Source organism: Streptomyces malachitofuscus (assembly GCF_055571035.1).
This window is the reverse complement of record NZ_JBVIGA010000007.1, coordinates 35,085-149,172: the sequence shown is the minus strand read 5'-3', so window position 1 is coordinate 149,172 and position 114,088 is coordinate 35,085. Positions and strand designations below refer to the sequence as shown.

Sequence of the window (114,088 nt, the reverse complement as noted above, 5' to 3'; positions counted from 1 at the left end):
GGGCCGCGACCGCGTCGCCGAACCGCCGGATCGCCGGCAGCCGGCCCTCCTCCCGCACCGCGGTGACATAGAGGCCGCCCACCCGCTCGCACAACGCCTGCAAGAGATACGACTTCCCGTGCCGCCTGCGCCCCGACACGATGCCCAGGCGCATCGCCGGATCCGGATCCGTGACGAACTCGGCCAGCAGGTCCCACTCCCGGTCCCGGTCGACCACATCTTCAGGCTTGAGCGGCAGGTTCTTGTTCATCAGAGAGACCCCACATCGGGACAGGTCCGCCACGTCGCAGATGGTACAAGTCTACTTGTACAGCATCCGTCCAGGCAGACTCGTCAAGGAGGACATCCGGTCATCCGGCCGACCCTGCCTCGCACCGGTAACTCCCCCGAACGGCCCCATGATCCGCCGGGATCCGAGCGTCAATCGAGCGTCAGGATTCCCGAAAAGACGGCACCGTCGCGCACCGCAGCGCCCCCGACCAGAGGAAACATGCAGGTCGGGGCTGTGTGGGCGGATCGACCTGTTGCGGGGAACGAGAACACGTCGAACCCGTGAGGTCAACTACGAAACCGCAGGTCAGGCGCCCTTCTTGCCCGGCTCCAGGATCGCCACGCACTCCACGTGGTGCGTCATCGGAAACAGGTCGAACACCCGCAGCGTCCGCACCCGGTACCCGCCGTCCCGGAAGTACGCCAGGTCCCGTGCCAGCGCCGCCGGGTCGCAGGCGACGTACGCGATCCTGCGCGCGCCCAGGGACGACAGGTGGGCCACCGTCCTGCGGCCGGCTCCGGCGCGCGGCGGGTCGAGGACGACGAGGTCGACCTCCGTGATGCCGGTGCGGGGCAGGACCGACTCGACCTTGCCCTGTTCGATGCGGACGCGGGGAAAGTCCGCGAGGTTGTGGCGGGCGTCCTCGACCGCGCGCTTGCCGGACTCGATGCCGAGGACCGCGCCCGCCTCGCCGACCCGGTCGGCCAGGGCGCCCGCGAACAGGCCGACGCCGCAGTAGAGGTCGAGGGCCATGTCGCCCTTGCGGGGCAGCAGGCCCTGCATGACCGCGGTGACGAGGGTGTCGGCGGCCTTCGGGTGGACCTGCCAGAAGCCGCCGCCGGCGACGCGGTGGGTGCGGCCGTCCGCGCGCTCGCGAACGAAGGGGCGGCCGTGGACGCGGTGGATCTGACCGTTGCGTTCGTCGACGCGCAGGACCGAGACGGGGCGGTCGAGTTCGACCAGGGGGAGACGGGCGCCCGGCTTGGGGGTGAGGACGACCTGGCGGTCCTGGGAGCCCGTCGCGGCGATCGCCTCGACGGAGTCCATGCCCGTCCAGTCCCGCTTCTCGATGCCCAGCTCGCTGACCCCCTCCGCGGCGATCATGCAGTGGTCGATCGGCTCCACCTCGTGCGAGCGGTGCCGGCGCAGTCCCGCGCGGCCGTCGGCGGTGACGGCGTACTGCACGCGCGTGCGCCAGGCCGGGACCTGGCCCGCGGGGACCTTGTCGCCCTCGGCCGGCATCACGGTGCCGTCCCAGCCGGCCTCCTCGGGCGTCAGCCCGGCCAGTCGCTGCAACTGCTCCGCCACGACCTCGCCCTTCAGGCGCCGCTGTGCGCCCGGTTTGGCGTGCTGCCAGTCGCAGCCGCCGCAGCGGCCGGGGCCGGCGAACGGACAGGGGGCGTCGATGCGGTCCTTGGAGGCGTCCAGCACCCGCACCGCGTCCGCGCGGAGGAAGCGTGCCCCCTCCTCGCCCTCCGTGACCTGCGCGATCACGCGTTCGCCGGGCAGGGCGTGCCGGACGAAGAGGACCTGGCCCTCGGACGTACGGGCGATGCAGTGGCCGCCGTGGGCGACGGGGCCGACCTCGACCTCGTACTCCTCCCCCACCAGTGATTTCCTCGGTTCTGCCTGCATGGCGGGGTGACTCCACAACATCGAGAGCGGACCGGCCCCTCGGGGGCCCGGGACAACAGCCCACCAGTCTACGTGTGTGTGGAGGAGTCCTTCGCCCGTTCGGCCGGGCCGCGGCGCACGGAGCCCGGTGCCGCCCAGTCCTGCCGTCTGCGGGCCCGCTGTTTGGCGGCCTCGGAGGATTCCAGCTGGTAGGGCACCGAGGTCACCATCACGCCCGGCGTGAACAGCAGCCGGCCCTTGAGCCGCAGCGCGCTCTGGTTGTGCAGCAGGTGCTCGTACCAGTGGCCGACCACGTACTCGGGGATGATCACGGACACCACGTCGCGCGGTGACTCGTGGCGCAGGCTCTTGACGTACTCGATCACCGGGCGGGTGACCTCGCGGTAGGGGGAGTCGAGCACCTTCAGGGGTACGTCGATGCCGCGCCGCTCCCACTCCTCGCGCAGTGCCCTGGTCTCGGCCGCGTCCACGTTGACGCTGAGCGCCTCGAGGGTGTCGGAGCGCATGAGCCTGGCGTAGGCGAGCGCGCGCAGGGTGGGGCGGTGGATCTTGGAGATCAGGACGACAGAGTGCACCCGGGACGGCCGCACGCTGTCGTCGGTCGGGGTCTCCGGGGCCGCGATCTCCTCGGCGACGCGGTCGTAGTGCCTACGGATCGCCGTCATGGTCGCGTAGAAGATGCACATGCCGAGCAGCGCGACCCAGGCGCCGTGGGTGAACTTGGTGACGAGCACGACGACGAGGACGAGACCGGTGAAGAAGGCGCCGAAGGTGTTGACGGCCCGGGAGCGGATCATCCGGCGGCGTTTGGCCCGGTCCTTCTCGGTGGCCAGCAGCCGGTTCCAGTGCCGCACCATGCCGGTCTGGCTGAGCGTGAAGGACACGAACACGCCGACGATGTAGAGCTGGATCAGCCGCGTGGAGTCGGCGCCGTAGATCCACACCAGCAGTCCGGCGGCGCCCGCGAGCAGCACGATGCCGTTGGAGAAGGCGAGCCGGTCGCCTCGCGTGTGCAGCTGGCGGGGGAGGTAGCGGTCCTGCGCGAGGATCGAGCCGAGCAGCGGGAAGCCGTTGTAGGCGGTGTTCGCGGCGAGGAACAGCACCAGCGCGGTGGCGGCGGCGAGGATCATGAACAGCAGGCTGCCGTGGCCGAACACGGCCTCGGCGACCTGGGAGATCACCGGGTCCTGGACGTAGTCCGGGCCGAGCGGGGCGCCGTCGTGGATCAGGTCGTTGGCCGGGTTCTCGGCCATGCGGACGTCCGTGGCCAAGGCCAGCGCGATGATGCCGCAGAACATGGTGACGGCGAGCAGGCCCATCATGGCGAGCGTGGTCGCCGCGTTGCGCGACTTGGGCTTGCGGAACGCCGGTACGCCGTTGGAGATCGCCTCCACGCCGGTGAGCGCGGCGCAGCCGGAGGAGAAGGCGCGCAGCAGCAGGAAGACCAGGGCGAAGCCGGCGAGGCCGGGGTGCTCGGGTTTGATCTCGAAGTCGGCGGTCGGTGCCCGCATCTCGTCGCCGAGCACGACCGCGCGGAAGGCTCCCCAGCCGATCATGGTGACGACGCCCGCGACGAAGACGTACGTGGGGATCGCGAAGAGTGTGCCCGACTCCCTGACCCCACGCAGGTTCATCAGTGTCAGGAGCACGATCACGCCGATCGCGCAGGCCACCTTGTTCTCGACGACGAACGGGATGGCCGAACCCAGGTTCTCGACGCCGGCGGAGATCGACACGGCGACGGTGAGGACGTAGTCGACGAGCAGGGCGCTGGCGACGGTCAGTCCGGCCTTGGGACCGAGGTTGGTGTTGGCCACCTCGTAGTCGCCGCCGCCGCTCGGGTACTCACGGACGTTCTGGCGGTAGGAGGCGACGACCGTGAACATCAGCACGACGACGGCGACGGCAATCCAGGGGCTGAAGTGGTACGCCGACAGGCCTGCGATGGACAGGACCAGCAGCACCTCTCCGGGGGCGTAGGCCACGGAGGACAGCGGGTCGGAGGCGAACACGGGGAGTGCGACGCGCTTCGGCAGAAGCGTTTCCCCGAGCCGGTCGCTGCGCAGTGCGCGCCCGATGAGGATCCGTTTGGGCACGTCGGTCAGTTTGGACACAACAGTGGATCGTAAGCCGTCGGCCAAGGGGTGACCCACCCGCCACCCACATCCATACGGCATCCATACGCCCTCTGCTCTCCGGGTGAAATCACCGGGGGCCGGGGCGCCGATTCCGCAGGTCGCGGAAGTGTCATGCCTATATGAGCGGAAGTTCCATGCTCATATGACCAGCCACCCGGCCCATCCGACCGGCCGCCCGGCAGCCGTCACCACGCCACGTGGAGGTCTCATGCACACGACCGCAGAACTGATCGGCGCCGCGGCCGCGCTCATCGGCCTCGGCATCCTCACCGTGGCGAGCGTGCGCAGCATCACGCGCCGCTGACCGTGCCGGGCTGTGGCGGGCGCGGCGACTTCGGCGAGCAGTTCCCGTGGGCCGATGGCCGCCGCCCGCCTCGAGGGCACCGTGCACGCGTACGCGCCCGCCACCGCCCAGGACGAGGACGTCGATCTCCACGGTCATGGCCGGTTTCCTCCTTGCCCGGGTCTCGGGCGTTCCCCGGCGGTGCGGATACGTTGGAGTCGGCACGCTGACGCGGCGGCCGGGCCCCGGAGGGCGTCAGGACCGCGATCCCCCGGCATGATGTTGCCCTGCGGCCGGTTCTCCGGGCCGCGATGTCCCGCCTGGCGAGCCGAAAGAGAGACATGAGCACGAAGGTCATGAAGGTCGAAGGGCCTGCAGGAAGCGCGGTGTGAGGCGATGCACATTGTCATCATGGGCTGCGGAAGGGTGGGTTCCGCCCTGGCCCAGAACCTGGAGGAACAGGGCCACACGGTAGCCGTGGTCGACCAGGACCCCACCGCCTTCCGCCGGCTGGGCTCCTCGTTCGGCGGCCGCCGTGTCACCGGGGTCGGCTTCGACCAGGACACCCTGCGTGAGGCCGGCATCGAGGAGGCGGGCGCCTTCGCCGCCGTGTCCAGCGGCGACAACTCCAACATCATCGCCGCGCGGGTGGCGCGGGAGATGTTCGGCATCGAGAACGTCGCCGCCCGCATCTACGACCCCCGCCGCGCGGAGGTCTACCAGCGCCTGGGGATCCCTACGGTGGCGACGGTCCGCTGGACGGCCGACCAGATGCTGCGCCGGCTGCTCCCCTCGGGCGCCGAGCCGCTGTGGCGCGACCCCACCGGCGGGGTCCAGCTGGCGGAGGTGCACACCTCCCCGGCCTGGGTGGGTCACCGGATCAGCCGGCTGCAGGACGCGACGGGCGTGCGTGTGGCCTTCCTGACCCGGCTCGGCGAGGCGATCCTGCCCAGCTCGCAGACGGTGCTGCAGGAGGGTGACCTGGTGCATGTGATGATGCGCACCGATGAGATCGACCGGGTCGAGGCGGCGTTCGCCAAGGGTCCCGAAGAGGAGGGCGGTCACTGATGAGGGTCGCCATTGCCGGAGCCGGCGCGGTCGGCCGCTCGATCGCGGGCGAGCTGCTGGAGAACGGCCACGAGGTCCTGCTGATCGACAAGGCGCCGACCGCCATCTCGGTGGAGCGCGTACCGCAGGCGGAGTGGCTGCTCGCCGACGCCTGCGAGATCACCTCCCTGGACGAGGCGGCGCTCCAGCGCTGCAACGTCGTCATCGCCGCGACCGGCGACGACAAGGTTAACCTGGTCGTCTCGCTGCTCGCCAAGACCGAGTACGGCGTTCCGCGCGTCGTCGCCCGGGTGAACAACCCGAAGAACGAGTGGCTGTTCAACGAGTCCTGGGGCGTGGACGTCGCCGTCTCCACCCCGCGTCTGATGTCGGCCCTGGTGGAGGAGGCGGTCAGCGTCGGCGACCTGGTCCGGCTGCTGCGCTTCAGCCACGGTGACGCCAACCTGGTGGAGCTGACCCTGCCCGAGGAGTCGGCGCTGGCCGGCACCCAGGTGGGGGACGTCGAGTGGCCGCAGGACACCTCGCTGGTCACCATCATCCGCGGCACGCGGGTGCTGACGCCGACGCGTGAGGACTCCCTGGAGGCGGGCGACGAACTCCTCTTCGTGGCCGCCCAGGCCCGCGAGGAACAACTGGAGGACCTGCTGTCGGTCCGCAAGGAGCTGTGAAAAAGGGGCGCCCGCGTACCTCCGGGCGCCCCGTCCCAGCCCGTCCGGCACCCGAGGACAAGACCGAGCCGACCGCAACGGGATCGCGCGGCATCCGCACAACTCCGGGCGCCCGGCCTCAGCCCGTCCGGCGTTTGAGGACGAAGCCCGTTCGGGGCCGAAGCGGGGGCCTGGGGGGCGGCAGCCCCCAGAGAGCAAGGCGCGCCTACTCGGAGGCGGCAGCCTTGCGTTCCTCCTCCGCCTCCATCTCCGCGAACACATCGATCGGCGGCGGCGCCTTCGCCAGGAACACCCAGGTCAGATACACGGCGAGCAGGAACGGCGGAATCTTCAGCGCAACCAGGACCCAGCCCAGCTGTGTCGTGTCCGCCCACCAGTACAGGGGGAAGAGGATCGCGCTCTTGCCGAGCAGGATCAGTCCCCAGGCCCAGCTGGCCTTGGTGTACGCCTTCTTCCGGCCGGGGTTGCGCGTGCGCCAGGAGAGGTTCTCCCTGAAGACGGGGCCGAGCATCAGGCCGATCAGCGGGACCCCCGCCATCGCCGTGACGATGTACGCCAGCGCCAGGCCCAGCGTGTAGAGCATGCCCGGCAGGTAGAAGTCCTTGGCGTTGCCGGTCATCATCGCGAAGACCACACCGAAGGCGACCCCGAAGACGCCGCTGAAGGCGTGCTTGACGGTGTCCTTCCGGGCCAGCCGGACCACGACCATCACCAGCGCCACGGCGAGCGCCGCGATCGCCGACATGTGCAGGTCCTTGTTGACCGTGTAGATGCTGACGAAGAGGAGCCCGGGCAGCACCGTCTCGACCATGCCCCGCACCCCGCCGAACGCCTCGAACAGGGCGGCCTCCGTCACCGCACGGGCGTCGTCCGCGGATGTGTCTTCGGTTGTCGGCTTGTCGAGCGACGTCACCGGCTACTCCCGTCCGAGGGGTCTCAGTTCGTATTTCGGATTGAACAGCACCCGGCGGCCCCGGCTCATGGAGATCCGGCCCGATGCGATCAGTTTGCGCCCCGGCTCTATCCCCAGGATGGAGCGCCGGCCGAGCCACACCACGTCCAGCGCGGCGGAGCCGTCGAACAGCTCGGCCTCGAGGGCCGGGACTCCCGCGCGCGGCCGCAGCGTGACCGTGCGCAAGGTACCAGTAACCGTCACGATCTGCCGGTCCTGACAGTCGCCTATCCGCGTACAGCCGGCGGTCTCGGCGTCCTCACGCAGCTCCTCGGACTCCAGGTCCTCCTGGGACGAGGAGAGCCGGTCGAGCATGCGCCGGAACCGGCCTGCCGGCTTCTCGGAACGAGGAACAGCACTCATATCTGAAGCGTACCGGGGGCCACTGACGGTTCCGTACCCCCTGCGGCCGCGGTCCGAACCGACCGTTCCCGAACGCCGTCGGGGGCGGGCCCGTGACCTTCACTTCTCGAAGCGGTACCCCATGCCCGGCTCGGTGATGAGGTGCCGGGGATGTGACGGATCCGCCTCCAGTTTGCGCCGCAGCTGCGCCATGTACACGCGGAGGTAGTTGGTCTCCGTCCCGTACGACGGCCCCCACACCTCCCGCAGCAGCTGCTTCTGCGCCACCAGACGGCCGCCGCCCCGCACCAGCACCTCCAGCAGATGCCATTCGGTGGGCGTCAGCCGTACGTCCTTGCCGCCCCGGTTGACCTTCTTGGCGGCCAGGTCGACGGTGAACTCGTCGGTCTCGACCAGCGTGTCGCCCTCGTCCCCGGCGGGTTCCGCGCGGCGTACGGCGGCCCGCAGCCGGGCCAGCAGTTCGTCCATGCCGAAGGGCTTGGTGACGTAGTCGTCGGCGCCCGCGTCCAGCGCCTGCACCTTCTCGTCGGAGGCGTGCCGCGCGGACAGCACCAGGATCGGCACCCGGGTCCGGCCGCGCAGCCCCCTGATCACCTCGACGCCGTCCATGTCGGGCAGGCCCAGGTCGAGGACGACCACGTCGGGATGGTGCTCGGCGGCCGTACGGAGGGCGGCCGCGCCGTCGTGGGCGGAGTCGACCTCGTAGGAGCGGGCCTTGAGGTTGATCACGAGGGCGCGCACGATGGCCGGATCGTCGTCGACCACCAGCACACGGGTCATGAGGAGTGCCTTTCGGGTTCTGCAGGTCCCGGATTCAACGATACGTTCCGCGGCCGGGGTCAGTGCTCGACGATCTCGCCGTCGCTCAGCTCCAGCACGCGGTCGGCGAGGTCGAGCAGGGTGGCGTCGTGCGTGGCGACGAGCGCCGTGACGTGCTCGCTGCGGACGACCGCGCGCAGCAGCTCCATCACGGCGTGCCCGGTCTCGGCGTCCAGCTGACCGGTGGGCTCGTCGGCGATGAGGAGGGAGGGGCTGTTGGCGAGGGCGCGGGCGATGGCGACCCGCTGCTGCTGGCCACCGGACAGTTCGCCGGGCCGCTGCGCCGCGTGGTCGGCGAGTCCGACGAGGGAGAGCAGCAGAGCGACGCGCTCCTCGCGCTCGCGCGGGTCGGCCCGGCGCAGCCGCAGCGGCACGCCGACGTTCTCGGCGGCGGTGAGGATCGGGATGAGGCCGAAGGACTGGAAGACGAAGCCGACGTGGTCCCGGCGCAGGGCGAGCAGCCCGTTCTCGTCGAGCCCGGCGAGATCGCTTCCGTCGACGTGGACCCGCCCCCGGTCGGGGGTGTCGAGTCCGCCGACGATGTTCAGCAGTGTGGTCTTGCCCGACCCCGAGCGTCCCTTGAGAGCGACCAGTTCGCCGCGCGGGACCTCGAAGGAGACACCGCGCAGCGCGTGCACCGCGGCCGCCCCTGTGCCGTACGACTTGTGCACGTCCTCGACGCGCACCATGGCATCGGTGATCACCTGACTCATGCGGTTGCCCTCCCCCGTGAACCGGGCGCCAGTATCCCCGTCCGGCACCCGGTCGATCAACGGTCAGGCCATATTGTCTCCGTGGGTGATCCGCGCACGGGAAAGGGCCACGTCCCCTGGGGGGACACGGCCCTGTGAACCCGGGGCGCCGAAGGCTCAGCGCACCTCGGTGATCTCCGGTCCGCGCTGGAGCTGGCCCATGCCGCCGGCGAAGCGGGAGCCGCCCTCCTCCTGCTGCACGTTCTCGGGAACCATCTGGGCGTCGTTCGGCAGCTTCAGGACGATCGGGTCGCGCGGCGCCATCGGGCCCTCCCCGCGCACCACGACCGTGTCCCGGAAGATCTGCTCGAGGAGCCCGGCGGCCTGCGGCTGCACCGCGCCCTGACCCGAGATCACACCGCGCAGGAACCAGCGGGGCCCGTCCACACCGACGAACCGCACGACCTGGAAGCCGCCGGTTCCGTCCGGCAGCTGCACCGGCACCTGGGCACGCAGCTCCCAGCCCAGCGGGCCCTCGACCTCGTCGATGATGCCGCCCTGCTGGGTGATGCCGGTCGCGATCTCCTCGCGCACCTCGCTCCAGATGCCTTCCCGCTTGGGCGCGGCGAAGGCCTGCAACTGGATGGCGCTGTCGCGCAGCACGACGGTGGCCGCGACGATCGCGTCGCCCGCGACCTCCACCCGCAGCTCCATGCCGTCGACTCCGGGCACGAACAGTCCGCCCAGGTCGACCCGGCCCTCGCCGGGCTCCCGGACCTCGCTGCTGTCCCAGGGACCGTCGGGCCGCGGCGCCGGCTCGAGCCTCAGCCGCTCGGCCTCCTCGTCGTCCGCCTCAGCGTCGACACCGTCGACGACCTGCTCGGCCTCGCCGGCCGCACCGTCGGCGGCATCCTTCTTCTTGCGACGTCCGAACACGTCACTGTCCTTCCCGGTCGGATACGACCGAAGCGTATCGATTCCCACCCGCTGTACCGCCTACGGCGGCCTGAACGCTTGTGCCGCTCTTACCTTCTTCCACCGCGGCATGGCCGCCGGTGGACCCGAAGCCCCCCTCGGCCCGGACCGAGGGGGGAAGCTCCGCGACCGACACGAAGCGGACCCTCTCGACCTGCTGGACGACCAGTTGGGCAATCCGGTCGAAGCGCTCGAACCGCACGGTCTCGCGCGGGTCGAGATTCACCACGATCACCTTGATCTCCCCACGGTACCCGGCATCAACCGTCCCCGGGGCATTCACCAGGGCCACGCCGCAGCGGGCGGCCAGGCCGGACCGCGGATGCACGAAGGCCGCGTACCCATCGGGAAGGGCCACAGACACCCCGGTGGGCAGTACGGCCCGTTCGCCGGGAGCCAGTTCGCAAGCCTCGGTGGTCCGCAGATCGGCCCCCGCGTCGCCCGGGTGCTCGTACGCCGGGAGCGGTACGTCGGGGTCGACACGCCTGATCAGCACCTCGAGGGCGCCCGGGCGGGACTCGCTCACGGGTTCACCTCGAAGGCACGCGCGCGCCGGACCTGGTCGGGGTCGCTCATGGCGGCCTGGATCTCCTCCTCGCGGCCGTGGTCGATGAAGTGGTCGACCTTGACCTCGATGAACAGGGCGTCCGCGCGGACCGCGACGGGTCCCTCGGGGCCGCCGATGCGTCCGGTGGCGGTGCAGTAGATCTTCCGGCCCGCCACCGCCGTCACCTCGGCCTCCAGATGCAGCACGGTACCGACCGGCACCGGCCGGACGAAGTCCGTCTCCAGTCTGCCGGTCACGGCGATGGTGCGCAGCAGCCAGTTCAGGGAGCCGAGCGTCTCGTCCAGGGCGGTGGCGAGCACCCCGCCGTGCGCGAGTCCCGGGGCGCCCTGGTGGGCGGCCTGCACGGTGAACTCGGCGGTGATCGACACGCCTTCGCCGGCGCGGGCCTGGAGGTGCAGTCCGTGGGGCTGCTCGTCGCCACAGCCGAAGCACTGGCCGTAGTGGGCGCCGAGGAGCTCACCGGGTGCGGGCGCGTCCGGATGGCGCACCGGTTTCACGGCGTCGGCAGGGGGCTGAAGAGCTGGGGAAGTACCACTCACAGGCGCAGACCTTACCCGCGCGCGAGTCCGCTCCCGACACCGTGCCAAGCTTGGATTCATGCAGCTCTCCGCCACCCCGTACGAAGAACGCCTCACCGCCCCCCGTTCCTGGTGGCTGATCTGCTTCCTGGCGGGGGTCTCGCTGGCCCTGATCCTGCTGCCGTTCGGCACGCTGCCGATGCTCGGCGGCCTGGCCGGCGGCACCGCCGCCGCGGCGGTCGTGGTCAGCTCGTACGGCTCGGTGCGCATCCGGGTCGTGGGCGGCCATCTGATCGCGGGCGAGGCGAGGATCCCGGTGTCGGCGCTGGGCGAGGCGGAGGTCCTGGACGACGAGGAGGCCCGGGCCTGGCGCGGCCACAAGGCCGACCCGCGCTGCTTCATGCTGCTGCGGGCGTACATTCCCGGCGCCCTGCGCGTGGACGTCACCGACCCCGAGGACCCGACTCCCTACGTCTTCCTGTCGACCCGCGAGCCACAGCGCCTGGCCGAGGCGCTGCGCGCGGCAAAGACGTCGGACGACCCTGTTCAGTGACACACCCCGCGTCGAACCAGGCAGGGCGCGTTCACAGCCCGTCCGGCGTTTGAGGACGAGGCCCGTTCGGGGCCGAAAAGGGGGTCCGGGGGCGCAGCCCCCGGGGACGTGACGGGACGGGAAGGGGCGGCGGGGGCGACAGAACGGCGTTCAGGACGCCTGGCGCCCACCCTTCCCCGAGGGGCCACCGAGCTCCTTCAGGGCGTCCTCGGGCAGGACGTTCTCCGGACGCTCCAGCGCCGGCAGCTCCGGCAGCGCGTCCCAGGGCACCTGGATCCTCCGCAGGTCCCCCCGGATACGCCCGGCCAGCTTTCTCGTGTCCCGGCGGTTCATGACCGCCCCCACGGCGGCCCCGACCAGGAACGGCATCAGATTCGGCAGATTGCGCACCGTACGCTTCATGATCCGCTGGCGCAGTTCGCGCTTCATACGGCTGTTCAGAGCCGCGCTCACCGTCGAGGGCTTCGTCGCCTCGACCCCGCGCTCCTCCGACCAGGAATTGAGATACACGGTGCTGCGCTGGGCGAGACCGCCGGGCGGCCGTACACCGTAGACCTCGTGGAGTTCGGCGATCAGCTTGAGCTCGATCGCGGCGACGCCGGTGATCTCGGCGGCCAGTTCGGCCGGCATCGCGGGCGGTACGGGCAGCATCGCCGCTGCGCCGACGCCGGCCCCGACCGTCGCCGTGGCCTTCGCCGCTCCCGCGACGAGCTTGTCCGCGAGCTCCTCGGGTCCGAGCCCGGGGAACTGCCGGCGCAGCGTCTCGAGGTCTCTGACGGGCACACGCGGGGCGATCTCGATGATCCGGTCCGCGAGATGCCCCAGTCCCGCCCGGGCGCGGGCACCGCCCTTGCGGGCGCCTTCCCGGGCCTTCTCCCGGAGGACGGCGGCGCGCCGCTGCGCCACGGGCGCGGTGACCTCCAGGGGCGCCGGGAGGTCACCCCGGCCGGGTGCCGCTTCGAGCGAGGCCGCCCCGGTACCGGTTGAGCCCCGCTCTTGGTCACGCGTGTCGTGCTGCGGGCCCGCATCGGGCCCTTGGTCCGCTCCCCTCGTGAAGAAGCGGCGCTTCCGCGGAGGGGTCGAGCCAGTCACGGCCGACCCCGCCTCAGTCGCAGTCGCGGCAGATCGGCTGGCCGTTCTTCTCGCGGGCCAGCTGGCTGCGGTGGTGCACCAGGAAGCAGCTCATGCAGGTGAACTCGTCCTGCTGCTTCGGCAGAACCCGGACGGCCAGCTCCTCGTTCGAGAGGTCCGCTCCGGGCAGCTCGAGGCCCTCGGCGGCCTCGAACTCGTCGACGTCCACGGCCGAGGCCGACTTGTCGTTCCGCCGGGCCTTCAGCTCTTCCAGGCTGTCCGAGTCGACGTCGTCATCGGTCTTGCGTGGAGTGTCGTAGTCGGTTGCCATGTCGCTCTCCCCCTCTGGGTGTATGCGGTGTCTCCAGCGCACGTAACGCGTGAGAGGCCGGACTTGTGCCCGACCTGAGGCGGAGATTTTGCCTCACATCAAGGTCTGTTACTCAATCGACACCCAACCGGACTCCTCATGAGTGATCGGCTTGGATGGCGATGGGGACCGTACACGGTCCCGATACTGCACATCAAAGGCGCCTCACCGTGTACTTCCCGTGATGAGGGCCCCTGAAAACCGGGACTTTCCCGACCTTCCGACGGCAGCCATGATCACGGAGAGTGGATGGCCGGGGAATCGCCCTTGTGATCGATCACACACGGGGATGCCGGTGGTGTGCCTCGAAAATTCCGCTCAAAGCGAACACCCCGTTGTGTCGGGGGCATGATGTCAGATCGGAAGGGTGACACGCATCACGAGCCCTCCCCCTTCGCGCGGCTGTGCGTAGATGTGCCCGCCGTGCGCCCGGGCGACCGACCGCGCGATGGACAGACCGAGTCCGACGCCCTTGTCGCTGCCCGTGCGCTCGGTGCGCAGCCGCCGGAACGGCTCGAAGAGGTTGTCGATCTCGTACGCCGGCACGACCGGCCCCGTGTTGGACACCACCAGCACCGCCTGGCCGTGCTGGACCTCGGTGGTGACCTCGACCCAGCCGTCCTCCGGCACGTTGTAGCGCACGGCGTTCTGCACCAGGTTGAGGGCGATGCGCTCCAGCAGCACACCGTTGCCCTGGACGACCGCGGGTTCACGGGTGCCGCGAAGCACCACGCCCTTGGCCTCCGCCTCCGCGTGCACCTGATCGATCGCCTGGCCGGCGACCTCGGCCAGGTCGACGGGCTTGCGCTCGACGATCTGGTTGTCGCTGCGGGCGAGCAGCAGCAGGCCCTCGACGAGCTGCTCGCTGCGCTCGTTGGTGGACAGCAGCGTCTTGCCCAGCTGCTGGAGCTCCACCGGCGCGTTCGGGTCGGAGAGATGGACTTCCAGGAGCGTGCGGTTGATCGCCAGTGGCGTGCGCAGCTCGTGCGAGGCGTTGCCCACGAACCGCTGCTGGGCCGTGAACGCCCGCTGGAGCCGCTCCAGCATGTCGTCGAAGGTGTCGGCCAGCTCCTTCAGCTCGTCGTCGGGGCCGTCCAGCTCGATCCGGCGGGACAGGTCCGAGCCGGCCACCGCGCGGGCGGTGCGGGTGATCCGGCCCAGCGGCGACAGGACCCGGCCGGCCATGGCGTAGCCGAAGGCGAAGGCGATGATCGCGAGACCGAGCAGGGCGAGCAGCGAGCGGCTGAGCAGATCGTCCAGGGCGTGCTGCCGCTGCTCGTTGACGCATTCGTTGAGCGCCCGGTTGAGGTCGTCCGCGGGCAGCGGCGAGCTGCGCAGGTTGCACAGGTCGCTGGACACCTCTCCCGAGAGGATCCGGAACGGCAGGTCGCTGCCCACGTTGAGCGCGTTCGCGGCGAGCAGGTAGATGATCGACAGCAGCATTATCCCGGCGATCAGGAACATGCCGCCGTAGAGCAGGGTCAGCCGTATCCGGATGGTCGGGCGCAGCCAGGGGAAGGGCGGTACCGGCCTGCGGGGGTCCCAGGTGGGCTTCGGCGGGGCCTGCGGGGACGCCGGCGTGGGGGTGGCGGCCATGGGGATCAGATCCGGTAACCCGAGCCGGGCACGGTCACGATGACCGGCGGCTCGCCCAGCTTGCGGCGCAGGGTCATCACGGTCACCCGGACCACATTGGTGAACGGGTCCGTGTTCTCGTCCCACGCCTTCTCCAACAGCTGCTCCGCGGAGACGACGGCTCCCTCACTGCGCATGAGCACCTCCAGCACGGCGAACTCCTTCGGCGCCAGCTGGACCTCCTTGCCGTCGCGGAACACCTCGCGGCGGTTGGGGTCGAGCTTGATCCCGGCGCGCTCCAGGACGGGCGGCAGCGGCACGCTGGTACGCCGCCCGAGGGCGCGCACGCGCGCGATGAGCTCGCTGAACGCGAAGGGCTTGGGCAGGTAGTCGTCGGCGCCGATCTCCAGTCCCTCGACCCGGTCGCTGACGTCGCCGGACGCCGTGAGCATCAGCACGCGTGTGGGCATGCCGAGCTCGACGATCCTGCGGCAGACGTCGTCGCCGTGCACGAGCGGGAGGTCGCGGTCGAGGACGACCACGTCGTAGTCGTTGACGCCGATGCGCTCCAGGGCGGCCGCACCGTCGTACACGACGTCGACGGCCATGGCCTCCCGGCGCAGCCCGGTGGCCACCGCATCGGCGAGCAGCTGCTCGTCCTCGACGACGAGTACGCGCACGTCGCTTGTCCTTCCTCATGTCCCGCCCGCGCAGCGCCGAAGGGCGTACGCGGGCAGGGTGCTGGTGGGTGTGTTGCCTCCATCCTGCCCTTTTCGGCCATAAGTCGGCTGTAAGGCGGGTGGAGCAACGGTGGCGGAGAGGTGCGGGGCGCGGAACCTCCGGGCGAACGGGGCGGGAATACGAGATTTTCTCGCGCGGTTAGGTTTCCGCGGAAGGGAGCTTGGGGAGGACGGGTTTTACATCCCGCGATCACGCTCTGCACGTACCGCGCCACCATGCGGTGCGACGCAGTCCGCTTCCGCAGAGCGGGCGTGGATGTCCGGCACCGTCGCCGCCCGGCCGGGTGGCGCTGGGCATCCGCTTCTGGACGTGATCGTCCCTTCCGAACGGCACACCCCCGTGCCACCGATCCACCGACCCAGGACGAGGGGGCGCAGCATGGACGCATTCACCGCAGGACTTCTGCAGCGCATAAGGGCGACCGAGTCCGACCTGTCGCGGGCACGCGACGAGGGCGACGACTTCCTCGTCGACGTGGAACAGGGCGAACTGGACGACCTGCGTCGCCTCGCCGCCGAGCACGGCGTGGAGGTCGGCGCCCACAGCGTCTGATCAGCCGCGTGTGAGCGGGCCCCGGCGAATCCAGCGCCGGGGCCCGCTCCGTGTCAGCGGGCGGCCCCGTGTCAAGGCCTCCCGTCGTGCCAGGCCCCCAGGTCCTCCAGGAGCGCCTGGAGGGGCCCGAAGACGCCGGGGCTGGCGGCGACGGTCAGAGAGCGCGAGGGGACGTCTCCCGGGCGGCCACCGGTCAGCGCGCCCGCCTCCCGGGCGATCAGGTCCCCGGCGGCGAGGTCCCAGGGGTGCAGTCCGCGCTCGTAGTAGCCGTCGAGGCGGCCCGCGGCGACGTCGCACAGGTCGATGGCGGCCGAGCCGCCGCGCCGGATGTCCCGCAGGAGCGGGATCAGCCGCTGCACGACGTCCGCCTGGTGGGCGCGGACCTCGGTGACGTAGTTGAAGCCGGTCGAGACCAGGGCCTGGTCCAGGGGCGGTGAGGGGCGGCAGCTCAGCTCGCGCTCGCCGTCCCAGGCACCGGTGGCCCGGGCCCCGCCGCCGCGCACGGCGTAGTAGGCCTCGCCGCGCATGGGGGCCACCACGGCCCCGACGACGGTTTCGCCGTCCTGTTCCGCCGCGATGGAGACGGCCCAGGTGGGCAGGCCGTACAGGTAGTTCACCGTGCCGTCGAGCGGGTCGATCACCCAGCGGATCCCGCTGCTGCCCTCGGTGGAGGCGCCCTCCTCGCCGAGGAAGCCGTCGTCCGGGCGGCGCTCGGCGATCATCGTGGTGATCAGTTTCTCCGCCGCGATGTCCATCTCGGTGACGACGTCGATCGGGCTGGACTTGGTCGCGGCGACGGCGAGGTCGGCCGGGCGGCCGTCCCGCAGCAGCTCGCCCGCGCGGCGGGCGGCTTCCCGGGCCAGTTCCAGCAGTTCCGCGTGCAGGGGGTCGGTCACGGGGCTCCTCATGCGTAAGGGCTGTCGACGCCCGCCGCGGCGGGACGCGGTGTGCGGGCCGGGCAGCAGCCCACGGGGCAGACGTCGTGGCTCGGGCCGAGGGCGCCCAGGGCGCACGGGGTGACGTCCCGCCCGCGTTCGGCCGCCGCACGCTCCACGATCAGCTCACGGACGGCGGCGGCGAACCGCGGGTCGTCGCCGACGGTCGCCGAGCGGCGCACCGGCAGCCCCAGCTCCCCGGCCTTGGCCGTGGCCTCCGTGTCGAGGTCGTAGAGGACCTCCATGTGGTCGGAGACGAAGCCGATGGGGGCCATCACCACGGCCGGGACCCCGGCGGCGTGCCGTTCCTCGAGGTGGTCGCAGATGTCGGGCTCCAGCCAGGGGATGTGCGGGGCGCCCGAGCGGGACTGGTAGACGAGCTGCCAGGGATGGTCGACGCCGGTGCGCTCCCGTACGGCGTCGGCGATCAGCCGGGCCACGTCCAGGTGCTGCGCGACGTACGCCCCGCCGTCGCCGTGGTCCTCGACGGGGCCGGAGGTGTCCGCGGCGGTGTTCGGGATGGAGTGGGTGCAGAAGGCGATGTGCGCGCCGTCCCGGACGTCCTCGGGGAGGTCCGCGAGCGACCGGACCACACCGTCGATCATGGGCTCGACGAAGCCGGGGTGGTTGAAGTAGTGCCGCAGCTTGTCGATCTTCGGCAGCTCCAGGCCCTCCGCCTCCAGGGCCGCGAGGGCGTCGGCGAGGTTCTCGCGGTACTGGCGGCAGCCGGAGTACGAGGCATAGGCGCTGGTGGCGAGGACCAGGATGCGGCGGCGGCCGTCCTGGACCATCTCGCGCAGCGTGTCGGTGAGGTAGGGCGCCCAGTTGCGGTTGCCCCAGTGGACCGGCAGGTCCAGTCCGTGCTCGGCGAAGTCCTTGCGCAGCGCGTCCAGCAGGGCGCGGTTCTGGTCGTTGATGGGGCTGACCCCGCCGAAGAGGAAGTAGTGCTGCCCGACCTCCTTGAGGCGTTCCTTGGGGATGCCTCGCCCGCGGGTCACGTTCTCCAGGAACGGGACCACGTCGTCCGGGCCTTCCGGGCCGCCGAAGGAGAGCAGCAGCAGAGCGTCATAGGGACTGGCGTCGAGCACGTCTGGCATGTCTCGATCCTCCCACTCGGCACCGACAGCAGGGACACGGCGGGGGGTGTCCCGGCCGTGGCCCGGTAAAACGCGGTGCATCCGAGTGACCTCGGCCGTAAGCTGTATCGACTGCGGTCGCGCCTTACTGAGATCTTTCGGAGACCCCGTGCCCAGCCCCTATCGCGCCCTGTTCGCCGCGCCCGGCAGCAAGGCCTTCTCCGCCGCGGGGTTCCTCGGCCGGATGCCGCTGTCCATGATGGGCATCGGCGTGGTGACGATGATCTCCGAGCTGACCGGACGGTACGGACTGGCCGGGGCCCTGGCGGCCACGATCGCCCTCTCGGCGGCGGTGGCGGGCCCGCAGGTCTCACGGCTGGTGGACCGGTACGGGCAGCGGCGGGTGCTGCGCCCGGCGACGCTGTTCTCGCTCGGCGCGGCGGCGGTGCTGCTGTTCGCCGCGCACTACGGGTGGCCGGAGTGGGTGCTGTTCGCCGCGTGCGTCGGCATCGGCTGCGTGCCGAGCCTCGGCGCGATGATCCGGGCCCGGTGGGCCGCCCTGTACCGGGGCACGCCGCAGCTGCACACCGCGTACTCCTTCGAGTCCGTGGTGGACGAGGTCTGCTTCATCTTCGGGCCGATCGTCTCCATCGGGCTGTCCACGGCCTGGTTCCCGGAGGCCGGCCCGCTGCTCGCGGCGTGCTTCCTGGCGGCCGGGGTCTTCTGGCTGACCTCGCAGCGGGCCACCGAGCCCGCTCCGCATCCGCGCGAGGACACGGGCGGCGGCACGGCCCTGCGTTCCGCGGGCCTTCAGGTGCTGGTCGCGACGTTCGTCGCGACGGGCGCGATCTTCGGCGCCGTGGACGTGGTCACGGTGGCCTTCGCCGAGGAGCAGGGGCACAAGGCGGCGGCCAGCGCGGTGCTCGCCGTGTATGCGCTGGGCTCGTGCGTGGCGGGCGCCGTGTTCGGGCTGCTGCACTTCGCGGGGGCGGCGGAACGTCGTTGGCTGCTGGGCGTTTGCGCCATGGCCGTGAGTATGATCCCACTCCTACTGGTCGGGAACTTGCCGTTTCTGGCCGTGGCGCTGTTCGTTGCGGGTCTGTCCATCGCTCCGACGATGATCACGACGATGTCCCTCATCGAAGAGCACGTACCACGCGCGCAGCTCACCGAGGGCATGACCTGGGTGAGCACCGGGCTCGCCGTCGGGGTCGCGGTCGGCTCCTCCGTGGCCGGCTGGGTGATCGACGCGGCCGGCGCGCGTGCCGGGTACGGGGTTCCGGCGGCGTCCGGGGCCGTCGCGGTCGCGGTCGGTTTCCTCGGGTACCGCCGGCTCAAGCGGCCGGCACCGGGTCGGGGAGGCTCCGTTGGGCAGCACAGCGAGCGCGAGGAACGGCACATGGCGTAACTGGGGAGGGACCGTCTCCGTCCGCCCCGCGCGGGAGGTCGCGCCCGCTTCCGTCGACGAGCTGGCCGCCGCAGTGCGCCGGGCCGCCGAGGACGGTCTGCCGGTCAAGGCGGTCGGCACCGGGCACTCCTTCACCTCGATAGCCGCCACCGACGGCCTGTTGATACGCCCTCAACTGTTGACGGGCATACGTGACATCGACCGTGCGGCGGGCACGGTCACGGTCGAGGCCGGCACGCCGCTCAAGAGACTCAACGTGGCCCTCGCGCGGGAGGGGCTGTCGCTGACCAACATGGGCGACATCATGGACCAGACGGTCTCGGGGGCCATCAGTACCGGCACCCACGGCACGGGCCGCGACTCCGCCTCCGTCGCCGCCCAGATCCGGGGCCTGGAGCTGGTCACCGCCGACGGTTCGGTGCTCACCTGCTCCGAGAAGGAGAACCCGGACGTCTTCGCGGCCGCCCGCATCGGTCTCGGGGCGCTCGGCATCATCACCGCGGTCACCTTCGCCGTGGAGCCGGTCTTCCTCCTCACGGCCCGCGAGGAGCCGATGCCCTTCGACCGGGTCTGTGCCGAATTCGACCAGCTACACGCTGAGAACGAGCACTTCGAGTTCTACTGGTTCCCGCACACCGGCAACACCAACACCAAGCGCAACAACCGCAGCGCGGGCCCGGAGCGGCCCGTGCCTCCTCTCCGGGGCTGGGTCGACGACGAGCTCCTCTCCAACGGGGTGTTCCAGGTGGCCAACTGGGTCGGCCGCGCGGTGCCCGCCGGCATCCCCGCCATCGCCCGGATCTCCAGCAGGGCGCTCTCCGCGCGGACCTACACCGACATCCCGTACAAGGTCTTCACCTCACCGCGCCGGGTGCGGTTCGTGGAGATGGAGTACGCCGTCCCGCGCGAGGCACTCGTGGAGACGCTGCGGGAACTGAAGGCGATGGTCGACCGCTCGCCGCTGCGGATCAGCTTCCCGGTCGAGGTGCGCACCGCGCCGGCCGACGACATCACGCTGTCCACGGCGTCCGGCCGGGACAGCGCGTACGTGGCCGTCCACATGTTCAAGGGCACCCCCTATCAGGGGTATTTCACCGCCGCCGAGCGCATCTTCACCACCCATGAGGGGCGGCCTCACTGGGGGAAGATCCACACACGGGACGCCGAGTACTTCTCCCGGGTGTATCCGCGCTTCGGGGAGTTCACCGCACTCCGGGACCGGCTGGATCCGGAACGCCGGTTCCGTAATGACTACTTGCGGAGGGTCCTGGGGACATAGAGGATGCCTTGAGCGGCGCGCCGATCCACGCAGGTGGTCCGAATGGAGTACTGTTGCGAGCCCTGGGTCCGGTCTCCCATCAGGGCGCTCGGGACCTTCGAGGACCGCCGGGAGGGGGCTAGTTGCACAGGGTGACACAGTTGGTCACTTAGCGTTGCGAATAGGTAACCGTGCCATAACGGCGGTCCAGGGCCCGCGCCCGACACGCCGGGCAACTCGGCAAGGTTGTGGCAGGCTGCACCCGGGCAGGCCACACTCGACTAGCGGAAGCAGCGACGCACGTGACGTCGGCAGGCACCACCCGGGAGGTCCCCATGCCCGAACTGCGTGTCGTGGCCGTCTCGAATGACGGCACACGGCTGGTGCTGAAGGCTGCGGACAGCACGGAGTACACGCTTCCGATCGACGAACGGCTCCGCGCCGCCGTACGCGGCGACCGTCCCCGCCTCGGCCAGATCGAGATCGAGGTGGAGAGCCATCTCCGCCCTCGCGACATCCAGGCGCGTATACGAGCCGGCGCGACCGCGGAAGAGGTCGCCCAGATGGCCGGCATCCCCGTGGACCGCGTGCGCCGTTTCGAGGGCCCGGTCCTCGCCGAGCGCGCGTTCATGGCCGAGCGCGCCCGCAAGACCCCGGTGCGCCGGCCGGGCGAGAACTCTGGCCCTCCGCTCGGCGAGGCCGTTCAGGAGCGGCTGCTGCTGCGCGGTGTGGAGAAGGACACCGTCCAGTGGGACTCCTGGCGCCGCGACGACGGCACCTGGGAAGTACTGCTGGTCTACCGCGTCGCGGGCGAACCGCACTCGGCGAGCTGGACGTACGACCCGCCCCGGCGGCTGGTCCAGGCCGTCGACGACGAGGCGCGCTCGCTGATCGGTGAGTCCGACGATCTGGCCGCGCCCGAGCCCAGCTTCCCGTTCGTCCCGCGCATCGCGCGGCTGCCGCGCGACCGTCCGCTGGACCGTCCCGGTGACCGCGAGCGGCCGAGCCTGCCCGCGCAGGCCTCCGAGCCTCCCGAGGAGTCCACGACGGCCACGGCCTCGGGCGAACGGGACTCGCTGACCAGCCTGCTGGAGGCGGTGCCGAGCTTCCGGGGCGACCTGGTCGTGCCGGAGCGCACGCCCGAACCCGCCGCCGAGGAACCCGAGTCCGAGTCCGAGGCGGAGGAGCCGCCCGCCCCCGCGGCCTCGGCGGGTTCCGCCTACGCGGACGTCCTCATGCCGCGGTCCGTCGGCAGCCACCGTGACCGTCTCGTCGGCTCGACCGACCGTCAGGCCGAGGCGGACGGCGTCCGTCCGGGCCGACGCGCGGCGGTGCCCAGCTGGGACGAGATCGTGTTCGGGACACGGCGGAAGAAGCAGGAGTAGGCCGTCCGGGCAACCTGCCCGGACGAACGCCAACCGAAGGGGCACCCCGCCAGAGGGGCGCCCCTTCGTGCCGCGACCGAAGCTCCCCCCGCACGCCGCCACCCAGGACACCCACACCCGACGGCACCATCCCCGCAGGCCACCGCCCGCGCGCGCCGTGCCGTGCAGACCAGGCCGGAAGAGCACCACGCGGAGCGTGCACACGAGCACCACGGCCTACGCCCGCCCCACAACCGCCCACCCGCGCACGCTCGGCCGGGGCAGAGCAAGCCCCGGGCGGACGAGCACCGCGCGGGGCGTCTGCGCACGGAGCGACGGCGACGCGTGCTGTCAGCAACCCACTTGCAGCGCCGCCGCAATGCCGGCGCCGCCGACGCCCTCGGTGCAACAAGGGGGGCTCACCGCGGACCGCGTACGCACGCAACACCCGGCCCGTCGCGCAGGCGGCTTCCGTGCGCACCCGCACCGCGCGGGGCGGTTGTGGGTGGAGGGCACCGTTCGTGCCGGGCCGCGTCCGCTTCGCGTGAGGCGGGCGTTCCCCGGCTACTGCGGGTCCGGGCCCACCGCGACCGGTCGCTGCGGGTCCGACGACCACTCCGACCAGGAACCGGCGTACAGCGCCGCGGGGATGCCCGCGACCGCCAGCGCCAGCACCTCGTGCGCCCCGGAGACTCCGGAGCCGCAGTACACGCCGACCGGCGAACCCTCCGACACGCCCAGGTCCTTGAACCGGGCGCCCAGTTCCCCGGCCGGCAGGAAACGGCCGTCGGGGCCGACGTTCTCCGTCGTAGGGGCCGAAACCGCGCCCGGGATGTGTCCGCCGACCCGGTCGATCGGCTCCACCTCGCCGCGGTACCGCTCCCCCGCGCGGGCGTCCAGCAGCACGCCCGAACGCGCCAGCGCCGCCGCGCCGTCGGCGTCGAGCAGCCCGGTCTCCGCCGGCACCGGTACGAAGTCCCCCTCGGCCGGCCGCGGAACCGAGGTCTCCAACGGGCCCTCCCAGGACGGGAGCCCGCCGTCGAGAACCCGCACGTCCGGGTGGCCCGTCCAGCGCAGCAGCCACCACGCGCGGGCGGCGCCCCAGCCGAGCCCGCCGTCGTAGACGACGACCGGCGTCGCGGACGACACGCCCGCCCGCCGCATCGCGGCGCCGAACACCGCGAGGTCCGGCAGCGGATGGCGGCCCCGCCCGCCCGGCGCCGACGCCAGCTCCTCGTCGAGGTCGACGAAGACGGCGCCGGGGAGATGCCCGGCTTCGTACGCGGCCCGTCCGTCGAACGGCGGTTCACCGGTCGCCTTGGCCATGCTGAGCTGCCAGCGGACGTCGAGCAGCACCGGCGGATGCGCACCCGCCAGTTCGCTCGCGAGTTCGGATGCGGAGATGATGGCGTTCATGGTCACCATCCTCGCGCACGGGGTGGCCGAGTCGTCCAGGTGCGGCTACTCTGCTCGGCCGGGCAGGACCGGTCACGAGGGGTACGGGATCGGGCACATACGGTGTCGGCATCGGCGCGGGAACGATCCGCCGAGCGGACGGGACACGACCCCCGCAGGGGCGGATGACCACGGCCCGCGAGCACGCGGCCGAGAAGAGAGTGACGATGACCGACGCACGGGGGCACGCCCGCCCGAACGGCGAGGTGCCCGCTCGGCACACACCCGGCTCACCCTGCTGGGTGAGCCTGATGGTGCACGGACTGCAGGCGACCGAGGAGTTCTACGGGGCGCTGTTCGGCTGGGAGTTCCGCCCCGGCCCCCGGCAACTGGGCCCCTACGTGCGTGCCTTGCTCGACGGCCGCCCGGTGGCCGGCATCGGTGTGCTCCCCCCGGACCGCCATCTGCCGGTCGCCTGGACGCCGTACTTCGCCTCCGACGACGTGGACCTGACGGCCCACGCGGTGCGCTCGTGCGGCGGAACGATCGGGGTGGGACCCCTGGACGCCGCCGACGCCGGACGCCTGGCGATCGGCTCCGACCCCTGCGGCGCCGTCTTCGGCATCTGGCAGGCGTCCGCGCGCACCGGCCCCGCGGTCACCGGCGTGCCCGGCGCTCCCGCCTGGAACGAGCTGACCACCTACGAGGCGGCCCATGTGGCCAAGTTCTACGAGACCGTGTTCGGCCACGAGGAGCGCACGGGCTCCCCCGCCGTCGACCACGTCACCCTCCACCTGGCCGGCCGCCCCGTCGCCGGCGTCCACGGCCTGGGCAGCGCGCTGCCGCGCGAGCGGGGCCCGCACTGGACGACGTACTTCGTCGTCACCGACGTCGACGACGCGGTGGACCGGGTGCTCCACCTCGGCGGGCAGGTGCTCGGTGGGCCCCGGGACACCGAGCACGGCCGGGTCGCCACGGTGGCCGACCCGGAGGGGGCACGGTTCGCGCTCGTGCGGCAGGCGGGTTGATGGGGCGCCCCCTCATCCCGCGCGGGATCCTGTGAACCGCGCGTCCAGGCGGTAACGGGACTGCACGGCGAGGGCGGCCGCAATGAGGAGGGCGGGCAGGAGCGTGAAGCCGAGCAGGATCGCCGTGTGCGCGCCGCCCGACTGGGTGACCTCCTCGCCGGCCCGCGCGGCCGCGTAGCCGCCGAGGGCGAGGACCGCCGAGTACAGGTAGGGGCCGGCCGCGGCGCCCGTCGCCTCCGTCGCCGTCCACACCCCGGTGTAGGCCGGTGCGTCCGGTCTCGTCGCCGTCGGCCGCGCGGACGGTGTCGGCGACCATCGAGAACGGGAAGAGCTGAAGTCCCGCGAAGCACACACCGAGGACGAGCGTGCACAGCACCGGGACCACGAGACCGGCCGCCCTCCCCGCCGCCAGACCGAGCGCTCCGGCGGCGAAGAAGCCCTGGCACAGCAGCAGGCAGCGCTGCTTGCCCCAGCTCCGGGAGAGGCGGAACCACAGGGGCGTGGTGAGCAGTCCGGCGAGGATCAGGTGGGTCGTGGTGGAGACCAGGAGCAGTCCGCGGCCGGTCTCCTCGACGGCGCCCTCCGGAACGGCGAGGCGGCGGGGGTGGCGTTCGGTGCGGGTGTCGGTGACCTCGACGCATACGGTGCGGCCGTCGGGGGTGGCGTGGAGGCGGAGGTGGAAGTCCCGGCCGGGAACGTGGCCGTGGCTCACGGCGTTCGCGATGAGTGCGGCGACGATCAGCACGATCGCCTCGTGCGGGTCGGTGCCGTACGGGATCCCCACGCGTCCACGGCCACGAGGCGGGCGAGACGGGCTCCGCGCGGTGTAGAGGTGAAGCGCATCTCGAAGGCGGGGCCCGATGGCGAAGACGCCTTCAAGGGGGCGCAGGGGATGATGGGTTGGGTGGTGTCGGTGGGATTGATGGGGGCCCTCGGCACCTACTGGGTACCAAGCCGGCCTTGTACGCCGGTTCGGCTTCCCTGCCGGCAGCGTCTACGGCCGCGAGGGTCGGCGTCGGTGGCTCCGCGGATCTCGTACGCCGCGCGTTGGAGGATTGCTGGGCAGGAGCGACGCCGGCCGGTGGCGACGTCTGAGCAGCCGTCCCTGACTGAGGTGACTGGCCCGCGCGTTGGACGTCCGGAATAGCCGCGAGGTCGCCGTCCGTTGGCACGGGCATGACGACGAACGCGACGCGGCCCGAGGTGCTGCGCTACACCGCCTTCTCCGGTGACCCCGACGGCGGGAACCCCGCCGGTATCGTGCTGGACGCCTCCGGCCTGGACGACGGCGCCATGCTGGCCGTCGCCGCCGGGCTCGGGTACTCGGAGACCGCGTTCCTGACCGCGCGCCCGGAGGAGCGGGCCTACGACGTGCGGTACTTCAGTCCCAAGGCGGAGGTGCCGTTCTGCGGGCACGCCACCGTCGCCGCCGCCGTCGCGCTCGCCGAGCGGATCGGCCCCGGGGAGCTGGTGTTCTCGACGCCCGCCGGGACCGTACCGGTCGAGGTGGCCGAGGCGGCGGACGGGACGGTGCGGGCCACGCTCACCAGCGTCGAGCCGCACGTCGAGGAGGTCGCCGACGCGGACCTCGCGGAGGCGCTCGCCGCGCTGGGCTGGCCGGCCGCCGATCTCGATCCGGCCTTCCCGCCCCGCATCGCGTTCGCCGGAGCGCGCCACCTCGTGCTCGCGGCGGCGACGCGCGCCCGTCTCGCCGACCTCATCTACGATTTCGCACGCCTCGAGGCGCTGATGCACCGGCTCGACCTGACCACGGTGCAGTTGGTGTGGCGGGAGTCGGCCACCGTCTTCCATGTGCGCGACCCGTTCCCGGTCGGCGGTGTCGTCGAGGACCCGGCGACCGGCGCCGCGGCCGCCGCCTTCGGCGCGTACGCCCGTGAGTTCGCCCTGGTGCCCGAGGACGCCGTCCTGACCCTGCACCAGGGCGAGGACCTGGGCCGGCCCGGCGAGCTCACGGTGACGCTCCGCGCGGGCGACCGGCGGGTCCGGGTCGGCGGCGCGGCCGCCCGCATCGGCTGAGGACGGCGGCCGTCGCCGCTTCCCGCGCGGCAGCGCTACGGCCGGCGCGCGGTGGGGGTCTCGTCGGGCAGGCGGAGGGTGAAGACCGTCTCGACGCCCGGCCGGCTCGTGACCCAGACGTCTCCGCCGTGGGCCCGCACGAGCTGTCTGACGATGGACAGGCCCAGGCCGCTGCCCCCGGTCTTCCTGCTGCGGGACGTGTCCCCCCGCCAGAAGCGGTCGAACACCCGCGGCAGATCCTCCGGACGGATGCCGGCGCCGGTGTCGGTCACCCGGAGTTCGACACCACGCGGCGCACGACGGGCGCCGAGGGTGACCCGTCCGCCGGGAGGGGTGTGGCGTATCGCGTTGGACAGGAGGTTGCCGATCACCTGGCGCAGCCGCACCGGATCGGCGTGGACCGACAGGTCACCGACGGTGTGCACGACCAGCTCCACGTCCTTGGACTTGGCTCCCGCGCGGTGCGCGGCGGCGGACTGCCCGATCAGGTCGTCCAGGCGCACCGCCTGCGGGCTGAGGTGCAGCATCCCGGCGTCTGCGGCGGCCAATACCTGGAGGTCGTCGATGATGTGCTGGAGCAGATGGGCCTCCTCCTGCAGCGAGGAGAGGAGGGCGGCGTCGGGTTCGGCGATGCCGTCCTGCGCCGCGTCCAGCCAGCCGCGGATGTTGGTGAGCGGGGTACGCAGTTCGTGCGCGATGTCGCTGACCATGGCTCTGCGCTGCTCCTCGGTGCGCTCGCGGCGCTCGGAGAGGTCGTTGAGGGCGGCGGCCAGATAGCCGGTCTCGTCCTTGGTGGTGACCGGGATGCGGAGATGCCGGCCGTCGGGGGCGCGGGCGGCGTCGGCCAGCGCCCGCAGCGGACGTACCAGGCGGACGGCGATGACCGTGGTCAGGGCGATGGTCACGGCGAGCACCAGGGCGGTCGTGCCGACGATCCGGAGGGTTCCGGACGGGGTCAGGTCGAAGACGCGGACGGCCGCTCGGGGAGAGTCGGTGACGAACAGCAGTGCCGCCGGGGCGACATGCCCGGTGAGCTGCTCGCGCCGCCCCTCCTCGGCGCACTCGTCCACAATCGTCTGCTCCGCCTCGGAGCCCTGGTACTCCGCCCGCAGCCGCATGTCGATCCGTACGGACTCGGGCGAGGGCACGCCGTGGCGCTCCGCGCAGCGCCGGACGAGCCCTGCGAGTTCCGCGAGAGCTGCGGCTTCCGTCCTGGTGGGTGCCGTCAGGTCCTTGGACAGGCACAGAGGAGCGGCCTCGGTGGACGTCCTGGAGAGCCGGACCTCGGGCCGACCGCTGTATCCCTCGACGATGTACGCCGGCCGTCCCAGCTTGCCCGTCAGGCACTCGACCTCGGCGCGGGCGAGGCGGTGCAGTTCCGCCCGATCGCCGGCGGGGAGGCGGTAGGGGCCGACGGCACGGGGGTCGATGCGGGAGATCTGCTGCGCGGGGTCGATGCCCTGTCCCGGGTGGGCCGTGACGTGCAACGGGTCGATGACCGCCGAGGCGTTGACGGGGAGGTCCCCGGCGCGGTCCCGGTCGGACGCGGTGATCGGCCGACGACTCCGCGTGGTCAGCACGATGCCGCGGCCGGTCCGGTCGGCCAGCTCCCGCACGGTGCGTTCCACGCCCTCCCAGCTGCGGTGCGTCGCCGCGAACGCCGTGAGCGTGTCCTGGACGGCGGTGTCGTCCGCGAGCACCTGGCCGCGCTCCTGCTCGATGGCCAGGCTCGTGCCGCGCACCGTGAGCCACGCGGTGGCCCCGATGGACAGCAGGGAGATCACCAGGGACGTCAGCAGCAGCCGCAGCAGCAGGCTGTTCCGCAGGGGGACCTCAGCCGTCACGGCGGCCGCTCGTCAGCTTGTAGCCGATTCCGTGGACGGTCAGCAGCAGGGCCGGGTCGCGCGGAGAGACCTCGATCTTCTTGCGCAGGTTCATGATGTGCACGTCGACGGCGCGTTCCGTGATGACCCGGTCGTGGCCCGTGGCGCACTCCAGCAGCTGGGCCCTGGAGAAGACCCGGCCGGGCGAGGCCGCCATGGCGCTGAGGATCCGGAACTCGCCCGGGGTGCACCGGACCGGGCGGCCGTGGCAGAAGACCTCGTGGCCGGCCGGATCCAGGGTGAGCGGTCCGACCTGCAGGACCGGCCGGGTCTCCGGAGCCGGCGGGTCAGCGCTCTGGGTGCGCCGTAGCAGGGTGCGGACCCGCGCCACCAGCTCACGCGGCCGGTAGGGCTTGGTCATGTAGTCGTCCGCGCCCAGGTCGAGGCCGAGGAGCACATCGTCCTCGGTGGACCGCGCGGTGAGCATCAGCACGGGCAGATTGCCCTCGGCCCGTATCCGGCGGCACACCTCCAGTCCGTCCAGACGCGGCAGCATCCGGTCGAGCACGATCAGGTCCGGCGGCCGCCGGGCGACCTCGTCCAGGACCGTCCGCCCGTCGTGCACCACGGTGACGGCGTGGCCTTCGTGTACGAGGTAGCGCCGGATCAGTTCGGCCTGCTTCTCGTCGTCCTCGGCCACCAGAACGTTCGCACACATGGCGTCGATGTTAGACCGGAAATGAACGCCGAGGAGCCGGTTCCGTCCCCTTTCCATCCCTCACAACTTCCTGACAATTCCGTGCTATTACCGGGTGCGGCGGCCGGATCGCGCATTGTCGGCGACGTCTCATACCTTCCTGACAATCCTCTGCCACAGTCACCGCATGAAAAACGCATCGACCCGCGTTCGTTCCTGTTTCCGCGCCCGGCGCCTTCGTCGCGGCGCCCTGGTCCTCGCCGTCACGGGGGCCACGCTCGCCCTGGTCTCCGGCTGCTCCGACGGCGGCGTCGTCGAGGACTCCGAAGTGGCCTCCGTGGCAACCGGCACCGGCAAGCAGGACGGGGGCGGGTCCTCGGCGGCCGCCGAGGCCGAGGCGGGGCGCCCCCAACTCCGCCTTGACACCACGCTCGAGGAGGAGGTCCGGATGTACCAGGGCTACCTGCGCTGCCTCAAGGACCAGGGCGTGGACGTTCCGCGCTCGGGTGGCAAGGGCGGCGAGGACATCGATCCGAATTCCCTGTGGTTCCCCGGCGTGAACGTGGCCGAGGAACACCCGGCCGCGGAAAAGAAGTGCCTCTCCAAGAGGCCGCTGCCGCCCTCGGAGCTCGACCCGAAGAAGAACCCGAACTACATGACGGACTACCGCGAATGGATCGAATGCAATAACCGCAGGGGCCTGGAGGTCGACCCGCTCCCCGACGGCAGCGGCTGGAATTACAGGGACGGCGGGAACGTACCGGAAAACGCCGACCAGATCGACAGCGAGTGCCGGATCGAGGCCTTCAGTGAGCAGTGAACGCGACCCCGCGGACACCGTGATGCTGCGGAGGATCGCCGACGGACCCGAACCCGGCCCCGCAACCGGACCAGGACCCGGACCCGATCTCGAGCCGGACCCCGAGGCGTCCGCCGCGCGGCGCTCCGGCAGGTTCACGCGCCGCGGTGTCGTCATCGCGACCGCCGTGCTCCTCACCCTGGGGGTCGGCGCCGGGCTGCTGTGGGCCCGCGACGACACCGGAGCCCCGGCCGCCGAGAGCGGTCCCGAGATCCGGACGGTCGCCGTCACCAGAACCGACCTGTCCGGCACCCGGGAGATCGAGGGCACCCTCGGCTACACCTCCCCGCGCACCCTCCGCGGCCCCGGGCAGGGACGCGTCACGTGGCTGGCGAAACGGGGGACGACGGTCAAGCGCGGCCGGCCGCTGTACCGGGTCGACGAGCGTCCCGCCGTGGTCTTCCACGGCAGCACCCCCCTGTACCGCAGGCTGGACGCGGTCGGTCTCACCGGCCGGGACGTCCGGGTCGTCGCCGACAACCTCAAGGCGCTCGGCTACGACATCGGAAGCCGGCCGCCGCCCGGCACGCGGATCCAGCCGTCACGCCCCGCGGTCCCCGGCCCGTCCGCGGCGGACCGGCCGGAGGAGGAGCGGGAGGAGGGCTCGGCCTCGCAGCCTCCGCCCGCCGAGGAGAGCGGCGCACCGTCCTCGGCGGTGCCGGGCGGGGGCGCCGACGCGGCTCCCCCGCCGGTGACGGTCAAGGAGGGCGACGGCGTGCTCACCTCCTCGCTGATGGCGGCCGTCCGGCGCTGGCAGGCGACCGTGGGCATGCAGCCGACCGGCGTGCTCGACGTGTCCGACGTGGTGGTGACGCAGGCCGCCGTGCGGGTCAGCGAGGTCCTCGTGCAGCCCGGGGACGAGGCGGCGGCGGAGCTGATGACCGTCACCGCCACGACCAAGTCCGTGACCGTGCCGGTGGAAGCCCTCGACATCGGGTCCATCAAGAGGAAGCAGCGGGTCACCGTGGTGCTCCCCGACCGGTCCGAGACCCAGGGCCGGGTCTCCGCGATCAGCAGCGTCATCCGGGGCGGCCAGGACGGCGCGGACGAGCCGGGACGCTCCAAGGTCAACGTCACGGTCGCGCTCGACGCCCCGGAGGCCGTGAAGAACCTCGATTCCGCACCGGTGGAGGCGCGGTTCGAGGCGGAGTCCAGGAAGGACGTGCTCGCGGTGCCCGTCGGCGCCCTGCTCGCCCTGCGCGAGGGCGGTTACGCCCTCCGCGTCGCCGGCGGCGACCTCGTCCCCGTGGAGACGGGCATGTTCGCCGAGGGGCTGGTCGAGATCAGCGGCGAGGACGTCAGGGAGGGCATGAAGGTGGAGGCCACGGCATGACCGAGGTCATCGCGGTGCGCGAGGCGACCATGACCTATCCCGGCGGGGTCCGGGCGCTCGACCGGGTCTCGCTCTCTGTCGGTACCGGCGAACTGCTGGCCATCGTCGGCCCGTCCGGCTCCGGGAAATCCACGCTCCTCAACATCATGGGCACCCTGGACCGGCCCACCGGCGGCGAGGTGATCGTCGAAGGGCAGAACGTGGCGGATCTCCCGGACCGGGAGCTCTCCGCCCTGCGCGGCCGGCGACTCGGCTTCGTCTTCCAGCAGTTCCACCTGACGGACGGTCTCACCGCGGCGGAGAACGTCGCCACCGGCCTGCTCTACGCCGGGGTGCGCAAACGCCATCGGCGCCGGCTCGCCGAGGAGGCCCTGGGCCGGATGGGACTGGCGCACCGCGCCGGCCACCTGCCCCAGCAACTGTCCGGCGGGGAGCGCCAGCGCGTCGCGATCGCCCGCGCGCTGGTCAACGAACCCGCCCTGGTCCTGGCCGACGAACCGACCGGAGCACTCGACACGGCCAACGGCGCCGCCGCGCTGGCGCTGCTGAGAACGCTTCACGAGGAGGGCACCACGATCGCGGTCATCACCCATGACCGCGACATCGCCGCCCAGTTGCCCCGGCGGATCCGGATGCGCGACGGCCGCCTCGTCGAGGACACCGGACCGGCCGGAAGTCCGCCACTGACCGAAAGTTCGCCATGACCGCTCCTGACGCCCCGCCCCGCCGAACGCCGCGACGGGCGCACGACGCCCGCCGGAGGCACCCGGATCCCGGGGGCTCCCGCTCCGGCCGCACGACCAAGCCGGTACGGCTCGCTCCGTCGGACCTCCTCGGGCTCGGGCTGCTCGGGCTGCGCACCCGCAAGCTCCGGGCCGCCCTGTCGGCGCTCGGCATCTCGATCGGTATCGCCACGATGGTCGTCGTGACGGGCATCCCCGCCTCCAGCCATCGGGCGCTGATGGACGAGATCTCCGCACTTGGCCCCAACATGCTGCGGGCGCAGTCCGTGTCCGTGCAGAGCAAGCCCGTACCCCTGCCCGAGGAGTCGGTCGACATGGTGCGCCGGATCGGCCCGGTCACCGGGGTGAGCGCGGTGGCCAACACCCATGCGCAGGTCCGGCGTTCCGACCTGATCGACGACAGCGACTTCTCCGGAGCGGGCCTGTCCGTCCTCGCGGCCCGGCGCGATCTGCTGGACGTGGTGGGCGGATCGGTGTCCTCGGGCCGGTACTTCAGCCGCGCCGACGAACGGTTCCCCACCGCCGTCCTGGGCGTGCAGGCCGCGACTCGGCTCGGCATCGGGGAGATCCATGCCGACGACCCGCCCCCGCAGATCCGGATCGGCAGGTCGTGGTTCACGGTCATCGGCGTGCTGCGCGCCGTCCCCCTGGCCGACGACCTCGACCACGCCGTCCTGACCGGATGGCACGCCGCCCGACAGACCCTGCGGTTCGACGGGAAGCCCACGGTGATCTACATCAAGGCGCGGGAGGAGTCGCTCGAGGACGTGCGGGACGTACTGCCCGCCACCGTGTTCCCCGAGCAGCCCGGCCAGGTCCAGGTCAGCCGGCCTTCGGACGCCCTGGCCGCCAAGCGCGCCACCCAGAACACCTTCTCGTCGCTCTTCCTGGGTCTCGCCGGAGTCGCCCTGCTGGTCGGCGGGATCGGGGTCGCCAACACCATGGTGATCTCGGTGCTGGAGCGCCGCAGGGAGATCGGGCTGCGCCGGGCGCTGGGCGCGACGAGGGGGCAGATACGGGTGCAGTTCCTCACCGAGTCCGTGGCACTGGCGGTGCTGGGCGGCGTCGCGGGGACCGGGTTGGGCCTCCTCGTCACCGTCGGCTACGCCACGTACCAGGGCTGGCCGCCGGTGATCTCGACGCTGTCGGTGGCCGGAGGCTGCCTCGGTGCGGCGGTGGTCGGCGTGGCGGCCGGTGTCTACCCGTCGGTCCGCGCCTCCCGGCTGTCCCCGACGAAGGCACTGGCCTCGACCTGAGCCCGCCGCTCAGCGGCGGACGTCCGTCACTGGGTGACGGGCAGCACGTCCGGAGAGAGTGCCGCCGCGCGGGCCGTCGCGGCCGTCATGCGGCGGCGGTGGTGGCGGCGGCACAGGACCTCGTAGCCGATCTCGTCCGCGGAGCCGGTGACATCGCCGACCACCACCTGGGCGCCCTCGACGACCATGACCCCGCCGACCGTGCGGGCGTTGTGCGTGGCACGGGCGCCGCACCAGCACAGGGCCTCCACCTGGAGCACCTCGACGCGGTCGGCCAGTTCGACGAGGCGCTGGGAGCCCGGGAACAGCTTGGAGCGGAAGTCGGTCGTGATACCGAAGGCGTAGACGTCGAGGTCCAGGTCGTCCACCACGCGGGCGAGCTGGTCGATCTGTTCCGGCGCGAGGAACTGCGCCTCGTCCGCGATCACGTAGTCGGCGCGCCGGCCCTGCGAGAGGTGGTCGACGAGGTACGCGTACAGGTCGGCGCCGTCGCCGACCTCCACCGCGTCCGTGACCAGGCCGAGGCGGGAGGAGAGCTTGCCCTCGCCCGCGCGGTCGTTGCGGGTGAAGATCATGCCGACCAGACCGCGTGCCGAACGGTTGTGCTCGATCTGGAGAGCCAGCGTCGACTTCCCGCAGTCCATCGTTCCGGAGAAGAACACCAGCTCGGGCATGGGGAGACGGAAACCTTTCGGCAGGGGGCGGCGGGATGGCCCTCAGGAGCGTACTTCGAGCAGGGGGACGAGTTGCTCGGCAGGGGTCATGGAGCCGTGATTGCCGACCATCGCCGACTCCCTCGGTTCCCGCTCGGAGGCGATCAGCAGGACGTCGTCCCGCGCGGCGGCGACCACGTCGCCGATGCGGTGCACCACGCGGTCGTCGATCGCGGGCCCGAACCAGCCGGATGCGATCGCCTCGTCGCGCGAGGCCACCCAGAACTGCTCGCCGAGCACCTCGCGCCAGCAGGTCAGCACGTCGTTGACCGCGCCGGGGACCGCGTACACGTGCCGGGCGCGGCCCTCGCCGCCGAGGAGGGCGACACCCGCCTTCAGCTCCCAGTCCTCGTCGAAGTCGATGCGGTGCTGCTCGTCGAAGGGGACGTCGATCATGCCGTGGTCGGCGGTGACGTAGAGGGCGCTGCGCGGGGGCAGCTGCTCCGCCAGGCGCTGCACGAGCCGGTCGACGTGGGCGAGCTGGCCGCGCCAGGTGTCGGAGTCGACGCCGAAGCGGTGGCCCGCGCCGTCCACCTCGGCGTAGTACGTGTAGACGAGGGCGCGGTCGGCGCCCGCCAGCTGCTGCGCGGCGAGGTCCATGCGGTCCTCGCCGGAGAGCCGTCCGTGGAAGGCGCCGCCGCTGAGCGCGACCTTGGTCAGGGGTGTGTTCGCGAAGGTCGGCGAGGACACCTGGGCGGCGTGCACTCCCGCGCGGTGGGCCAGCTCGAAGACGGTGGGGTACGGCTGCCAGGCGGCGGGGGCCGTCCAGGGCTGCCAGCGCAGCTGGTTCATCAGCTCGCCGGTGTCCGGGTTGCGCACGGTGTAGCCGGGCAGGCCGTGGGCGCCGGGCGGCAGGCCGGTCCCGACGGAGGCGAGAGAGGTCGCGGTGGTCGCCGGGAAGCCCGCGGTGACCGGGCGGCCGGTGCCGCCGCGCGAGCTGCCGAGCAGCGAGGTCATGAACGGGGCGTCCTCGGGGTGCGCGCGCAGCTGCTCCCAGCCGAGGCCGTCGATCAGGAACACGCAGTTCCGGTCGGCGGGGGTCAGCTCGGGGATGCCAGCGGTCATGCCGGGGACGCCGAGGCCCGCGGCGAGGGTGGGCAGCAGGTCGGCGAGGGAGCCGGTGCCGTATTCGGGCACGGGGGCGGAGTCGAGGGGGAGGGGTTCCGGGTGGGAGTCCCAGACGGCGGGCTGCACCATCAGCGGGCGGTGTCCGCGGTCGCCTCGGAGAGGGCCTGCGCGAAGGCGAGCGCCTGGCGCACCGTCTCCGGCCCGTCGCCGGCCTCGCTGACGCGCAGGCTCAGGTCGTCGGCCGTGGAGCTGCCCGTGTAGCCGTGGTCCGCCTCGCAGTTGGGGTCGCCGCAGGCGGCCGGCTCCAGGTCGATGCGGGAGACGGCGCCCCAGCCGATGGTGAGCACGATCTCGCGCGGCAGGGTGCCCGGGGTGTACGACTCCGGGTTCGCGACCACCCGGCTGACCACGATCGACGAGATCCGGCCGAGCTTGACCGACTCGGTGGACGTGGTGGCGTACGGCGTCGGGGAGGTGCTGTCCGCGGCCTGCTCGTCGGTGTGGCTGACGATGAAGCGGTTGCCGGTGAGGACGAGCACGGTGACATGCCGCCGCACCTCGTTCTGGTCGAACGTCGTCTCCTGATGGACCAGGTACGACCGGATGGGCTCGCCGCCCACGGCGGCCTCCACCGCCTCGGCCACGAGGGCCGGGTAGTAGCCGCTGCGCTCGATCGCCGCCCGCAGCCCCTGGGTCGTCGTACTGGTCTTGGCCATGACGCCCATCCTACGGGGGACCGCTGACTGCCAGGCACCGCTCGGCGCACTCCGCTCCCCCGGCGCCCTCAGTAGGCCGGGAGGGTTCGCGGGCCGAGGTCGTCGCGGGCGGGCGGCGGGGCCAGGCGCACGGAGGCGCCCAGGACACTCACGCCGTGCGGGGCGACGACGACCGGCTCCAGGGTGACCGCGACGACCTCCGGGTGGTCGTGGACCAGCCGCGACACCCTCAGCATCAGTTCCTCCAGGGCGGCGGTGTCGACGGGTGCCGAGCCGCGCCAGCCGAACAGGAGGGGAGCGGTCCGGATCGATCGCACCAGGGAGGTCGCGTCCCGGTCGGTGACCGGGATCAGACGGTGTGCCATGTCCCCGAGGAGCTGGGAGGGCGGCCCGGCCAGGCCGAAGGAGAGCACCGCTCCGGCGGCGGGGTCGATGACCGCGCGCACGAGGGTGTCCACACCGCGCGGCGCCATCCGCTGCACCACCGGGCGCAGCTCCGCCGGCGCGCCGAACAGCTCCGTCAACTCGGTGTACGCCCGGCGTAGTTGATCCTCGTCCATCAGGTCCAGGCGTACGCCGCCCAGGTCGGCGCGGTGCCTGAGGTGCGGGGCCGTCGCCTTGAGGGCCACGGGGTAGCCGAGGCTGCGGGCGGCCTCGGCGGCGGCGTCGGGGGTGAGGGCGGGCAGCGCGCGGTGCACGGGGATGCCGTACATGCCGAGCAGGTCGCAGGTCTCGTCACCGCCGAGGGTGAGGCCCTGCCCGCGCGAGAGCAGCCCGTCGATGAGCGCGGCGGCTCCCCTCTCGTCGATGTCGTCGTACTCGGGCACCTTGCCGGGCTCGGCGGCCTCCCGCCGCCACTGCGCGTACGCGACGGCCTGTGCCAGGGCCCGGACGGCACGCTCGGAAGCGGGGTAGGCGGGGATGAGGTGAGCGCCTTCGGGGGGCACGACGGCGGCAGCGGAGCCTGCGTCGGCCGGGTCGGGCGCGGGCCGCGCCGGGGCAGTGGCGCGGGGGCCGGTGTGCGGCGTGGAGGGCGCCGATGGCGTGCCACCGGGCGGCCGGGCGGCCGCGCCGGACGTCCGCGGTGCGGCCGTCGCTTCCGCCGGGGGCGCTGCCACCCGGCCTGCCTCGCCGTCTCCCGCGCGGGCGTCCGCGGCCGCTGTCCCGCCGCCGCCCGACGGGGCGGCCGGGTCGGGTCCGGCCTGCGCGCCGGTGGCCGGTCCCGCCCCCGTGGGCGTGCCCTGTCCGCCCCGCGGTGGTGCGCCGGCGCCCGGTTGAGGCGCATCCCGGTCGCCTCCGCGCGCGCCCGCCGTGTCCGCTTCCGCCGGCGGGACCGTGGCCTGTGCGGTGCCGGCCGCCGGCTGGGGTGCCGTGCTGGTGGCGGCCGACAGGGCCTCCGCGAGGCCGCCGAGTTCGACGTGGACCACGAGGACCGGCTTGGTCGGGGCCGCGGCGGCGGCCGAGCGCAGGGCGTCCGCCAGGGCCGCGTCGCCAACCGAGCCCTCCCCCACCGCCGGGATCGCGGTCACGACGACCGCGTCGCTCGTGCCGTCGGCGAGCGCGCGCGAGAGTGCGGCGTGGAAGTCCGCCGCCGACGCCGCCGTGGTGAGGTCCAGCGGCGGGTGCGGACGCAGGCCCTCGGCGAGGCAGGCCTCGTAGGTGAGCAGGCCCAGGGACTCGGAGTTGCCGAGGATCGCCACCCGGGGGCCGGCCGGCAGGGGCTGGCGGGCGAGCAGCAGGCCCGCGTCGACCAGTTCGGTGATGGTGTCCACGCGGATCACCCCGGCCTGCCGCAGCAGGGCGGACACCGTCTCGTGGGGCAGCCGGGTCGCCCGTACGGCGTGCCCCCGGGGCCCGGCGCCGTGGCGGGCGCCCTGGACCACGACCAGGGGCTTCGCGGCCGCGGTCCGGCGGGCGAGGCGGGTGAACTTGCGGGGGTTGCCGATGGATTCCAGGTACATCAGGGCGACGTCGGTGTCGGGGTCCTCGTACCAGTACTGCAGGACGTCGTTGCCCGAGACGTCGGCACGGTTGCCCGACGAGACGAACGTGGACACGCCCGTGACGCCGGTGACGCCGCCACCGCGCCGGTGCAGACGCGACAGCAGGGCGACGCCGATCGCGCCGGACTGGGCGAACAGCCCGATCCGGCCCGCGCGGGGCGGCTCCGGCGCGAGCGAGGCGTTCAGCCGCACGTCCGGGGCCGTGTTGATGACCCCGAACGAGTTCGGGCCGATGATCCGCATGCCGTACGAACGCGCCTGCCGGACGAGGGCGCGCTGGCGTTCGCGGCCGTCGGGTCCGGCCTCGGCGTAACCGGCCGAGACCACGACGAGCCCCTGCACCCCGTGCTCGCCGCACTCTGTGACGACCTCGGGGACGCGTTCGGCGGGCACCGCGACGACCGCGAGGTCGACGGGGCCGTCGACGGCCCGGACGGACCGGTACGCGGCCACGCCGTCGAGTTCCTTCTCGTCCTGCGCGAACGCCTTGTTCACGGCGTAGAGCCGGCCGGTGTACCCGGCGTCCCTGATGTTGTCGAGGATGCTGCGTCCCACGCCGCCGGGTGCGCGTCCGGCGCCGACGACCGCCACCGAGCCGGGGGCGAGCAGCCGCTGCACCGAGCGCGCCTCCGCGCGCTGCTCGCGCGCGTACTGCACGGCCATGGACCGGTCCGTGGGCTCGAGGTCGAACTCCAGACGGACGACGCCGTCCTCGAAGCTGCGCTTCTGGGTGTACCCGGCGTCGGTGAACACCTTGATCATCTTGGTGTTGGCGGGCAGCACCTCGGCCGCGAACCGGCGGATGCCGCGCTCCCGCGCGACGGCCCCGATGTGCTCGAGCAGCGCGGAGGCGACGCCCCGTCCCTGGTGGGCGTCCTGCACCAGGAAGGCGACCTCCGCCTCGTCGGCCGGTGCGGACGCGGGCGTCCCGTCGGCGGCGATCCGGTCGTAGCGTACGGTGGCGATGAACTCGCCGCCGATGGTGGCCGCGAGTCCCACCCGGTCCACGAAGTCGTGGTGCGTGAAGCGGTGGACGTCCTTGGCGGACAGGCGAGGGTAGGGCGCGAAGAAGCGGTAGTACTTCGACTCGTCCGACACCTGCTCGTAGAAGCTGACCAGGCGCTCGGCGTCATCGACGGTGATGGGGCGGATGCGCGCGGTGCCGCCGTCGCGCAGCACCACGTCGGCCTCCCAGTGGGCGGGATACTCGTGCCGGTCCGACGAGATCTGCATGGGCCCCAGAGTACGGCTCGCGTACGGCAACGGCGCGAGGCAGTCTGTGGTGGACGACAGCCGGACCGAGGCCGCGGTCCGGCTGTCACCGGGAGCGGGCACGGATGCCGCTCCGGGCATGCTTCATGATGTGGGAAACTGGTCTAGACAACCCTGAACACCGAAGGGCAGCAACACATGGCTGAGCGCCGCGTCAACGTCGGCTGGGCCGAGGGTCTCCACGCCCGCCCCGCCTCCATCTTCGTCCGAGCCGCCACGGCCGCAGGCGTCCCGGTGACGATCGCCAAGGCCGGGGGCAACCCCGTCAACGCGGCCTCCATGCTCGCCGTGCTGGGCCTGGGCGCCCAGGGCGGCGAGGAGATCGTCCTCGCGTCCGACGCGGAAGGGGCGGACGCCGCCCTGGACCGTCTGGCGAAGCTGGTCTCCGAAGGGCTCGAGGAACTCCCCGAGACCGTCTGAATCGTGCGCGAGCGCGGTGGCCGTCTTCTCGCAGACGCCCGCCGCGGCAATGGAAAGGCCCGCCCTGATCGACCGGGCGGGCCTTTCGCTTTCCCGCTTCCCTCTCTTTACGGGCAGCAGAAATAAACCCCCGAGAATTGCACCGTCTTTGTATACGGCACCCGTGTTAAGGGCGAAGACTCGGCATGTTTACGGGATGTTGCGAGCTCCTCACACGCTCCGTGCGGCCGGCCCGGTCGGCGCCGGGGCCGAAGCGCAGCCGGTGCCCGGCGCTCGCGCGCTCGGTGTGCAGCGCCGTGACGGCCCGCGCGCGTTCGCCGTCGCCGCGCGCCACGGCGTCCACGATCGCGCCGTGCTCCGCCCAGTACTCGACCGGGTCCGCGGGACCCTCGGTGGCGTACATCCAGGCGATCTTGTGCCGCAGCTGCGTCAGCATCGAGGTCAGGGCCGCGCTGCCGGAAGCCTGGGCGAGCGTCTCGTGGAACCAGCCGCTCAAGGAGCGCAGGTCGTCGCTGTTGCCCTGACGGGCCCGTTCCTGCCCGAGCCGGACCAGCCCCCGCAGCACCTTGAGATGGGCCTCGGTGCGGCGCTGGGCGGCACGCAAGGCGCCGAGCGGTTCGAGGAGCGTGCGCATCTCCAGCAGATCGGCGGCCTCCTGCTCGGTCGGTTCGGCGACGCACGCTCCCGCGTGCCGCCGGGTGACCACGAAGCCCTCGGCCTCCAGGGTGCGCAGCGCCTCGCGGACGGGGACGCGGGAGACGCCGTAGCGGCGGGCGAGAAGTTCCTCGGTGAGCCGGCCGCCGCGCTCGTGGACACCCGCGACGATGTCGTCCCGGATCGCCGTGCACACCGAGTGCGCGGGAATACGCATGACCGACCTCCGGCTTAATCCCCGTGAAACGCCGACGAATGACGTCCGTTCCGTGACTCTATTGCAATCGGCCGGAAATTCCGACGGCGGCCGGGAATCCATACATATTTTTTGGACAGGCGGGTCCCCCGAAACGCCGAAAGCCCCGGCTCGTGGGCCGGGGCTTCGGGGAGCGGACGCACTGCCTCAGAGGTTCACGCCGTGCGCACGGAGGTAGGCGACGGGGTCGAGGTCGGAGCCGTAGTCGGCGCCCGTGCGGGCCTCGAAGTGCAGGTGCGCGCCCGTGACGTTGCCGGTGGCGCCGGAGAGGCCGATCTGCTGTCCCGCGGTGACCTGCTGGCCCACCGAGACGGCGACGGACGACAGGTGCCCGTACTGCGTGTACGTGCCGTCGTTCATCTTGATGACGACCTGGTTGCCGTACGCGCCGCCCCAGCCGGCCTCGACGACGGTGCCGATGCCGACCGACTGGACGGGCGTGCCGCTCGCCGCGTGGAAGTCGACACCGGTGTGGCTGCCGGACGACCAGACGGCGCCGCCGCTCTTGTAGCCGGTCGAGACGTAGGACCCGGGGATCGGGGAGACGAAGGTGTTGAGGCGCTTGCGCTCCGCCTCACGCGCGGCGCGCTCCTTCTCCGCGCGGGCCTTGGCGGCCTCCTCGGCCGCCTTCTCACGGGCGGCCTCCTCGGCGGCCTTCCGCGCGGCGGCCTCGGCCGCCTCGCGCGCGGCCTCGTGCTGGGCGGCGGCCTGGGCGTCGATCCGGTCGGCGACCGCGTCGCCCAGGGTGACGACGGGAGTGAGGCCGGTCCGCGCGGCGGCGGGTTCGGCGGCGAGTGCGGGAGCCGCGAGGGAGCCGACGACTCCGGTGCCGGCGAGGGCCGCGACGCCCGCCGCGCGGGCGGTGCCGCGCTGCATCCGGCTGGGACGACGGTGCTTCCCGGTGGCGCGGGTGAACGCCATGTACAGGCTGGTCCTTTCCTTCCCTCTCGCCTACCGGGTTAGCTGACGGGTTCGGAGCAGGAAGGTCTCCTACGGGCCCCCTCGCGGCACGCGCGGGCGTCCGATTCACCCCAGGGACTACAGGTGGGTCCCCGGCTCCCCTGGCTCGCGCCGTACGGGGACTCGGCGATGGCTGTCCGGTGCCGCGGATGCGGCGCACTGCCCGACGAACAGCCCGCACGAAGCTAAGCGGGACGTCGCCCCATCCCCAAACAGATCCGGGTTTTTGTAGCGCATCCCACAGGGCAGACAGGCAACCTCCGCCCCAATTCGGGCATAAGAGGGCCCTGGTGACTTACGTGTCACCAGGGCCCCACGCACGGGTACCGGCCGGCGAGTCGCTACTCGGCCGTCACGACGGTGACTTCGCCGATCCCGAGGGCCTCGACCGGCGCCTTGATCTGGGCCGCGTCACCGACGAGGACGGTCACCAGGCGGTCGACCGGGAAGGCGCTCACGACCGCCGCGGTGGCCTCCACGGTGCCCGTCGCGGCCAACTGGCGGTACAGGTCGGCCTGGTAGTGGTCCGGCAGGTGCTGCTCGACCTGGTCGGCCAGGGTGCCGGCGACGGCCGCGGCGGTCTCGTACTTGAGGGGCGCCACACCCACCAGGTTCTGCACGGCCACGTCGCGTTCGGCGTCGGTGAGCCCCTCCGCGGCGAGCGTGCGCAGCACCTTCCACAGGTCGTCCAGGGCGGGTCCGGTGTTCGGCGTGTCGACGGAGCCGCTGATGGCCAGCATCGCCGCGCCCGTGCCGTCGGGGGCGGACCTGAGGACCTGCCCGAACGCCCGCACACCGTAGGTGTAGCCCTTCTCCTCGCGCAGCACGCGGTCCAGGCGGGAGGTGAGGGTGCCGCCGAGGCAGTACGTGCCGAGCACCTGCGCGGGCCACACGCGGTCGTGCCGGTCGGGGCCGATCCGGCCGATCAGCAACTGCGTCTGGACGGCGCCGGGACGGTCCACGATCACGACCCGGCCCCGGTCGTCGGCGACCACCGGCGGGATGGGCCGCGGCTGGGCCGAGGAGCCGGTCCAGCCGCCCAGTGTGTCGCCGAGCAGCTCGTCCAGGTCGACGCCGGTGAGGTCGCCCACGACCACGGCGGTGGCCGTGGCGGGGCGGACATGCCTCTCGTAGAAGGCGCGCACGGCAGCGGAGTCGATGCCGGCGACCGTCTCCTCGGTGCCCTGGCGCGGGCGTGACATCCGCGAGCTCGCCGGGAAGAGCTCCTTGGACAGCTCCTTCGCCGCGCGGCGGGAGGGGTTCGCCAGCTCGTGCGGGATCTCGTCGAGGCGGTTGCGGACGAGCCGTTCGACCTCGCTGTCGGCGAACGCGGGCGCCCGGAGGGCGTCGGCGAGCAGCCCGAGCCCCTTGGGGAGCCGTGAGGCCGGGACCTCCAGACTGAGGCGGACGCCGGGGTGGTCGGCGTGCGCGTCCAGAGTGGCGCCGCAGCGCTCCAGTTCGGCGGCGAACTCCTCGGCGGAGTGCTTGTCGGTGCCCTCGGAGAAGGCGCGCGCCATGATCGTGGCGACGCCGTCGATCCCCGCCGGCTCGGCTTCCAGGGGCGCGTCGAGCAGCACCTCGACGGCGACGACCTGCTGGCCGGGACGGTGGCAGCGCAGGACGGTGACGCCGTTGTCGAGCCGGCCGCGCTCGGGGGCCGGGAAGGCCCAGGGCTTGGCGTCGCCCGGCTGCGGCTGGGGGTGGAAGTCCATCGTGGCGAGCTCGGTCACTTCGCCGCCTCCTCGTTCTCGTCGGCGCCGGCGACTGCGGCGGCTTCCTCGGTCTCCTCGCCCTCCGGGGCGACGGGCTCGTAGACGAGCACCGCGCGGTTGTCGGGGCGCAGGCGGCTCTTGGCGACTTCCTGCACCTCCTCCGCCGTCACGTCGAGAACACGCCGGACGGCGGTCAGGGCGAGCTGCGGGTCGCCGAACAGGACGGCGTACCGGCACAGTTCGTCGGCGCGGCCCGCGACGGTGCCGAGCCGGTCGAGCCACTCGCGCTCCAACTGCGCCTGGGCGCGTTCCATCTCCTCCGGCGTGGGACCCTGCTCGGCGAAGCGGGCGAGCTCCTCGTCGATGGCGGCCTCGATGACCGGCACCTCGACGTCGCCGGACGTCTTCACGTCCAGCCAGCCCAGGGAGGGGGCTCCGGCCAGCCTCAGCAGGCCGAACCCGGCGGCCACGGCGGTGCGGTCGCGCCGTACCAGCCGGTTGTAGAGCCGCGAGGACTCGCCGCCGCCGAGGACCGTGAGCGCCAGGTCCACGGCGTCGCACGCGCGCGTGCCGTCCTCCGGCAGCCGGTAGGCGGCCATCAGCGCACGCGCGGGAACCTCCTCCTCCACGATCTCGCGCAGCTGCTCGCCGATGACGTCCGGCAGCGAGCCGTCGCGCGGGGCGGGCTTGCCGTCGTGGGACGGGATGGAGCCGAAGTACTTCTCGATCCAGGCGAGCGTCCGCTCCGGGTCGATGTCCCCGACGACGGACAGCACGGCGTTGTTCGGCGCGTAGTAGGTGCGGAAGAACTGGCGGGCGTCCTCCAGGGTGGCCGCGTCCAGGTCCGCCATCGAGCCGATGGGCGTGTGGTGGTACGGATGGCCCTCCGGGTAGGCGAGCGCGGTCAGCTTCTCGAAGGCCGTGCCGTAGGGGACGTTGTCGTAACGCTGGCGGCGCTCGTTCTTGACGACGTCGCGCTGGTTCTCCATGGACTCGTCGTCCAGGGCGGTCAGCAGGGAACCCATGCGGTCGGCCTCCAGCCAGAGGGCGAGCTCCAGCTGGTGGGCGGGCATGGTCTCGAAGTAGTTGGTGCGCTCGAAGCTGGTGGTGCCGTTGAGGGAGCCACCGGCGCCCTGGACCAGCTCGAAGTGACCGTTGCCCTTCACCTGGGCGGAGCCCTGGAACATCAGGTGCTCGAAAAGGTGAGCCAGACCGGTACGTCCCTTGACTTCGTGACGTGAACCGACGTCGTACCAGAGGCACACCGCCGCGACCGGGGTCAGGTGGTCCTCGGAGAGCACCACGCGCAGGCCGTTGGCCAGGCGGTGCTCGGTCGCTGTCAGGCCGCCGGAGCCTGCCTGGTCTGTGGCCGTGTGACCCATGGGCATGTACGTCCCTTCGATCGCGGAGGCGGTCGTCGAAACCGCCGTTTCTGCCGGTCCTGCCACTGTATGCAAGCGCGCGGACGACCGGTGAAGTTCCCGGCCGGGCCGCTGTACGCCGAGAGCGAGATGCGGGGGCACGGTGCCGGGCCGCGCAACCGCCCCGGGCCGCGTTCGCCCCCGGTGACCACGCACCCCGCGCAGCCCCCCGCGCGGAGCGCGCCGCACCCGTCCGCGTACCCTGCTCGCGCCGCCGCACCCCGCCGGACGGGATGTCCGGACCCGGGTCCTGGTCCCGTCTGTCAGTGCGACGGTCCACAATGGTCCGCGTCAGATCCCGTCCCACGCTCAGCAAGGAGCCGGCAGCGATGGCCCGCCGCAGCACGAAGACCCCGCCGCCCGACGACTCGTACGAGGAGAAGATCCTCGACATCGACGTCGTCGACGAGATGCAGGGCTCCTTCCTCGAGTACGCCTACTCGGTCATCTACTCCCGCGCCCTGCCGGACGCGCGCGACGGCCTCAAGCCGGTGCACCGCCGCATCGTCTACCAGATGAACGAGATGGGCCTGCGGCCCGAGCGCGGCTACGTGAAGTGCGCCCGCGTCGTCGGCGAGGTCATGGGCAAGCTGCACCCTCACGGCGACGCGTCGATCTACGACGCCCTCGTCCGCATGGCCCAGTCGTTCTCGATGCGCGTCCCCCTCGTCGACGGCCACGGCAACTTCGGCTCGCTGGGCAACGACGACCCGCCCGCCGCCATGCGGTACACCGAGTGCCGGATGGCCGAGGCGACCGGCCTGATGACCGAGTCCATCGACGAGGACACGGTCGACTTCGCACCCAACTACGACGGCCAGGAGCGGGAACCGGTGGCGCTGCCCGCCGCGTTCCCGAACCTCCTGGTGAACGGCGCCTCGGGCATCGCGGTCGGTATGGCCACCAACATGCCGCCGCACAACCTGCGCGAGGTCATCGCCGCCGCCCGGCACCTGATCAGGTATCCCAACGCCGACCTCGACGCCCTGATGAAGCACGTCCCGGGCCCCGACCTGCCCACGGGCGGCCGGATCGTCGGCCTCTCCGGCGTCCGCGACGCCTACGAGACGGGCCGCGGCACGTTCAAGATCCGCGCGACGGTCACGGTGGAGGACGTGACGGCGCGCCGCAAGGGCCTGGTCGTCACCGAGCTGCCCTTCACGGTCGGTCCCGAGAAGGTGATCGCCAAGATCAAGGACCTGGTCGGTGCGAAGAAGCTGCAGGGCATCGCGGACGTCAAGGACCTCACCGACCGTGAGCACGGTCTGCGCCTGGTCATCGAGATCAAGAACGGCTTCGTGCCCGAAGCGGTGCTGGAGCAGCTGTACAAGCTGACGCCGATGGAGGAGTCCTTCGGTATCAACAACGTGGCCCTGGTGGACGGCCAGCCGCTCACCCTCGGTCTCAAGGAACTGCTGGAGGTCTACCTCGACCACCGGTTCAACGTCGTGCGCCGGCGTTCGGAGTTCCGCCGCGGCAAGCGTCGCGACCGCCTTCACCTGGTCGAAGGCCTGCTCACGGCGCTGGTGGACATCGACGAGGTCATCCGCCTGATCCGCTCCAGCGAGAACTCCGCGCAGGCCAAGCAGCGTCTGATGGACCGCTTCTCGCTGAGCGACGTCCAGACCCAGTACATCCTCGACACGCCGCTGCGCCGCCTGACCAAGTACGACCGGATCGAGCTGGAGGCCGAGAAGGACCGGCTGAACGCGGAGATCGAGGAACTGACCCGGATCCTCGACTCGGACGCCGAGCTGCGCAAGCTGGTCTCCGCCGAACTGGCCGCGGTGGCCAAGAAGTTCGGCAACGACCGGCGTACGCTGCTGCTGGAGTCGGCCGGCACCCCGGCCGCCGCCGTGCCGCTGCAGGTGGCGGACGACCCGTGCCGGGTCCTGCTGTCGTCGACGGGGCTGCTGGCCCGTACGGCGAACGACGAGCCGTTCGGCGACACCTCCGGCGCCAAGCGGGTCAAGCACGACGTCATCGTCTCGGCGGTACCGGCGACGGCTCGCGGTGAGCTCGGCGTCGTCACCTCGTCCGGCCGCCTGCTCCGGCTGAACGTGGTCGACCTGCCGCAGCTCCCGGAGTCGATGCCGACACCGAACCTGTCGGGCGGGGCTCCCCTCGCCGAGTTCGTGTCCCTGGAGGACGACGAGCAGGTGGTGTGTCTGACGTCGCTGGACGAGTCGTCGCCCGGCCTGGCGCTCGGCACGGAGCAGGGTGTCGTCAAGCGTGTGGTGCCCGACTACCCCTCCAACAAGGAGGAGCTGGAGGTCATCACGCTCAAGGAGGGCGACCGGATCGTCGGCGGGGTGGAGCTGCGCACGGGCGAGGAGGACCTGGTCTTCATCAGCGACGACGCACAGCTGCTGCGCTACCCGGCGGCGCAGGTCCGCCCGCAGGGCCGCCCCGCGGGCGGTATGGCGGGCATCAAGCTCACCGCGGGAGCGAAGGTCATCAGTTTCACGGCGGTCGATCCGGCGGTGGACGCGGTGGTGTTCACGGTCGCGGGCTCGCGCGGGACGCTGGACGACTCGGTCCAGACGACGGCCAAGCTCACCCCGTTCGACCAGTACCCGCGCAAGGGCCGGGCCACCGGCGGTGTGCGCTGCCAGCGGTTCCTGAAGGGCGAGGACTGCCTGTCCCTGGCCTGGGCGGGCCCGGCCCCGGCCCTCGCCGCCCAGAAGAACGGTGCCGCGGTGGCCCTCCCGGGCCCCGACCCGCGCCGCGACGGCTCGGGGGTCTCCCTGGGCAAGACGGTGTCGGTGGTGGCGGGCCCGGTCTGAGCCGGACGCCCCTCAGGCCGCCGGGTCCTCCTCCGCCTCCTGCACATAGCGCAGAACGCCCCACATGCCCTGCTCATCGGCGTGTGGGGCGTCGCCGTCACCGCTCACGCACGCCTCCAACTCATCGCGCAGAGTGGCGGCGTCGATGTCCGTCCCGATGAGGACGAGCTGCGTGAGCCGCTCCGTCCCCGCCGTCCAGGGCTCCGGGTAGAACCGCAGGAACCGCCCCACGGCGTGCACGGCGTAGCGGTTGCGGGTGTCGTAGGGCCCGAAGTCGACGTACCCCTTGATCCGGTAGAGCCCCGCGGGTCTGCTGTCCAGGAACCGGATCAGCCGCCGCGGGTCCAGCGGGCGCTCGGACACGAAGGAGAGGGTGTCGTACGCGGCGTGCAGATGCGCGCCGTGATCGTGGCCGTCGCGATGCAGGTCGTCGAACGACAGCTGCCCGAGGCGCTCCTCACCCGGCCGGCAGTCGAAGAGGAACTCGGGGTCGACACGGCCGTGCGTGGCGGACACCACGGCGGCACGGTCGACGAGCGACCGCACGAGCCGCAGCACCCGCGCCTCGTCCGCGACCCGGTCGACCTTGTTGACGACCACCAGATCGGCGAGGGCGAGATGCCGGTCGATCTCCGGGTGCCTGGCCCGGGTGTCGTCGAACTCGGCGGCGTCCACGACCTCGACGAGTCCGCCGTACACGATGCCGGGGTGCTCACTGGCGAGCACCATCCGCACGAGCTCCTCCGGTTCGGCCAGGCCGCTGGCCTCGATGACGATCACGTCGATGCCGGCGGAGGGACGGGCGAGCCGCTCGAGGTACTCGTCCAGCTCACTGCCGTCGACGGCGCAGCACAGACAGCCGTTGCCGAGCGACACGGTCGAGTCCCCGAGGGCTCCGGCCACGGCCATGGCGTCGATCTCGACGGCACCGAAGTCGTTGACGACGGCACCGATGCGGCTGCCGCCGCTGCGGTGGAGGAGATGGTTGAGCAGGGTGGTCTTTCCCGAGCCGAGAAATCCGGCCAGGACCACGACCGGAATCTGCCGCCCGCCGCTCCGCACCACCACGCGACCCCTCTCACACCTGTGCGCACACCGGCTCGCTGACGGCGTGCACACCGAAGATTGACTGACGAACCAGGATACGAGCGACAGGAACGACGGCGAAGTGAACGATTGTTAGCAGCATCTGCGGGGCAGACGTTGGGCAAGGCGCCGGTTTGTGCGACCCTCGCTTCCCTCCGTGCGCCTCCTCTCCGCCTTCCCGCCGATCAGAGCCGCTCGGCACCCTGGAAGGCGGCAAGCGCCGCCCACCGCTCGCCGGTTCCCTGAAGTCGACCCGCACCCCGACGACCGGCGGACGGTGGCCTGATCGGGGGTATTTGACATGGCCACACAGAACAGTGGGATCCGGGGGCTCCGCTCCGCGGTCGCGGCCTGCCTGGGCATGGCGGCAGGCGCCTGCGCCGCCATGGCGACACAGCGGCACGCCCTCGACTCGATCAACGAGCGTCTGGAGCACCTGGAGAAGGTGGCGCGCAATCAGCAGCAGGCCAATCTGGCCATGCAGCAGCGCCAGCACTGGGAGTTGCTGAGCAAGGCGATCGACGACCCCGATCTCGCCGAAGTGCTCGACACCTACGAGGTGCCGGTCAACGCACAGAAGCGCCGCCAGTACCTCTTCGCCAACGCTCTGTACACCAACCTGCTCTGCTACCACCGCATCGGCAACCTCACCAGGGACGAGTTCTTCAAGTACGCCCGAGGCATCTTCCAGAATCCGATCGTCAGGGACTACTGGTACGCGACCCGGCAACAGCGCGCGAGTATCAGGGGGACGGAAGAAGCCGAGCTGGGCCAATTGATCGACGACCTGCTCCTACAACTCGACGAAGCCGACACGGACGAGTGGTGGGTCGTCGGAGACCCGCCCGTCGGCACCTGAGCCCAACGGGCGGGCGCGCCCGCACGGCTAGGCGTCCGGGATGTCCGCCTTGGCCTTGATCAGTGTCTCTCTGGTGATCACGACGATGCGCTCATAGTCGGCACGGGCAGCATCCTCGGGCAGTTGTGACTCCAGTGAATCAGTGACATCCGTACCGATGACGGCGAAGTTCCCGTCGGCCAGTTCGAACAGGTCGGGGCACGTTGCACCACCAGCACTGCCTCGGTGACGCGGAGCAACACCGAGGCGGCGAATGATCTGACTCACTGTTGAATTTCCTCTACTCTCAAGGCACGAGCGCCTACGCCCGCTGCGGCGCCATGGTGACAGGTCGTGATCCGCTCCGGACCCGACGGCACGCTCAACCTCAACGGACACCACGCACTAGCGGCTCTTCTATCACCCGAACGATGTCCCCGGGCGCCGGCCGACGATACGTCCGTAAGAGTCAGAAAGACCCCGAAGAATCGATCACGGTATCGACCTGGGCGCCTTCGCGACCTTCAGGCAGGCACCGCCACCGGCGCCTCCTCCCCCACGTACCGGGCCGACGGCCTGATGATCTTCGGGTCTTCCGCCTGTTCGAGGATGTTGGCGCTCCACCCCACCGCCCGCGCCGCCGCGAACGTGGGGGTGAACATCTCGCGCGGTATGCCGCAGAGTTCCATGACGACGCCGGCGTAGTACTCCACGTTGGTGTGCAGCGCCCGGCCCGGCTTCAACTCCGCCAGGATCGCCTCCACACGGCGTTCGACCTCCACCGCGAAGTCGACCCGGGGCCCGCCGAACCGCTGGGCCACCTCGCGCAGCAAGCGCGACCTGGGGTCCTCCGTGCGGTAGACCGCGTGACCGAAGCCCATGATCCGCTCGCCCGCGCGCACATGCTCACGGACCCAGGAGTCGATGCGCTCCGGCGTCCCGATCGCGTCCAGCGTGTCCAGTGCCCGGCTCGGCGCACCTCCGTGCAGCGGCCCGGACAGCGCCGCCACCGCGCCCGCCAGGCACGCCGCCACATCCGCACCCGTCGACGCGATGACCCGTGCCGTGAAGGTCGACGCGTTGAAGCCATGATCAATGGTGGAGATCAGATACTGCTCGATCGCCCGTACCCGCTCCGCGTCCGGCTCCGCACCCGTCAGCATGTAGAGGTAGTTCGCCGCGTACGGCAGATCCTTACGCGGCTCCACCGGCTGCAGCCCCCTGCCCAGCCGGTACAGCGCCGTGAGCAGTGTCGGCACCGCCGCGGTCGCCGCGAGGGTGTCCTGCCGGCGCCGGTCGGCGCCGATGTCGTACACCGGGCGGAACCCCTTGGCCGCACCGAGCAGCGACAGCGCCGTGCGCATCCCGGCGAGCGGGCCCGAGCGTCCGCCGGCCGCCGCGACGGCGGGCAGCGCCGCCCGCACCTCGTCGGGCAGGCCCCGCAGCGCGGTGGTCTCGGCGGAGAACCGCGCGGCCCGTTCGGCGTCGGGCAGGTCGCCGTGCACCAGCAGGTGCCATACATCCTCGAAGCCACGGGACCGCGCCAGATCGACGGCCGAGTACTGCCGGTAGTGGTAGAAGCCCTCGGCACCCCGGACGTCACCGATCCGGGTGTCGGTGACGACCACACCCGCCAGCCCCCGCGGCACCTCGACGCGTGCGGCAACAGCCTCATGGACAGACATGACTTCCTCCTTGAACTTGATTCGACTGTCTATGCTTGATGCTTAGGTGTCAATATTGATTGAATCAATGCGGCAGTCCATGTGCGACAGGACGGATACCGTGACCCCATGCGCGATCAAGACCCCTCCCCCGGCGCCGCCGACCGGCGACTCAGCACCAAGGAAGCCGCCGAACTGCTCGGCGTGAAGCCGGAGACCGTGTACGCGTACGTGAGCCGCGGTCAGCTCAGCAGCCGACGGGCGTCCGGGGGGCGGGGCAGTACCTTCGACCCCCAGGAGGTGGAGGCGCTCGCGCGTCGCAACAGACGGGAGAGCGCGAGCGGTTCGGGTGCATCGGGCGGGGAGCTGTCCGTGCGGACCCGCCTCACCCTCATCGACAGCGACCGGTTCTACTTCCGCGGCGTCGACGCCGTCGCACTCGCGACCCGGTACAGCTACGAAGAGGTCGCCGAGTGGCTGTGGACCGGCCGCCTCCGTCCCGGGGCCGCATTCGACGCCACCAGGCCGCTCGTCGCTGTGGCCCGCCGTGCCGTGAAGGCGCTTCCCGGCCACGCCACCCCCACCGACCGTCTGCGCGTCGCGGCCATCGCCGCGGCGACCGCGGACCCCCTGCGCTTCGACCTGTCCGAGGAGGCCGTGCTCGGCGCGGCCCGTACCCTCATCCCGACCCTGGTCGCCGCGCTCCCCCCGCTCGGGCCCGACCAGCGCGACACCGGCCCGCTGGCGCACCGCCTCTGGACCCGGCTCACCGGCAGGGACGCCGACGAGGCACGGCTGCGGGTCCTCGACACGGCTCTGGCGCTCCTCGTCGACCACGACCTCGCCGCCTCGACCCTCGCCGTCCGCGTGGCGGCGTCCGCCCGCGCGCACGCCTACGCGGCCGTCTCGGCGGGGCTCGGCGTACTGGAGGGCCCCCTGCACGGCGCGGCCAGCGGCCTCGCGCACAGACTGCTGCTCGAGGTGCTGGACCAGGGCGACGCGGCCCCGGTGATCGCGGACGAGCTGCGGGCAGGCCGCCGCATCCCTGGACTCGGCCACCGCCTGTACCCCGGTGAGGACCCACGCGCGCGTGCTCTCTTCACCCTCCTGGGTGACATCCCGGACGCCGCACCCGCCTTGGCGGCCGCCCGCGACATCGTGGCGACCGCCGCCCGCCACACTCCTCTGCACGCCAACGTCGACCTGGCGCTCGCCGTCCTCACCGCGTCCTGCGGCATGCCGGCCTCCGCGGGAGAGACGATCTTCGCCGTCGCCCGTACGGCCGGATGGATCGCCCACGCCCTGGAGGAGTACGGCGAGCGCCCCCTGCGCATGCGCCCCAGCGGTCTGTACGCGGGGCCCAAGCCGCCCCGGCCGCTGCCCGGGCAGGATGCGGGTGGGGCGCCACGTCACTCCTGAGAAAGTCAGGTTAGGCTCACCTGTGTGAGTAGCACGTGCTCAACCGTCTCCCGCGAGCTCGACGAGCCGGTCGCGGGAACCGCGGCCACCGCGAGGACCTGGCTGCTGCTGGAGCAGCCGGGCCCGTGGGGTGCCAAGGCGCTCACCTCGAGCCACCTCGATCCCGCGCTGGGCCGCGCCCTGGAGGCCGCCACGCACGGGACCGGGGTGCGGGTCGCGCTCATACGCCGTGCCGGGCGTCACGCGGACTGCCGGGTGCCCGCCAGCCGGCAGCTGTACGCCGCCCACACCGTTCCGGGAAACGTGTGGCTGCACGCCGCCACGGTCACCGACCCCGCGAAGCTGCTGGAACTCGACTTCGCCGCGCTGGGCCGGGGCGAGCCCGGGACCTTCGGGACGGCCCTCGACGGCGCCCCGCATGAAGGCGACCCACTCGCGCTCGTCTGCACCAACGGCAAGCGTGACCGCTGCTGCGCCCTGCTCGGGCGGCCCCTGGCGGCCGAGCTCGCCGCCTCCGGGGTCGAGGGTGTCTGGGAGGTCACCCACCTCGGGGGGCACCGCTTCTCGCCCACGGTGCTCGTGCTGCCGTACGGCTATGCGTACGGCAGGGCCGAGGCACACGCCGTCAAGGAGGCGCTGCACGGCGCCCAGGAGGGCCGGATCGTCGTCGAGGGATGCCGGGGCGGCTCCGCCTGGGAGCGGCCCGGCCAGGCAGCCGAGCTGGCCGTCCGCCGCGCGGTGGGCGAGTACGCCGCGGAGGCGCTGAGCGTCGTACGGACGGAGGGCGCGGCGCCGCGCTGGAAGGTGACCGTCGGCCATGCGGACGGGCGGCGGTGGCTGGTGGAGGTCGCGCAGGGCGCGTCCCTGCCGCCCCGCCCGGAGAGCTGTGGATCAATACTGGGCTCGCCCGCGCGGATGGACGTCGTGGACATCCGCGAGGCGACCGTGACGGCACTGGCCGGCTGACCGCGCGCCCGGGAGATCCCCGCCACACCCCTACGGCACCCCGCGCCCCTCCACGTACCGTCATGGGTATGAGTACCGCTCCCCCCGCACGCCGCCTGCGCCTCGGCCTGCCCCGGCGGGTGTTCTCGCAGGTCCTGCTGATGCAGCTGGCGATCGCCGCGGGGGTCGCCGTGCTCGCCACCGGGCTGTTCCTCGCACCGCTCGGCGACCAGCTGGACGACCAGGCGATGCGCCGCGCGCTCGCCATCGCGCAGACCACGGCCCAGCAGCAGCGCATCGCGGACGACCTGCGGACCACTGCACCGTCGCCCGACGGGCCGGTGCAGCGGGAGGCGGAACGGATCCGGAAGGCCACCGGCGCCGAGTACGTCGTGGTGCTGGACGTAAGGGGCGTGCGCTGGTCGCACACCGATCCGCGGCGGATCGGCGGCGTGGTGTCGACCGACCCCGGTGAGGCGCTGGCCGGGCACGAGGTCATGGAGATCGACGAGGGCACCCTGGGGCGCTCCGCGCGGGGCAAGGTGCCGCTGCGGGACGACGAGGGCGAGATCATCGGGGCGGTCTCGGTCGGCATCGCCTACGACAGCGTGCGGGCCCGGCTGATCCACGCGATCCCTGGACTGTTCGCCTACGCCGGCGGCGCCCTGGCGGTGGGCGCGCTCGCGGCCTGGCTCATCTCCCGGCGGGTCCAGCGGCAGACCCGCGACCTGGCCTTCTCCGACATCGCGGCGCTGCTCGCGGAGCGTGAGGCCATGCTGCACGGCATCCGGGAGGGGGTCGTCGCCCTGGACCGCAGCGGCCGCATCCGTCTGCTGAACGACGAGGCGCAGCGCCTGCTGGGGATCGGTGAGGAGGCCGTCGGCCGCTCCCCCGACGAGGCACTCGGGGCGGGACGCACCTCCGACGTGCTGGCCGGGCGGGTGACCGGCACCGATCTGCTCACCGTCCGCGGCCGGCGGGTCCTGGTCGCCAACCGTATGCCCACCGATGACGGCGGCGCCGTGGCCACCCTGCGCGACCGCACGGAGCTGGACCGGCTCGGCCGGGAGCTGGACTCCACCCGGGGACTGATCGACGCGCTGCGCGCCCAGGACCACGAGCACGCGAACCGCATGCACACGCTGCTCGGGCTGCTGGAACTGGAGATGTACGACGACGCCGTGGAGTTCGTCGGCGAGGTCGTCGGCGATCACCGGGCCACGTCGGAGCAGGTCACGGAGAAGATCCGGGACCCGCTGCTGGCGGCGCTGCTGGTGGGCAAGGCGACCGTCGCGGCGGAACGCGGAGTGGCCCTGTGGGTCTCGGACCGGACCCGGCTGCCGGACCGGCTCGTCGACCCGCAGGGGCTCGTCACCGTCGTCGGCAACCTGGTGGACAACGCCCTGGACGCCGCCGCCGGGACGCCGCACGCGCGCGTGGAGGTCGAACTGCGCACGGAGGGGCGCACGGTGGTGCTCGTCGTACGGGACACGGGGCCCGGAGTGCCACCCGCCCGGCGCGAGTTGATCTTCACCGAGGGCTGGTCCACCAAGGAGGCACCGGCCCACCGCGAGCGGGGCATCGGGCTGCCCCTGGTGCGCAGGCTCGCCGAGCGGCAGGGAGGCAGCGCGAGCGTGAGCGAGGCCCGGGCCGGAGGCGCGGAGTTCACCGTGGTCCTGCCCGAGGCCCTGACCGAACCGGGCGCGGAACCAGCGCTCACCGGGGTGTGCGCCCCGGGGACCGCCGAGGAGGAGACACGATGATCGAGGTCCTGGTGGTGGACGACGACGTACGCGTCGCGCGGGTCAACGCCGCCTACGTCGAGAAGGTGCCCGGCTTCCGTGTCGCCGGGGAGGCGCACAGCGCCGCGGAGGCGCTCGCCGGCGTGGAGGCGCTGCCCCGGCTGGACCTCGTACTCATGGATCACTACCTCCCCGACGAGACGGGGCTCGAGGTCGTCCAGGAGATGCGGCGGCGCGGCCACCAGACCGACGTGATCATGGTGACGGCCGCCCGTGACGTGTCCACGGTGCAGGCGGCGATGCGCCAGGGCGCCCTGCAGTACCTGGTCAAGCCGTTCGCCTTCGCCGGGCTGCGCGCCAAGCTGGAGGCCTACGCGGAACTGCGGCGCACGCTCGACGGCGGCGGTGAGGCGGAGCAGGCGGAGGTGGACCGCATCTTCGGCGCGTTGTCGGCATCGACGGAACCCCAGCTGCCCAAGGGACACTCCCCCACCACCGCGGAACTGGTGCGGCAGTCCCTGATGAACGCCGACGGCCCGCTGTCGGCCCAGGAGATCGCCGAACGCACGGGGGTGAGCCGCCAGACCGCCCAGCGCTATCTCAAGCTCCTGGAGCGGACGGGACGGGCCACGCTGACCCTCAAGTACGGCGACGCGGGCCGCCCGGAACACCGTTACGTGTGGGCGACCCGCGCCTGAGGACACGGCCCGTGGGGGCGGGGGAAGGAACCGTGCCCCCCATCCATACGGATACCGGCGCCGTACGTCTCCGCCCGGTTCCCTACACCGCCCCCGCTCCGGTCAGCGCACGCACCTCCGTCTCCGCGTGCCGGGCCTCGTCGGGGACCTCGGCCGAGGTGACCGTGCCGAGCCAGCCCGCGAGGAAGCCCAGCGGAACGGAGACCAGCCCCGGGTTCTGCAGCGGGAAGAGCTGGAAGTCGGCGCCGGGGAAGAGGGATTCGGGGCTGCCGGACACCACGGGGGACAGCAGCACCAGCACCAGGGCCGGGACCAGACCGCCGTAGACGGACCACACGGCACCGCGTGTGGTGAAGCGGCGCCAGAACAGTGAGTAGAGCAGCACGGGCAGGTTCGCCGACGCGGCCACGGCGAAGGCGAGACCCACGAGGAACGCGACGTTGAGGTCCCGGGCCAGCAGCCCCAGGGCGATCGCCAGCAGACCGATGCCCACCGCGGCGACCCGGGCGACGGCCACCTCGCTGCGCGGTGTGCCGCTCCGGCGCCGCAGGGAGGCGTACAGGTCGTGCGCGACCGACGCGGAGGAGGCCAGCGTGATCCCGGCGACCACGGCGAGGATCGTGGCGAAGGCGACCGCGGCGACGACCGCGAACAGGATGGTTCCGCCCGTGGTGCCGGCGCCGCCGCCCAGGTCGAGGGCGAGCAGGGGCACCGCCGTGTTCCCGGACGCGTGGGAGGCGCGCACGGCATCGGGTCCGATGATCGCGGCGGCACCGAAGCCGAGCACGATCGTCATCAGGTAGAACCCGCCGATGAGGCCGATCGACCAGACGACCGAGCGCCGCGCCGCCCGCGCGGTGGGGACGGTGTAGAAGCGGGACAGGATGTGCGGCAGCCCCGCCGTGCCGAGCACCAGGGCGAGCCCCAGGCTGATGAAGTCGAACCGCGCGGTCCAGTCCACGCCGTGGGCGAGCCCCGGCGCCAGGAACGCGTCCCCGTGCCCGCTGCGGTCGGCCGCCGTGTGCAGCAGCCGGTTGATGTCGCCGTGGAAACGCAGCAGGACCAGGGTGGTCAGCGCGACGGTGCCGCCGAGCAGCAGGACCGCCTTGACGATCTGGATCCATGTGGTGGCCCGCATCCCGCCCAACGAGACGTAGATCACCATGAGTGCGCCGACGCCGACGACGGTCCAGGCCTGCGCCGCCTCGCCGGTGCCGCCGAGCAGCAGCGCGACCAGGCTGCCCGCGCCCACCATCTGCGCCACCAGGTACAGCACGGACACGGTCACCGAGGAGGTTCCCGCCGCGATGCGCACCGGACGCTCCCGCATGCGCGCCGCGACGACGTCGGCGAGCGTGAACCGCCCGCAGTTGCGCACCAGTTCCGCGACCAGGAGCAGGACCACCAGCCAGGCCACCAGGAATCCCACCGAGTAGAGCATCCCGTCGTAGCCGACGAGCGCGATGAGTCCCGAGATACCGAGGAAGGAGGCGGCGGACATGTAGTCGCCCGCGATGGCAAAACCATTCTCCATGGGTGAGAAGAGCCTGCCGCCCGCGTAGAACTCCTCCGCGGAGCCCTGCCGGCGACGGCTCACCCAGGTCGTGATGCCCAGCGTGACCGCGACGAACACGCTGAACAGCAGCAGCGCGGACGTCTGGTGATCGACCGTCACGAGGCACCGCCTCTGCCTCGCGCCAGTTCCTGTGTGTCCCAGCGCAGTTGCAGCGCCGCACGGTCCCTGCGCAACCGCGCGTGACGCGTGTAGGCCCAGGTGAGCAGGAAGGTGGTGAGGAACTGGCCGAGCCCCGCCAGCATGCCCAGGTTCACGGCGCCCGCGACCGGCCGCGCCATCAGGCCGGGCGCGGTCGTGGCGGTCACGACGTAGGCCAGGTACCAGGCGAGGAAGACCGCGACCGCCGGGACCACGAACCGCCGGTACCTGCTGCGCACTTCCTGGAAGGCCGCGCTGCGCTGTACTTCGAGGTACACGTCGGCGGCTGCCACGGTGTTCTGCTCGCGTCGCGCCGACGGCACCCTGATGTCGGCCGACTCGCCCCAGCCCGAGGCCAGGGCGTCGTACCAGGGATCGTCGTAGCTCACGTCCCCCGAGTTGCTTGGCTGCATGCCCAAGGATGGACAGAACGGGAAGATCCCTGACTCTTCTTCCCGTTCCACTTCACCCCATCAGGTGACCTGGACCGTGAGTGCGCCCGACGCGGCGGCTAGGCGTCGATGCGGGACCGGTCCAGGGTCGCCGCGGAGCTGGAGATGAACTCCTTGCGCGGGGCGACGTCGTTGCCCATGAGCAGGTCGAAGACCTGCTCGGCGGCCTCCAGGTCGGTGAGGTTGATCCGGCGCAGGGTGCGGTGACGCGGGTCCATGGTGGTCTCGGCCAGCTGGTCGGCGTCCATCTCGCCGAGGCCCTTGTAGCGCTGGATCGAGTCCTTGTACCGGATGCCCTTGCTCTGGAACTCCATGAGCTTGTCGCGCAGTTCCCGGTCCGAGTACGTGTAGACGTACTTGTCCTGCCCCTTCTTGGGCTGGACGATCTCGATGCGGTGCAGGGGCGGCACCGCGGCGAACACCCGGCCGGCCTCGACCATGGGCCGCATGTAGCGGTGGAACAGCGTCAGCAGCAGCGTGCGGATGTGGGAGCCGTCGACATCGGCGTCGGTCATCATGATGATCTTGCCGTAGCGGGCCGTGTCGATGTCGAAGGTCCGACCCGAGCCGGCCCCTATGACCTGGATGATCGCGCCGCACTCGGCGTTCTTGAGCATGTCCGTCACGGACGACTTCTGGACGTTGAGGATCTTGCCCCGGATCGGCAGCAGCGCCTGGAACTCCGAGTTCCGGGCAAGCTTCGCCGTACCGAGCGCGGAGTCGCCCTCGACGATGAACAGCTCGCTGCGGTCGACGTCGTCGCTGCGGCAGTCGGCGAGCTTGGCGGGCAGCGAGGACGACTCCAGGGCCGTCTTGCGGCGCTGCGCGTCCTTGTGCTGGCGGGCCGCGATACGGGTCCGGGCCGCCGCCACCGCCTTCTCCATGACGACACGGGCCTGCTGGGCCGCGTCGCGCTTGGTGGAGGTCAGGAACGCCTTGAGCTCCTTGGAGATCACGTTGTTCACGATGCGGCGGGCCGCCGAGGTGCCGAGGACCTCCTTGGTCTGGCCCTCGAACTGCGGCTCGGCCAGACGCACCGTGACGACCGCGGTCAGGCCCTCGAGGGCGTCGTCCTTGACGATGTCGTCCTCGGCCACGCGCAGCAGCTTCTTGGCGCGCAGCACCTCGTTCATCGTCTTGGCGACGGCCTGCTCGAAGCCGGCGACATGGGTGCCGCCCTTGGGGGTGGCGATGATGTTGACGAACGACCTGAGCATGGTGTCGTAGCCGGTTCCCCAGCGCATCGCCACGTCGACGCCGAGCTCGCGGGTGACCTCGGTGGGTGTCATCTGGCCGTGCTCGTCGAGGACGGGGACGGTCTCCTTGAAGGTGCCCTGCCCTGTGAAGCGGAGGGTGTCGCAGACGGGCCGGTCGGTGGCGAGGAACTCGCAGAACTCGCTGATCCCGCCATCGAAGCGGAAGGACTCCTCGCCCTTGCTGCCACCCTCTCCGAGTCCGAACTCGTCACGGACGACGATGGTCAGGCCGGGCACCAGGAACGCGGTCTGGCGGGCGCGCTGGTGCAGCGTGTCCAGGGCGAGCTTGGCATCCTTGAGGAAGATCTGGCGATCGGCCCAGTAACGCACACGGGTGCCGCTGCGGGTCTTGGGGATCTTCTTGGCCTTGCGCAGCCCGCTCCCGGGCTCGAACTTCGCGTCCGGGCCCAGGGCGGCGAAGGCACCGGGGACACCGCGCCGGAAGCTGATCGCGTGGGTGTGCCCGCCCCGGTCGACCTCGACGTCGAGCCGCGCGGAGAGGGCGTTGACGACGGAGGCGCCGACGCCGTGCAGACCGCCGGAGGCGGCGTAGGAGCCGCCGCCGAACTTGCCGCCGGCGTGCAGCTTGGTCATGACGACCTCGACGCCGGAGAGCCCGGTCTTGGGCTCGACGTCGACCGGGATGCCCCGGCCGTTGTCCCGGACCTCCACCGAGCCGTCGTCGTGGAGCACCACCTCGATGTGGTCGCAGTAGCCTCCGAGGGCCTCGTCGACGGAATTGTCGATGATCTCCCAGAGGCAGTGCATCAGACCACGGCTGTCGGTGGATCCGATGTACATACCGGGGCGCTTCCGCACGGCCTCGAGCCCCTCGAGGACGAGCAGGTGCCGCGCGGTGTAGTTGGAACCGTCCCGGTCTGCTCCTGCCAGCAGCGCTGTGGACGGCACGGACGTCTCGGCGGTCACGCGGTTCGCTCCTCGCTGAATTTCAGATGGGGCCCTCATGGGTAAGGGCGCGGCTTGAGTCACCGGTGAGAGGGTACCGAGGCCTGGTAGAGCCGTTGTAACGCCACCCTCGTCTGCGCCCACCCTAGTCCACAGTCGTATGCGTGTTCGATCCCTCGATGGAGTGAAGCACACATCACGTTCCCTTCCAGGCATGAACCATTTAGGCTCCGGGCACGTCCTCATGAACAACCGGCAACCCAGCCGGGAGGGCCGACCACCGATACGAACGCGAATCCGTACGACACAGAGACACGCACTACGGCACATTCGCCGCCAACCGGCAACAGCCACCCACCTCGGGAAGATTTTTTCGAGGAGAAGCCACGAGCGGGAACGTTTTGGGGCTGGTTGGATGTTGACCCTGGTACGACAGCTCGTCGAGCTAGAGAAGAGGCGACGTGACTACTGTTCTGACCCCCGCGAGCCCGCTGACGGCCGCCGATCGCTGCGACCGCTGCGGCGCCCAGGCATACCTGCGCGTCGTCCTGCTGAGCGGCGGAGAACTGCTCTTCTGCGCCCACCACGGTCGCAAGTTCGAGCCGGAACTCAAGAAGATCGCCGCCGAGATACAGGACGAGACGGAGCGGCTCACCGCCCCGGCGACCGCCTCCGAAGAAGAGCGCTGACACTTCGCGTCCGACGACGAGCAGCCCGGCACAGGCCGGCCGACGGGCGACCGCCTCCGTTTCTTCGGAGGCGGTCGCCCGTCTTGGCTCACAGCCCCCGGAGACCTCTCCAGAGCCGCGCAGACGCTCTCGGAGCGCCTCTCAGGTGCGGGACCACCCCAGCGTTCGCAGGACGTCGGAGATGCGCGTGTAGACGCCTGGACTGCCCGCCCAGCCGCAGCCGGTGCCCCAGGACACGAGGCCTATCAGCCGTCCCTGCGCCACCAGCGGCCCCCCGCTGTCCCCCTGACAGGCGTCGCGGCCCCCTGCCACCTCCCCCGCGCACAGCATCGTCCTGGCGCGGTAGGTGCCTTCGGAACCGCCCGGATACGCCCGCTCGCACAGCGCGTCCGGCTGCACCCGCACGCGTGCCGCGTGCAGGCTGCCGGCGAAGGTGCCGGACCCCGTGGTGTCCCCCCACCCGTAGACCAGAGCGCTCGTACCCGCGCGGTAGGCGGGGTCCCCTGCGTCCGCCATGCCTATCACCGCGCTCGAGGGCAGCGGCTCCGCCAGGCTGAGCACGGCGAAGTCGCCCGAGTTCGTGACGCCGTCGTAGCCGGGGTTCACCCAGGTGTCGCGGACGGCGATCTCCTTGCCGCGCTTCGAGAGCAGCTCCGTGCGCCCCGCGATCACCCTGAGGTCGCGCATCCGCCCCGGGGGTGCCCCCAGCAGTTCCTCGTCCATGCAGTGGGCCGCGGTGAGGACGGTGGTCCGACCGACCGCCACACCCCCGCAGAACTGTCCCGCTCGCGTACCTCCGAACCGGTCACGACTGGACAGCGCCACCGTCCACGGACTCTCCGAGACATCGACGGGGAAGCCACCGACGACGATGCTGTCGGCCGCCGTCGGCGCGGCCGTGGCCAGCGGTATGACGGTCCCCGCGGCCGCCAGGGCGAGCGGCCGGGCCAGGGCCCGGGCAAGACGACGTCGCATGCGCGCTCCTCACACTGGGGTGCTCCTGAAGCACCCAGAGTGATCGACGCCGTCCGGGTCCGCACCCGCGCGGCAGCGTGAAGGCCCGGTTCCCGAGGACGGGAACCGGGCCTTCACGGACGTGGCGCGCCACCGCGGGCGCGGCGGACCGACCTAGTCGAGGTAGTCGCGCAGCACCTGGGAGCGGGACGGGTGGCGCAGCTTCGACATGGTCTTGGACTCGATCTGGCGGATCCGCTCGCGCGTGACGCCGTAGACCTTGCCGATCTCGTCGAGGGTCTTCGGCTGACCGTCGGTGAGACCGAAGCGCATGGAGACGACGCCCGCCTCGCGCTCGGACAAGGTGTCGAGGACGGAGTGCAGCTGTTCCTGCAGCAGTGTGAAGCTGACCGCGTCGGCCGGGACGACCGCCTCGGAGTCCTCGATGAGGTCACCGAACTCGCTGTCGCCGTCCTCGCCCAGCGGGGTGTGCAGGGAGATGGGCTCGCGGCCGTACTTCTGGACCTCGATGACCTTCTCCGGGGTCATGTCGAGTTCCTTGGCCAGCTCCTCCGGGGTGGGCTCGCGGCCCAGGTCCTGGAGCATCTGGCGCTGCACACGCGCGAGCTTGTTGATGACCTCGACCATGTGCACCGGGATACGGATGGTGCGGGCCTGGTCGGCCATCGCGCGGGTGATCGCCTGGCGGATCCACCAGGTCGCATACGTGGAGAACTTGTAGCCCTTGGTGTAGTCGAACTTCTCCACCGCGCGGATCAGACCGAGGTTGCCCTCCTGGATCAGGTCCAGGAAGAGCATGCCGCGGCCGGTGTAGCGCTTGGCCAGGGAGACCACCAGACGGAGGTTGGCCTCCAGGAGGTGGTTCTTGGCGCGGCGGCCGTCCTCGGCGATGATCTCCAGCTCGCGCTTGAGCTTGGGGGCGAGCTTGTCGGCGTTGGCCAGCTTGTCCTCGGCGAACAGACCCGCCTCGATGCGCTTGGCGAGCTCGACCTCCTGCTCGGCGTTGAGCAGGGGGACCTTACCGATCTGCTTGAGGTAGTCCTTGACCGGGTCGGCGGTGGCACCGGCGGCGGCGACCTGCTGGGCCGGCGCGTCGTCCTCGTCCTCGTCGGAGAGCACGAACCCGGCGTTCTCGGCGCCCTCGGGCTCCTCCGCCGCCTTGGGCTCCTCGATGACCTCCTCGTCGACCAGCTCGGCGTCGTCCTTCTTGGCCGTGGTCTTCTTGGCGGCCGTCTTCTTGGCCGTGGTCTTCTTCGCGGCGGCCTTCTTGGCCGTGGTCTTCTTGGCAGCCGCCTTCCTGGCGGGCGCCTCCTCCTCGACGGCCGGGTCGGCGGCGGGCTCCGCGGGCGTGGCGGTGGCGGTGGCCTTGCGGGCGGTCGCCGTCTTGGCCGCGACCGTCTTGGTGGCGGTGCGCTTGGCGGGACTCTTCGCTGCGACGCTCTTGCGGGTGCGCTTGGGCTCTGCGGCACTGACCATCAGCGTCACACCCTCTTCCTCGAGGATCTGGTTGAGGCTGCGCAGTACGTTCTTCCACTGAGTGGCCGGAATCTGGTCAGCTTCGAAGGCCCGACGCACGTCATCGCCGGCGATCTGCCCCTCAGCCTTTCCCCGCTCAATGAGAGCCATGACAGAGACGGACTCGGCGATCTCCGGCGGGAGCGTACGGGATGTGCTGGCCGACACGAACAACCTCTCGGAACGTTGAAAAACGGCTTCCGGCCCCGTCCACAGTGGACAGGAGCCGACCGCCGGCTTGGGGATGGGCCGACGGTGCGGGCGGGGGCCGGGAAGATGCACAGCGCCATGCATGGCGTCCGTATTCCCTCCGCGGCTGTCACCTCTTAGGTCATCGCGTTCCCTTCAGGAGCGTTACGCCCAATCCGCGTGGCCCGAGTCACACCCCGTAAACGAGCAGAACCGGCCATACCGACACAAAAGCGTTCACCCGGGGGCGAGGAGGTCGTCTCCCCGGGACGGCGATGCCGTTCTCGCCGTCGGACCCTGTGGGATCCACCAACGATCCCACAGGGTCCGACGGGGGACGGGTCACCGGTGGGGCGCTGCCACAGGAGGGGGATGGCATGCCGCACCGCGCCGTCCGCGGAACGCGGTCAGTGCTCGCGCGGCGCGGGCACCACGCGTTCCACCTCGGGATGGACCGTGAGGAGTTGTCGCATGGCCGCCTCGGCCGCCGCACCGTCGCCGGCGGCCAGTGCGTCGACGATGCGGGCGTGGTGGCTCAGCGAGTTCTCGTTGGGCCGCTCACAGCCCGCGACCGGACCGCCCGAGACCTGCAGCGCGGCGGACACGATCCCGGAGAGGTGCTCCAGCATCCGGTTGCCGGCGACCTGGATGAGCAGGGAGTGGAACTCGGAGTCGGCCCGGGCGAACGTCAGCGCGTCACCCTGCCCCATGGCGTGACCCATGATCTCCACCATGTCGGCCAAACGCTGCTGGACATCCTCCCGCCCGTGACCGGCCGCCAGGCGGGCCGCGAGCGGCTCGATCGTCCAGCGCAGCTCGCTGAGCTCGCGGCGCTGGTCGTCCCGCTGCGGCCCGAAGGCCCGCCACTCGATGATGTCCGGATCGAGGAGGTTCCAGTCGCTGACGGGGCGCACGCGCGTGCCCACGTTCGGCCGGGCGCTGACCAGCCCCTTGGCCTCCAGGACGCGGAGGGACTCACGGACGACGGTGCGGGAGACCTCGAAGCGCTGGCCGATCTCCTCCGGGACCAGCGGACGGTCGGCCCCCAGGTCCCCGGAGACGATCATCTGCCCCAACTGCTGGACGAGTTGGCCGTGCAGTCCGCGTCCGCGGCTGCCTGTGGCCCGCCGGCCCACGCGGCCCAGTTCCGGATCCGCTCCGTCCCACGCCGGGGCTCCGACGCGGTCGACGGCGGGCGTCTCCGCGTAGGGGTAGCGGTCGAGTTCGCCCGGGTTCGCGAGGCCGGAGTCTGCGGAGCGGGCGGCGGTCATCATGGTGTGCGCAAGGGTACTCACGCATCCTTTGTCGGCGTCGCTTCCAACTCCCTTGAGGTCTTTGGTGAAAAGCACACGAAAGGGTGATCGCTCGCCCCGTCGCAATTGACGCCTTATCGGAAAGAAATGGGCAATTCACGGGGAGTTGTGAGCGGGTGCGCACCGAGATGGTCATGGGCGGTCGTCATCGGACTCTGCGGCGCAGGCCGGTGAGCAGGTAGGCGCAGAGCAGCGCCGCCAGCGACAACGTCAGCGCCCCGCCGACGGGTTGGGCGACCAGGCGCAGCACCGCGTCCAGGTAGCGCTCGCCCCCGAAGGGCCAGCGGAACGGCAGCCCTTCCCGCAGTCGCGCCGCGAACGGGACCGGGGTGCGCACCGACGGCCCCTCCATCACCTTGTGCACGAGGGGGACGACGAGCAGGGGCACGGCGACGACTGCGGCCAGTCCCGCGGTCGTGGAACGGAAGACGCCGGCGGCCAGCACGCCGGCACAGGCGCACCCCGCGACCAGTCCGAGCCAGCCCGCACTCAGCGGGAGCCAGTCGGCGGGAACCTCGACGATTTCCGGTCCGTAGACGAGGTAGAGCAGTTCGGCGTCGCATCCGACGGTCAGCACGGCCAGCACCAGCGCGGTGGCCGAGGCGACGAGGAGTTTGGCGGTCAGCAGTCCGAGCCGCCGGGACACGGTGCCGCGGTCCGCCGCCAGCGCGGGGTGGCGGAACTCGTCACCGAAGGCCAGCGCGCCGAGCAGCCCCGCACCCAGTGCCGCCGGCGGCAGCGGCAGCTCCCTGGGCCAGGCGGCCAGCAGACGTGGCTGCGGGGTGTGCCCGACGCGGGCCAGCAGTACGGCGGTGAGCGCGGACACGACGAGCACGCCGGCCCCGACGAGGAACCCCGTTCCGACGCCTGTGGCACGGCGGATCTCGTACCGGATGGGACGGAGGGGCCTGGGCGCGGGGCGCACGGAGATGGGGGGTGGCAGCTCGGCCCCGGGGCCTGACGTCCCCCCGGTCCGGCGCGAGCGGGCTCCGGCGGGCGGGCGGGCGTCCTCGGCGGCGGCCTGCGGCACTTCCGGGTCACCGGGCGCTGACACAGGCGTACCCGCTCCGGCGGACCCACCGGGGTGGTGCCGCGGTGCGGTGGCGGGAGCCTCGGAGTGCTTCCGCGGCGCGTCGGCGGTCAGCGGCTGCGGAGCGACCGTCGGGTGCCGGGGAATGCCGGTGGTGGACGGCGCGGATGCGCCGGCGTCCGGTCCGGCGCTGTCGGCCCGGGCCGCACTGTCGCCCGCCGCCCGGCCGGCTGCCCCGGCGCCGGGCCCCATGTCCCCGACCTCGTCCGCCAGTTGGTGGACGACGATGCCGTTACGGAAGGCGGTCTCGCCGACGTCGGCGCAGGTACTGCCGTAGACGCAGAGGCGGTTGCCGCCCTCCCGCACGACCTCCACGGACCGCTGCGCGGAGCGGGCCTCCTGCGCGAGCAGCGCGGAGAGGCGGGCGGCGTGCGGGCTGCGGACGGCGACACGAGGGCGCAGCCGGGTGCGTGAGAACTCGGCGGCGTCCTGGTCGGCGACGAGTCTTCCGCGCTCCAGCGTGACGACGTGGTCCGCGATCCACGCGGCCTCCTTCGGGTCCGCCGTCGTGCACAGGACCGTGCCGCCCTGGGCCGCGTGCGCCCTGAGCATGCCGTGCAGCCAGCGCCGCTCCCCTGCGGAGAGCCCTCGCGCGGGGTCGTCGAGCACGAGGGTGTGGGGGTCCGGGAGCAGCGCGCACGCCAGTCCCAGCCGGCGGTCCATACCGCGCGACAGGGTGCCGAGGCGCTCGTCGCGCAGGCTCACGAGCCCCACCGCTTCGAGGACTTCGTCGGCGCGGCGGGCCGGGACGCCTGAGGCGGCGCACAGCATGCGGAGGTGCCCGCGGACGGAGCGGGCGGGGTGCCCCGGCACATCGCCCAGCAGCACGCCCACCTCACGGGCGGGATGAGGGATGCGGTGCAGGGGGCGGCCCCTGAAGTAGGTGATGCCACGGCCGCGTTGGAGTTCGAGCATGAGCCGGAGCGCCGTCGTCTTGCCGGCGCCCGGTGCTCCGAGCAACGCGGTGACGCGGCCCGCGTGCGCCTCGAAGGAGACGTCGTCGACGGCGGGCGGAAGCTCTTTGCGGGGGTTGCTGGTCAGTCCGATGGCCTGGATCACCCGATGCAAGATAGCGTGCCATATCGGGTTTTTCGGGCATCGCACGGCCCACCGCCGCGGGGACGCACGCCCTGTCGGGTCCGTCGGGCCTTTCCCGGCTGCGGCTCAGACCTCGGGGCGCAGCATCGGGGGGTTGAGCAGCGTGGCTCCGCCGGCCCGGAAGAGCTGCGCGGGGCGGCCGCCCTGCCGGGTGGTCGTGCCTCCGGTGGGCACCAGGAAGCCCGGTGTGCCCGTCACCTTGCGGTGGAAGTTGCGCGGGTCGAGTGCCACGCCCCAGACCGCCTCGTAGACCCGGCGCAGCTCGCCGACGGTGAACTCGGCCGGGCAGAAGGCCGTCGCCAGCGACGAGTACTCGATCTTGGAGCGGGCGCGCTCCACTCCGTCCGAGAGGATCTGGGCGTGGTCGAAGGCGAGCGGTGCCACCGGCTCGCCGTCCCTGCCGTGACCGTCCTGCTGGAGCAGCTCCCCAACGGGCGCCCAGCGTGCGTTGCTGGCGTCACCGCCCGCCCGGGGCGCGGGCAGGTCAGGTGCCAGAGCGAGGTGGGCGACGCTGACGACCCGCATCCGGGGGTCGCGCTTGGGGTCGCCGTAGGTGGCGAGCTGTTCCAGATGGGCGCCGTTGTCCTGGGCGGGGATGGCGGGGTCGTGCACGCGCAGGCCCGTTTCCTCGGCCAGCTCCCGGGCCGCGGCCTGGGCCAGGTCCTCGTCGGCCCGTACGAAACCGCCGGGGAGCGCCCAGCGCCCCTGGAACGGCGGTTCGCCCCTGCGTACCGCCAACGCGCACAGGGAGTGGCGGCGCACGGTCAGCACGACCAGGTCCACGGTGACGGCGAAGGGCGGAAAGGCTGACGGGTCGTAGGGCATGCGGCGATCATAGTCGTCTGCCTGACGATAAACACTCCCTTCGCCGGTCGTATCGATGGCTGATCCACTTCGGTACGGCGCTCACGTCGTCGTTGCCTCACCGCGGCTCGGCGACGGAGCGTCCCACCAGGTCACACCCCCCGCTGCAGTCCGTCCGCCGCTTCCTCGACCAGGGCGGGACCGAGTCGGCCGATCCGCACGGGGAGGGGGCGGCCGCGATGCGCAGGCCGGTGAGAACGATCTCGCCCAGCGGCGCGCTGCGCACCGGTCGCAGGGTGACCGTCCCGGCCCGTGCGTCGGGGCGTATCCCGGCCAGGGTGGTCAGCATCAGGACTCCGGCGGCGGCCGCGGTGGCCGCGGGGCGGCGGGCCGCCGGGTGCGGGAGCGGAGTGCTCCCCCGCCGTTCCCCGGCGTACATCTCGGGCAGCCGGTGGCCGAACCCCTCGGCCGCCGCGAGAACACTCCGCAGCGCTGACGCCGCCTCCCTGTCCAGCCGGCGTGGCAGAGGCCGGCTACGACCACCGCCGTTTCGTGTTCGTGCACCCGCACGGCGCCTGTCCGGTGGCCGTACGGGTTGGCCGGACTCCTTCACGCCCAGTCCTCGCAGGCCCCCCGCCCGAGTCCAGATCGGGTCCGCCCGGCAGCCGGGTCATGCGCTCGGTCCGTACCTTGTCGAGGAGGCCCGGTGCGAGCAGGCCGCCGCCCAGGAGTCCGGTGTCCAGGAGGTGCGCGACCGGTGTGCCGAGGGGAGGGACGAGACGGCCGTCCGGGGCACGGGCCGCCGCCGGGCGGTCTCCCCGCCGGTCGTCGATGCAGGACTCCTCACCGCGCCCCGCCGGTGCCCTGACGGCCGGTCGGCCCGCCTCCCTGCGGCACACCGCGTCGCTCCTCGGCGCCCTGCCCCGCCGGCCCCGGACCGACCGGGCCCGGACGCGCACCGCCGGGACGCGTTCCGCTCCGGTTCCCGCCGCCTGCCGCACCGCCCGCGGGGCGTGCTCGCCTCGACGACGCCCGCGGATACGGCAGCCGCCCTCCCGGCCGCCCCTCCTCCGCGCGCGTGCTGCGCGAGGCACGCCTGCCGCCACCGGGCGCACGTGTGCGCTGTCGGCGGGGCAAGGGACGCGAGGCGGGTGCCGCCGGGCCGGGGGCGGCTGGTTCGGCGGTCGAGGGCCCGCCGTCGCCGTCCTTGCGCGGTTCCGCCCCCGTGGCCCGCTCGTCGGATACGGTCCCCTCGCGGTCCACGCGCTCGGCTCGCAGGCAGCGGCGGACCGATTCGGGGTCGAGGCCCTCGTTGCACGCCTGGTGCAGCAGGCGTGCGAAGAGGTAGTCGGGGTCCGCGGCAAGCGCCAGGGCGAGGGCTTCCCGGGCCTCCAGCTCGTCCCCTGTGGACCAGGCGACCCACCCGGCGAGTGTCAGGGGTGCCGCGGCGTGCTCGCCGTAGGGCCCGACGCAACGGCGCGCGAGCGCCCGCCACAGGCGCAGGGCCGGGCCCGCTTCGTCGCCCTCCATCCACTCGGCCGCGCGGTCACGGGTGGTGCGGTCCTGCAGGCCGAGGATCAGCGTCGCGGCCTCGTCGTGCCCGAGCAGGTCGTCGTCCCTCAGATCCTCGGGGACCATGCCGGAGGCGGGCGGGGCGTCTGCGAAGCGGCCCATGATGCGCATGGCCAGCTCCAGGGTCTCCTCGGCGACCTCGTGGCGGCTCGCGGCGTCGAGGATCCTGGGGATCAGCGCCATGCCGGCGGTGTCCAGGGCCTTCTCCTGTTCGAAGGGGGTGGGGTTCTCCCGGGGCAGGAGCCTGGCGCGCAGTTCGCGCAGCGTGCCGCGGACCTGGAGGCCCGCATAGGTGGCGGCGGCGGCCAGCACCGAGGTGCCGGGCAGGCCCAGCGGTGTGCCCTCTGCCGGGCAGCAGGTGTCGTCGTCGCAGCAGTAGGACCAGAAGCGGCCGTCCGAGACGCACAGGGCCTCCACCACCGGGATGTCCAGGGCACCGCATTCCAGGCGCAGGGTGTGGGCGAGCGGACCCAGCCGCTCCTTGACCTGCCTGCCGGACTCGCCCGGGACCGGCTCATGGCAGAGGAAGACGACCATCTGCTCCGGCCGGGTGCCCCGGCGCTCGCTGCCCGTCACCAGGCCATGGGCCAGCTGCCGGGCGGCGGGGGGCCAGTCGTCCGGGTTCGCGGGAATGCCGAGCCGGGCCCGGCCGCCGAACCGGCCGCGCCCGTCCCTGTCGTGCAGCGCGACCAGCACGATGCTGTCCTCGGGACGGTAGCCGAGGAGATAGGGCAGGGCGTCGGCGAGCTCGGCGGGGCTGCGCAAGGTGACCTGCTGTGCGCCGTCGCTGTCGTACACGGTGCGGTTGATGTCTTCCGGGCCGGAAATGCCGCTGTTCTCGGGGGATCCGGGCGTCTCGCTGTGGTTCGTCATGCCGAGACGATCTCGCAGATCATGACATTCCGGTTCTACCTGTGGACAAGTCGGATCAGGGACATGCCACCCGCCCTTGCGGCGGCGCGTGCACCCCGCCCGCGTCCACGGCTCGGCCGACCGGATGTCGGCGCCGTCCTGTTGTATGGGACCCATGGAGCACACGAGCAACACGGATCTCCGGACGGCCGCCGACGCGGTCCTCGCCCGTCTCGTCGGGGACGTCTCGGGCGAGGCCCGGCTGCGCGAGGACCAGTGGCGCGCGATCGAGGCGCTCGTCGCCGACAAGCGCCGTGCGCTGGTCGTCCAGCGCACGGGCTGGGGCAAATCCGCCGTCTACTTCGTCGCCACGGCACTGCTGCGGGCGCAGGGCAGCGGCCCCACGGTGATCGTCTCCCCGCTCCTCGCCCTGATGCGCAACCAGGTGGAGTCGGCGGCCAGAGCCGGAATCCACGCCCGGACGATCAATTCCTCCAACAGCGAGGAATGGGACGCCGTCCAGGACGAGATCGCCGCCGGTGACGTGGACGTGCTGCTGGTGAGTCCGGAGCGGCTGAACAACCCGGACTTCCGTGACCAGGTCCTGCCCAGGCTCTCCGCCGCGACCGGGCTGCTCGTGGTCGACGAGGCGCACTGCATCTCCGACTGGGGGCACGACTTCCGCCCGGACTACCGGCGGCTGCGCACCATGCTCACCGACCTGCCGGACGGCGTACCGGTCCTCGCCACCACCGCCACCGCCAACGCCCGCGTCACCGCAGACGTCGCGGAGCAGCTCGGCACGGGAGGCTCGTCGGACGCTCTGGTGCTGCGCGGCCCGCTGGACCGGGAGAGCCTGAGCCTGAGTGTGCTGCGCCTGCCCGACGCCGCGCACCGGATGGCCTGGCTCGCCGACCACCTGGACGAGCTCCCGGGCTCGGGGATCGTCTACACACTGACCGTGGCCGCCGCGGAGGAGGTCACCGCCTTCCTGCGGCAGCGCGGTCACACCGTCGCCTCGTACACGGGCAGGACGGAGAACGCCGAACGGCAGCAGGCCGAGGAGGACCTGCTCGCCAACAAGGTGAAGGCCCTGGTCGCCACCTCCGCTCTCGGTATGGGTTTCGACAAGCCCGATCTGGGCTTCGTGGTGCACCTCGGCTCCCCGTCCTCCCCCATCTCCTACTACCAGCAGGTCGGCCGCGCCGGCCGCGGTGTCCGGCACGCCGAGGTGCTGCTTCTGCCGGGGAAGGAGGACGAGGCGATCTGGGAGTACTTCGCGTCGCTCGCCTTCCCCTCCGAGGACCTGGTGCGCCGCACCCTGGACGTCCTGGCGCACGCGGACCGGCCCATGTCGCTGCCTGCCCTCGAGCCGCTGGTGGAGCTGCGCCGATCCCGGCTCGAGACCATGCTCAAGGTCCTCGACGTGGACGGGGCGGTGAAGCGGGTCAAGGGCGGCTGGATCGCGACGGGCCGGCCGTGGACGTACGACGCCGAGCGTTACGCGTGGGTGGCGCGCCAGCGCAAGGCCGAGCAGCAGGCGATGCGCGAGTACGCGGCGAGCACGGACTGCCGGATGGAGTTCCTGCAGCGCCAGTTGGACGACGAGGGCGCCAAGCCCTGCGGCCGCTGCGACAACTGCGCGGGCGCGCGGTACACCGCCGAGGCCTCCGCGACCGCGCTCGAGGCGGCCCGCGAGGATCTCGGCCGGGCGGGCGTGGAGGTGGAGCCCCGGCGGATGTGGCCCACCGGTCTCCCCGCGATCGGCATGGACCTCAAGGGCCGTATCCCGGCAGGGGAGCAGGCCGCGCAGGGCAGGGCGCTGGGGCGTCTGTCGGACATCGGCTGGGGCAACCGGCTGCGTCCGATGTTCGCCCCGCAGGCGCCGGACGGGCCGGTGCCGGACGATGTCGCCAAGGCCGTGGTGGGTGTGCTGGCCGACTGGGCCAAGGGCCCCGGCGGGTGGGCTCCGGGGGCGGCGGATGCCCGGGCCCGGCCGGTGGGAGTGGTCACCCTCGCCTCCCGCACCCGGCCCCGGCTGATCCATTCGCTGGGAGCGCGGATCGCGGAGGTCGGCCGACTGCCACTGCTCGGCTCGCTGGCGTACACGGCCGAGGCGCACCCCGCCTCCCGGAGCAACAGCGCCCAACGCCTCAAGGCGCTCGACGGAGCGCTCACGGTGCCCGCCGACCTCGCCGCCGCGCTCGCGCAGGCGCAGGGCCCGGTCCTGCTCGTGGACGACTTCACGGAGACGGGCTGGACTCTCGCGGTCGCGGCGCGTCTGCTGCAGCGGTCCGGTGCACAGGGCGTGCTGCCACTGGTGCTGGCCGTACAGGGCTGACGGTTCGTCCCACTCGATGGGTGGGGATATTAGCCATGGAACACCCGATACCGGTCCGCTGCCCCAATTGCTCGTTGCCGCATCCAAGTTCGACAGGAAGAATTGAAGTCCGCACCCGCACGGCTCGCCCGCCGATCAGGTAGGGCTCTGTTGCGTGCGCGCTCCCCCGAATCCGACCCCGCCCGCAGTCCGGGCGTAGCCGAAGGGAGGACCGTGACCTTCGGATTCGCTCCGTCCTCGGCGGCATCGCTGTCGACGTCCGCCGCTTCCGCCACCCGTGTGCTCGAGCCCGCGGAGTGGGCCGCCGCGGGAATCCCGCTGCTGCGCAGTCCACGCGAGGTCGTCAGCGGGCTGCACGCCCGGCATGCTCCCGGTCCGGCGACCGCGGTCGTCGCCGTGCTCGATCCGGACGAACGTCTGCGCGCGAGCGCGTCGTTCACCCGCCGTGCCGCCTCCGCGGACGGCTGGATGTTCCGCAACGTGCTGCTGGCCCAGTTGCGCCGGGTCATTCCGCACGACCTGCGGCGCCGCGTCCCCGTGCGCACCGCCGTGCTGCTCTACTGCCGTGACGGCGACGCCCGTTGGACGGAGGAGGACGGCGCCTGGATGTGGGGGCTGCGGGACGCCTGCACCCTGCACGGGCTGCGGTGCGGGGCGTACATCACGCTGACCCGGGACGGCTGGCAGGTCCTGGGCGAGGGGCGCGGCGGGCGTCATCCCAGCGCCGGCTCGGCGCCGGAGCCGTTCGCCATGTCCGAGGCACCGCCGCGGATCCCGCGCACCGGCGGTGCCGCGTCGGAAGTGCTCCGCCGCGCGGCGGCACGCTGACCCAGCGGGGAGCATTCCGACTGCCGGACCACCCGGACCGCGCCGCCGACGGGCCTGGGCACGGAAACGCACGGTACCTCCGCGCGGCGCCTCGGCACAGCGCCGATGCACGGTGTCCGGACCCGGCGGGGACCGAGGCGGCACACGCGGCCGCGCATCGGCCCGTCCGGTTCCGTACACGCGGGCGACGCGGTGACCGCGGCGTACGCTTCCCCGACGGCCCGGCCGACGCCGTGGCGCCGGCTCAGACAGCCGCGCCCAGCACCGAATTGATCCGTTCCGGGTCTCCGCAGACGATCAGCAGGGCGCCGGCCCGGGTGTGAGCCACGGACAGCGCGGAGGCGGCTGCGGACTCCGGGCCGCCGTTGACGGCGACCACCACGACAGGCCGCGCTCCGGCACGGTTCGCCACTTGGGCGTCCGTGTAGAAGACATCGTCACCGGCGTCGTGCTGGGCCCAGTAGGAGGCTTCGCCGAAGGACAGTTCGTGGGTGGCCCACGGGTGCGGCTCACCAGTGGTGATCACCAGCACGTCGCCGGGGGCGCGGCCCGAGTCCAGCAGCAGGTCCACGGCCTCCTCGGCGGCGTCGAGCGCCCCTTGGGCCGAGGCCGGGATCAACTGGATCTGCGGGGTGGCCGCAGCGGGTGCGGGCCGGGCCGCCGGAGCGGGCTCGGCCGCGGGAGCCGCATCGCGCGGCGCACGCTGCACCGGCGGCGCGGGCCGCGGCGGGCCGGGACGACCGGGACGCGACGGAGCCGCGGGGCGGGGACCGGGTACGGGGCGGGGGGTCGGCGCGGTGCGGCCGCTGGCCGGCGTGGCGCGGGGACCCTGGGCACTCTCGTGAATCTGAGGCTCCTCGGGAATGAGAGGCATGAGCTGATTTTTATCAAACGTTGGTACGACACGCGCCGCCGGGTGGCACATGAGTACGGGCCGGTCCGTCAGAAGTCGAAGCCGAGCTGACCCTCGATCTCCGGAACGCGCCCGTCCGTCCAGCTGCGGACCTTCTTGAGGTGCCGCCACTGGGGCAGCGCATCAAGATACGCCCACGACAACCGGTGGTGCGGAGTGGGCCCCCGGACCTCCAGTGCGGCCTTGTGCACGGGCGACGGATACCCGGCGTTGTCCGCAAAACCGAAGTCTGCATGGTCGATGCCCAGTTCGGCCATCATTTTGTCGCGCTGAACCTTGGCGATCACCGAGGCCGCCGAGACCGCCACGCACGACTGGTCACCCTTGATGACCGTGCGGACCTGCCAGGGCGTGCCGAGGTAGTTGTGCTTGCCGTCCAGGATCACCGCGTCGGGCCGCACCGGGAGCGCGTCCAGTGCGCGCACCGCCGCCAGCCGGAGGGCGGCGGTCATCCCCAGGTCGTCGATCTCCTCGGGGGACGCGTGCCCCAGGGCGTAGGACGTGACCCAGGTCCGCAGCGTCTCGGCGAGTTCGGTGCGCCGCTTGACGGTGAGGAGCTTGGAGTCGGTCAGTCCCTCGGGGGGCCGACGCAGTCCGGTGACCGCCGCGCAGACGGTGACGGGGCCGGCCCACGCGCCGCGCCCCACCTCGTCGACACCTGCAACGATCTTCGCTCCGGTCGTGGCGCGGAGTGAGCGCTCGACGGTGTGAGTAGGCGGTTCGTACGGCATGGCGCCCTAAGCGTACGCCGCCCGGAACCGCCCGCGACACCCCGGTTCCCACAGCGGCACCGGCGTCCGGTCCGAGCCCGGCTCAGGGGCCGCTCCGCCGCAGCAGCGGGACCATCAACTGGTCGATCATTTCCGTCAGATCGACGTCCGTCCATTCACTGCCGCACATCTTGGAGCGGTACATCATCATCGCCGGGATGGCGTCGAAGACATAGCTGTTCGCCGCGTCGGGGCGCACCTCTCCCCGCTCGATTCCGCGCTCGATCACCTCGCGCAGCATCTTGAGCGTCGGTTCCACGACCCCCTCGAAGATCACCGCGTGGAAGCGCTCGGCCTGAAGGGTGTCGCATTCGTGAATCACCGAACGCAGGGCGAGCCCTGACCGGGAGAACATCCCGTCGCGCGCCTGCAGGCACAGGTGCAGCAGGTCGTCGCGCACGCCGCCGAGGTCCGGCGCCGAGCCGAATTCCGGCAGCCCGGAGCGCAGGGCGTCCGCGACGAGGTCTTCCTTGGACGGCCAGCGCCGGTAGACGGCGGCCTTCCCGGTCTGGGCGCCCGCGGCGACGCCCTCCATCGTCAGACCGCTCCAGCCGACCGTGCTGAGCTGCTCCAGGGCGGCGTCGAGGATCGCGCGTTCCAGCACGGCGCCGCGGCGGCGGGGGGCCGGCGTCTGAGCGTGGGCGGCCGCCCAGCTCGAAGTAACCATCTGAACTCTCTCCAACGAGCAGAGGAAGCGGGCATTCCGGGGATGAAGCACCTGCCGCACGGCGACTGAGGGGGACACACCGAGCGGCGACGCATTGAGTGAACGCTTGCGTTCACTGTCGAGGACTCCTACCGTTGGCGCAGCAGTGAACGCGAGCGTTCACTGACGCACTCGTGGGGGACCCATAGTGACAACCTCTCCGTTGATTCAGGACCAGAAGCCAGGTGCGGCACGCCGGGACGGGCATCCCGGCATCGCGCTCACCGTCATCGCGGCCTGCCAACTCATGGTGGTACTCGACGCGACGATTGTGAACATCGCGTTGCCGCACATCCAGAACGCTCTCCAATTCAGCACCACCGATCTCACCTGGGTGGTCAGCGCCTACACCCTGACCTTCGGCGGCCTGCTGCTCCTCGGCGGCCGCGCGGGCGACATCCTCGGCCGACGCCGCGTCTTCATGAGCGGCATCCTGCTGTTCACCGTCGCCTCGCTGCTGGGCGGGCTCGCCCAGGAGCCGTGGCAACTGCTGGCCGCACGCGTACTGCAGGGAGTGGGCGGTGCGATCGCCTCGCCCACCTCGCTGGCACTCATCACCACCACGTTCCCGGAAGGACCCGAGCGCAACCGTGCCTTCGGTGTCTTCGCCGCGGTCTCCGCGGGCGGCGGCGCCATCGGCCTGCTCGCGGGCGGCATGCTCACCGAGTGGCTCGACTGGCGGTGGGTGCTCTTCGTCAATGTGCCGATCGGCCTGCTGATCGCCGTGCTCACACCGATGTACATCAACGAGTCCGAACGGCACACCGGCCGTTTCGACATCGCGGGCGCCGTGACCTCGACCGCCGGTATGGCCTCCCTCGTCTACGGCTTCATCCGCGCGGCGGAGGAAGGCTGGCGGGACAGTGTGACCATCGGCTCGTTCACGGCCTCCGTGATCCTCCTCGTGGCCTTCGCCCTGATCGAGTCCCGGGCCAGGGAACCGATCACCCCACTGCGGATGTTCGCGGACCGCAACCGCTCGGGCACGTATGTGATCATGCTCAGCCTGGCCGCGGCCATGTTCGGCATGTTCTTCTACATCGTCCTCTTCGTACAGAACGTGCTCGGGTACAGCCCGATCGAGGCCGGTCTCGCCTTCCTGCCGGTGACGGTCGTGATCGCGCTCGGCGCCGGGCTGTCGCAGAGGTTCCTCCCGGTCTTCGGGCCCAAGCCGTTCATGCTCATCGGTTCGGCACTCGCCGCGACCGGGCTGGCCTGGCAGACGCTGATCAGCTCCGACAGCTCCTACGTCAGCGGCATCCTCGGCCCGATGCTGATCTTCGGCTTCGGTATGGGCCTGAACTTCGTGACGCTGACCCTCACCGCGGTCTCCGGGGTGGCCCAGCACGAAGCCGGCGCGGCGTCCGGGCTCCTCAACGCCACCCAGCAGGTGGGCGGGTCGGTGGGCCTGGCCCTGCTGACGACGGTGTTCGGCACGGCCAGCAGGGACGAGGCGGAGAAGCAGGTGCCGGGCTTCCTGGCCGAAGGGACGGCGGAGCAGAAGGCGGAGTTCGCCCAAACCCAGCAGCTCCCGGCGCCCTGGGGACACGAGGTGCTCGCCCAGGGCATCTCCACCGCCTTCATCCCGGCTGCCGCGATGGCCGTACTCGCCCTGGCCACCGCGTGGTTCGTCATCCGGGTCCGCAAGAGCGACCTGGAGGCGCTGTCGGGCACGGCAGGACCGGGCATGGGCTGAACCGGCAACGCCACGGGTGCGGCCCGGTGGCGCTCCGGCCGACCTCACGGGAGTCGGCCGGAGAACGCCGGGCCTGCCCGCGAACCGCAGCACCACGGCGCTCAGGACGAGCAGCACGGCGAGCCGCACATGCACGATCACGCGACCGCCCCTCTCCCTGGATCCTCCGGCGCCCGACAGGTGACACCCGTATGTGTCAGGCCTCACGCCTCACACAGTGGAGTGTCCCGACAACGAACGACCGGTCACGGACAGTTCCCAGGCCGTACGGAGAGTTCCGAAACGCCGGTCGGCGCCCGTCTCAGAGCGAGGTGGGCATCCAGTCGGGCAGCGGCTCGACCCGGTCAACCCACTCGGCGGGCGGAGCGCCCGCCTTGCCAGCGGCGACCACGCCGCCCACGATCGCACAGGTTGTGTCGACGTCACCGCCCACCTGCGCGGTCGTCCAGAAGGCCCGCTCGTAGTCACCCAGGGCCCGGGCCGCCGACCAGAGAGCGAACGGCACGGTGTCGTGCGCCGTCGTACGCCGTCCGCAGCCGAGCACGGCCGCGACGGTCGCCGCGTCGCCGTAGTCGAGCATGTCCCGGGCCCGGCGCAGACCCGCGCCGACCGCGCTTCTCGCGGGCACCAGCGCGATCACTCCGTCGAGGAGGCTGTCCGCACCCGGCGGGCCGTCCGGGGCCGCGGCGAACGCGGCGGCCGCGGCGACGGCCATGGCGCCGACGACGGCCTCACGATGCTGATGCGTGGGGTAGGAGGAGACCTCGGCCTGGTGGGTGGCCTGTTCCGGGTCGTCCGCGTACCAGGCGCCCAGCGGGGCGATCCGCATGGCGGCGCCGTTGCCCCACGACCCCTGGCCGTTGAAGAGCGCGGCGGACAGCTCGCGCCAGTCACCGCCCTCCCGGACCAGCCGCAGCAGCCGGTTGACCGCCGGGCCGTAACCCCGGTCGAAGTCGTGATGCACGGCGAAGGACCGGGCGAGGGCGTCCTGGTCGATCCGGTGGTGTGCGGCGAGCACGGCGACGACGGAGCACGCCATCTCGGTGTCGTCGGTCCACTGCCACGGACCTGGAGGCAGCTCGCGTCGCTTGAGCAACGGGTAGTTCACCGGCACGAAGAACTGGGAGCCGAGCGCGTCACCCACGGACAGTCCGCGCAGGGCGGCCAGGGCGCGCTCCAGGCGCCCGGCGGATGAGGAAACGGGAGAGGAATCAGCGGTCATCGCCCTGCCACTCTATCGGTGCCCCCCTGCCTATCCGGTGATCCCGTACGGTTCCGGTTCCCGCCAGCGTGCGAACGGCCGGTCGAGGGTGTACTTGCCGGTCTCCCCCAGAACGAGCATGCGCATCTCGGCGTTCCCCGGGTTGGACAGGGATTCGAACTCCGCCACGGTCCAGTGGAACCACCGCATGCAGAACAGCCTCATGGCCAGACCGTGGGTGACGATGAGGACGTTCGGCGGATGGTCGGGCGCCTCGAAGCTGCGGAACAGGCTCTCCAGGAAGCCGCCGACCCGGTCGTACACGTCGGCACCGGACTCGCCCTGGGCGAAACGGTAGAAGAAGTGGCCGTACGCGTCCCGGTAGGCCTTCTGCAGGCGCACGTCCTCGCGGTCCTGCCAGTTCCCCCAGTCCTGCTCGCGCAGCCTGGGCTCCTCGCGCACGCGTATCAGCCCCGGGTCGAGCTCGAAGGCGCTCAGCGTCTGGTGCGTCCGGCGGTACGGGGAGACGTAGACGCTGACCCGCTCGTCGCCGAACAGCTTGCGCAGCCGCTCACCCGTCTCCGCGGCCTGCCGTCTGCCCCGCTCGGTCAGCGCGAGGGCGTGGTCGGGTTCGCGCTCATAGACGGAGTCATCAACATTGCCCGTTGATTCGCCGTGCCGGACAAGGACGATGCGCCGTGGTCGTGCCATGCCAAGACCCTAGATCGGGTGAGCCCCGAACGGGCACTCGTGCCGTCCGCGTACGGCGTACGTCACACAGATCCCGCACCACGCATCGCACGGATGTGCACGCTCACGGGCCCGGCCATCAGACCGTCCAGGCGGATTCCATGTCGACGACGTCCCCCGCCAGGGCCGCGACGTCCGCCTCCGTCTGCGCCCGCAGGGCGAGCCGCTCCACCCGCTCGGTGCGGTACTTGCCGTGCTCGGCGGCCGAGCGCCACATGGACAGCACCAGGAACTCGTTGCCCGGCGCCTCGCCGAAGAGCCCCCGGACCATGCCGGGCGAGCCGGCCATCGCCGGGTTCCAGACCTTCTCCTGCATCAGCACGAAATGCTCCGCCCGCTCCTCGTGGACCCGGCACAGGGCGACCCTGAGCAGGTCGGCGTCGGTGAAGCGGGGTTCGAATCCGGTCTTCACGTCGAAGCGGTGGTCGAAAAGTCTGACCTGGGCGTCCTTGAAGGTGCCCGACTGAGTCGAGGCGAGCCGGTCGTGGGAGCGCGCCATGAAGGAGTCGTAGAAGGCGCGACTCTCCCAGAAGGAGAAAATGTGCGCCACATCCGACCGCCCCCGGCTCCATCCCCCGCCCTGCCCGCGAAACCCCGGCTCCCCCAGAAGCCCCGCCCACTTCCGCTGCCCCCGCTCGAACCCGCGGCGGTCCACCACGGTGCAGCGAATCCACTTGACCAGCACCGCGCCATCGTAAGGCCAGCGAGCGTGGCGTCGGTCACGCTCGGAGGGACTGCTTGGCGGCGTCCGACACCGGGCGCGTGGCAGGATGGACAACCTGCTGGGAAAGTCCGGCAGTTGGGGTGTGCGGGCAGGACGGTCACGCGGAAGGGGAAGACTGGTGAACGGCCTCAACAAGGGCATCCGCAAGGTCGAGATCGCGCTGAGGTGGGATCCGAGCCCGTCGGGCGAGCCCTCGACCGACCTGGATCTGGTCGCCGCTCCCTATCCGGCGAGCGACCCGCACGGCGATCCCGGCTACGTGGTGCACTTCGACAGTCGCTCCCCCGACGGCACCATCACGCTGAACCGGGACAGTAAGGACGGCAAGGGCTTCGGCTACGACGAGGTCATGACGCTGGAGCTGGACCGGCTGGACCAGCGGTACGCGCGCGTGGTGGTCGGTGTCGTCGTACAGCAGCACCAGGCACGGCGGACGTTCTCCGGGGTGGGGAACCCGGGTCTGCGCATCCGCGAGGGCTACACCGTCCTGGCCGAGGACGACTTCGGCGGTGTGCTGGGGGCCATGGCGGCGACGGTCGCGGAGTTCGTCCGGGACGGGTCGGGCCCCTGGGAGTTCCGGCCCGGCGTCCAGGGCTTCGACGGCGACCCGGCGGACTTCTCCCGCATGATGGGAGCCTCGCGCCGGGCCTGACAGCCTGCCGTCACGAACGGCGAAGGGGACCGGCCGGTGGCCGGTCCCCTTCCCTGAACTGCCGGCCGGTCGCGTGTGCGGGCCACCGACCGGCTGCCGTCAGCTGCAGCCGCTGGTCGAGCCGCAGCCCTCGCAGATGTAGCAGGAGCCGGCCCGCTGCATCTTCGTACCGCAGGAGAAGCACAGCGGGGCGTCGGCCTGGATGCCCAACTGCATCTCGACCAGTTCCGCGCTGGTGTGGGCCTGCTGCGGGGCGGGCTTGGCCACCTCGACCTCGGCCTTCGGCGTGGCGACCGCCTTCAGCTCCTGGGCCCGCGGCGCCGACTGGGCCAGGCCCTCGACGTCGAGCTCGTCGTCCGACGGCTCGTACGAACCGGTCTCCAGGTGGCGCTGACGCTCCTCGGCGGAGTGGATGCCGAGCGCGGAGCGCGTCTCGAAGGGCAGGAAGTCCAGCGCCAGACGGCGGAAGATGTAGTCGACGATCGACTGCGCCATCCGCACGTCCGGGTCGTCCGTCATACCGGCCGGCTCGAAGCGCATGTTGGTGAACTTCGAGACGTACGTCTCCAGCGGAACGCCGTACTGGAGGCCCACCGAGACGGCGATGGAGAAGGCGTCCATCATGCCCGCGAGGGTGGAGCCCTGCTTGGACATCTTCAGGAAGACCTCGCCGAGACCGTCGTCCGGGTAGGAGTTGGCGGTCATGTAGCCCTCGGCGCCGCCGACGGTGAAGGAGGTGGTGATGCCGGGACGGCCCTTCGGGAGGCGCTTGCGGACCGGGCGGTACTCGACCACCTTCTCGACCGCGGCTCGGATCGTCTCCTCGGCCTTCTCGGTGACCTCGGCCTTCTCCTCCTCCTTCTTCTTGGCGGAGAGCGGCTGGCCGACCTTGCAGTTGTCGCGGTAGATGGCGAGCGCCTTCACGCCCAGCTTCCACGCCTCGAAGTAGATCTCCTCGACCTCCTCGACGGTCGCCGTCTCCGGCATGTTGACCGTCTTGGAGATGGCGCCGGAGATCCAGGGCTGGATCGCGGCCATCATGCGCACGTGGCCCATCGGGGAGATGGCGCGCTCGCCCATGGCGCAGTCGAACACCTCGTAGTGCTCCTGCTTGAGACCGGGGGCGTCGATCACATTGCCGTTCTCGGCGATGTGGGCGACGATCGCCTCGATCTGCTCCTCCTGGTAGCCCAGGCGGCGCAGGGCCTGCGGGACGGTGCCGTTGACGATCTGCATCGAGCCGCCGCCGACGAGCTTCTTGAACTTCACCAGCGCCAGGTCGGGCTCGACACCGGTGGTGTCGCAGGACATCGCCAGACCGATGGTGCCGGTCGGGGCGAGTACGGAGGCCTGGGAGTTGCGGAAGCCGTTCTTGTCGCCGAGGCGGATCACGTCCTGCCAGGCCTCGGTGGCGGCGGCCCACACCGGGGTGTCCAGGTCGTCCATGCGCACGGCGATGCCGTTGGCGTCGGCGTGCTGCTTCATGACGCGCTTGTGGGCGTCGGCGTTGCGGGCGTAGCCGTCGTACGGGCCGACGATCGAGGCGAGTTCGGCGGAGCGGCGGTACGCCGTGCCCGTCATCAGGGAGGTGATCGCGCCGGCGAGGGCGCGGCCGCCGTCGGAGTCGTAGGCGTGACCGGTCGCCATCAGCAGGGCGCCGAGGTTGGCGTAGCCGATGCCGAGCTGGCGGAAGGCGCGGGTGTTCTCACCGATCTTCTGGGTCGGGAAGTCCGCGAAGCAGATCGAGATGTCCATCGCGGTGATGACCAGCTCGACGACCTTCTGGAAGCGCTCGGTCTCGAAGGACTGGTGGCCCTGGCCGTCGTCCTTGAGGAACTTCATCAGGTTCAGCGAGGCCAGGTTGCAGGACGTGTTGTCCAGGTGCATGTACTCGCTGCACGGGTTCGACGCGGTGATCCGGCCGGACTCGGGGCAGGTGTGCCAGTTGTTGATGACGCCGTCGTACTGGATGCCCGGGTCCGCGCAGGCCCACGCGGCCTCGGCGATCTTGCGGAAGAGCTCCTTGGCGTCGACCTCCTCGATGACCTCGCCGGTCATGCGGGCGCGCAGGCCGAACGTGCCGCCCTTCTCGACCGCCTCCATGAACTCGTCGTTCACACGGACCGAGTTGTTGGCGTTCTGGTACTGGACGGAGGCGATGTCGTCGCCGCCCAGGTCCATGTCGAAGCCCGCGTCGCGCAGGACGCGGATCTTCTCCTCCTCCTTGACCTTGGTCTCGACGAAGTCCTCGATGTCCGGGTGGTCCACGTCGAGGACGACCATCTTGGCGGCGCGGCGGGTGGCCCCACCGGACTTGATGGTTCCGGCGGAGGCGTCGGCTCCGCGCATGAAAGAGACCGGGCCGGAGGCGTTGCCGCCGGAGGAGAGCAGCTCCTTGGAGGAGCGGATCCGGGAGAGGTTCAGGCCGGCCCCGGAGCCGCCCTTGAAGATCATGCCCTCTTCCTTGTACCAGTCGAGGATCGACTCCATGGAGTCGTCGACGGACAGGATGAAGCAGGCGGAGACCTGCTGCGGCTGGGGCGTGCCCACGTTGAACCACACGGGGCTGTTGAAGCTGAAGATCTGGTGCAGGAGGGCGTACGCCAGCTCGTGCTCGAAGATCTCGGCGTCGGCGGGCGAGGCGAAGTACTTGTGGTCCTCACCGGCCTTCCGGTACGTCTTCACGATGCGGTCGATCAGCTGCTTGAGGCCGGTCTCGCGCTGCGGGGTGCCCACGGCACCGCGGAAGTACTTGCTGGTGACGATGTTGACCGCATTCACCGACCAGAAGTCGGGGAACTCGACGCCGCGCTGCTCGAAGTTGACCGAGCCGTCGCGCCAGTTGGTCATGACGACGTCACGGCGCTCCCAGGCCACCTCGTCGTACGGGTGGACCCCCGGGGTGGTGTGGATGCGCTCGACGCGCAGTCCCTTGCCGGCCTTGCTCGCCTTGGCTCGGGAACTACGTGCCGGACCGCTCGCCGTCTCTGTCATGCCGCCTCCCTGTACGGGCGAAAACGCCCAAAAGTGCCCCGATTGTTCCCGTGGCACGGTGTTCTGTCTGATGCTGCGGGCACCCACTCACCTGCCCGCAACAGGTCTTCTCATCGCCGCCGCCCGACCGGACCCCGCACCTGGCGTCCGGGGCCGGGCCGCCGGTCAGCCGGCGGCGGGAGCGGGTTCCGGGACCTGTTCGGCCCCTCCGGACCCGCTGTCGTCTTCCTGGCTCCCCGGGCCGGCCCCGTCGCCGCCCCCGTCGTCCCCCTCGTCGGCGGCGGGCCGCTCCGCCCGCCGGAGTTCCGCGATCGCGGCCTCGAAGTCCTCGAGCGAGTCGAACGCCCGGTAGACGGACGCGAATCGCAGGTAGGCGACGAGGTCGAGCTCCTGCAAGGGGCCGAGTATGGCCAGCCCCACGTCATGGGTGGTCAGCTCGGCGCTTCCGGTGGCCCGCACCGCCTCCTCGACCCGCTGGCCGAGCTGGGCGAGGGCGTCCTCGGTGACGGGCCGCCCCTGACAGGCCTTGCGCACACCATTGATGATCTTGGTGCGGCTGAACGGTTCGGTGACTCCGGACCGCTTGACCACCATGAGCGAACACGTCTCCACGGTCGTGAAACGACGGGAGCAGTCCGGACACTGGCGGCGCCTGCGGATCGACGTGCCGTCGTCGGTCGTACGGCTGTCGACGACACGGCTGTCGGGGTGCCTGCAGAAGGGGCAGTGCATGAACTCCAACCCTCCTCACAGCAGACTCAATGGCCTCGTCGGGCCTCACGGGCCTCACGAAGCAGCACCAGCATAGGCGATCGCGGAGGGCGTCGAGACCCGGGGGACCACAACTTCTGGGCTGCAACTGCAATCCAACCACTAGATGTGGGGATTGGCTCATACATTCATGCCCTGCACGCGTGTCGCGCGTGGACCGGGCCGGGGCGCCGGGCGACGGGGAGATGCGGTGCCCGCGGGGAGGAGAGGGCGTGCGGCTCCCGGAGAGAGCGGCCCCGCTCCCCGCGCCGGACGGCGGCCGATGGCAGACTGGGGGGCCGCACCTCGGGGGCCGAGTCGCCTCGGCGGTGAGAGTACAACAATGGGCCCGTTTGTCCGGCAGGAAGCGTGGCGACCAATACACGGCGGCGAGAGATTGCGTACAGCAATTCGCAATTTTTCACTCGAACGTGTGTTTGGCGCAACCTTTCGAAAGCATCTACCGTTGTGCTGCAGGGAGACCATCGAGAGGGGCCGACGTGACCACCACCGCAGACAGTGCCGCCATCACTGCCCAGGACCGCTCCCAGGGCCGGCTCGAGCCGGTGCATGCGATGAACGAAGCCACGAATCCCGAGGGGCCCAAGCGGTCCCTGCCGGGCCGACCTCCCGGCATCCGGGCGGACAGCTCCGGGCTCACTGACCGGCAGCGCCGGGTGATCGAGGTCATCAGGGACTCGGTGCAGCGACGGGGGTACCCGCCGTCGATGCGCGAGATCGGCCAGGCGGTCGGCCTCTCCAGCACCTCCTCGGTGGCACACCAGCTCATGGCCCTCGAGCGCAAGGGTTTCCTGCGCCGAGACCCGCACCGCCCGCGGGCGTACGAGGTGCGCGGCTCCGACCAGGCAGCCGCCGTGCAGCCCACGGACACCGCCGGGAAGCCGGCCGCGTCCTACGTGCCGCTGGTCGGCCGTATCGCCGCCGGTGGTCCGATCCTCGCCGAGGAGTCCGTCGAGGATGTCTTCCCCCTCCCCCGGCAGCTCGTCGGCGACGGTGAACTGTTCGTGCTGAAGGTCGTGGGTGACTCCATGATCGAGGCCGCGATCTGTGACGGCGACTGGGTCACCGTCCGCCGCCAGCCGGTCGCCGAGAACGGCGACATCGTGGCGGCGATGCTCGACGGCGAAGCGACCGTCAAGCGCTTCAAGCGCGAGGACGGCCATGTGTGGCTGCTCCCGCACAACGCGGCCTATGAGCCGATCCCCGGCGACGACGCGACCATTCTCGGCAAGGTGGTGGCCGTTCTGCGCCGCGTCTGAGCACGGCCTGGGGCAGGCCCCGACCCGCCGCCCCGCCCTTGACCGGACCCCGGGACCCCTGCGCCGGTTCCGGGGTCCTGTGCTGTCCGGATTCGGGCCGGGACCGTCGGTGACGGACCCCGCACCTGGCGGAGCAGTCACAGGACGACCGGTTCGGTGACGCCGCCGCACACGGCGCGCCACCGTCTCACTCAGCCTGAGCCTGTGCCTCGGCCTCCGTCTGCTTCGCCGCCGCATCGATCGCGGCGAGTGACTTCCGGACCTGGTTCCGGTCCGTCGTGTACCAGAAGTCGGGCAGCGAAGCCTTCAGATAGCTCCCGTAGCGCGCGGTGGCCAGTCGCTGGTCCAGCACGGCCACCACGCCCCGGTCACCGGAGGCACGGACCAGACGGCCGGCGCCCTGCGCCATGAGCAGCGCGGCGTGAGTGGCGGCGACCGCCATGAAGCCGTTGCCCCCGGCCTCCTCCACGGCCTTCTGCCGGGCGCTCATCAAGGGGTCGTCCGGGCGCGGGAAGGGGATCTTGTCCATGACCACCAGCTGGCAGCTCGGACCCGGTACGTCGACGCCCTGCCAGAGCGACAGCGTGCCGAAGAGGCAGGTCCTCGGATCGGCCGCGAAGTTCTTGATCAGCTCGCCGAGCGTCTCCTCGCCCTGGAGAAGGATCGGGAACTCGGGGATGCGGGAACGCAGCTCCTCGGCGGCGAGCTGCGCGGCCCGCATCGAGGAGAAGAGGCCCAGGGTGCGGCCACCCGCCGCCTGGATCAGCTCCGTGAGCTCGTCCAGCATGTCCGCGCGGTCGCCGTCACGCGCGGGGCGCGCCAGATGCTTCGCCACGTACAGGATTCCCTGCCTGGGGTAGTCGAACGGCGAGCCGACGTCCACGCCCTTCCACTGCGGGAGGTCGTCCCCCTCTGTCCCCTCGGCGCCGAGTCCCAGCGACGCCCCCACGCCGTTGAAGTCGCCGCCCAGCTTCAGCGTGGCGGACGTCAGCACGACGGAGCGGTCGGTGAAGAGCTTCTCGCGCAGCAGGCCGGAGACCGACATGGGAGCGACACGCAGGGAGGCACCGAAGCGGTCGTGGCGCTCGTACCAGACGACGTCCCATTCGGAGCCGTTCGTGATCCGCTCCGCCACGTCGTGGATGCTTTCCACGGAGGCCAGCGCCTGCTTGCGGACCGCGTCCTCGTCCTGGACCGACTTGTCGCGGGTGCCGCCGATCGCGGAGATGACGGTGCGGCAGGCGTCGCGCAGCGCCATGAGCGCGTAGCCGAGGTCCTCCGGGATCTCCTCCAGCCGGCCGGGGAGGGCCAGCTCCATCAGGCGCTCGAACCCCTCCGCGGCGGTCTGGAGCTGGTCCGCGGCCTTCTCGTTGACCAGCTTCGCGGCGCGCCGCACCGCGCGGTTCACCTGTCCCGGGGTGAGCTCGCCCGTGGCGACTCCGGTGACCCGGGAGACCAGCTCATGGGCCTCGTCGACGATCAGCACCTCGTGCTGCGGGAGCACCGGGGCGCCCTCGATGGCGTCGATCGCCAGCAGCGCGTGGTTGGTGACGACCACCTCGGCCAGCTTGGCCCGCTCACGGGCGGTCTCGGCGAAGCACTCCGCGCCGTAGGCGCACTTCGTTGCGCCCAGGCACTCCCTCGACGACACCGACACCTGGGACCACGCCCGGTCGGACACGCCCGGCGTCAGGTCGTCCCGGTCACCGGTCTCCGTCTCGTCCGACCAGTCGCGCAGCCGCAGCAGGTCCTGGCCCAGCTTGCTGGTGGGGGCGGCCGCCTCGAACTGGTCGAAGAGGCCCTCCTCCTCGTCCTGCGGCACGCCCTCGTGGAGGCGGTGCAGGCACAGGTAGTTGGAGCGGCCCTTGAGCATCGCAAACTCCGGGCGGCGGCGCAGCAGCGGATGCAGTGACTCCACCGTGCGCGGCAGGTCCCGCTCGACGAGCTGGCGCTGCAGGGCCAGGGTCGCCGTCGCCACCACCACCCGCTCACCGTGCGCGAGCGCGGGCACCAGGTAGCCCAGGGACTTTCCGGTGCCGGTGCCCGCCTGGACCAGCAGGTGGGAGCCGTCGTCGATCGCCTCCGCGACGGCTTCGGCCATGGTCACCTGGCCGGGGCGCTCCGTGCCGCCGACAGCGGTGACGGCAGCATGCAGGAGTTCGGGGAGTGAGGGCTTCGTCATAGCGCGACCACCCTACGACCCTGCACTGACATTCGTGCGATCACGGCGGGAGCCGGGGATTCGATCAAGACGGGGTCTCCTCGGTCGGGAGGGAAGGGAGGACGGCAGGTGAGAGGGCGCCCGGCACTACAGCAGCCGGCGCAGGGAGCGGTCCCGGATCATGAGGGCGGCCCGCTTGGTGGGCAGATCGGCCTCGGCGAAGAAGCGGAAGCCCGCCTTCAGGAACGCGCTGACGGAGGCGGTGTTGCGCAGGTCGGGTTCCGCGACGACGCGCGGTGAGGCGGGCCGGTGGTCGAGGACAAGGTCCGCGACCGTTCTGAGCAGGAGGCTGCCGAGACCCCGTCCCCGGTCGCCCGGGGCGCCGATGAGGACGTGCAGGCCGGTGTCGTGGGGCCGGGCGGGGTAGTGGCCGGCCAGCGGGTCCAGATCCGCGCGGTAGATCTCCCAGTAGCTCATCGGCGTACCGTCGAGGACGCCGAGGCAGGGCACGCTGCGGCCGTCGCCGGTGAGCTGGGCCCGCACGTGGTCCGCCGTCAGGGCCAAAGGCCCGGAGAGCTCCCAGAACGCGGCGACGGCCGGGTCGTTCATCCACCCTGCGAGCAGGGGAAGATCCCGTTCCAACTGGACGGGGACGAGCCGGAACAGGCCCGCGGGAGTGCCGGCCGGGCCCCAGCCTGCGATGTGGCCGGGGGTCATGAGTGCAGCGGGTTGGCGATGGTGACGTAGACGGACTGGGTGTCGACCGGGCCGGCGAGTTCGTCGAGGCCGTGCAGCCGGGTCAGCAGATTGGCCTTGCAGCGCAATCGGGGGGAGTCGAGCAGACGGGCGGGCAGTGTGCCGTGGGTCCGGGCGGGTCCGGCGCGGACCCCGGTGAGGAAACGGCGGAAGGCCGCGAGCAGCAGCCGTTCGTCGGCGAGGCCCTGGGAGCCCAGGGCGCCGACGAGTCCCAGGACGTTGTTGATGCCCAGGTAGTAGGCGAAGCGTTCATCGGTGACGTCGTCGGGAACGAAGGTGTCGCTGTGCTCGCCGATGCCGGGCAGCCGCGCGTCGAGTTCCGTGCGGCGCGACGCCCGGAAGTAGTAGCCCTGGTTGTCCCGGTAGCGGGCGCCCGCCGGCCAGCCGTCGGCGTCCAGCAGGAGCAGGGTGTTCTGCTGGTGCGCCTCCAGTGCGATGCCGGCCGTTCCGTCCAGCCACAGCACGGGCCGCACGACGTGCTCGAGGTAGCGCAGGAACCACTCGGCGGCGACGGCACCGGGCGGCCGTCCCGTACGGGCGGCGAGGCGGGTGACGATCTCGGCCAGCCGGGACCGCATGGCACCGCCGCCGGGACGGGGGCGCGGCGAGAGCAGTCCGGCGACACAGACGACGTCGTCCTGCGGCCGGAACGGGTTGTGCCGGATCACGGCGTCGAGCCCGGGGACGGGGTCGCCGTCCGGGCCGTCCACGGCGACCCAGGCGGGGTCGCGGACGATGTCGAAGCAGGGGTGCGCGGCGCGCCACTGCTGGGACAGTCCGGTGCGCAGCAGACGGTGGACCTCGACGCCCCGGTGGAGCTCCTTGCGGAGGTTCTCCCGTCGGGAGTTGGTGATGCGCAGGGCCAGCGACAGCTTGAGCATGGCCGGCGCGCCGGTGCGGTGGACGGTGCGCACCGAGGAGGTGGGGTGCCAGGGGGCGCCCCGGCCGCCGAGGTCGCGGAGCAGTCCGGCGTCCAGCAGGGCCGCGGTCGCCCGGCGGTGGCGGACGTGGCGCAGTTGCCAGGGGTGCACGGGGAGCGCCGCGTATCCGTCGGGCAGCAGCAGCCCGGTTCCGGCCAGCCGGGCGGTGAGGGAGGGCGCGGTGACGGGGCGTCCGCGCTCGGTCCAGGCGGAGTCGGCGGCGAGGAGGGAAGGGGCGACCGCGATCCAGTGCAGCGGGAAGGAGCCGCGCAGCTCGGGTGAGTAGTGCTCCGCCTCGGCATCGGTGAGGCCCTCGCGGCTCTTCGGGTCCGGGTGCAGCGGGTGCCCCAGGACGAGTGCCTGCTCGGCGGCGAGGAAGAGGTCCGGGTGGTCGGCCGGGTCTTTCTGGCGCTCGGCGACGAAGGTGGCCACTCGGCGGGCGGAGTCGGCGACACGCGAGACGAGATCGGTACAGGCCCCGGCCGGCAGAGGCGCCGGGGCGAGGCGCACGCCGTCCCGGACCGGCGGGGCTTGCGTACCCGCGCGCGCCGGCGAGACCCCGGCGGCGTTCTCGTTGGCGAGGAGGGCGGCCAGCAGGACGGCGTCGACCGGTGGGGCGGGTTCCGGGGCCCCGGCCAGGCAGGGTGGCCCGAATCGGTGCAGGCCCGTCGGGGACCAGTACCGGACGGGGACGAACAGGGCGGTGCCGCCGGCGGGCAGGGCGATGCGCAGGATGTCGCCGTCCGGCGCGGGGATGCCTGTTTCGCGTACCCAGCAGCGCAGCAGGTTGTCGACCGCCGCGGCCTGGGCCGTCCTGAGCGGATCGGCAGGGTCCGGGGCACGGACACCGGTGTCTCCGGGCCCCTGGGCTCCGGGCGGCATCGTCTCCTGGTGCGGGACCGCGGAGCTCGCGCGGCCGGCCGGTGCGGAGGTGGTGTGCATGGTGGTCCTCGTGGGGGGTGCGGGGTGGTCTCCGGTACGGTCCGGGGACGCGGCTCGCGTCGTAGGGGGTGTCTGACACATGCCCGCGGCGTCGTGGCGTCCGGCACGCACGCTCGCCGCGTTGCCGAAACGCCCGCGTGGCTCAACCACGAGGGCGCTCCGGCGCCTTGCGATCGCACGCACCAGGCGCCGCTCCTTCTCCCGCGCTCATGTGCCAGACACCCCCTGGCCGGCCCGGACGCGGCCGCCGCGGGGAGCAGGAGACTCCCCGTGGGCCGCCGCGTGGAGTGCGTCGGCGAGCCGGTCCAGGACGGCGGTGGCCTGTTCGTCCGTGATCGTCAGCGGTGGCAGCAGCCGGACGACGTTCGCGCGGGGGCCGCCGAGGTCGACGATCAGACCGCGTCGCAGGCACGCGCGCCGGACAGCGGTCGGGAGCCCCGGCGCGGCCGGCCGGGGCCGGCACGGCCGGGCGCCGCCGTCCGCCGGGGGCATCGGCTCCGGGCCGGCGTCGCACTCCCGCTCCGCGTCCACCAGTTCGACCCCGATCAGCAGCCCCCGCCCGCGCACCTCCCGGACGCAGGTGAGCTCCTCGGCGAGCGCGCGGAGCCGGGACAGCATGCGGCTGCCCAGTGCGGCCGCGTGGTCGGCGAGGCGGTTCTCCCGCACATGGGCAAGGGTCGCGGTGCCCGCCGCCATGGCGAGTTGGTTGCCCGTGTGGGGGCGCGGGCCGTCTCGCACGTCGAAGTCGTCCCGGTGGACCACGACGGCCAGGGGCAGACCGCCCCCGGTGGACGCGGACAGCACCATCGCGTCGGGTGTGACGCCGGAGTGCTCCACGGCCCAGAAGGCGCCGGTCCGCCCGAGCCCCGTCAGGGTCTCGTCGGCGACCGCGGGTCGCGGCGAGTGGTGTTCCGGCTCCGTGAGCGCTCCGCCGGCTGCGCGCTCCCCTCCGCTCCAGAAGAGGGCGTCGGTGAGCTCCAGAACGTCGACGCGGCCGGTCGCCGCTCGCACGGCGTGCAGCGCGGTCGCCCTGGCGTCGCCGGCGGCCGCTCCGCAGAAACGCACATGCGCACGCTCGGCGAGCCCCGGAGGGAGGGTCCGGGACAGTTCTGCGACGAAGGCGTCCCGTACCGGAGTCGCCGCGTCGGAGACGTGGAGCGGTGCGCCCCAGTCGATGGTGCGGCGCATCGCCTCGAGCACCACGGGGTGGTTGTGCCCGAGGGCGAGGGTTCCCACGCCGGAGAGGCAGTCCAGGTAACGGCGGCCGTCCGCACCCTCGACGGTCATCCCCCGTGCTCTCACGGGGACGATCGGCAGGGTCCCGGCCTCCGGTCCCTCATACGTCGGCTCCGCCACCGTCCTCCGTCCCTCACCGTGCTCGCGCCGTACCACGGGCAGGGGGAACCGCGCGCGACCTGCGGCCCCCCACCGCTACCAACCCCGGTCCGCCCACGGGGTTACGGGTGGCTCCGGGGTCGGCGGGAGCGCGGCCGGCGGCTCACGCCCCGCGGCGGCCTCAAATCGGCTGATCTCCGGACGATTGTCCTGGTCAGGTGGCTTGTAGCCGAACCGTTGCCGTTCCGTCGGACGTCCCCCACAGCGAGCGCATAGTGTGTGGTGCCGTTCCCGCAGGCCGTCGGGGCTCCCGTGAACTCCCCACGTTTCCGGGTGTACAGACGGCGACAGCGCCAAGTTCGTTCATTTCAGGGGGAGTCAGATCATGCGATCCATACGGCCGTCGTCCACCACCCGCCGAGAGGGGAGGGCACGGCGCAGAACCTCCCCCGTTCTGGCCTCCGTCGCGCTCGCCTCCGCGCTCGCCCTCACCGCCACCGCCTGCGCCTCGGGCGACACGGACGCGAGCGCCGACACCTCGGCGACCGCCGCAGCCGACGACGGCAAGCTCAAGATCCCGGACGACATCAGGGACCGGCTCAAGGAGCACGGGATCGATATCGACAAGTGGAAGAACGGCGCCTGGAAGAACTGGGACAAGGACGACTGGCTGCGCGAGGCCCAGGACTTCGTCAACCCGATCATCGAGGGCCTGTGGGACTCGGACCGCATGCGGGACGCCGAGGAACCGGACCAGGGCGTCGACGAGAGCGACATCTCCGGTGACCAGGGCGTGACCGATCCCACCCCGGAACCGGTGCAGGCGCAGGCGATTCCGCCGTCGTACCACGCCAACGCCCCTACGGCCGGCAAGGTCTTCTTCGACTCTCCCGAGGGGACGATGGTCTGCTCGGCGACCGTGGTGCAGGACCCGGCCAACCCGGGCAAGTCCAACATGGTGTGGACTGCGGGCCATTGCGTGCACGCCGGCAAGAAGGGCGGCTGGTACCGCAACATCGCGTTCGTGCCGTCGTACAACGACTCCGGCAAGTCGGCGAAGGAGCTCGAGAGCGCCCCCAAGGAGGAGATCGCTCCGCACGGTGTCTGGTGGGGCGACTGGGTGCAGACCTCGGACCAGTGGATCGAGCAGGGCGGCGCCACGGGCGGTGACGGCGCCTCGTACGACTTCGCGGTCCTGCATGTGACGCCGGAGAAGGGCAGCGGCGGCAAGTCGCTGGAGGAAACGGTCGGTGCGGCACTGCCGGTGGACTTCGACGCCCCCGCCGTGTCGAAGGTGCGGGAGATGACCGCGATCGGTTACCCGGCCGCTGCGCCGTACGACGGTCAGACGCTGTACCGCTGCGCGGACAAGCCGGGCCGGCTGTCGATCAGCGCCTCCGACCCCACGATGTACCGCATCGGTTGCAGCATGACGGCCGGTTCGTCCGGTGGCGGCTGGGTCGCGACGGGTTCGGACGGCAAGCCCGCACTGGTGTCCAACACCTCCATCGGCCCGGTGACGTCGGGCTGGCTGGCCGGCCCGCGGCTGGGTGACGAGGCCAAGGGCGTGTACGAGGCGGTCAGCGAGAAGTTCACCGGGCAGTGACCGGCTCGTCCGGTCCGGGGGCGCCGCGCACCCGGGCCGGGCGCCCCGCCCGAGCGGGACACGCGTGCGCGGCACGCCATTCATCAGCACACAACGGGGGTCACAGCACCATGCGTTCCACACGTATGTCCGCTCCACGCGGACGAGGACGGCGTCGCACCGTCCTCGCAGCCACCGGACTGGTCGCCGCCCTGGCGCTCACCGCCACCGCGTGCGGCGGTTCCGAGAAGGACAAGGCGAGCGACAAGCCCGACGCCACCACGTCGCAGGCGGCCGACAGCGGCGGTGTGCGGATCCCGTCCGGCATCGCGGACAGGCTCAAGGAACACGGGATCGACGTCGACAAGTGGAAGAACGGCGGCTGGCAGGACTGGGACAAGGACAAGTGGCTCAGTGAGGCCGAGGACTTCGTCAACCCGGTGATCGAGGGCCTGTGGAAGCCCGACCGGATGCAGTCCGCGAAGGAGGCGGACAAGCACGTCACCACCAAGGACGCCTCGGCGGCCCAGGGGCTCAGCGACCCGGAGCCCGCCCCGGTCCGGGCGGAGGCCGAGAAGACGCCGTACCACGAGAACGCGGCGCCGGTCGGCAAGGTGTTCTTCGACTCCCCCGAGGGCCCCGCCGTCTGCTCCGGCACGGTCATCAAGGACGTGAACCACCCGGGCAAGTCCAATCTCGTCTGGACGGCCGGGCACTGTGTGCACGCCGGCGGCAACGGCGGCTGGTTCCGGAACCTCGTCTTCGTCCCGGCCTACAACGACCTCGGCACGTCCGAGGGGGACCTGGGCAACGCGAGCGCCTCCGAGATCGCCCCGTACGGCAACTGGTGGGCGGACTGGGCGTCGACGTCCAACGGCTGGATCCAGGGAGGTTCGGAGACGGGCGGTGACGGCGCCGCGTACGACTACGCCGTGCTGCACGTGAAGCCGGAGCAGGGGAGCAAGTCGCTGGAGGAGACGGTGGGCGCCGCGCTCGACGTGGACTTCTCCGCCCCGTCCGCGGCCGAGGCGGGCCGGATGGGCGCCTGGGGGTACCCGGCCGCGCCGCCCTACAACGGGCTGCAGATGTTCAAGTGCCTCGACGCGCCGGGCCGGTTCTCGCTCGCCTCGGACCTGCCGTCCATGTACCGCATCGGCTGCACGATGACCGGCGGTTCCTCCGGCGGCGGCTGGTTCCGGGTGCGCGACGGCGAGACGGTGCTGGTCTCCAACACCTCGATCGGCCCGACGGACAACACCTGGCTGGCGGGCCCGCAGCTGGGCGAGGACGCCGAGGCGCTGTACCAGAACATGAGCAAGACCTACGGCGGTCAGTGATCCGCACGCGCCCTGCATGCCGAAGGCCCGCCCCCTGCCGTGGACAGAGGGCGGGCCTTCGTCGTACTGCCGGAGTGATCAGCCGGCCGGGGTGGGCGCGTACGGCGTGAGTTCCGCCGCCAGCTCCTCGTGCACCCGGACCTTGAGCAGGGTGCCCTCCGGGGTGTGTTCCTCGGAGATCACCTCGCCCTCGTCGTGGGCGCGGGCGACCAGCTTGCCGCGGGTGTACGGCACGAGTGCCTCGATCTCCACCGACGGGCGGGGGAGCTCGTTGTCGATGAGCGCGCGCAGCTCCTCGATGCCCCGGCCGGTGCGGGCCGAGACCGCGATGGAGCGCTTCTCCACCCGCAGCAGCCGCTGAAGGGTCAGCGGGTCGGCCGCATCGGCCTTGTTGATCACGACGATCTCGGGTACGTCGGTGGCGCCGACGTCCCTGATCACCTCGCGCACGGCGGCGAGCTGCTCCTCGGGGACCGGGTGCGAACCGTCGACCACGTGCAGGATCAGGTCGGCGTCGCCGACTTCCTCCATGGTGGAGCGGAACGCCTCGACCAGGTGGTGCGGCAGGTGCCGGACGAATCCGACCGTGTCGGCGAGCGTGTACAGCCGGCCGCTCGGGGTCTCGGCCCGGCGCACGGTCGGGTCGAGGGTCGCGAACAGGGCGTTCTCGACCAGGACGCCCGCGCCCGTGAGGCGGTTGAGCAGCGAGGACTTGCCGGCGTTGGTGTAGCCCGCGATGGCCACGGACGGCACCTTGTGGCGCCTGCGCTCCTGGCGCTTGATCTCGCGGCCGGTCTTCATCTCCGCGATCTCCCGGCGCATCTTCGCCATCTTCTCGCGGATCCGCCGCCGGTCCGTCTCGATCTTGGTCTCACCGGGACCACGGGTGGCGAGGCCGCCGCCCTTGCCGCCGCCCATCTGCCGGGACAGCGACTGACCCCAGCCGCGCAGCCGCGGCAGCATGTACTGCATCTGCGCGAGCGCGACCTGCGCCTTGCCCTCTCGGGACTTGGCGTGCTGGGCGAAGATGTCCAGGATCAGGGCCGTGCGGTCGATGACCTTGACCTTGACGACGTCCTCGAGGTGGATGAGCTGGCCGGGGCTGAGCTCACCGTCGCAGATGACGGTGTCCGCGCCCGTGTCGAGCACGATGTCGCGCAGCTCCTCGGCCTTGCCGGAGCCGATGTAGGTGGCGGCGTCCGGCTTGTCGCGGCGCTGGATCACGCCGTCGAGGACGAGGGCGCCGGCCGTCTCCGCGAGGGCGGCGAGCTCGGCCAGGGAGTTCTCCGCGTCCTGCACGGTGCCCGAGGTCCACACGCCGACGAGCACGACGCGCTCCAGGCGGAGCTGCCGGTACTCGACCTCGGTGACGTCCTCGAGCTCGGTGGAGAGGCCGGCGACACGGCGCAGCGCCGCACGCTCGGAGCGGTCGAACTGGTCGCCGTCCCGCTCTCCGTCGATCTCGAGGCTCCAGGCGACGTCCTCTTCCATCAGGGCATCGGCCCGAAGACCCTCGGGGTGGGTGTGCGCGAAGCGCTTGGTGTCCTGGGAAGGGGAAGAAGAGGAGGTCATTGGGTCCTTACGTCGTCGGTGTCTCGGGTGGCGACGGAGCCGGTCAGAAGACCCTCCGTCACTGTCCACAACGTCCGGGGGGTCCGGGAGATTCCCGTGTCCCGTGGGGTGCGGACTCGACGATGGTCGCACGGTACGGCCCGTCTCGTCACCGTGTTATTCCCGGCCTGCGTCCGCTCGATGCACGGGCCGGTGCGCGGAGGGGACCGGGCGGCGGGCGGGCTTCGCGTCACGGGCGGCGGCCCGCCATTCCGGATGGCCGGGCATCGGCGGAGTCGTGGTGCCGTGGAGCCAGGGGTGCAGGAAGCCGGTCAGGTCGCGTCCGGCGACGTCGGAGGCCAGCCGGACGAAGTCGGAGGTCGAGGCCGTGCCGTCGCGGTGGCGGGTGACCCACTCGCGTTCCAGGCGTTCGAAGGCGGCGCGGCCGATCTCCTGGCGCAGGGCGTACAGGACGAGCGCGCCGCCGGCGTAGACGTTCGGCCGGAAGATGCCGATCTTGCGGCCGGGCTCCGGGGGCTTGGGCGCGGCGGGCGGTCCTCCTGCCGCGCGCCAGCCGTCGGACGCCTCGTAGGCGGCCCTCATCCGGGCCTCGAGGGATCGTCCGCCCTTCTCCTCGGCGTACAGCGCCTCGTACCAGGTGGCGTGCCCCTCGTTGAGCCACAGGTCGGACCAGGTGCGGGGCCCGACGCTGTTGCCGAACCACTGGTGGGCCAGCTCGTGCACCATGATCGACTCGACGTACCAGTCCGGGAGGGCGGGGTCGGTGAACAGGTCACGCTCGAAGAGGGAGAGCGTCTGGGTCTCGAGGGCGAATCCGGTGGTCGCGTCGGCCAGGAGCAGGCCGTAGGTCGCGAAGGGGTAGCGCCCGGCCTTCTCCTCCATCCAGGAGATCTGGGCCGGGGTCCTCGCCAGCCAGGGCTCGGCCTGCGCGCGGTGCTCGGTGGGGACGACGTCCCGCAGGGGGAGACCGTGCGGGCCGGTGCGGTGCACCACCGTCGAGCGACCGATGGAGACCTGGGCGAGTTCGGTCGCCATGGGGTGCGCCGTCCGGTACGTCCATGTGGTGGCCCCCTTCCTGCGGTCCACGCCCGTCGGCAGACCGTTGGCGACGGCCGTGTGGCCGTCGGGGGCGGTGATCCGGAAGGTGAACAGCGCCTTGTCGGAGGGGTGGTCGTTGCAGGGGAACACCAGGTGGGCGGCGTCGGCCTGGTTGGCCATGGCGAGGCCGTCCGCGGTGCGCACCCAGCCGCCCTCGCGGTCCCCGGGCACCGGGTCACTGGTGTGCCGGACGGTGATCCGCGTCGACTCGCCCTCGTCGAGATCGTCCTCGGGGGTGATCACCAGGTCCTCGCCGGCGCCGCTGAAGGCGGCGGGGCGGCCGTCGACGTCGACCGAGCGGACCGTGCCATGGGTGAAGTCGAGGTTGATCCGGTCCAGGTCGGCGGTGATGCGGGCGTCGATGGTGGTGACGGCCTCGAGCGGCCGGTCGTTGCGGCCGGGATAGCCGAGGGAGAGGTCGTACGACAGCACGTCGTAGCCGGGGTTGCCCAGGTGGGGGAAGAGGCGGTCGCCGATGCCGAGCGGCTCGGCGGGGGCACTCGCGGCGAGCAGGCAGACGGAGACGGCTGAGGCAAGCAGCGCCGTGGCCGTCCTTCGGCGGGGAGCGAGGGGGTGCGGGGTGAGCGGCATGTCCCACGGCTATCAGCGCGCGCGGACGCTGCGGCGACGGCGCGCTTTCGGCCCACCCGATCGGGTAATCACACCGCCGCTCGGCCGCTCCTCGCCCCGGTCAGACGCCCTGGTCGTGCCGCTGGGCCCGGCTCACGTCGTACACCCCGGCCACGTCCCGCATCGCGCGCATGAGGGCGGGCAGCTGGGCGGCGTTCGGCAACTGCACCGTATAGGTGTGCCGTACCTGCTGGCGGTCGGGCGGTTCGACGGTCGCGGAGACGATCTCGGCGCCTTCGAGCGCCATGGCCTCGGTGAGGTCCGCGAGCAGATGCGGACGGACGAACGATTCGGCGACCAGCGTGACCCGGCACTCCGCGCCCTCCCCCCAGCGCACGCCGACCTCCGCGCGCCCCGCACGCTGCATCCGCGTCACCGCGGCGCACCCGGTCCGGTGCACGGTGACCGTTCCCCCGCGCACGGCGAAACCGGTCACTTCGTCGGGCGGTACGGGCGTACAGCACCCGGCGAGCCGTACGGTCGCGCCGGACCGGTCGGTCAGGACCTCGGCGGCGGCGGGACGGCCGGGGGCCGTCTGCGGGGCGTCCGCCGTCTGCGGAGGGGCGGGGTCGTCGGCGGGCGGCCGGGAGGCGGCGGCCGCTTCGGTCCCCGCCGCGGCGTCCTGGGCGGGGTGGGCGGTCAGCCACCGCTGGATGGCGATCCGCGCCGCCGGGGTGTGGGCGTGGTCCAGCCACTCCCTGGACGGCGCGGAGGCCGCGTCCTGGCCCATGAGCAGCTGGACGGTGTCGCCGTCCTTCAGCACCGTGCTCAGTGTCGCCAGCCGGCCGTTGACCCTGGCTCCGATGCAGGCGTGGGCGTCCTCCCCGTACTGTGCGTAGGCGGCGTCCACGCAGGTCGCGCCCTCGGGCAGGCCCAGCGTGCCCCCGTCGGGGCGGAACACGGTGATCTCGCGGTCCTGGGCGAGGTCCTCGCGCAGGGTGGACCAGAAGGTGTCGGGGTCGGGCGCGGCCCGCTGCCAGTCGAGCAGCCGGGAGAGCCATCCGGGCCGGGTCGGGTCGACGCGCTCGCCCTCGCTCGTGGCCTGCTCCTCCGGCGGGGCGGCGTAGGGGTTGCCGAGGGCGACGACGCCGGCCTCGGCGACCTTGTGCATCTGGTGGGTGCGGATGAGGACCTCGACGACCTGGCCGTCCGCGCCCGCCACCGCGGTGTGCAGCGACTGGTACAGGTTGAACTTGGGTACGGCGATGAAGTCCTTGAACTCCGATACCACGGGCGTCATACAGGTGTGCAGTTCGCCCAGCACCCCGTAGCAGTCGGCGTCCTCGTTCACCAGCACCAGCAGGCGACCGAAGTCGGCGCCCCGCATCGGGCCCCGCTTGCGCGACACCCGGTGCACGGAGACGAAGTGGCGCGGTCTGATGAGGACTTCGGCGGTGATGTCCGCATCCCGCAGCACCTTGCGCACGTCGTCGGCGACGTCGGCGAGGGGGTCGTCGGCGCGTGCGGCGTTGCGGACGATCAACTCCCGTGTGTGCGCGTACTCCTCGGGGTGCAGAATCGCGAAGACCAGGTCCTCCAGCTCCGTCTTGAGCGCCTGGACACCGAGGCGTTCGGCGAGCGGGATCAGCACGTCCCGGGTCACCTTGGCGATGCGCTCCTGCTTCTCGGGGCGCATCACGCCGAGGGTGCGCATGTTGTGCAGCCGGTCGGCGAGTTTGATCGACATCACGCGGACGTCGTTGCCAGTGGCGACGAGCATCTTGCGGAAGGTTTCGGGTTCCGCGGCGGCCCCGTAGTCGACCTTCTCCAGCTTGGTGACGCCGTCGACGAGATAACGCACCTCCTCGCCGAACTCCTCGCCGACCTGGTCCAGCGTCACATCGGTGTCCTCGACGGTGTCGTGGAGCAGCGAGGCCGTCAACGTGGTCGTCTCGGCGCCGAGTTCGGCGAGGATGAGGGTCACGGCCAGCGGGTGGGTGATGTATGGCTCACCGCTCTTGCGCATCTGTCCGCGATGGGAGGACTCGGCCAACACGTAGGCGCGGCGCAGGGGTTCGAGGTCGGCGTCGGGGTGGTGGGCGCGGTGGGCGTCGACGACGTGTCCGATGGCGTCGGAGAGCCGGTCGCGGGCGGTGGTGCCGAGCAGTGCCGCTCGGCCCAGCCGGCGCAGGTCCAGCCGGGGGCGCGTCTTCCTGCGGGACCCCGAGGGTGTGGCGTGACCAGATGTCACAGAGCCTGGGCTCGCAGGATTCACGGCCTCCGCGTTCATGGGCACCTCCGGCTGCGTGGACCGGCGGACGGCGTGCCCCAGGGCGGACTCGGGCTCAGGGAACGGCGTTCGTCTCCCCGTCCGGGCCGGTGCTTGATGCTACCGAGGCCAACCACGTCGGGCTGGCCGCCTCCGGCCGATCGTGAAACGGATCACCCCATCGAGCGAAGGTCGATCAAGGGGTGCTTTCACGCCATCGGGTAGGTGCTCCACCTTGATCCCGAAGCCGGAGATCCTCTCCGGCCTGGGGATACGATCACGGAGCGGGCCGCAGGCTGGGATGGCGAGCCAGCACCCCGGTCAGCGAAGGGCGTTCTCCAGCCACTCGCCGTCGATCACGCCCTCGGCGACGATCACCGCCGGCCCCGTCATCTCGATCTCGCCGTCGGGCCGTTCGGTGATCACCAGCGTGCCGCCGGGCACGTCGACGGTGTAGGTCGCCGGGGTGCCGGTCACGGCCGGGTCGGCGCCGTCCCTGCGGGCGGTGGCGACGGCGACCGCGCACGCGCCCGTACCGCAGGACCGGGTCTCGCCCGCCCCGCGCTCGTGCACCCGCAGCGCCACGTGCCGCGGACCGCGGTCGACGACGAACTCCACGTTCACCCCGTCCGGGTAGGCGGACGCCGGGCTGAACGGGGGCGGGGTGAGGAGGTCGCCCGCGTGGGCGAGGTCCTCCACGAAGGCGACGGCGTGCGGGTTGCCCATGTTCACGTTCCGCGCGGGCCAGCTGCGTTCGCCGACGCTCACGGTGACCTGGCCCTCGGGGAGCAGCGCCCGGCCCATGCCGACGGTGATGTCGCCCTCCTTGGCGATGTGCACGGTCTTCACTCCCCCGCGCGTGGCGACCGCGATGTCCCCCTCGGACACGTGGCCGGCGCGCTGGAGGTAGCGCGCGAACACACGCACTCCGTTGCCGCACATCTCCGCGACCGAGCCGTCGCCGTTGCGGTAGTCCATGAACCACTCCGCCTCGGCCGCCATCTTGGCGGCCTCCGGGTGGGCGGCGGACCGCACGACGTGCAGCAGGCCGTCGCCGCCGATGCCCGCGCGGCGGTCGCACAGGGCGGTGACGACGTCGGCAGGAAGGTCGATGGCGTTCTCGGGGTCCGGGACGATGACGAAGTCGTTCTCCGTGCCGTGCCCCTTGAGGAAGGCGATCCGCGTGCTCATTCCTCGATCGTACGAGAACGCTCCGCCGGGCTGTCGCCGGGCGCCGCCCCCGCCGGTGCCGTCAGCGGAGTCTGGCGACCCGCCACACCGCCAGGGCCACCACGGCGGCGACCATCACGGCGTAGGCGGCCACGACCCGCCAGTCGGCTCTGCGTCCGGAGCCCCGGGCCGGGAGGCCGGGCCACGTGTAGCCCACCCTGCGGGCGGCCATCATGCCCCAGCCGGCCGAGCAGGAGCAGATCAGCAGCCCGAGCATGGCGATCACGGCGCCGCTGTCGCCGAAGTCGAAGGCGAGCGGGAAGGCGAACATCAGGGAGCCGACCGCGGCCAGCCCGACGATGGGCGCGAGCTGCCAGAGGCGCAGCCGGCGCTGCGGGCGCAGCTCCACCTCGACCTCGTCACCGCTCGCGAACATCTCGTCGGGCTCGGGGCCGTCGTCGGTCACTCCGACCGGCGTCTCCTCCGGCCCGTCGGGGCTGAGACGGTCGGTTTCCTGCTCCGGTGCACCCCGCTCGGTGGTGAGGTGTTCGGTGCCGTGTGCGGTGTCGCGAGGGCCGGCCTCCATCGCCACGCGCCCTCCCAACTAGGACTCCACTTGGTCGATCGAAGCTCGATGATGGCACGGTGTCACAGGCCCGGATGACGGCCTGGGCGTCCCGATGCCATGACGTGATCAGGCTGTAACCGGTCGTTCGACCAACGAGATCGCGAGCTGCGGAAGTTCCGTGAGGTCCGCCGCGGCCCCACTCAACCAGTGCACCCGGGGATCGCGCCTGAACCATGAATCCTGACGGCGCGCGAAGCGCTTGGTGGCACGAACGGTCTCGGCCCGGGCTTCCTCGAGGGTGCACTCCCCGGCAAGCGCCGCGAGCACCTGCTGGTAGCCGAGGGCGCGCGACGCCGTACGCCCCTCGCGCAACCCCTGCGCCTCGAGTGCGCGCACTTCGTCGACGAGGCCCGCCTCCCACATTCGGTCGACCCGGCGGGCGATGCGCTCGTCCAGCTCGGGGCGGGCCACGTCGACACCGATCTGGAGCGTGTCGTACACCGCTTCGGGGCCCGGGAGATTGGCGGTGAAGGGCCTCCCGGTGATTTCGATCACTTCGAGCGCGCGGACGATGCGACGGCCGTTGCTCGGCAGGATCACCCGGGCCGCCTCGGGGTCCGCCGCCGCCAGGCGCGCGTGCAGCGCCCCGGGGCCGCGCAGGGTGAGCTCCCCCTCGAGCCGGGCCCGGACCTCGGGGTCGGTGCCGGGGAACTCCAGGTTGTCGACGGCCCCGCGGACGTAGAGGCCGGATCCGCCGACCAGGACGGGCCAGCGTCCGTCGGCGAGCAGCGCGTCGATCCGCTCCCGGGCCAGCCGCTGGTACTCGGCGACCGAGGCGGTGACGGTGACGTCCCAGACGTCCAGCAGGTGGTGCGGGACTCCACCGCGCTCCTCGGGCGTCAGCTTGGCGGTCCCGATGTCCATCCCCCGGTAGAGCTGCATGGAGTCGGCGTTGACGACTTCACCGCCGAGCCGTCGGGCCAGGAAAACGCCCAGATCGGACTTTCCGGCCGCGGTGGGTCCGACGACGGCGATGACGCGGGGGGCGGGGGATGCACTGCTCACCGACCCAGTCTCCCAAACCTCCCGGCGCGCTCTCGAACGGGTTACGTGACGTGATGCCGGCCGGGTCGTTGCCCGTTGCGAGGTTCCTGCCGCCGGATCGCGGTGGCGACGACCCGGGTCACACGAACGGACACACCGGGCAACGCGGAATTTCGCCCGCACGAGTAACGTATGGAGTGGATATGGGCGTTTTTGCACGACTTTTTCGGAGGTCGAAGACCACGGAGGAGACGCGGGCCGCCGAGGCTCGGGCGGACCGGGCGACGACCGGTCCGGAAACGGACGAGGCGGCCGGGGCCACCGAGCCGAAAGAGCCGGCCGAGGCGCAGGAGACCGCCGAGCCGACGGTGAAGGAGGCCGGCGCGGTCACCGGCAGCGAGTCCGTCGACATCCCGAAGCAGCAGTCCTCCGAGGCCGCCGGCAGCGAAGCCGGTGAGGGCGCCCGCACGTAGATTGCCGCGAGGGAAGGTACATCATGGGTCTGCTGGACAATCTGAAGGCCAAACTCGGCCCGGCCAAGGACAAGGTCTCCGGGCTCGCGCAGCAGCACGAGGACAGGATCCAGCACGGTCTGGACAAGGCCGCGCAGACCGTCGACAAGCGGACCAAGGGCAAGTACAGCGACCGGATCCAGTCGGGTACCGGCAAGGCGAAGGGCGCCGTGGACCGCTTCGCCCACAAGAACGACCCCGGTCCGGGTACGGAGGGCGGCACCACGCCGCCGGCCGGGCCGCCGCCCGCTTCCTGAGCCGAGCGGCACACCGACGGACGGCCGCGGAGCACATCGAGCGCTCCCGGCCGTCCGTCGCTGTCATGCCGGGCTACGGGAGCCGGCCGGCCGCCCGGGTCCAGGTGGCCACGATGTACCCCACGCCGTACGGGGCGTCCTCGTGGAGCAACGTGCCTTCCAGCTCCCCGTCGCCCGACGCCGCCCCGGCGAGCACCTGCCAGGGGGCCCGGCCGGAAACTTTCAGCTCACCCGCCAGTCCGGCGTCCAGCGCGCGCAGCGCCGCGGTGTCGGCGCCGCCCAGGGCGCGGGCGAGTTCCGCGTCGAAGGGGGCCGCCCGCTCGTCGAGGTAGCCCGGCGCCTTGAGCGTGCGGCAGGCGCTGGCGTCGCCCATCACCAGAAGCGCCACCCGCTCCGCCCGGCCGGCGATGTCCTCTCCCTCCGCGATACACCGCTCGGCGGTGAGACGTTCTCCCACGCCGCGGCCCTCGACGGGGGCGTCCGCCCATCCGGCCCGGTCCAGCAGCCATGCGCCCACGGCGAGTCCGTACGGAAGGCGGCCCTCCGGTGTGCCCTCGCCCCGCCCGAGCCGTACGTCCAGGTCGACACCGAAGCCCCGGAAGGATCCCGGGGTGCCCTCGGGGTAGCTCTCGGGCCCGGGGCCGTCCGTCGGCCCGACCACGACGAGCAGGTCGGGCCGGGCGGCGCAGAGCACACCCAGCGCGTCCATGCAGGCGGCACGCGCGGTGTCCAGCTCGGTGGCGGCGCCCGCGGCGACCTCGGGCACGAGCAGCGGCGGGCAGGGGCAGACTGCGGCGGCGACAAGCATGATCAGCACCCTACTGCGACGGTCCGGACCCGCCTCGCGAAGCAGTGCGCACCGCGGGCGGCGGGTGCCGGGCCGGTCGCGTCAGTCGACCGCGCAGCCCCCGGTCACCACCGGGAGCGGCTCGGGCACGCCCACCTTGGGCAGCCCCAGCATCACGCCCGCGGGCTGCGCCGCCTTCTCGGCGGTGCGCTTCTCCCAGGCGTCGCCCGCGCGGGTGCGGCGCACGTCCAGCACGGCGCCCTCCGCGAGGAGGTGGTGCGGAGCGGCGTAGGTGATCTCGACGGTCACCACGTCGCCGGGACGCACTTCCCGCTCCGGCTTGGTGAAGTGCACCAGGCGGTTGTCGGGAGCGCGGCCGGACAGCCGGTGGGTGGTGTCGTCCTTGCGGCCCTCGCCCTCCGCGACCATCAGCTCCAGGGTGCGGCCGACCTGCTTCTTGTTCTCCTCCCAGGAGATCTCCTCCTGGAGGGCGACGAGCCGCTCGTAGCGCTCCTGGACGACCTTCTTGGGGATCTGGCCGTCCATCTCGGCGGCGGGCGTGCCGGGGCGCTTGGAGTACTGGAAGGTGAACGCCTGGGCGAACCGGGCCTCGCGGACGACGTGCAGGGTCTGCTGGAAGTCCTCCTCGGTCTCGCCGGGGAAGCCCACGATGATGTCGGTGCTGATCGCCGCGTGGGGGATCGCGGCCCGGACCTTCTCGATGATCCCGAGGAAGCGCTCCTGCCGGTAGGAGCGGCGCATCGCCTTCAGCACCGGGTCCGAGCCGGACTGCAGCGGCATGTGCAGCTGGGGCATCACGTTCGGCGTCTCGGCCATGGCGGCGATGACGTCGTCGGTGAAGTCGCGCGGGTGCGGCGAGGTGAAGCGGACGCGCTCCAGGCCGTCGATCTTCCCGCAGGCCCGCAACAGCTTGCTGAACGCCTCGCGGTCGCCGATGTCGGAGCCGTAGGCGTTGACGTTCTGGCCGAGCAGGGTGATCTCGGAGACTCCTTCGCCGACCAGGGCCTCGATCTCGGCGAGGATGTCGCCGGGGCGGCGGTCCTTCTCCTTGCCGCGCAGCGCCGGGACGATGCAGAAGGTGCAGGTGTTGTTGCAGCCGACGGAGATGGACACCCAGGCCGCGTAGGCGCTCTCGCGGCGGGTCGGCAGCGTGGAGGGGAACGCCTCCAGCGACTCGGCGATCTCGACCTGCGCCTCCTCCTGGACGCGGGCGCGCTCCAGCAGGACGGGCAGCTTGCCGATGTTGTGCGTGCCGAAGACGACGTCCACCCAGGGCGCCCGCTTCACGATGGTGTCGCGGTCCTTCTGCGCCAGGCAGCCGCCGACCGCGATCTGCATCCCGGGCCGGCTCGCCTTCTTCGGGGCGAGGTGGCCGAGGTTGCCGTACAGCTTGTTGTCGGCGTTCTCGCGGACGGCGCAGGTGTTGAAGACGACCACGTCGGCGTCGCCGTCGGAACCCTCGGGGGCGCGGACGTAGCCCGCGTCCTCCAGCAGCCCGGACAATCGCTCGGAGTCGTGGACGTTCATCTGGCACCCGTAGGTGCGTACTTCGTAGGTGCGCGTGCCGCCCACTGACTGGCTCCGGTCGATGCTGCTCATGCCCATAAGGGTAGGCCGTACCGGTGACAGCCCGGCGCCGCGGCGGCCCGTCAGCCCTTCACGGCCAGGTGGCAGGCGGTGGCCCAGAGCACCAGCGCGCATCCCAGGCCCACCACGATCCGCAGGATCTCCGCCGGCAGACCGGCCGCGGTCAGCAGGAAACCGACGGCCGCCACCGCCGACAGCAGGGCGCCCGTCCACCGGTACTGCCGCTGGTCGTACAGACGGGCGAGCGGGAAGAAGTGCAGTCCCACGACGAGCGCGACGGCGGCCGGGAGGACCCGGGGATGGCCGGACCCGACGGTCGCAGCGATCACGGCGACGATGGCCGCCACCTCGGCCGCGTTGACGAGGCCCACGCCGCGCGCCCAGTTCGCCGGCAGGCGCACGGTCCGGGGTGAGGGGGCGGCGTCCTTGCGGAGGCCCAGGCGGATCGCCGCCGCCGTGACGAGGACGGCCGCCACTTCCACGGTCACCGGCACCACGTCCGTCGCCGCGCCCGTTCCGGAGGCCCCCGTGAAGGCCCACAACAGCGCGAAGACGGACAGGACGACGGTTCCCCGGCGCCGGAGCTGCCGGGTGAGCCCGAGGCACTCGTCGTCGGCGGAGGCCGGGATCTGCTGTGTCGGCGCCATGGGCGGAGAGTACAGCGATCACCACGCCGCCGACCCGACCATACGTCGGGAATCCGGCGTACGACGGAAGACGCCCGTTACCGGTGGGCCGACGCGCTCAGACCTCCCCGCGCGGCACCCACCCCTGCCGCCGCAGCACCGCCGACACGTCCGGCGCCTCATAGTGCTCGCCCTTGAGGACCTTGCCGTCGGCACGCCGGCTCACCTGGCCGCCGGGCCCCAGCTTGGTCATGTTGGAACGGTGGATCTCGGCGATCACCGCGTCGAGGTCGATGCCGTGGACCAGCGCCGTGCCGTACGCGACGTAGACGACGTCGGCCAGTTCGTGCGCGAGCCGGTCGAGCGGACCCGTCACCGACACCTCGGCGACCTCCTTGGCCTCCTCGGCGAGCAGCTCGCCGCGGTGGGCGGCGAGTTCCGGCGACACCTCGGCCGGTATGTCGCGGGCGTCCAGCCCGAAGGCACGGTGGAAGTCACGGACCAGGTCGGCGGGGGAAGCACTCATGCCCGCGACTGTAGTGGCCGGCCGTGCCCCCGCTGTGAGTTCCGCCCTGGTCAGCAGGCACACGGGCTGGCAGGATCACGCGCATGTCCAACGCGCTGTCCCGGATCGGCAGGCGCCGGGCCCTGCGGGGCACGGCCGCCGCCTTCGTGGCGCTCGGACTGCTGCTGTGGTGGCTGGCGCCCTGGAGCGAGGAGCCGCCCGGCGGGACGATCACGCTGAGCACGGGCACCCGCGCGGGCGTCTACCAGAAGTACGGCGAGCTGCTGCGCACCTCGCTCGCCAGACACATGCCGGATCTCGAGGTCCGGCTGGAGACGAGCGACGGCTCCCAGGAGAACGTCCGGCGGGTGGCGACCGGACAGGCCGACTTCGCGATCGCCGCGGCCGACGCGGTCGAGACGTACCGACTGGACCACCGGCCGGGCGCCGACCGCCTGCGCGGGGTGGCGCGGCTGTACGACGACTACGTGCAGCTCGCCGTCGCCCCCGACTCGGGCATCCGTTCCGTCGGGGACCTGCGGGGCAAGCGGGTCGCCATAGGGCCGCCGAAGTCGGGGGTCCGGCTCATCGCCAACCGGGTGCTGAAGGCGGCCGGCATCGATCCGGAGACGGACATCGAGCCCTCCTCGGACGGCATCGACACCGGACCGGAACGGCTGGGGCACGGTCTGGACGCGTTCTTCTGGTCGGGCGGGCTGCCCACGGACGGTCTGAAGACGGTCACGGAGAAGGGCGCGCTGCGGTTCGTGCCGATCGACGCCGATCTGGTGTCGAAGCTGCACCAGCAGGGTGGTGCCGCGCGCCACTACCGCGCCACCAACATGCCTGAGTCGGCGTACCCGGGCAGTCAGCTCGGCTCGGCCGTTCCGACGATGGCGGTGTCCAACCTCCTGATCACCCGGACGGACGTGGACCCCCGGCTCACCGAGTGGCTGACCCGCATCGTGCTCGCGAGCCGGGACAACATCGGGGCGCACGTCCACTCCGCCCAGCTGGTCGACGTACGTACCGCGATCTACACCGATCCGCTCCGGCTGCACGACGGCGCCCGCCGCTACTACCGGTCCGTCAAGCCCTGAGCCGCCGGCTCCCCCGCGGGGGCGTTCCTCGGCACCGTCACGGTCACCCGCAGTCCGTGCGGCTCGTGACGCTCGTACACGATCGAGCCGCCCCCCGCCGCGAGCAGGGCCCGTGAGATGGACAGGCCGAGGCCCGAGCCCTTGATGTTCTGGTGCCGGCCGCTGCGCCAGAAGCGGTCGCCCACGCGGGTCAGCTCCTCGTCGGTCAGGCCCGGACCGTTGTCGGTGACGACGACGGTCGACACGTCGCCGTTGGAGGCGACGCTCACCTCGACGGCCTCGCCCTCGGGCGTGAACTTCACCGCGTTGTCGATGACCGCGTCCAGCGCGCTGGACAGCGCCACCGGGTCGGCCCACGCGGTCGTCGGCGGGCAGGTGCCGGTCAGGCTGACGCCCTTGGCCTCGGCGGTGGGCGCCCAGGCCGCGACGCGCTCGGCGGCCAGGGCGCCGATGTCGGAGACCTGGAGGTTGGCCTCGCTGTGCTCGGCGAGCGCCAGGTCGAGCAGGTCGTCCAGGACCTGGGCCAGGCGCTTGCCCTCGGCCTGGACGGAGGCGATCTCCTCGTTGCCCTCGGGCAGCTCCAGAGCGAGCAGCTCGATCCGCAGCAGCAGCGCCGAGAGGGGGTTGCGCAGCTGGTGGGAGGCGTCGGCGACGAAGGCACGCTGCTGTTCCAGCACGCTCTCGACGTTGTCCGCCATCTCGTTGAACGACCGGGCGAGCCGTCGCAGCTCCGGCGGCCCGCCGGCCGCCGCGACCCGGGACTTCAGCCGGCCGGTGGCGATGTCGTGGGTGGTGGCGTCCAGGATCCGTACGGGGCGGAGCACCCAGCCGGTGAGCCGCAGCGCCGCGCCCACGGCCAGCAGCATCGCGGCCGCCTCCCCCGCGGCGATGACCAGCCAGCCCTGGAGGATGCGGGAGCGCATCTGCCCGGTCGGCGAGTCGGTGACCACCACGGCGACGACGTCGCCGTCCCGGATGACCGGCGAGGCCACCACCAGGCTGCGCCGCTGCCAGGGCCACACCTGCTCGGGGTCGTGGCTGCGGCGGCTGAGCAGCGCCTCCTCGAAGGCGTCGCGCACCTCGCCCGTGCGGGGCAGGAACCAGTCGCCCGGCGCGTGCGCCATGGGTGAGTCGTTGCGGTAGAAGACGCCCGCGCGGATGCCGTAGACCTCGTAGTAGCTGCGGAGCTCGCTGCTGAGCGTCTCGCGGCGCTCGTTGATGTCGCCGCCGGCCGGGTCGGCGGGCTCGGTGACGAACTGGGCGAGGGCCGCGAAGCGCGCCGTGTCGTCGATCCGGTCGACGACGACCTTCTGCTGCTGCGCGCCCGCCAGGCTGACGGCCAGCGGGACACCGAGCGCGAGCAGAACGGCCGCCATCAGGACGATGAGCAGCGGAAGGAGCCGCGTGTGCACCCGGCCCCGCTACGCCGTGGGCGCGACGAGCCGGTAGCCGACGCCGCGCACGGTCTCGATGAGGGCGGGCATGCGCAGCTTCGCGCGCAGGGAGGCGACGTGCACCTCCAGGGTGCGCCCGGTCCCCTCCCAGCTGGTGCGCCAGACCTCGCTGATGATCTGTTCCCGGCGGAAGACGACGCCCGGCCGCTGGGCGAGCAGGGCGAGCAGATCGAACTCCTTGCGGGTCAGCTGGACGACCGAACCGTTCACGCTGACCTGGCGGGTCGGCAGCTCGATACGGACGGGGCCGAGGCGCAGCTCGGTCTCCGTGCTGCCGGTGGCCTCCTCGTGGACGCTGCGCCGGCTGACGGCGTGGATCCGCGCCAGCAGCTCCCCCGTGTCGTAGGGCTTGACCACGTAGTCGTCGGCGCCGAGGTTGAGGCCGTGGATGCGGGAGCGGACGTCGGACCGCGCGGTCACCATGATCACCGGAGTGCCGGTGCGCTTGCGGATCTTGCCGCACACCTCGTAGCCGTCCTGGTCGGGCAGCCCCAGGTCGAGCAGGACCACACCGAAGCCCTCGCCCTCGGGGACGAGCGCCTGGAGGGCCTCCTCGCCGCTGCGCGCGTGGGTGACGTCGAACCCGTGCCGCGCCAGCACCGCCGACAGTGCGGCGGCGACGTGGTTGTCGTCTTCGACGAGAAGCAGTCTCACCGGGGCCCCCTTCCGTTCATCGGCCGTACGATCTACTTGTACGAAAATGGTGTGCACGCGCGCGTGCACCTTGCAGTGACGCCGATGGATGAGGACGACGTCAAGAGGGTTCCGGTTGCGCTTTCGTACCGTTACCCGGCCGGTATGAGCCCTGCTCACAAGTGCTACGACAGGTGTCCGATTGCTATCGGATCGTGATGCTCAGATTCCCCTCAGATGTAATGACGCAGGTCTGAAGGATTACTACTGTCCTCCGAAACCGAGGAGGACGGAGCCTGAGAGCGATGACCGAAGTATCGGTGGCCAAGGAAGATGTGGCCGCGACCGGCGATCTGGTCGTCCTGAAGAGCGTCAACAAGCACTTCGGCGCGTTGCACGTACTCCAGGACATCGACCTCACGATCGCCCGTGGCGAAGTCGTCGTGGTCATCGGACCCTCCGGGTCCGGCAAGTCCACCCTGTGCCGCACCATCAACCGACTGGAGACGATCGACTCCGGCTCGATCACCATCGACGGCAAGCCCCTGCCCCACGAGGGCAAGGAGCTCGCCCGGCTGCGGGCCGACGTGGGCATGGTCTTCCAGTCCTTCAACCTCTTCGCGCACAAGACCGTGCTCGAGAACGTGACGCTGGGCCAGGTCAAGGTCCGCAAGAAGGACAAGAAGGCCGCCGAGGAGCGGGCCCGTGCCCTGCTCGACCGGGTCGGCGTGGGCGCGCAGGCCGAGAAGTACCCCGCACAGCTCTCCGGTGGCCAGCAGCAGCGTGTCGCCATCGCGCGGGCCCTGGCGATGGAACCCAAGGTCATGCTCTTCGACGAGCCGACGTCGGCTCTCGACCCCGAGATGATCAACGAGGTGCTGGAAGTCATGCAGCAGCTCGCCCGCGACGGTATGACCATGATCGTCGTTACCCACGAGATGGGCTTCGCCCGTTCGGCGGCGAACCGCGTGGTGTTCATGGCCGACGGCCGCATCGTCGAACAGGCTTCGCCGGACCAGTTCTTCAGCAACCCGCGCAGCGACCGTGCCAAGGACTTCCTGTCGAAGATCCTGCACCACTGACGGCGCGCCTCGCGCCCCGACGACCTGCGTCACCGGACATGGACCGGGCCGCATCACTTCACCACTCAAAGGATGTGCACCATGAAGCTCCGCAAGGTCACCGCCGCCTCGGCCGCCGTGTTCGCCCTTGCCCTGACCGCCACCGCCTGCGGAGGCGACGACAGCGGCGACAGCGGTTCGTCGTCGGGCGGCGGCGACAAGATCAAGATCGGTATCAAGTACGACCAGCCGGGTCTGGGCCTGAAGACTCCTGACGGTTACACCGGCTTCGACGTGGACGTGGCGACGTACGTCGCCAAGGAGCTCGGCTACGAGCCCGACCAGATCGAGTGGGTCGAGACCAAGAGCGCGGACCGCGAGAACGCGCTGTCGCGTGGGGACGTGAAGCTCATCGCGGCGACGTACTCCATCACGGACGAGCGCAAGGAGAAGGTCGACTTCGCCGGTCCGTACCTGCTGGCCCACCAGGACCTGCTGGTGAAGAAGGACGCCGACATCACCGAGGCCACGGACCTCAACGACAAGAAGCTCTGCTCGGTGACCGGCTCCACCTCGGCGCAGAACGTCAAGAACGACTTCGCCCCGGATGCCCAGCTGACCAACCGAGGCGGCTACTCGGAGTGCCTGTCCGCGCTGCAGAACGGGCAGGTTGACGCGCTGACCACCGACGACTCGATCCTCGCCGGCTACGCCGCGCAGGACCAGTACAAGGGCAAGTTCAAGCTCGCCGGCCTGAAGCTGAGCAACGAGAACTACGGCATCGGTGTCAAGAAGGGCGACACCGAGACCGTGAACAAGGTCAACGACGCGCTGGAGAAGATGGTCAGCGACGGTGCGTGGAAGACGGCCGTCGAGGAGAACTTCGGCCCGGCGAACTACAAGTACGAGCCCGCCCCGAAGATCGGCCAGATCGTCCAGTAACGCGGGACTCCGCCGACGCAGGGTCCCCGCGTCCGACGCGGGGACCCGCGAACGCGCCGCCGCCCACCACTCCACAGGCGGCGGCGCGTCACGTCCGCCACGTACGTCACACACCCGGAAGCGCGGGAGATCGTGTTCGACTTTCTTTCAAACTATGACGACCCGTCCCTGCTGGGCGCCTTCTGGGTCACGGTGCAGCTCACCGTCTTCTCGGCCGTCGGATCCCTGATCTGGGGCACCCTGCTGGCGGCGATGCGGGTCAGCCCGGTGCCGCTGATGCGCGGTTTCGGGACCGCTTATGTGAACATCGTCCGGAACATCCCCCTGACGGTCATCATCGTCTTCACGTCGCTCGGCCTCGCCGACATCTTCGGCGTGACCATGGGCGCGCCGGACAACTTCGAGACCAAGTACTTCCGGCTGGCCGTGCTCGGCCTCGTCGCCTACACCGCCGCCTTCGTGTGCGAGGCGATCCGCTCCGGCATCAACACGGTGCCCGTCGGACAGGCGGAGGCGGCACGGGCCCTCGGCCTGAGCTTCAGCCAGGTGCTCCGGCTCGTCGTGCTGCCGCAGGCGTTCCGCTCGGTGATCGGCCCCCTGGCCAACGTGCTGATCGCGCTCACGAAGAACACGACCGTGGCGGCGACCATCGGCGTGGCGGAGGCCGCGCTCCTGATGAAGGAAATGATCGAGAACGAGGCACAGACGCTGCTCATCGGCGCGGTCTTCGCCTTCGGGTTCGTAGTCCTGACCCTGCCCACCGGCCTGTTCCTCAACTGGCTGAGCAAGCGCCTGGCGGTGAAGCGATGACTTCTGTTCTCTACGACGCACCCGGCCCGAAGGCCAAGCGGCGCAACCTGATCCTCTCGGTCGTCTTCTTCGTCCTGCTCGCCCTGCTGCTGTGGTGGGTCTGGACGGTGCTGGACGACAAGGGCCAGCTCGAGTGGTCCCTGTGGAAGCCCTTCACCACGTCCGACGCCTGGACGACGTACCTGCTGCCGGGCCTGGCCGACACGCTGAAGGCCGCGGGCCTCGCCATGGTCATCGCCCTCCCGCTGGGCGCGGTCCTCGGCATCGCACGCCTGTCCGACCACCGCTGGGTGCGTGTCCCGGCCGGCGCCGTGGTCGAGTTCTTCCGTGCCATCCCGGTGCTGCTGCTCATGCTGTTCGCCAACGAGTTCTTCGCCCGTTCCACCGACGTCAGCAGCGCCGACCGGCCGCTGTACGCGGTCGTCACCGGCCTGGTGCTCTACAACGCCTCGGTCCTCGCCGAGGTGGTCCGGGCCGGAATCCTGGCCCTGCCCAAGGGACAGAGCGAGGCGGCCCAGGCGATCGGTCTGCGCAAGAGCCAGACGATGGGCAGCATCCTGCTGCCGCAGGCGGTCACGGTGATGCTCCCGGCGATCGTCAGCCAGCTGGTCGTGATCGTGAAGGACACCGCGCTGGGCGGCGTGATGCTCGGCTTCACCGAGCTGCTCAACTCGCGCGGCACGCTGGCGGCCAACTACGCCAACGTCATCCCGAGCTTCATCGTGGTGGCGGTCATCTTCATCGTCCTCAACTTCATCCTCACCTCGTTCGCCTCCTGGCTCGAGGGACGGCTGCGGCGCAGCAAGCGGAGCACCGGCGCGGTGCTCGGCGCGGACGACATCGACGATCTCAACGCCGCCGAGGTGGGCGGCACCCACGGGACCGGTGCGGAGAAGTAGCTCCCGCCTCACGTACGACATGGTTGTGGGGGGGGGGGGGGGGGGGGGGGGGGAAAAGGGGGGGGGGGGGGGGGGGGGGGAGTTTTTGTCCGCATTACGGGGGGGGGGACAACCCCCAAGGGAGCGTGGGGGGGAAAGTG

The 114,088-nt window shown here is 71.7% G+C and carries 99 protein-coding genes, 2 pseudogenes and 1 riboswitch (1 of these 102 running past the window's edge); of the genes and pseudogenes, 35 read left to right on the top strand and 66 right to left on the bottom strand.

Annotation, left to right across the window (positions count from 1 at the left end; all coding sequences use genetic code 11):
- The 3 genes from ACZ44S_RS12720 to ACZ44S_RS12710 all read right to left on the bottom strand — a co-directional run.
- Positions 1–250, bottom strand: partial view of an AAA family ATPase gene (locus ACZ44S_RS12720; protein WP_466928078.1) — the beginning only. The gene continues 1,259 nt to the left of window position 1, outside the view; only the first 250 of its 1,509 coding nucleotides appear in the window; the start codon lies at positions 248–250; the stop codon falls past the left edge of the window.
- A 327-nt stretch (positions 251–577) separates the two neighbouring features.
- The gene (locus tag ACZ44S_RS12715; protein WP_466927735.1) at positions 578–1,906 is read right to left on the bottom strand and encodes a class I SAM-dependent RNA methyltransferase; all 1,329 of its coding nucleotides are present in this window, start codon (positions 1,904–1,906) and stop codon (positions 578–580) included.
- Positions 1,907–1,974: 68 nt separating this feature from the next.
- The gene (locus ACZ44S_RS12710; protein ID WP_466927734.1) at positions 1,975–4,020 is read right to left on the bottom strand and encodes an APC family permease; all 2,046 of its coding nucleotides are present in this window, start codon (positions 4,018–4,020) and stop codon (positions 1,975–1,977) included.
- Positions 4,021–4,723: 703 nt separating this feature from the next.
- Between ACZ44S_RS12710 and ACZ44S_RS12705 the strand changes: the two genes are divergently transcribed.
- Positions 4,724–5,395, top strand: coding sequence for a potassium channel family protein (locus tag ACZ44S_RS12705; RefSeq protein WP_466927731.1), 672 nt, complete (start codon positions 4,724–4,726; stop codon positions 5,393–5,395).
- Entirely contained in the window at positions 5,395–6,063 is a 669-nt protein-coding gene (locus tag ACZ44S_RS12700; protein WP_190165011.1) for a potassium channel family protein, read from the top strand. The genes ACZ44S_RS12705 and ACZ44S_RS12700 overlap by 1 nt, the downstream gene beginning before the upstream one ends.
- A 205-nt stretch (positions 6,064–6,268) precedes the next feature.
- Here ACZ44S_RS12700 and ACZ44S_RS12695 read toward each other — a convergent pair whose 3' ends face one another.
- The 7 genes from ACZ44S_RS12695 to ACZ44S_RS12665 all read right to left on the bottom strand — a co-directional run bounded on the left by ACZ44S_RS12695 (position 6,269) and on the right by ACZ44S_RS12665 (position 10,971).
- A complete protein-coding gene (locus tag ACZ44S_RS12695) occupies positions 6,269–6,976 on the bottom strand; it encodes a DUF3159 domain-containing protein (RefSeq protein ID WP_466927729.1) in 708 nt (235 codons plus the stop codon).
- A gap of 3 nt (positions 6,977–6,979) precedes the next feature.
- The gene (locus tag ACZ44S_RS12690; protein WP_190165013.1) at positions 6,980–7,378 is read right to left on the bottom strand and encodes an OB-fold nucleic acid binding domain-containing protein; all 399 of its coding nucleotides are present in this window, start codon (positions 7,376–7,378) and stop codon (positions 6,980–6,982) included.
- A gap of 99 nt (positions 7,379–7,477) precedes the next feature.
- The gene (locus ACZ44S_RS12685; RefSeq protein ID WP_466927726.1) at positions 7,478–8,158 is read right to left on the bottom strand and encodes a response regulator; all 681 of its coding nucleotides are present in this window, start codon (positions 8,156–8,158) and stop codon (positions 7,478–7,480) included.
- 59 nt (positions 8,159–8,217) lie between these two features.
- A complete protein-coding gene (locus ACZ44S_RS12680; RefSeq protein ID WP_466927725.1) occupies positions 8,218–8,910 on the bottom strand; it encodes an ABC transporter ATP-binding protein in 693 nt (230 codons plus the stop codon).
- Between the two features lie 156 nt (positions 8,911–9,066).
- Positions 9,067–9,825, bottom strand: coding sequence for a DUF3710 domain-containing protein (locus tag ACZ44S_RS12675; RefSeq protein ID WP_466927723.1), 759 nt, complete (start codon positions 9,823–9,825; stop codon positions 9,067–9,069).
- A 1-nt stretch (position 9,826) separates the two neighbouring features.
- Positions 9,827–10,390 (bottom strand): dUTP diphosphatase, encoded by a 564-nt coding sequence (gene dut, locus ACZ44S_RS12670; protein ID WP_466927720.1) that lies wholly within the window; start codon positions 10,388–10,390, stop codon positions 9,827–9,829.
- The gene (locus ACZ44S_RS12665; protein WP_466927718.1) at positions 10,387–10,971 is read right to left on the bottom strand and encodes a PaaI family thioesterase; all 585 of its coding nucleotides are present in this window, start codon (positions 10,969–10,971) and stop codon (positions 10,387–10,389) included. Before ACZ44S_RS12665 ends, dut begins: the two co-directional genes overlap by 4 nt.
- Before the next feature lie 58 nt (positions 10,972–11,029).
- Here ACZ44S_RS12665 and ACZ44S_RS12660 point away from each other — a divergent pair, with 58 nt between their 5' ends.
- Positions 11,030–11,503 (top strand): DUF3093 domain-containing protein, encoded by a 474-nt coding sequence (locus ACZ44S_RS12660; RefSeq protein ID WP_466927716.1) that lies wholly within the window; start codon positions 11,030–11,032, stop codon positions 11,501–11,503.
- Between the two features lie 150 nt (positions 11,504–11,653).
- Here the strand turns inward: ACZ44S_RS12660 and ACZ44S_RS12655 are convergent, their stop codons facing one another.
- The 4 genes from ACZ44S_RS12655 to ACZ44S_RS12640 form a co-directional block, all read right to left on the bottom strand.
- A complete protein-coding gene (locus ACZ44S_RS12655) occupies positions 11,654–12,595 on the bottom strand; it encodes a hypothetical protein (RefSeq protein WP_466927713.1) in 942 nt (313 codons plus the stop codon).
- 13 nt (positions 12,596–12,608) lie between these two features.
- Positions 12,609–12,905, bottom strand: a complete 297-nt coding sequence (locus ACZ44S_RS12650) for a DUF4193 domain-containing protein (protein ID WP_003993510.1) — start codon at positions 12,903–12,905, stop codon at positions 12,609–12,611.
- 393 nt (positions 12,906–13,298) lie between these two features.
- Positions 13,299–14,540: a sensor histidine kinase gene (locus ACZ44S_RS12645; protein WP_466927711.1), complete on the bottom strand. Its 1,242-nt coding sequence runs from the start codon at positions 14,538–14,540 to the stop codon at positions 13,299–13,301.
- 5 nt (positions 14,541–14,545) lie between these two features.
- The gene (locus ACZ44S_RS12640) at positions 14,546–15,199 is read right to left on the bottom strand and encodes a response regulator transcription factor (protein WP_007387794.1); all 654 of its coding nucleotides are present in this window, start codon (positions 15,197–15,199) and stop codon (positions 14,546–14,548) included.
- A 439-nt stretch (positions 15,200–15,638) separates the two neighbouring features.
- Between ACZ44S_RS12640 and ACZ44S_RS12635 the strand changes: the two genes are divergently transcribed.
- Positions 15,639–15,812, top strand: a complete 174-nt coding sequence (locus tag ACZ44S_RS12635) for a hypothetical protein (RefSeq protein WP_190165022.1) — start codon at positions 15,639–15,641, stop codon at positions 15,810–15,812.
- A 71-nt stretch (positions 15,813–15,883) separates the two neighbouring features.
- Here the strand turns inward: ACZ44S_RS12635 and ACZ44S_RS12630 are convergent, their stop codons facing one another.
- Both ACZ44S_RS12630 and ACZ44S_RS12625 read right to left on the bottom strand, forming a co-directional pair.
- On the bottom strand, positions 15,884–16,708 hold the full coding sequence (locus tag ACZ44S_RS12630) for an inositol monophosphatase family protein (protein WP_466927709.1): 825 nt from the start codon (positions 16,706–16,708) through the stop codon (positions 15,884–15,886).
- 8 nt (positions 16,709–16,716) lie between these two features.
- Positions 16,717–17,844 (bottom strand): ferrochelatase, encoded by a 1,128-nt coding sequence (locus ACZ44S_RS12625; RefSeq protein ID WP_466927707.1) that lies wholly within the window; start codon positions 17,842–17,844, stop codon positions 16,717–16,719.
- Between the two features lie 148 nt (positions 17,845–17,992).
- Between ACZ44S_RS12625 and ACZ44S_RS12620 the strand changes: the two genes are divergently transcribed.
- The 3 genes from ACZ44S_RS12620 (at position 17,993) to sepH (ending at position 21,874) form a co-directional block, all read left to right on the top strand.
- The gene (locus tag ACZ44S_RS12620; RefSeq protein ID WP_466927706.1) at positions 17,993–19,231 is read left to right on the top strand and encodes an MFS transporter; all 1,239 of its coding nucleotides are present in this window, start codon (positions 17,993–17,995) and stop codon (positions 19,229–19,231) included.
- Positions 19,191–20,510: a D-arabinono-1,4-lactone oxidase gene (locus ACZ44S_RS12615; RefSeq protein ID WP_466927705.1), complete on the top strand. Its 1,320-nt coding sequence runs from the start codon at positions 19,191–19,193 to the stop codon at positions 20,508–20,510. The genes ACZ44S_RS12620 and ACZ44S_RS12615 overlap by 41 nt, the downstream gene beginning before the upstream one ends.
- Positions 20,511–20,824: 314 nt before the next feature.
- A complete protein-coding gene (gene sepH / locus ACZ44S_RS12610; protein WP_466927703.1) occupies positions 20,825–21,874 on the top strand; it encodes a septation protein SepH in 1,050 nt (349 codons plus the stop codon).
- Between the two features lie 543 nt (positions 21,875–22,417).
- On the opposite strand, the gene ACZ44S_RS12605 is transcribed toward sepH, so the two are convergent.
- The gene (locus tag ACZ44S_RS12605; protein WP_466927701.1) at positions 22,418–23,269 is read right to left on the bottom strand and encodes a sulfurtransferase; all 852 of its coding nucleotides are present in this window, start codon (positions 23,267–23,269) and stop codon (positions 22,418–22,420) included.
- A gap of 206 nt (positions 23,270–23,475) precedes the next feature.
- Here ACZ44S_RS12605 and ACZ44S_RS12600 point away from each other — a divergent pair, with 206 nt between their 5' ends.
- Positions 23,476–24,276 carry a VOC family protein gene (locus ACZ44S_RS12600; protein WP_466927698.1) on the top strand — a complete coding sequence of 267 codons (801 nt, stop codon included), beginning with the start codon at positions 23,476–23,478 and terminating at the stop codon, positions 24,274–24,276.
- Between the two features lie 12 nt (positions 24,277–24,288).
- Here the strand turns inward: ACZ44S_RS12600 and ACZ44S_RS12595 are convergent, their stop codons facing one another.
- Positions 24,289–24,528, bottom strand: a complete 240-nt coding sequence (locus tag ACZ44S_RS12595) for an MFS transporter (protein WP_466927695.1) — start codon at positions 24,526–24,528, stop codon at positions 24,289–24,291.
- 103 nt (positions 24,529–24,631) lie between these two features.
- A pseudogene (locus ACZ44S_RS12590) lies at positions 24,632–24,988 on the bottom strand (ATP-binding protein); the annotation flags it as partial.
- 464 nt (positions 24,989–25,452) lie between these two features.
- Between ACZ44S_RS12590 and ACZ44S_RS12585 the strand changes: the two are divergent.
- Complete coding sequence (locus ACZ44S_RS12585) at positions 25,453–26,313, top strand: PhzF family phenazine biosynthesis isomerase (protein WP_466927693.1); 861 nt, start codon at positions 25,453–25,455, stop codon at positions 26,311–26,313.
- A 35-nt stretch (positions 26,314–26,348) separates the two neighbouring features.
- On the opposite strand, the gene ACZ44S_RS12580 is transcribed toward ACZ44S_RS12585, so the two are convergent.
- Together ACZ44S_RS12580 and ACZ44S_RS12575 are read right to left on the bottom strand one after the other, a co-directional pair.
- Positions 26,349–28,157 (bottom strand): sensor histidine kinase, encoded by a 1,809-nt coding sequence (locus tag ACZ44S_RS12580; RefSeq protein WP_466927690.1) that lies wholly within the window; start codon positions 28,155–28,157, stop codon positions 26,349–26,351.
- Positions 28,147–28,854 (bottom strand): response regulator transcription factor, encoded by a 708-nt coding sequence (locus tag ACZ44S_RS12575; protein WP_466927689.1) that lies wholly within the window; start codon positions 28,852–28,854, stop codon positions 28,147–28,149. The genes ACZ44S_RS12580 and ACZ44S_RS12575 overlap by 11 nt, the downstream gene beginning before the upstream one ends.
- A gap of 166 nt (positions 28,855–29,020) precedes the next feature.
- Between ACZ44S_RS12575 and ACZ44S_RS12570 the strand changes: the two genes are divergently transcribed.
- From ACZ44S_RS12570 to ACZ44S_RS12555, 4 genes are read left to right on the top strand one after another with little or no spacing between them, the layout of a single operon-like run.
- Positions 29,021–29,653: a hypothetical protein gene (locus ACZ44S_RS12570; RefSeq protein ID WP_466927687.1), complete on the top strand. Its 633-nt coding sequence runs from the start codon at positions 29,021–29,023 to the stop codon at positions 29,651–29,653.
- A complete protein-coding gene (locus ACZ44S_RS12565; protein WP_466927684.1) occupies positions 29,643–31,025 on the top strand; it encodes an efflux RND transporter periplasmic adaptor subunit in 1,383 nt (460 codons plus the stop codon). Before ACZ44S_RS12570 ends, ACZ44S_RS12565 begins: the two co-directional genes overlap by 11 nt.
- Complete coding sequence (locus ACZ44S_RS12560) at positions 31,022–31,729, top strand: ABC transporter ATP-binding protein (RefSeq protein ID WP_466927681.1); 708 nt, start codon at positions 31,022–31,024, stop codon at positions 31,727–31,729. Before ACZ44S_RS12565 ends, ACZ44S_RS12560 begins: the two co-directional genes overlap by 4 nt.
- Positions 31,726–33,024: an ABC transporter permease gene (locus tag ACZ44S_RS12555; protein ID WP_466927678.1), complete on the top strand. Its 1,299-nt coding sequence runs from the start codon at positions 31,726–31,728 to the stop codon at positions 33,022–33,024. The genes ACZ44S_RS12560 and ACZ44S_RS12555 overlap by 4 nt, the downstream gene beginning before the upstream one ends.
- A gap of 26 nt (positions 33,025–33,050) precedes the next feature.
- On the opposite strand, the gene ACZ44S_RS12550 is transcribed toward ACZ44S_RS12555, so the two are convergent.
- The 4 genes from ACZ44S_RS12550 to ACZ44S_RS12535 form a co-directional block, all read right to left on the bottom strand.
- A complete protein-coding gene (locus ACZ44S_RS12550; RefSeq protein ID WP_466927676.1) occupies positions 33,051–33,698 on the bottom strand; it encodes a thymidine kinase in 648 nt (215 codons plus the stop codon).
- Between the two features lie 42 nt (positions 33,699–33,740).
- Positions 33,741–34,934 (bottom strand): alkaline phosphatase family protein, encoded by a 1,194-nt coding sequence (locus ACZ44S_RS12545; protein WP_466927673.1) that lies wholly within the window; start codon positions 34,932–34,934, stop codon positions 33,741–33,743.
- Positions 34,934–35,521, bottom strand: coding sequence for a DUF5998 family protein (locus ACZ44S_RS12540; RefSeq protein WP_190165033.1), 588 nt, complete (start codon positions 35,519–35,521; stop codon positions 34,934–34,936). The genes ACZ44S_RS12545 and ACZ44S_RS12540 overlap by 1 nt, the downstream gene beginning before the upstream one ends.
- 68 nt (positions 35,522–35,589) lie before the next feature.
- Entirely contained in the window at positions 35,590–38,757 is a 3,168-nt protein-coding gene (locus ACZ44S_RS12535) for a bifunctional acetate--CoA ligase family protein/GNAT family N-acetyltransferase (protein WP_466927671.1), read from the bottom strand.
- A 177-nt stretch (positions 38,758–38,934) separates the two neighbouring features.
- Between ACZ44S_RS12535 and ACZ44S_RS12530 the strand changes: the two genes are divergently transcribed.
- Positions 38,935–39,216 carry an HPr family phosphocarrier protein gene (locus ACZ44S_RS12530; RefSeq protein WP_014675499.1) on the top strand — a complete coding sequence of 94 codons (282 nt, stop codon included), beginning with the start codon at positions 38,935–38,937 and terminating at the stop codon, positions 39,214–39,216.
- Positions 39,217–39,382: 166 nt separating this feature from the next.
- On the opposite strand, the gene ACZ44S_RS12525 is transcribed toward ACZ44S_RS12530, so the two are convergent.
- The 4 genes from ACZ44S_RS12525 to ACZ44S_RS12510 all read right to left on the bottom strand — a co-directional run bounded on the left by ACZ44S_RS12525 (position 39,383) and on the right by ACZ44S_RS12510 (position 44,186).
- On the bottom strand, positions 39,383–40,087 hold the full coding sequence (locus ACZ44S_RS12525) for a GntR family transcriptional regulator (RefSeq protein WP_466927665.1): 705 nt from the start codon (positions 40,085–40,087) through the stop codon (positions 39,383–39,385).
- A 186-nt stretch (positions 40,088–40,273) separates the two neighbouring features.
- Positions 40,274–41,047, bottom strand: coding sequence for a M23 family metallopeptidase (locus tag ACZ44S_RS12520; protein WP_466927662.1), 774 nt, complete (start codon positions 41,045–41,047; stop codon positions 40,274–40,276).
- 12 nt (positions 41,048–41,059) lie between these two features.
- Positions 41,060–41,225, bottom strand: a riboswitch (cyclic di-AMP (ydaO/yuaA leader).
- Between the two features lie 202 nt (positions 41,226–41,427).
- Positions 41,428–42,816: a M16 family metallopeptidase gene (locus tag ACZ44S_RS12515; protein ID WP_466927660.1), complete on the bottom strand. Its 1,389-nt coding sequence runs from the start codon at positions 42,814–42,816 to the stop codon at positions 41,428–41,430.
- The gene (locus ACZ44S_RS12510; protein WP_466927657.1) at positions 42,813–44,186 is read right to left on the bottom strand and encodes a M16 family metallopeptidase; all 1,374 of its coding nucleotides are present in this window, start codon (positions 44,184–44,186) and stop codon (positions 42,813–42,815) included. The genes ACZ44S_RS12515 and ACZ44S_RS12510 overlap by 4 nt, the downstream gene beginning before the upstream one ends.
- Positions 44,187–44,548: 362 nt before the next feature.
- Between ACZ44S_RS12510 and ACZ44S_RS12505 the strand changes: the two genes are divergently transcribed.
- Positions 44,549–47,005 (top strand): DNA gyrase/topoisomerase IV subunit A, encoded by a 2,457-nt coding sequence (locus ACZ44S_RS12505; RefSeq protein WP_466927654.1) that lies wholly within the window; start codon positions 44,549–44,551, stop codon positions 47,003–47,005.
- 12 nt (positions 47,006–47,017) lie between these two features.
- Here ACZ44S_RS12505 and ACZ44S_RS12500 read toward each other — a convergent pair whose 3' ends face one another.
- Complete coding sequence (locus ACZ44S_RS12500; protein ID WP_466927652.1) at positions 47,018–48,073, bottom strand: CobW family GTP-binding protein; 1,056 nt, start codon at positions 48,071–48,073, stop codon at positions 47,018–47,020.
- 319 nt (positions 48,074–48,392) lie between these two features.
- On the opposite strand from ACZ44S_RS12500, the gene ACZ44S_RS12495 reads away from it, so the two are divergent.
- On the top strand, positions 48,393–48,950 hold the full coding sequence (locus ACZ44S_RS12495; RefSeq protein ID WP_466927650.1) for a DUF6082 family protein: 558 nt from the start codon (positions 48,393–48,395) through the stop codon (positions 48,948–48,950).
- Positions 48,951–48,977: 27 nt separating this feature from the next.
- Here ACZ44S_RS12495 and ACZ44S_RS12490 read toward each other — a convergent pair whose 3' ends face one another.
- Complete coding sequence (locus ACZ44S_RS12490; protein ID WP_466927649.1) at positions 48,978–49,217, bottom strand: hypothetical protein; 240 nt, start codon at positions 49,215–49,217, stop codon at positions 48,978–48,980.
- A 236-nt stretch (positions 49,218–49,453) separates the two neighbouring features.
- Positions 49,454–50,614, bottom strand: coding sequence for a citrate synthase (locus ACZ44S_RS12485; RefSeq protein WP_466927647.1), 1,161 nt, complete (start codon positions 50,612–50,614; stop codon positions 49,454–49,456).
- 108 nt (positions 50,615–50,722) lie between these two features.
- Here ACZ44S_RS12485 and ACZ44S_RS12480 point away from each other — a divergent pair, with 108 nt between their 5' ends.
- The 4 genes from ACZ44S_RS12480 (at position 50,723) to ACZ44S_RS12465 (ending at position 55,397) form a co-directional block, all read left to right on the top strand.
- Positions 50,723–52,012, top strand: a complete 1,290-nt coding sequence (locus ACZ44S_RS12480; RefSeq protein ID WP_466927645.1) for a citrate synthase — start codon at positions 50,723–50,725, stop codon at positions 52,010–52,012.
- Between the two features lie 24 nt (positions 52,013–52,036).
- Positions 52,037–52,978, top strand: a complete 942-nt coding sequence (locus ACZ44S_RS12475; RefSeq protein WP_466927644.1) for a sucrase ferredoxin — start codon at positions 52,037–52,039, stop codon at positions 52,976–52,978.
- A gap of 68 nt (positions 52,979–53,046) precedes the next feature.
- Positions 53,047–54,720 (top strand): ATP-binding protein, encoded by a 1,674-nt coding sequence (locus ACZ44S_RS12470; protein WP_466927642.1) that lies wholly within the window; start codon positions 53,047–53,049, stop codon positions 54,718–54,720.
- Entirely contained in the window at positions 54,717–55,397 is a 681-nt protein-coding gene (locus ACZ44S_RS12465; RefSeq protein ID WP_466927640.1) for a response regulator, read from the top strand. The genes ACZ44S_RS12470 and ACZ44S_RS12465 overlap by 4 nt, the downstream gene beginning before the upstream one ends.
- A gap of 82 nt (positions 55,398–55,479) precedes the next feature.
- Here the strand turns inward: ACZ44S_RS12465 and ACZ44S_RS12460 are convergent, their stop codons facing one another.
- The 3 genes from ACZ44S_RS12460 to ACZ44S_RS12450 form a co-directional block, all read right to left on the bottom strand.
- The gene (locus tag ACZ44S_RS12460; RefSeq protein ID WP_466927638.1) at positions 55,480–57,072 is read right to left on the bottom strand and encodes a solute symporter family protein; all 1,593 of its coding nucleotides are present in this window, start codon (positions 57,070–57,072) and stop codon (positions 55,480–55,482) included.
- Entirely contained in the window at positions 57,069–57,524 is a 456-nt protein-coding gene (locus ACZ44S_RS12455; RefSeq protein WP_466927636.1) for a DUF485 domain-containing protein, read from the bottom strand. The genes ACZ44S_RS12460 and ACZ44S_RS12455 overlap by 4 nt, the downstream gene beginning before the upstream one ends.
- Positions 57,525–57,622: 98 nt before the next feature.
- On the bottom strand, positions 57,623–59,746 hold the full coding sequence (locus tag ACZ44S_RS12450) for a DNA gyrase/topoisomerase IV subunit B (protein WP_466927634.1): 2,124 nt from the start codon (positions 59,744–59,746) through the stop codon (positions 57,623–57,625).
- A gap of 440 nt (positions 59,747–60,186) precedes the next feature.
- Between ACZ44S_RS12450 and ACZ44S_RS12445 the strand changes: the two genes are divergently transcribed.
- Positions 60,187–60,414, top strand: coding sequence for a DUF7455 domain-containing protein (locus ACZ44S_RS12445; RefSeq protein WP_125503844.1), 228 nt, complete (start codon positions 60,187–60,189; stop codon positions 60,412–60,414).
- Between the two features lie 141 nt (positions 60,415–60,555).
- On the opposite strand, the gene ACZ44S_RS12440 is transcribed toward ACZ44S_RS12445, so the two are convergent.
- The 7 genes and pseudogenes from ACZ44S_RS12440 to ACZ44S_RS12410 form a co-directional block, all read right to left on the bottom strand.
- On the bottom strand, positions 60,556–61,389 hold the full coding sequence (locus ACZ44S_RS12440) for a S1 family peptidase (RefSeq protein WP_466927631.1): 834 nt from the start codon (positions 61,387–61,389) through the stop codon (positions 60,556–60,558).
- Positions 61,390–61,542: 153 nt separating this feature from the next.
- Positions 61,543–63,072 (bottom strand): RNA polymerase sigma factor, encoded by a 1,530-nt coding sequence (locus tag ACZ44S_RS12435; protein ID WP_466927629.1) that lies wholly within the window; start codon positions 63,070–63,072, stop codon positions 61,543–61,545.
- Positions 63,073–63,500: 428 nt separating this feature from the next.
- Positions 63,501–64,388 carry a FadR/GntR family transcriptional regulator gene (locus ACZ44S_RS12430; protein WP_466927626.1) on the bottom strand — a complete coding sequence of 296 codons (888 nt, stop codon included), beginning with the start codon at positions 64,386–64,388 and terminating at the stop codon, positions 63,501–63,503.
- A 163-nt stretch (positions 64,389–64,551) separates the two neighbouring features.
- Positions 64,552–66,555, bottom strand: a complete 2,004-nt coding sequence (locus tag ACZ44S_RS12425) for an ABC transporter ATP-binding protein (RefSeq protein ID WP_466927624.1) — start codon at positions 66,553–66,555, stop codon at positions 64,552–64,554.
- A 105-nt stretch (positions 66,556–66,660) separates the two neighbouring features.
- Positions 66,661–67,419: an NUDIX hydrolase gene (locus ACZ44S_RS12420; RefSeq protein ID WP_466927621.1), complete on the bottom strand. Its 759-nt coding sequence runs from the start codon at positions 67,417–67,419 to the stop codon at positions 66,661–66,663.
- A 131-nt stretch (positions 67,420–67,550) separates the two neighbouring features.
- A pseudogene (locus tag ACZ44S_RS12415) lies at positions 67,551–68,231 on the bottom strand (glycogen debranching N-terminal domain-containing protein); the annotation flags it as partial.
- A 10-nt stretch (positions 68,232–68,241) separates the two neighbouring features.
- On the bottom strand, positions 68,242–69,843 hold the full coding sequence (locus ACZ44S_RS12410; protein ID WP_466927619.1) for a DUF4192 domain-containing protein: 1,602 nt from the start codon (positions 69,841–69,843) through the stop codon (positions 68,242–68,244).
- Between the two features lie 154 nt (positions 69,844–69,997).
- Between ACZ44S_RS12410 and ACZ44S_RS12405 the strand changes: the two genes are divergently transcribed.
- On the top strand, positions 69,998–72,163 hold the full coding sequence (locus ACZ44S_RS12405; protein ID WP_466927616.1) for a RecQ family ATP-dependent DNA helicase: 2,166 nt from the start codon (positions 69,998–70,000) through the stop codon (positions 72,161–72,163).
- Positions 72,164–72,376: 213 nt separating this feature from the next.
- Positions 72,377–72,991: a hypothetical protein gene (locus tag ACZ44S_RS12400; RefSeq protein WP_466927615.1), complete on the top strand. Its 615-nt coding sequence runs from the start codon at positions 72,377–72,379 to the stop codon at positions 72,989–72,991.
- 244 nt (positions 72,992–73,235) lie between these two features.
- Here ACZ44S_RS12400 and ACZ44S_RS12395 read toward each other — a convergent pair whose 3' ends face one another.
- The 3 genes from ACZ44S_RS12395 to ACZ44S_RS12385 all read right to left on the bottom strand — a co-directional run bounded on the left by ACZ44S_RS12395 (position 73,236) and on the right by ACZ44S_RS12385 (position 75,341).
- On the bottom strand, positions 73,236–73,865 hold the full coding sequence (locus tag ACZ44S_RS12395) for a hypothetical protein (RefSeq protein WP_466927613.1): 630 nt from the start codon (positions 73,863–73,865) through the stop codon (positions 73,236–73,238).
- Between the two features lie 68 nt (positions 73,866–73,933).
- Positions 73,934–74,635, bottom strand: a complete 702-nt coding sequence (locus ACZ44S_RS12390) for a ribonuclease HII (protein ID WP_190165060.1) — start codon at positions 74,633–74,635, stop codon at positions 73,934–73,936.
- Positions 74,636–74,717: 82 nt separating this feature from the next.
- A complete protein-coding gene (locus tag ACZ44S_RS12385; RefSeq protein WP_466927610.1) occupies positions 74,718–75,341 on the bottom strand; it encodes a TetR/AcrR family transcriptional regulator in 624 nt (207 codons plus the stop codon).
- Positions 75,342–75,528: 187 nt separating this feature from the next.
- Between ACZ44S_RS12385 and ACZ44S_RS12380 the strand changes: the two genes are divergently transcribed.
- A complete protein-coding gene (locus tag ACZ44S_RS12380; RefSeq protein WP_466927608.1) occupies positions 75,529–77,076 on the top strand; it encodes an MFS transporter in 1,548 nt (515 codons plus the stop codon).
- A 301-nt stretch (positions 77,077–77,377) separates the two neighbouring features.
- Here ACZ44S_RS12380 and ACZ44S_RS12375 read toward each other — a convergent pair whose 3' ends face one another.
- The 3 genes from ACZ44S_RS12375 to ACZ44S_RS12365 form a co-directional block, all read right to left on the bottom strand.
- Positions 77,378–78,298: an ADP-ribosylglycohydrolase family protein gene (locus ACZ44S_RS12375; RefSeq protein WP_466927606.1), complete on the bottom strand. Its 921-nt coding sequence runs from the start codon at positions 78,296–78,298 to the stop codon at positions 77,378–77,380.
- A 30-nt stretch (positions 78,299–78,328) separates the two neighbouring features.
- Complete coding sequence (locus ACZ44S_RS12370) at positions 78,329–78,988, bottom strand: histidine phosphatase family protein (protein WP_466927605.1); 660 nt, start codon at positions 78,986–78,988, stop codon at positions 78,329–78,331.
- 118 nt (positions 78,989–79,106) lie between these two features.
- Positions 79,107–79,712 (bottom strand): YdbC family protein, encoded by a 606-nt coding sequence (locus ACZ44S_RS12365; protein ID WP_466927603.1) that lies wholly within the window; start codon positions 79,710–79,712, stop codon positions 79,107–79,109.
- Positions 79,713–79,869: 157 nt separating this feature from the next.
- Here ACZ44S_RS12365 and ACZ44S_RS12360 point away from each other — a divergent pair, with 157 nt between their 5' ends.
- Positions 79,870–80,403: a TerD family protein gene (locus ACZ44S_RS12360; protein WP_466927601.1), complete on the top strand. Its 534-nt coding sequence runs from the start codon at positions 79,870–79,872 to the stop codon at positions 80,401–80,403.
- A 99-nt stretch (positions 80,404–80,502) separates the two neighbouring features.
- Here the strand turns inward: ACZ44S_RS12360 and ACZ44S_RS12355 are convergent, their stop codons facing one another.
- Together ACZ44S_RS12355 and nrdR are read right to left on the bottom strand one after the other, a co-directional pair.
- Positions 80,503–83,397, bottom strand: coding sequence for a vitamin B12-dependent ribonucleotide reductase (locus tag ACZ44S_RS12355; protein WP_466927600.1), 2,895 nt, complete (start codon positions 83,395–83,397; stop codon positions 80,503–80,505).
- 165 nt (positions 83,398–83,562) lie between these two features.
- Positions 83,563–84,129, bottom strand: a complete 567-nt coding sequence (nrdR, locus tag ACZ44S_RS12350; protein ID WP_190165068.1) for a transcriptional regulator NrdR — start codon at positions 84,127–84,129, stop codon at positions 83,563–83,565.
- A gap of 518 nt (positions 84,130–84,647) precedes the next feature.
- Here nrdR and lexA point away from each other — a divergent pair.
- Entirely contained in the window at positions 84,648–85,427 is a 780-nt protein-coding gene (lexA, locus tag ACZ44S_RS12345; protein WP_190165069.1) for a transcriptional repressor LexA, read from the top strand.
- A 187-nt stretch (positions 85,428–85,614) separates the two neighbouring features.
- On the opposite strand, the gene ACZ44S_RS12340 is transcribed toward lexA, so the two are convergent.
- The 4 genes from ACZ44S_RS12340 to ACZ44S_RS12325 all read right to left on the bottom strand — a co-directional run bounded on the left by ACZ44S_RS12340 (position 85,615) and on the right by ACZ44S_RS12325 (position 91,562).
- A complete protein-coding gene (locus ACZ44S_RS12340) occupies positions 85,615–87,609 on the bottom strand; it encodes an ATP-dependent DNA helicase (RefSeq protein WP_466927597.1) in 1,995 nt (664 codons plus the stop codon).
- Between the two features lie 126 nt (positions 87,610–87,735).
- Positions 87,736–88,407 carry a GNAT family N-acetyltransferase gene (locus ACZ44S_RS12335; protein WP_466928075.1) on the bottom strand — a complete coding sequence of 224 codons (672 nt, stop codon included), beginning with the start codon at positions 88,405–88,407 and terminating at the stop codon, positions 87,736–87,738.
- Complete coding sequence (locus tag ACZ44S_RS12330; RefSeq protein ID WP_466927594.1) at positions 88,302–90,206, bottom strand: IucA/IucC family protein; 1,905 nt, start codon at positions 90,204–90,206, stop codon at positions 88,302–88,304. Before ACZ44S_RS12330 ends, ACZ44S_RS12335 begins: the two co-directional genes overlap by 106 nt.
- Positions 90,207–90,413: 207 nt before the next feature.
- Complete coding sequence (locus ACZ44S_RS12325) at positions 90,414–91,562, bottom strand: aminotransferase class III-fold pyridoxal phosphate-dependent enzyme (RefSeq protein ID WP_466927591.1); 1,149 nt, start codon at positions 91,560–91,562, stop codon at positions 90,414–90,416.
- A 364-nt stretch (positions 91,563–91,926) separates the two neighbouring features.
- Here ACZ44S_RS12325 and ACZ44S_RS12320 point away from each other — a divergent pair, with 364 nt between their 5' ends.
- Positions 91,927–93,147: a trypsin-like serine peptidase gene (locus ACZ44S_RS12320; protein WP_466927589.1), complete on the top strand. Its 1,221-nt coding sequence runs from the start codon at positions 91,927–91,929 to the stop codon at positions 93,145–93,147.
- 110 nt (positions 93,148–93,257) lie between these two features.
- Positions 93,258–94,463 carry a trypsin-like serine peptidase gene (locus ACZ44S_RS12315; protein ID WP_466927586.1) on the top strand — a complete coding sequence of 402 codons (1,206 nt, stop codon included), beginning with the start codon at positions 93,258–93,260 and terminating at the stop codon, positions 94,461–94,463.
- 78 nt (positions 94,464–94,541) lie between these two features.
- On the opposite strand, the gene hflX is transcribed toward ACZ44S_RS12315, so the two are convergent.
- The 6 genes from hflX to miaA form a co-directional block, all read right to left on the bottom strand.
- Positions 94,542–96,035 (bottom strand): GTPase HflX, encoded by a 1,494-nt coding sequence (gene hflX, locus ACZ44S_RS12310; protein WP_466927584.1) that lies wholly within the window; start codon positions 96,033–96,035, stop codon positions 94,542–94,544.
- Between the two features lie 156 nt (positions 96,036–96,191).
- On the bottom strand, positions 96,192–97,724 hold the full coding sequence (locus ACZ44S_RS12305; RefSeq protein WP_466927583.1) for a M1 family metallopeptidase: 1,533 nt from the start codon (positions 97,722–97,724) through the stop codon (positions 96,192–96,194).
- Between the two features lie 100 nt (positions 97,725–97,824).
- Positions 97,825–99,993 carry a RelA/SpoT family protein gene (locus ACZ44S_RS12300; protein ID WP_466927581.1) on the bottom strand — a complete coding sequence of 723 codons (2,169 nt, stop codon included), beginning with the start codon at positions 99,991–99,993 and terminating at the stop codon, positions 97,825–97,827.
- Positions 99,994–100,293: 300 nt separating this feature from the next.
- Positions 100,294–101,163, bottom strand: a complete 870-nt coding sequence (dapF, locus tag ACZ44S_RS12295; protein WP_466927579.1) for a diaminopimelate epimerase — start codon at positions 101,161–101,163, stop codon at positions 100,294–100,296.
- Positions 101,164–101,224: 61 nt separating this feature from the next.
- Positions 101,225–101,728: a hypothetical protein gene (locus tag ACZ44S_RS12290; protein ID WP_466928073.1), complete on the bottom strand. Its 504-nt coding sequence runs from the start codon at positions 101,726–101,728 to the stop codon at positions 101,225–101,227.
- A gap of 108 nt (positions 101,729–101,836) precedes the next feature.
- Positions 101,837–102,775 (bottom strand): tRNA (adenosine(37)-N6)-dimethylallyltransferase MiaA, encoded by a 939-nt coding sequence (miaA, locus tag ACZ44S_RS12285; RefSeq protein WP_466927576.1) that lies wholly within the window; start codon positions 102,773–102,775, stop codon positions 101,837–101,839.
- 182 nt (positions 102,776–102,957) lie between these two features.
- Between miaA and ACZ44S_RS12280 the strand changes: the two genes are divergently transcribed.
- Positions 102,958–103,227, top strand: coding sequence for a hypothetical protein (locus tag ACZ44S_RS12280; protein ID WP_466927575.1), 270 nt, complete (start codon positions 102,958–102,960; stop codon positions 103,225–103,227).
- A gap of 23 nt (positions 103,228–103,250) precedes the next feature.
- Entirely contained in the window at positions 103,251–103,523 is a 273-nt protein-coding gene (locus ACZ44S_RS12275) for an antitoxin (RefSeq protein ID WP_190165080.1), read from the top strand.
- A gap of 73 nt (positions 103,524–103,596) precedes the next feature.
- Here ACZ44S_RS12275 and ACZ44S_RS12270 read toward each other — a convergent pair whose 3' ends face one another.
- From ACZ44S_RS12270 to ACZ44S_RS12255, 4 genes are all read right to left on the bottom strand, one after another.
- Positions 103,597–104,331: a class III extradiol dioxygenase subunit B-like domain-containing protein gene (locus ACZ44S_RS12270; RefSeq protein WP_466927571.1), complete on the bottom strand. Its 735-nt coding sequence runs from the start codon at positions 104,329–104,331 to the stop codon at positions 103,597–103,599.
- An 81-nt stretch (positions 104,332–104,412) separates the two neighbouring features.
- Entirely contained in the window at positions 104,413–105,930 is a 1,518-nt protein-coding gene (miaB, locus tag ACZ44S_RS12265; protein WP_466927569.1) for a tRNA (N6-isopentenyl adenosine(37)-C2)-methylthiotransferase MiaB, read from the bottom strand.
- 50 nt (positions 105,931–105,980) lie between these two features.
- Positions 105,981–106,565 carry a DUF7010 family protein gene (locus ACZ44S_RS12260; protein WP_466927566.1) on the bottom strand — a complete coding sequence of 195 codons (585 nt, stop codon included), beginning with the start codon at positions 106,563–106,565 and terminating at the stop codon, positions 105,981–105,983.
- Between the two features lie 97 nt (positions 106,566–106,662).
- Positions 106,663–107,070 (bottom strand): pyrophosphohydrolase domain-containing protein, encoded by a 408-nt coding sequence (locus ACZ44S_RS12255; protein ID WP_466927563.1) that lies wholly within the window; start codon positions 107,068–107,070, stop codon positions 106,663–106,665.
- Between the two features lie 83 nt (positions 107,071–107,153).
- Between ACZ44S_RS12255 and ACZ44S_RS12250 the strand changes: the two genes are divergently transcribed.
- Positions 107,154–108,149 (top strand): TAXI family TRAP transporter solute-binding subunit, encoded by a 996-nt coding sequence (locus ACZ44S_RS12250; RefSeq protein WP_466927561.1) that lies wholly within the window; start codon positions 107,154–107,156, stop codon positions 108,147–108,149.
- Here ACZ44S_RS12250 and ACZ44S_RS12245 read toward each other — a convergent pair.
- Together ACZ44S_RS12245 and ACZ44S_RS12240 are read right to left on the bottom strand one after the other, a co-directional pair.
- Positions 108,128–109,561, bottom strand: coding sequence for a sensor histidine kinase (locus ACZ44S_RS12245; protein ID WP_466927560.1), 1,434 nt, complete (start codon positions 109,559–109,561; stop codon positions 108,128–108,130). The genes ACZ44S_RS12250 and ACZ44S_RS12245 overlap by 22 nt on opposite strands.
- 9 nt (positions 109,562–109,570) lie before the next feature.
- Positions 109,571–110,257: a response regulator transcription factor gene (locus ACZ44S_RS12240; RefSeq protein ID WP_466927557.1), complete on the bottom strand. Its 687-nt coding sequence runs from the start codon at positions 110,255–110,257 to the stop codon at positions 109,571–109,573.
- A 284-nt stretch (positions 110,258–110,541) separates the two neighbouring features.
- Between ACZ44S_RS12240 and ACZ44S_RS12235 the strand changes: the two genes are divergently transcribed.
- The 4 genes from ACZ44S_RS12235 to ACZ44S_RS12220 all read left to right on the top strand — a co-directional run bounded on the left by ACZ44S_RS12235 (position 110,542) and on the right by ACZ44S_RS12220 (position 113,948).
- Entirely contained in the window at positions 110,542–111,318 is a 777-nt protein-coding gene (locus ACZ44S_RS12235) for an amino acid ABC transporter ATP-binding protein (RefSeq protein ID WP_189558102.1), read from the top strand.
- An 81-nt stretch (positions 111,319–111,399) separates the two neighbouring features.
- Positions 111,400–112,239, top strand: a complete 840-nt coding sequence (locus ACZ44S_RS12230) for a glutamate ABC transporter substrate-binding protein (protein ID WP_466927554.1) — start codon at positions 111,400–111,402, stop codon at positions 112,237–112,239.
- A 132-nt stretch (positions 112,240–112,371) separates the two neighbouring features.
- A complete protein-coding gene (locus tag ACZ44S_RS12225) occupies positions 112,372–113,049 on the top strand; it encodes an amino acid ABC transporter permease (protein ID WP_190165089.1) in 678 nt (225 codons plus the stop codon).
- Positions 113,046–113,948 carry an amino acid ABC transporter permease gene (locus ACZ44S_RS12220; RefSeq protein WP_466927552.1) on the top strand — a complete coding sequence of 301 codons (903 nt, stop codon included), beginning with the start codon at positions 113,046–113,048 and terminating at the stop codon, positions 113,946–113,948. Before ACZ44S_RS12225 ends, ACZ44S_RS12220 begins: the two co-directional genes overlap by 4 nt.
- Positions 113,949–114,088: the final 140 nt, after the last annotated feature.

Excerpts from the sequence above, each read along its gene's own strand:
- ACZ44S_RS12715 (WP_466927735.1), bottom strand. The coding sequence starts at position 1,906 with ATGCAGGCAGAACCGAGGAAATCACTGGTGGGGGAGGAGTACGAGGTC.
- ACZ44S_RS12705 (WP_466927731.1), top strand. The coding sequence starts at position 4,724 with ATGCACATTGTCATCATGGGCTGCGGAAGGGTGGGTTCCGCCCTGGCC.
- ACZ44S_RS12700 (WP_190165011.1), top strand. The coding sequence starts at position 5,395 with ATGAGGGTCGCCATTGCCGGAGCCGGCGCGGTCGGCCGCTCGATCGCG.
- ACZ44S_RS12690 (WP_190165013.1), bottom strand. The coding sequence starts at position 7,378 with ATGAGTGCTGTTCCTCGTTCCGAGAAGCCGGCAGGCCGGTTCCGGCGC.
- ACZ44S_RS12685 (WP_466927726.1), bottom strand. The coding sequence starts at position 8,158 with ATGACCCGTGTGCTGGTGGTCGACGACGATCCGGCCATCGTGCGCGCC.
- ACZ44S_RS12680 (WP_466927725.1), bottom strand. The coding sequence starts at position 8,910 with ATGAGTCAGGTGATCACCGATGCCATGGTGCGCGTCGAGGACGTGCAC.
- ACZ44S_RS12660 (WP_466927716.1), top strand. The coding sequence starts at position 11,030 with ATGCAGCTCTCCGCCACCCCGTACGAAGAACGCCTCACCGCCCCCCGT.
- ACZ44S_RS12650 (WP_003993510.1), bottom strand. The coding sequence starts at position 12,905 with ATGGCAACCGACTACGACACTCCACGCAAGACCGATGACGACGTCGAC.
- ACZ44S_RS12645 (WP_466927711.1), bottom strand. The coding sequence starts at position 14,540 with ATGGCCGCCACCCCCACGCCGGCGTCCCCGCAGGCCCCGCCGAAGCCC.
- ACZ44S_RS12635 (WP_190165022.1), top strand. The coding sequence starts at position 15,639 with ATGGACGCATTCACCGCAGGACTTCTGCAGCGCATAAGGGCGACCGAG.
- ACZ44S_RS12625 (WP_466927707.1), bottom strand. The coding sequence starts at position 17,844 with ATGCCAGACGTGCTCGACGCCAGTCCCTATGACGCTCTGCTGCTGCTC.
- sepH (WP_466927703.1), top strand. The coding sequence starts at position 20,825 with ATGCCCGAACTGCGTGTCGTGGCCGTCTCGAATGACGGCACACGGCTG.
- ACZ44S_RS12605 (WP_466927701.1), bottom strand. The coding sequence starts at position 23,269 with ATGAACGCCATCATCTCCGCATCCGAACTCGCGAGCGAACTGGCGGGT.
- ACZ44S_RS12600 (WP_466927698.1), top strand. The coding sequence starts at position 23,476 with ATGACCGACGCACGGGGGCACGCCCGCCCGAACGGCGAGGTGCCCGCT.
- ACZ44S_RS12585 (WP_466927693.1), top strand. The coding sequence starts at position 25,453 with ATGACGACGAACGCGACGCGGCCCGAGGTGCTGCGCTACACCGCCTTC.
- ACZ44S_RS12575 (WP_466927689.1), bottom strand. The coding sequence starts at position 28,854 with ATGTGTGCGAACGTTCTGGTGGCCGAGGACGACGAGAAGCAGGCCGAA.
- ACZ44S_RS12570 (WP_466927687.1), top strand. The coding sequence starts at position 29,021 with ATGAAAAACGCATCGACCCGCGTTCGTTCCTGTTTCCGCGCCCGGCGC.
- ACZ44S_RS12560 (WP_466927681.1), top strand. The coding sequence starts at position 31,022 with ATGACCGAGGTCATCGCGGTGCGCGAGGCGACCATGACCTATCCCGGC.
- ACZ44S_RS12555 (WP_466927678.1), top strand. The coding sequence starts at position 31,726 with ATGACCGCTCCTGACGCCCCGCCCCGCCGAACGCCGCGACGGGCGCAC.
- ACZ44S_RS12550 (WP_466927676.1), bottom strand. The coding sequence starts at position 33,698 with ATGCCCGAGCTGGTGTTCTTCTCCGGAACGATGGACTGCGGGAAGTCG.
- ACZ44S_RS12545 (WP_466927673.1), bottom strand. The coding sequence starts at position 34,934 with ATGGTGCAGCCCGCCGTCTGGGACTCCCACCCGGAACCCCTCCCCCTC.
- ACZ44S_RS12540 (WP_190165033.1), bottom strand. The coding sequence starts at position 35,521 with ATGGCCAAGACCAGTACGACGACCCAGGGGCTGCGGGCGGCGATCGAG.
- ACZ44S_RS12535 (WP_466927671.1), bottom strand. The coding sequence starts at position 38,757 with ATGCAGATCTCGTCGGACCGGCACGAGTATCCCGCCCACTGGGAGGCC.
- ACZ44S_RS12530 (WP_014675499.1), top strand. The coding sequence starts at position 38,935 with ATGGCTGAGCGCCGCGTCAACGTCGGCTGGGCCGAGGGTCTCCACGCC.
- ACZ44S_RS12525 (WP_466927665.1), bottom strand. The coding sequence starts at position 40,087 with ATGCGTATTCCCGCGCACTCGGTGTGCACGGCGATCCGGGACGACATC.
- ACZ44S_RS12520 (WP_466927662.1), bottom strand. The coding sequence starts at position 41,047 with ATGGCGTTCACCCGCGCCACCGGGAAGCACCGTCGTCCCAGCCGGATG.
- ACZ44S_RS12510 (WP_466927657.1), bottom strand. The coding sequence starts at position 44,186 with ATGCCCATGGGTCACACGGCCACAGACCAGGCAGGCTCCGGCGGCCTG.
- ACZ44S_RS12505 (WP_466927654.1), top strand. The coding sequence starts at position 44,549 with ATGGCCCGCCGCAGCACGAAGACCCCGCCGCCCGACGACTCGTACGAG.
- ACZ44S_RS12495 (WP_466927650.1), top strand. The coding sequence starts at position 48,393 with ATGGCCACACAGAACAGTGGGATCCGGGGGCTCCGCTCCGCGGTCGCG.
- ACZ44S_RS12485 (WP_466927647.1), bottom strand. The coding sequence starts at position 50,614 with ATGTCTGTCCATGAGGCTGTTGCCGCACGCGTCGAGGTGCCGCGGGGG.
- ACZ44S_RS12480 (WP_466927645.1), top strand. The coding sequence starts at position 50,723 with ATGCGCGATCAAGACCCCTCCCCCGGCGCCGCCGACCGGCGACTCAGC.
- ACZ44S_RS12470 (WP_466927642.1), top strand. The coding sequence starts at position 53,047 with ATGAGTACCGCTCCCCCCGCACGCCGCCTGCGCCTCGGCCTGCCCCGG.
- ACZ44S_RS12465 (WP_466927640.1), top strand. The coding sequence starts at position 54,717 with ATGATCGAGGTCCTGGTGGTGGACGACGACGTACGCGTCGCGCGGGTC.
- ACZ44S_RS12455 (WP_466927636.1), bottom strand. The coding sequence starts at position 57,524 with ATGCAGCCAAGCAACTCGGGGGACGTGAGCTACGACGATCCCTGGTAC.
- ACZ44S_RS12440 (WP_466927631.1), bottom strand. The coding sequence starts at position 61,389 with ATGCGACGTCGTCTTGCCCGGGCCCTGGCCCGGCCGCTCGCCCTGGCG.
- ACZ44S_RS12420 (WP_466927621.1), bottom strand. The coding sequence starts at position 67,419 with ATGCCCTACGACCCGTCAGCCTTTCCGCCCTTCGCCGTCACCGTGGAC.
- ACZ44S_RS12410 (WP_466927619.1), bottom strand. The coding sequence starts at position 69,843 with ATGACGAACCACAGCGAGACGCCCGGATCCCCCGAGAACAGCGGCATT.
- ACZ44S_RS12405 (WP_466927616.1), top strand. The coding sequence starts at position 69,998 with ATGGAGCACACGAGCAACACGGATCTCCGGACGGCCGCCGACGCGGTC.
- ACZ44S_RS12395 (WP_466927613.1), bottom strand. The coding sequence starts at position 73,865 with ATGCCTCTCATTCCCGAGGAGCCTCAGATTCACGAGAGTGCCCAGGGT.
- ACZ44S_RS12390 (WP_190165060.1), bottom strand. The coding sequence starts at position 74,635 with ATGCCGTACGAACCGCCTACTCACACCGTCGAGCGCTCACTCCGCGCC.
- ACZ44S_RS12385 (WP_466927610.1), bottom strand. The coding sequence starts at position 75,341 with ATGGTTACTTCGAGCTGGGCGGCCGCCCACGCTCAGACGCCGGCCCCC.
- ACZ44S_RS12375 (WP_466927606.1), bottom strand. The coding sequence starts at position 78,298 with ATGACCGCTGATTCCTCTCCCGTTTCCTCATCCGCCGGGCGCCTGGAG.
- ACZ44S_RS12370 (WP_466927605.1), bottom strand. The coding sequence starts at position 78,988 with ATGGCACGACCACGGCGCATCGTCCTTGTCCGGCACGGCGAATCAACG.
- ACZ44S_RS12355 (WP_466927600.1), bottom strand. The coding sequence starts at position 83,397 with ATGACAGAGACGGCGAGCGGTCCGGCACGTAGTTCCCGAGCCAAGGCG.
- nrdR (WP_190165068.1), bottom strand. The coding sequence starts at position 84,129 with ATGCACTGCCCCTTCTGCAGGCACCCCGACAGCCGTGTCGTCGACAGC.
- ACZ44S_RS12340 (WP_466927597.1), bottom strand. The coding sequence starts at position 87,609 with ATGACGAAGCCCTCACTCCCCGAACTCCTGCATGCTGCCGTCACCGCT.
- ACZ44S_RS12330 (WP_466927594.1), bottom strand. The coding sequence starts at position 90,206 with ATGCACACCACCTCCGCACCGGCCGGCCGCGCGAGCTCCGCGGTCCCG.
- ACZ44S_RS12320 (WP_466927589.1), top strand. The coding sequence starts at position 91,927 with ATGCGATCCATACGGCCGTCGTCCACCACCCGCCGAGAGGGGAGGGCA.
- ACZ44S_RS12315 (WP_466927586.1), top strand. The coding sequence starts at position 93,258 with ATGCGTTCCACACGTATGTCCGCTCCACGCGGACGAGGACGGCGTCGC.
- hflX (WP_466927584.1), bottom strand. The coding sequence starts at position 96,035 with ATGACCTCCTCTTCTTCCCCTTCCCAGGACACCAAGCGCTTCGCGCAC.
- ACZ44S_RS12305 (WP_466927583.1), bottom strand. The coding sequence starts at position 97,724 with ATGCCGCTCACCCCGCACCCCCTCGCTCCCCGCCGAAGGACGGCCACG.
- ACZ44S_RS12300 (WP_466927581.1), bottom strand. The coding sequence starts at position 99,993 with ATGAACGCGGAGGCCGTGAATCCTGCGAGCCCAGGCTCTGTGACATCT.
- dapF (WP_466927579.1), bottom strand. The coding sequence starts at position 101,163 with ATGAGCACGCGGATCGCCTTCCTCAAGGGGCACGGCACGGAGAACGAC.
- ACZ44S_RS12290 (WP_466928073.1), bottom strand. The coding sequence starts at position 101,728 with ATGGAGGCCGGCCCTCGCGACACCGCACACGGCACCGAACACCTCACC.
- ACZ44S_RS12280 (WP_466927575.1), top strand. The coding sequence starts at position 102,958 with ATGGGCGTTTTTGCACGACTTTTTCGGAGGTCGAAGACCACGGAGGAG.
- ACZ44S_RS12275 (WP_190165080.1), top strand. The coding sequence starts at position 103,251 with ATGGGTCTGCTGGACAATCTGAAGGCCAAACTCGGCCCGGCCAAGGAC.
- ACZ44S_RS12270 (WP_466927571.1), bottom strand. The coding sequence starts at position 104,331 with ATGCTTGTCGCCGCCGCAGTCTGCCCCTGCCCGCCGCTGCTCGTGCCC.
- miaB (WP_466927569.1), bottom strand. The coding sequence starts at position 105,930 with ATGAGCAGCATCGACCGGAGCCAGTCAGTGGGCGGCACGCGCACCTAC.
- ACZ44S_RS12260 (WP_466927566.1), bottom strand. The coding sequence starts at position 106,565 with ATGGCGCCGACACAGCAGATCCCGGCCTCCGCCGACGACGAGTGCCTC.
- ACZ44S_RS12255 (WP_466927563.1), bottom strand. The coding sequence starts at position 107,070 with ATGAGTGCTTCCCCCGCCGACCTGGTCCGTGACTTCCACCGTGCCTTC.
- ACZ44S_RS12250 (WP_466927561.1), top strand. The coding sequence starts at position 107,154 with ATGTCCAACGCGCTGTCCCGGATCGGCAGGCGCCGGGCCCTGCGGGGC.
- ACZ44S_RS12235 (WP_189558102.1), top strand. The coding sequence starts at position 110,542 with ATGACCGAAGTATCGGTGGCCAAGGAAGATGTGGCCGCGACCGGCGAT.
- ACZ44S_RS12230 (WP_466927554.1), top strand. The coding sequence starts at position 111,400 with ATGAAGCTCCGCAAGGTCACCGCCGCCTCGGCCGCCGTGTTCGCCCTT.
- ACZ44S_RS12220 (WP_466927552.1), top strand. The coding sequence starts at position 113,046 with ATGACTTCTGTTCTCTACGACGCACCCGGCCCGAAGGCCAAGCGGCGC.